This is a genomic window from Micromonospora musae, assembly GCF_003626545.1.
Taxonomy (GTDB): Bacteria; Actinomycetota; Actinomycetes; order Mycobacteriales; family Micromonosporaceae; genus Micromonospora; species Micromonospora musae.
Genome location: NZ_RAZS01000009.1, coordinates 113,048 through 226,112 on the forward strand (window position 1 = coordinate 113,048; position 113,065 = coordinate 226,112).

Below are 113,065 nucleotides of genomic sequence, written 5' to 3' on the forward strand. Positions count from 1 at the left end.
AAGGTCAGTGGAGCGAGCCGACGGAGGCGCGGTAGGCCTGCGGGCCGAGGCCGTAGGCGGCGCGGAACGCCCGGCTGAAGTGCGCCCGGTCGGTGAGGCCCCAACGCCGCCCGATGAGATGGACCGGCCGGTGGCGCAGCAGCGGGTCGGCGAGGTCACGGCGGCACCGTTCCAGGCGTCGTCGGCGGATCGTCGCAGCGACGGTGTCGTCCTCGGTCTGGAAGAGCCGGTGCAGTGTTCGGAGGGAGATGTGGTGCGCGTCCGCGACGACCTGCGGGCTGAGCTGCGGATCGTCGAGGTGGCGTTCGAGGAAGTCACGCACCGTCGCGAGCAGCGCCCGCTGGCGTACGTCGGTGGGGAGTTCGTCCTCGGCGTCGAGGTGGCGGGCGAGCAGGGCGGAGACCAGGCTGAGGGTGACGTCGGCCAGGTACGGCGCGTCGGTGGTCCCGAACTGTTCGGGGTGGCGGGTGATGCGGTGCAGGTGCTGCGCCAGCAGCGCGCCGGGGCCCGCCGACCCGCACAGCCGCGCGGCGGTGAGCCGGTCCACCTTGTCGGCGGCGAGCGGCAGCAGTGCCCGGGGGATGACAGCGGTCACCGAGGCCGCCGGGGTGAGTCCGTCGGCTGCTCCGACGTGCTCGAGGTCGTGCGGCCGGCCCCAGTCGACGAGCGTGAAGTCGCCGACCGGGACGGCGGTGTCCCGCCGGCTCGCGCTGATCGCGCAGCTGCCGCTCGTCGCCAGGGCGATCTGGTAGACCTCCGGGTCCGCCTGTCGGATCAGGCGTGGTGTCCGGTGGCCGATCAGGGACTGGTAGCGGAACCGGGTGAGCTCGATGCCACCGAGGTCGATCATCCGGGCGTGCCCGCGGAAGTCGGCGGCGTGGTCGCTGGTGAAGGCGACGGGCGCGGAGACGCGGTCGGCCATCTCCACCCAGAGCGCGAAGCGGTCGGCGGGTGCCACCACAGTGGTGTCCAACGTCTCGACCCGCAGTGCCGTCATCGACCGTCCCCCTTCGTCGCCGGGCCCGCGGTCATTCTCGACCCGCCGACCACGCTCACCGCCGTCCGGCCGGTGTCGCCGCCCGGTCAGGCGGTCGTCCGGGCCCGGATCAGGGTCTCGACGCCGTCCAGCAGCCGGTCCAGGCCGAAGACGAATTCGTCGTCCGGGCCGTCCTCCTGACTCATCACGCCGGCGCTGATCACCTTGTGCAGGGCCGGGAAGCGGGCCGGGTCGGCCACCCGGGCGACCAGCTGCCCGTACTCCGGCATGATCTCGTCCATCCGTCGGCCGGAGGCGGCACTCGCCTCCTGGATCTGCGCGGTGAGCTGCGCGTCGCTTCGCACGTAGCCGCTGAGCAGCAGCATCACCGACATCTTCTCGGTCTCGGTGAGCCCGGTGCCGGCGAGGCAGCGGAGCCCGTTCTCCAGCCAGCTGAGGCTGTACGGGGTCAGTGGTGGGCCGCTGATCGGGACCCGGACCACCCACGGGTGCCGTTGCAGGGCGGCGCGTTCGGCCCAGGCCCACCCGGCCAGCCCGGCCCGCCAGTCCGGCCCGGTCCCGCCCGGTTCGGGTGGCTCGCCGAAGGTCGCGTCGACCATCAGGGTCAGCAGCTCGTCCTTGGCGCCCACGTACCGGTACAGGGCCATGGTCGCCGCGCCCAGCTCCTTGGCGACCCGGCTCATCGAGACGGCGGAGAGCCCTTCGGCGTCGGCGACGGCGACGGCGGCGGCCACGATCCCGGCCAGGGTCAGCCCGGGGCGGGGTCCCTTGGGCGCGCGTTCGCGCAGCCCCCAGGCGGCCTCGATGACCGGCGGCAGCGCCGGGCCGGTCTCGTTCTGTGTCGGCTCCACGATTCCTCCTTGCCGGCCCATCCTAGTTCTGCGTATGGTCTACGCAATTAAGCGTATGGCATACGCAGAAGGAGTTCCCATGACCTCGACACGCCGCGCCGGACGTCGCGAGTGGATCGGCTTCAGCGTGCTGATGCTGCCCCTGCTGCTGGTCTCGATGGACGTCTCGGTGCTCTACTTCGCCGTTCCCTTCATCAGCGCGGAGCTGAGTCCGACCAGCACCGAACAGCTCTGGATCTTCGACATCTACGGCTTCGTCCTCGCCGGGCTGCTCATCACGATGGGTGCCCTGGGCGACCGCATCGGCCGACGCCGGCTGCTGCTCTGCGGCGCGGTGGCGTTCGGCGCGGCGTCGGTGCTCGCCGCGTACGCCGACAGCTCGGGCACGCTGATCGCGGCGCGGGCGCTGCTCGGCGTCGGCGGCGCCACCCTGATGCCGTCGACGCTGGCGCTGGTCCGCAACCTGTTCCACGACGAGAAGCAACGCGGGACCGCGATCGCGATCTGGACCGCCACGCTGACCGCCGGCATCGCCGTCGGCCCGGTCCTCAGCGGTGTCCTGCTCGAACACTTCTGGTGGGGATCGATCTTCCTGATCAACCTGCCGGCGATGGCTCTGCTGCTCCTGCTCGCGCCGGCCCTGGTGCCCGAGTTCCGGGACCCGGCCGCCGGCCGCTTCGACGTGCTCAGCTCGCTGCTCTCGCTGGGTGCCCTGCTCCCGGTCATCTACGGCGTCAAGGAGCTGGCCCGGGCCGGCTGGGCGACCGGCCCGGCATCGGCGATCGCCGCCGGGCTGCTCGTCGCGCTGCTCTTCGTCCACCGCCAGCGCCGCCTCACCCACCCGATGGTCGACCTGGCGCTGGTACGCCGCCGCGCGGTCGGCGGCGCGATCGGGGTCAACCTGGTCGCCATGTTCGCCATGGTCGGCTTCGCCATCTTCACCACCCAGCACCTCCAGTCGGTGCTCGGGCTCAGCCCGCTGCGCGCGGCACTGTGGAGCCTGGTTCCGTCGGTGGCGGTCGGCGGGATCGCCCCCCTCGCGGCCACGTTGGCCCGGCGGATCGACCGGGCCTGGCTGATCGGCGCCGGCTTCGTCATCGCGGCCGGCGGTTTCGTGGTGCTCACCCGGGTGCCGGCCGACGACGGGCTCATCATCCTGCTGCTCGGCGCCAGCATCTACGCGGCCGGGCTGGTGGTGGTGATGTCCCTCGTCACCGAGCTGGTGCTCGGCGCGGCGCCGCCCGAACGGGCCGGGGTGGCATCGGGGCTGACCGAGTCGAGCAGCGAGCTCGGCGGGGCGCTCGGCATGGCCGTGCTCGGCAGCGTCGGCGGCGCCGTCTACCGGCGCGAGACGCTCGACGGCCTGCCCACCGGCCTGCCCGCCGACGCGGTGGCGGCCGCCCGGGAGACCCTCGCCGGCGCGCTCTCGGTCGCCGGGAACCTGCCCGCCGAGACGGCCGCCGTGGTGCGGCACGCCGCGGTGGCCGCGTTCACCGACGGGCTGCACCTCGCCGCCGGCGTCGCCGGCGGGCTCATGCTGCTCGCCGCGCTGCTCGCCGTCGCCACGCTGCGCGGCGTCCACGTCACCGCCGACGTGGACCCCGCAGACGCGGCGGCGCCCGCCGACGCGGACCCCGCCGTGCCGGCCCCGGCGCCGCGCTGACCCCGGCCCGACCCGCCCCTGCGCGTCGCCCCCCGCACTCCGCAGCGGGGCAGCCGCCCGCCAGACCGGACGGCGAGGCGCGGAATCGCGCAGCAGGCGGGTCGGGAGGTCAGCGGGTCAGTCGTTCAGGACCTGGGACAGCCGGTCGCGGAAGCGGCGCTCGGAGTCGCTCACCACGTCACCGCCGAGCCCCAGCACGCCGCCGGTGGACGCCGCGCCGACCACCTGCTCGGCGATCTCCACCAGCCAGTGCTTGTACGCCCCCGCCTCGCCCTCGTCGATCCGGGCGGCCAGCAGGGCCGCGGCCTCGCCGGCCCGGCCGAGCACGTCGTCGATCATCGCCCTCGGGTCGGCGGGGGAGATGGCCGGCAGCTCCTCGCCGGCCTCCGGATCGCCCACCCGCGTCACGATCTCGCCCGCCACGGCGGCGACCAGCCGGTTGGCCGACTCGCGGCCGGCGGCGATCGTCTCCATCCCGGCCGCGTTCTCGGCCATGGTGCGGCGCGTGCCGTCGGACTCGGCGGCGCTGGCCGCGGTCAGCACCGACTGCGGCAGCCCGACCAGCAGCCCCCACTCCCCGTCGGAGAACCCGAACCCGGTGTACGCCGGCTGTTCGATCACGGCAACGCCCCTTCCGCCTCTTTCGTTGGTGCACGTATCTCGGGCGGGCGCCGACGCGACGCCCGGCTCAGGCTAGTCCAGCGTGAGGAGCTCCTGTTCGGACACCACACGCACCGACAGCGTCTTGTACCCCACCTCGTCGAAGAGAACCGTCATCCGCTCCTCCTCGTAACCGAGCACGAGCCCCGATCCCCACTCGGGGTGACGGACCTGGCTGTGCACGGGGAACGGCCCGACCGCGCCGTCGTCAGCGGTGCTGGTGCCCGCGTGGCAGTTGTCGCAGTGCCCGCAGACCTCGGTCATCTGCTCACCGAAGTACGCCAGCAGCGCCTGCCCGCGGCAGCCGGTGGTCTCCGCGAAGGCCCGCATCATGTCGGTACGGGATCGGGTGAGCGCCTGCTGCCGCTCGGCCTCGGCCAGCGCCGCCGCGGCGGCGTCCACCGGATTCGGGGCGTAGCGGGGCGCCCCGATCCGCCCCCTCGCCCGCGGCTCGGCGGCGCCGACCTGCTCCAACAGGGACAGGTACTGGCCGAGCTTGCGGGGGCCCAGCCCGGTCGGTTCGCGCAGCTCCTTGCGGCTACGGGGCTTCTCGCGCAGCAGCGCGGCCAGGTCGCGCAGCTCGGTGCGGTCGGGCAGGCCGCCGCTGAAGAACCGGCGCAGGCCGACGTCCTCGGCCCGCCAGAGCAGCAGCACCCGAGCGGGCGCCCCGTCCCGGCCGGCGCGCCCGATCTCCTGGAAGTAGCTGTCCGGCGAGTCGGGCAGCGACATGTGCACCACCCAGGCGATGTTCGGCTTGTCGATGCCCATGCCGAACGCGGACGTGGCCACCATGATCGGAACCTGGTCGGCCAGGAACGCCTCGTGCAGCTCACCGCGCGCCCCGGCCGGCATCCCGCCGTGGTAGTACCGCGCCGGGAAGCCGGTGTCGGTGAGCCGAGCGGCGAGCTCCTCGGCGGCGCGACGGGTCGGCACGTAGATGATCCCCGGCCGCCCGTCGGAGTCCAGCAGCGCGATCAGCCGCCGCCACCGGTAGTCCTCCGTCGGGCAGTGCGCGACCTCCAGGAAGAGGTTCGGCCGGTCCAGCCCGGAGACCACGATCTCCGGGTCGCGCAGCCGCAGCCGGGCGACGATGTCGTCGCGGACCGGCGGCGAGGCGGTGGCCGTCAGCGCCACGACCGGGGGCCGGCCGATCCCCTCGATCAGGTGGCCGAGCGCCAGGTAGTCGGGGCGGAAGTCGTGCCCCCACGCCGAGATGCAGTGCGCCTCGTCGATCGCCACCAGCGCCGGCCGCAGCGAGCGGACCTCGGCCATCCGGTCCGGATCGCTGAGCTGCTCCGGCGTGATGAAGAGGAACTCCGCCCGCCCCGCCCGCAGCTCCTCGATCGCGGCGGCCCGCTGGGCGGGGCTCTCGTGCGAGCTGACCCGTACCGCGCGCAGCTCGGGCCGCTGCCGCTCGTTGAGCGCGGCGATCTGGTCCTGCTGAAGCGCGAGCAGCGGCGAGACCACCACCGTCGGTCCGGGAATCAGGCTGGCCGGGATCTGGTAGATCGCCGACTTGCCGGCGCCGGTGGGGAGCACCACCAGGGCGTCCCGTCGCTTCATCACCGCCCGCATGGCGGCCAGTTGATTGGGTCGCAGCGCGGTCCAGCCGAAGAGGCTGCGCGCCGCGCGGCGCAACGTCGTCGAGTGCCGGGTGAGTTTCATCGAGGGCCGGAGGTACCCGAGCCGATCAGCGGCGAAACCGCCTCCGCCGGCCGAGGCCCGCCGGCCCGTCGACGGGCGGGGTTCAGCGGAGCCGGGGCAGGATCTCCCGCTGGTAGAGGTCGAAGAGCCCCTGGGTGTGCGGGCCGGTGTTGGCCACGTAGACCTCGTCGAAGCCGGCCTTGGCGTATTGGTCGATCATCTCCAGGTGCGCCTCGGCGCTGTCGCCGCAGACGAACGTCTCCTTCATCATCTCCGGCTTGACGAGCTGCGCGGCCTGCTCGACGTGGCGCGGTGAGGGGAGCACCTGGGACAGCTCGCCCGGTACGCCGGAGTTCGGCCAGCGCTCGTACGCGATCTGCATCCCCTCCTCCTCGCTGTCGGCGTACGCCGCCTTGAAGCCGCCCTGGCACGGCTTGTCGCCGCCCCCGCCCTCGCGGAACCTTCGCACGAGGTCGGGGTCGGGCATGGTGCTGAGGTAGCCGTCGCCGATCCGGGCGGCCAGGTCCACCGCCTTCGGGCCGAAGCCGGAGACGTAGACCGGCGGCGGGGTCTCCGGCCGGGTGTAGATCCGGGCGTGCTCGACCGTGTAGTGCTTGCCGTGGTGGTTGACGAAGTCGCCCCGCCACAGCTCGCGCAGCACCTCGATCGCCTCCTCCAGCATCTCCAGCCGCACGTCGGCCTGGGGCCAGGCGTCGCCGAGGATGTGCTCGTTGAGCGCCTCTCCGCTGCCGACGCCGAGCACGAACCGGCCGGAGTGCAGCACGGCGCTGGTCGCGGCGGCCTGGGCGAGCACCGCCGGATGGATCCGTACGGTCGGGCAGGTGACCGCGGTCGTCACCGGTAGCCGGCACACCTGGCTGAGCGCGCCGATCACCGACCAGACGAAGGGGCTCTGCCCCTGGGCGTCCACCCACGGGTGGTAGTGGTCGGAGATCCAGAGGGCCTCGAAGCCGGCCCGCTCGGCGCCGCGTGCCTGTTCGAGCAGCTCGGCCGGGCCGTACTCCTCCGTGGAGAGAAAGTATCCGATCCTCATGTGTCTCCCTCGTGCCGTCACCGGTCAAGGAGGGGGCGGTACCCCGGTGCCGGGGCGGGCAACCGTCGCCGGCCGCCGCGCTGGTGCCTGGGCGTGCTCGCTAGCGGCGGCGGAACATCGCCCGGATCGCCGCGAGCAGCAGCAGGCCGCCCACCACCACCCCGAGCAGTCGTACGCCGGGCACGTCGGCCGGGCTGGTCGCCTCGGCCAGCAGCGTGGAATCCATGCCTCGCACTCTGCCCACCGGCCCGGGCCCAGGCAACTGTAAGGTTTATTGACTATTTGTTTGCACGGTGTGACCATGGCAGCACCGCCCGGCCCGGGGCGGGCCGCCAGGCGCAGAGAACGTGGGGGTACGGGGGCCACATGAGCGAGCACAGCGAGCGAGTCATCGAGTTCAGTGCGGTTGAGTCTCGCGTCGAGGCCGACCGTAGGGAGGCGTCGGCGTGAGCGAGCGCAGCGAGCGAGTCATCGAGTTCAGTGCGGTTGAGTCTCGCGTCGAGGCCGACCGTGGGGAGGCGTCGGCGTGAGCGAGCCCACGGGCCACCTGGCCGCCCTCGCGGCCACCGTCCTGCAACCCGGCTTCGTCGGCGCCACCGCGCCGCCCTGGATCCGCCGGTGGCTGGGCGAGGGGCTCGGGTCGGTGGTGCTCTTCGCCCGCAACGTGGTCGACCACGCGCAGGTCGCCGAGCTCACCGCGGCGCTGCGCGCCGAGCGTCCCGACGTGATCGTGGCGATCGACGAGGAGGCCGGCGACGTCACCCGGATCGAGTCGGGACGGGGCAGCTCACGTCCGGGCAACTTCGCGCTCGGCGCGGTCGACGACCCGGAGCTGACCGAGGAGGTCGCCCGCGATCTGGGAGCGGACCTCGCCCGCCTCGGCGTCACCCTCGACTACGCGCCGGACGCCGACGTGAACTCCAACCCGGCCAACCCGGTGATCGGCGTACGGTCCTTCGGCGCGGACCCGGAGCTCGTGGCCCGGCACACCGCCGCCTGGATCCGCGGGCTGCAGTCCGGCGGGGTCGCCGCCTGCGCCAAGCACTTCCCCGGCCACGGCGACACCCAGATCGACTCGCACCACGACCTGCCGCTGATCGGCGGCGGGCGGGCCCGGCTGGACGCCGTCGAGCTGGCCCCGTTCCGCGCCGCGGTGGATGCCGGGGCGCAGGCGGTGATGACCGGCCACCTGCTCGTTCCGGCGCTCGACCCGGAGCTGCCGGCCACACTGAGCTCACGCATCCTCGGCGGGCTGCTCCGCGACGAGCTGGGATTCTCCGGAGTGGTGATCACCGACGCCGTCGAGATGCGGGCGGTCGCCGACCGGTACGGCTTCGCCGGCGCCGCGGTGCGGGCGCTCGCGGCGGGCGCGGACGCGATCTGTGTCGGGGGAGAGCGGGCCGGCGAAGAGGACGCCCGGGAGCTGCGGGACGCCATCGTGGCCGCCGTGATCTCCGGCGAGCTTCCGGAGGAGCGGCTCGCCGAGGCGGCCAAGCGGGTCGGTCAGCTCGCCGAGTGGACCGCCGCCGCCCGGGCGGCGCGCACCGGGGCGGACGGCCTGCCCGCCGACGCCTCGCCGGTCGGCCTGGCCGCCGCGCGGCGCGCGCTGCGGGTCACGCCGTCGAACAGTGTGGACGCCCTGCCGCTGGCCCGGGCGGCGTACGTGGTCGAGTTCGAGCCGCCCCGCAACATCGCGATCGGAGCGGAGACCCCGTGGGGCATCGGCGCCCCGCTCAGCCGGCTGCTTCCCGGCACCACCACCCACCGGTACGCCGAACCGGACGTACCGGCCGACCCGGTCGCGGGGGCCGGCGACCGGCCGGTGGTCCTGGTCGTGCGCGACCTGCACCGGCACGACTGGATGCGGGCCGGGGTGCGGCGGGCGCTGGCCGCCCGTCCGGACGCGGTCGTGATCGAGCTCGGCGTGCCCGAGCTGGTCGTCGGCGCGGTCCACGTCGCCACGCACGGGGCGACCCGGGCTGCCGGGCTGGCCGCCGCGGAGCTGCTGACCGGCGCGCGCTGAGCCGTCCGCGGCGACCTCCGTCGGGGCGGACGAGCCCCGCCCCGACGGATCACGGCGCCTCGGTCACCAGGCCGGCGTACTCGGGGTGGCGGTTGATGAAGGCGGCCACGAACGGGCACTCGGGCACCACCCGGCCGCCCCGGGCGCGCACATGGTCCAGCGCCCGGCGGACCAGCTCCGACCCGACGCCCTTCTCCTGGTACCGGGGATCCACCTCGGTACGCGTGAAGACCACCAGCTCGCCCTGGGGCTGGGCGTACTCGGCGAAGCCGGCCAGCGCGTCGTCGACGAGGATCTCGAACCGGCGCTTGGCCGGATTGTCCTTGACCAGGCTGCTCACCCGGCCATTGTCCTCCCGGCGGCGGCCAGCCGGTCGAGTTCGCCGAGCAGGCGGTCCACCTCGTCGGCCGTGTTGTAGTGGTAGATGCTGGCCCGGACGGCGCCGCCGCTGTCGCGCAGACCCATCGTGGTGAAGTACTCGTAGGCGTAGTAGTCGCCGGCCGAGAGGCAGAGGCCCAGCTCGCCCAGCGCGGCCTGCGTCTGCGCCGGGGACATCCCGGCGACCCGGAAGGAGACCGTGGGCCAGCGCCGCGCCGGCGCGCCGTAGACGGTGATGCCGTCCAGCCCGGCGAGCCCGGTGAGCAGCCGGTCCAGCAGCGCCTCCTCGTGCGCCTGGGCGGCGGTCAGCCCCGCCCGGAGCCGGGCCCGCCGGTCACCGGTGGCCGCCGGGTCCAGCCCGGCGAGGTGGTCGACGGCGGCGGCGACCCCGGCGAGCAGCGGGAAGCTGGGGGTGCCGTACTCGAAGCGCTCGGGCACCGCGTCCGAGGAGGGGATCAGTTTCGCGGGGCGCAGCGTGGACCACCACTGCGGGTCGCCCACCATCGCCGCGAGGTGCGGCCCGGACCACTTGTACGCGCTGGTGACCAGCACGTCCGCGCCGAGCGTGGCCAGGTCGGTCGGCGCGTGCGGCACGGCGTGCACCCCGTCCACGCAGACCAGCGCGCCGGCCGCGTGCGCGATCTTGGCGATCGCCGGCACGTCCGGCGCGGTGCCGATCGCGTTGCTGCCGGCGGTCACCGCGACCAGCCGAGTGCGCTCGTTCACCAGGTCGGCGTACTGGTCGACGGGCAGGTCGCCGGTCTCCCGGTCGAACTCCGCCCACCGTACGGTCGCGCCGGCCGCCTCGGCGGCCTGCACCCAGGGGCGCACGTTCGCGTCGTGGTCGAGCCGGCAGAGCACCACCTCGTCGCCGGGGCGCCAGCCGGCGCCGAGGGTACGGGCCAGGGTGTAGAGCAGCGCCGTCGAGCTCGGCCCGAACACCACCCCGGCCGGGTCGCCGCCGACCAGGTCGGCCACCGCCGAGCGGGCGGCGGCCACCAGCTCCAGCGCGCGCTGCCCGGGGCGGAACGCGCTGCTGCGGTTGCTGACCGCGCTGCGCATCGCCCCGGCGACCGCGTCGATCACCGGCGTGGCGGTCTGGGAGCCCCCGGCACCGTCGAAGTGGATGAAGCCCTCGGCCAGGGCGGGATAGGCGGCACGAACCCGGGTGACGTCGAACGGCATGTCGCCGACCCTAACGCGCGTCGCCGCCGGGCAGCCTGGCGGGCGTCTCGTACCCTCGGCGAGGTGACGAACCGACCTGGTAACACCTCGCTGACCCTCGCCCGTCGTGCCGCCGCCTCGCTGGCCGGCCTGGCGCTCGGCGTCGCCCTGCTGGCCGGTTGCAGCTCAGAGGGGACCGACACCGACTGCAGCATCGCCGGCTCCTGCACGATCACCTTCCAGCGCGGCGTAGAGGCGAGCGCCAACATCCTCGGCGTGGAGGCCAAGCTGGTCGGCGCCGAGGGCGAGCAGGTGACCGTCGAGGTCGCCGGTGAGCAGGTCACGCTGCTCACCGGCCAGCAGGCGACCGAGGTGGCCGGATTGTCGGTCACGCTGGACAGCGTCACCGACCAGGAGGTCAAGATCCGGGTCTCGCAGGGCGGCGGTAGCTGATCCGGCACCGGGCGGCGGCGGCCGGGGGTTTGGGGATCTTCCCCGGTGGTGATTGTGGCATCCATGCCTCTCACCCACACCGCCGAAGCCACCGCCGCCCGCACGGCGAACAGCCGGTGGCTGGAACTACTCACCCGGGTCGGCTTCGTCGGCTACGGGATCGTGCACCTGCTCTTCGCCTGGCTGGCGCTGCAGATCGCGTTCGGTAGGTCCGCCGACGACGGCGACCAGTCCGGTGCGCTGCGCACCCTCGCCGCCCAGCCGCTCGGCAAGGTGCTGGTCGTCGCGACCGGCGTCGGTCTGCTCGCGATGGCGATCTGGCAGGCGCTGGAGGCGGCCACCGGCCACCGGGCCGAACGTGGCCGGGAGCGCACCTGGGAACGGGTCGCCTCGCTCGGGCGCACCCTGGTCTACCTGTACTTCGCCTGGACCGCGTTCAAGGTCTTCTCCGACGCCGGGTCCAACAGCGCCGACCAGCAGGAGGCGCTCACCGGCCGGGCCATGGAGTCCCCGGGTGGCCGCTGGCTGGTCGGCCTCGCCGGGCTGGTGCTCGCCGCGATCGGCGTCGGCCTGGTCGTCTACGGGTTGGCCAAGCGCTTCGAGAAGCACCTCAAGGTCGCCGCGATGAGCGGGCGCACCCGGATGCTCGCCCGCCGGCTCGGCGTCGCCGGATACACGGCCAAGGGAGTGGCGTACGGCATCGCCGGGCTGCTGGTGATCGTGGCCGCGGTGCGGTACGACCCGGAGAAGGCGCGCGGCCTGGACGCCGCGCTGCACACCCTGCGCGAGCAGTCGTACGGCTCCCTGCTGCTGACCCTGGTCGCGCTCGGCATCGCGGCCTTCGGGATCTACTGCTTCCTCCAGTCCCGCTACCGCCGCGTCTGACCCGGCCACAGCGTGCCGGAACCCCGGTCGGGCTCCGGATAGGCGAACGTGACCGGATCAGAGGAGTGAGTCCGTGCAGAACTATCTCGAGATGATCGTCGCTGTGCTCGCCGCAGCGGCGATCGCCCTCTTCGTGGCCGCGGTGGTGCACCGGGTGAACCGTCGGCTCGGCCGCCGGTCGCGGCTGATGACCGAGCTCACCGATCATGCCCACCGCCCGTTCCAGGTGGCCGCGACCGTCCTGGCGATCCAGTTCGCGGTCCGGTTCAGCACCGGCTACGCGGTCGGCACGCCCTGGCGGCGGACCCTGCTGCACTTCCTGGTGCTCGCGGTCATCGCCAGCGTCGCGTGGCTGGTGGCCGCGCTGCTGGTGGTGGTGGAGGACACCGCGCTGGCGCGGTTCCGGGTCGACGTGCCGGACAACCGGCACGCCCGCCGGGTACGGACCCAGGTGGTGATGCTGCGCCGGCTGACCATCGCGGTGATCGTGATCCTGACCCTCGGCGTGATGCTGATGACCTTCCCCAGCGTGCGGGGGCTGGGCGCCGGCGTGCTGACCAGCGCCGGGGTGGCCGGTGTGGTGGCGGCGCTGGCCGCGCAGAGCCTGCTCGGCAACGTCTTCGCCGGGCTCCAGCTCGCCTTCAGCGACGCGGTACGCCTCGACGACGTGGTGGTCGTCGAGGGGGAGTGGGGCCGCATCGAGGAGCTGACCCTCAGCTACGTGGTCGTGCAGATCTGGGACGATCGTCGGCTCATCCTGCCGACGTCGTACTTCACCAGCACGCCGTTCCAGAACTGGACCCGGACCGAGGCGGCGGTGCTCGGCACGGCCGAGTTCGATGTGGACTGGGCGGTTCCGGTGCAGGCGATGCGGGAGGAGCTGCGCCGGCTGGTGGAGAGCACCGAGCTGTGGGACGGGCGGGTCTGCGTACTGCAGGTGACCGACGCGACGGGCGGCACCGTGCGGATCCGTGCGCTGGTCAGCGCCGCGGACGCGGGAAGTCTCTGGGACCTGCGCTGCCTGGTCCGCGAGCACCTGGTCGGCTGGGTGCGCGACCAGCGTCCGACGGCGATGCCCCGGCTCCGTACCGAGCTCGGCGACGCCCGCAGTGACCTGCCCTGGCAGTGGGTACAGCCGCGCCGCCCCGCGCGCCGGCCGACCGACGGTGAGGTGCCCGACGACGCGCGGCTCTTCGGCGGCAGCGACGACGGCGACGCCCGCAGCGAGGCCTTCGTCGGCCCGGACGAGCCGGTCGAGGCGCGTCGCTGACCGGTCGGACGCGTCGGTCACGTTTCCTCCCGGCCGGTGTGAGCGTTCTCCGTGTCGGAGAGGTCGGCGACGCGAGGGCCGGCCCCGTCCGGGAGGTTTGACCCGGCTGCTACCGGGGACCTGCTGCCGGACGTCTCTTTGCGTCAGGGCGACCCGCACAGGATTGGCGAACGGTGACTCCGGGCATACAGCGCGGTGATGACGAAAGGAGGACAGCATGGCTGACCTGGCGGACGCCCGCACATCCCGCAACGGGAGCGAGCCCTCCACCGCCGAGCTGGTGCAGCGGGCCACCGAGCAGCTTTCCCGTCTCGTGCGGGACGAGCTGGCACTGGCCCGGGTGGAGTTGACCAAGAAGGGCAAGCACGCCGGCATCGGCATCGGCCTCTTCGGCGGGGGCGGAGCGCTGGCGTTCTACGGCCTCGGCGTGCTCGTGATCACCGCGGTGCTGCTGCTGGACCTGGTGCTACCGGCGTGGGCCGCCGCACTGATCATCGGGGTCGGCCTCCTCCTGCTCGCCGGAATCCTCGCGATCGTGGGCAAGCAGCAGGTCAGCCGGGCCGTCCCGCCGGTGCCGGCGGTGACCGTCCGCAGCGTACGGGCGGATATGGACGTCCTCGCCGCGGCGGTGAAGGACAGGAGACGCTCATGATGGGCAACGGTCACGGGCCGCTCGACACCGAGGCGCTGCGGGAGGAGATCCGGCGGACCCGGGTCGAGCTGGGCGAGACGATGGAGGCGCTCGCCGCGAAGGCCGACGTCAAGGCCCGGCTGAAGGAGTCCGCCGGTCAGGCGCGGCAGCGGATGCGGGCGCAGGCCGCGTCGACCATGCACCGGATGCGCGGGCAGGCGACGCAGCGGGTCGGTGAGGCCCGCACGCAGGCGTACCGCAGGGGCGACTTGGCCCGGCGCAACCCGGCTCCGCTGGCCGTGGTCGCGGTCGGCGCGGTCGCCGCCGTGGTCGTGCTGCTGATCGTTCAAGGGAGGCGCAGGTGAGCAAGGCCATCGGCAGGGTCGCCTACAAACCGGTCGGAGTGCTGCTCGGGATCGCCGCCGGCACGGTCGCCGGTGCGGTCTTCCGGCAGATCTGGAAGCTCACGGCCGGCGACGGGGAGGCGCCCGACGCCACCGACGAGGACCGGGGCTGGGGTGAGATCCTCGCGGCCGCCGCCTTGCAGGGCGCCATCTTCGCGGTCGTCCGGGCGGCGGTGGACCGGGGCGGCGCGGTGGGCGTACGACGCCTCACCGGGCGTTGGCCCGAATGATCCACATCTTCGTGTTCGGCCCCCTTCCACATCGACACGGAAGGGGGCCTTTCGCATGGCGGTAAGGGCCCACCCAGCGGATCTTCGACAACCGTCAGGTCACATGTCGGAGAATTTCGTCGTCTAGACTGTGCAGAGTTTTTGCGTACGTGGTTTGCTGTCCCCGCTGTTGCGAGATGGCGTGGGTTGAGAGAAGTCTCCTTCACCGGGGGCCGCCTCAGGCGCCGCTGCTCGAAAACGGCCAATCGGCCGCACGGCGTGCTCGGCCACCGGTTTTAGAAGGAGATACACATGGCGCAGGGAACCGTGAAGTGGTTCAACGCTGACAAGGGCTTCGGCTTCATCACCGTCGACGGCGGGGGTGCTGACGTGTTCGTCCACTTCTCGGCCATCCAGAGCAGCGGTTACCGCACTCTGGAGGAGAACCAGCGGGTGGAGTTCGAGATCGCCCAGGGTCAGAAGGGCCCGCAGGCTGAGCAGGTCCGCCCCCTCTGACGGCGTTGACCGGCGACTGACCGGTCAGCGGTCCGATCCGCTCGCGGATCAACAGTGAGACCCCGCGTCCCGCCCGGGACGTGGGGTCTTCCGTTTCCACACTGCATCCGCCGGGGCCGGCCGGGTGGGTGAGCGCGGCGGTCGGGTCAGGAGCGTCGGCGGCGGTTACGCAGGCCGACCCAGATCCCCGCGAGGCCGGCCAGCGCCACCACCGGGCCGACCACCACCCAGATCCGCTCGCCCGTCATCACGCTGCCCTCCACGTAGCCCAGTCCCTGGACCGTCCAGACAGCACCGATCACCACCGCCAAGAGGCCGAGGGTGAGCAGGAACCAGCCCCTCATCGGGCACCCCCTTTCCGGTGTCGCGGCCCCACCGGCCGCTGGTGGGCCTCGCCGGCGATCCGCCGGCGGCCGGGTCCAGCATCCCCGGCCGGAGCGGCCGGGGCGAGGACCCGGCGGGGGCGGGTCACCACCGGTCGTGGACCTGCGGGCGGATCAACTCGTCGTAGACGTCCCGGACGCCGCCCAGCTGCTCGGCCGAGAGCGGCGGCAGCGCGGCCGCCTCGACGTTGCGCCGGGCCTGCTCGGTGTTGCGGGCGCCGGGAATGACCACGGTGACCCCGGGCTGGTCCAGCACCCAGCGCAGCGCGAACTGGGCCATGCTGCTTCCCTGGCCGACCAGCGGTGCGAGCCGGCGCACCGCCGAAAGCCCCAGCTCGAAGTCGACGCCGGAGAACGTCTCGCCGACGTCGAAGGCCTCGCCGTGCCGGTTGAAGTTGCGGTGGTCGTCCGGGCTGAAGGTGGTGTGCTCGTCGTACCGGCCGGAGAGCAGGCCGCTGGCGAGCGGAACGCGGGCGATGATGCCGACTCCGGCGGCGGCCGCGGCGGGCAGCACCCGTTCGAGGGGCTTGTGGCGCAGCGCGTTGAGGATGATCTGGACGCTCGCCACGCCGGGTCGGGCGATCGCGGTGAGTGCCTGGTCGCAGGTCTCCACGCTCACCCCGTACGCGCCGATGGCACCCTCGGCGACCAGCGTGTCCAGGGCGTCGAAGACCGCGTCGTCGGCGAAGACGGCGGTGGGCGGGCAGTGCAGCTGGACGAGGTCCAGAGTGTCCATGCCGAGGTTGGCGCGGGAGCGGTCGGTCCACTCGCGGAAGTGCGCCATCGTGTAGGCCTCCGGCCGCTGCTCGACCCGGCGGCCCATCTTCGTGGCCACGGTCAGCCCGGCGTCGGGACGGGAACGCAGGAAGCGGCCGATGAGCTGCTCGCTGCGGCCGTCGCCGTAGACGTCCGCGGTGTCCAGGAAGGTGACACCGTTGTCGACCGCGGCGGCCAGGATCGCCGTCGCGTCGTCCTCGGTGACGGTGCCCCAGTCGGCGCCGAGCTGCCAGGCTCCGAGGCCGACGACGCCGACGGTCCGTCCGAGTCGGGAAAAGGTGCGCTGCTCCATGTCGTCGAGCCTAGTGAGCGGCTTGCCGGGGCGAGCACCGGCCCGTACGGTTAACAAGACGGACGTACGGTTTGGGAGGCGTCATGTGGGATCCGACGACGTATCTACGTTACGGCGACGAGCGGTCCCGGCCGTTCCACGACCTGATCGCCCGGATCTCGGCGCGAGCGCCCCGTGCGGTGGTCGACCTCGGCTGCGGCCCCGGCCAGCTCACCGCCGTCCTGGCCGAGCGCTGGCCCGGAAGCCGGGTGGTCGGGCTGGACTCGTCGCCGGAGATGATCGAGCGGGCGGCGGAGCTGGGCGTCCCCGTCGAGTTCGGTGTCGGCGACGTACGCGACTGGCGGCCCACTGCCGAGGTCGACGTGGTGGTCACCAACGCGCTGCTCCAGTGGGTGCCCGGGCACCAGGAACTGCTCCGGCGGTGGGCGCGGCAGCTGCCGTCCGGCGCCTGGCTGGCGGCACAGGTGCCGGGGAACTTCGACGCCCCGTCGCACCGGGCGCTGCGTGCGGTGGCCGCCGCCGCGCCCTGGCGGGGTGAGCTGCTGCCGCTGCTGCGGGAGGCCCCGGTCGACGACGCCGCCGACTACGCTGCGCTGCTGGCCGACGCGGGCTGCGCGGTGGACGCCTGGGAAACTACCTACGTGCACCTGCTCCCGGCCCGCGCCGACGCCGCGCATCCGGTGCTCTCCTGGATGGAGGGCACGGCGCTGCGCCCGGTCCGCGCGGCTCTCGCCCCGGACCGGTGGGCCGACTTCCGCGCCGAGCTGGAGGTACGCCTCGCGGAGGCGTACCCGGTCCGCCAAGGTCAGGTGTACTTCCCGTTCCGCCGCGTCTTCGTCGTCGCCCGTACCGGCGGCCGTGCCGAGGAGAACCTGTGACCGACCTTTCCACCTTCATCGCCGGGCTGCCCAAGGTGGAGCTGCACGTGCACCACGTGGGCTCCGCCTCACCCCGGATCGTCGCCGAGCTCGCCGCCCGGCACGAGGGGCGCAGCCCGGTGCCGGCCGACCCGGCGAAACTGGTCGACTACTTCGCGTTCCGCGACTTCGCCCACTTCATCGAGGTCTACCTCAGCGTCGTGGACCTGATCCGTGACCCGGAGGACGTCTGGATCCTCACCCACGAGGTGGCCCGGGAGTTGGCCCGCCAGCAGGTCCGGTACGCCGAGCTGACCATCACGCCCTACTCGCACGTGCGGCGGGGCATCCCCGCCCCGGCTTTCTGCGAGGCGATCGAGGACGCCCGCAAGCGGGCCGCGGCCGACTTCGGCATCGAGCTGCGCTGGTGCTTCGACATTCCGGGCGAGGCCGGCCTGGCGGCGGCCGAGGAGACGCTGCGCATCGCGCTGGAGGAGCGCCCGGACGGGCTGATCAGCTTCGGGCTGGGCGGGCCGGAGATCGGCGTCCCCCGGCCGCAGTTCAAGCCGTACTTCGACCAGGCCCGCGCGGCCGGGCTGCGCTCGGTGCCGCACGCCGGGGAGACCACCGGCCCGCAGACGATCTGGGACGCGCTGCGTGATCTCGGCGCGGAGCGGATCGGGCACGGCATCGCCGCCGCGCAGGACCCGGAACTCATGGAGTACCTGGCCGAGCACCGCATCGCCCTGGAGGTCTGCCCCACCTCCAACGTGCGTACCCGTGCGGTGGCCAACCTCGACGAGCACCCGCTGCCGCGACTCGTCGAGGCGGGGCTGCTGGTCACGATCAACTCCGACGATCCGCCGATGTTCGGCACCACCCTCGACGACGAGTACGCCGTGGCGGCCCGGCTGCTGGGCGTCGGGGCGGACGGGGTCGCGGGGCTGGCCCGGGACGCGGTGGCCGCCTCGTTCCTGGAACCGGCCGAGAAGCAGCGGATCGTCGGCGAGATCGACGCGTACCTGGCGGTCGCCGGGCGCTGACTCCGGCTCGCGGTGGCGGTTCGTACGAAGGGCGCGCGGCGGGAGCAGGTGTGGGGGGACCGTATCTCCCGCCGCGCGCACGGCTCCACCGGAGGAGTGGGTGCGCGGCTGCGCCCCCCGGTGGAGCTGATGGGTTCGTACGAAGATCCTGTCAGGCGCCGGCGGGGCCGGGGCCACCGTTAAGTCGGATCTAAGGAAGACTTGCGCAACCGCACAGCCGGCCCCGCCCCGGGCCGCCGCGCACGGTGGCGAGCGGAGCCGACCGCCTCCCGGTCGGAGATGCCATCGGGCGGGCGAACGGGCCCGGGGGTGGATGTCTTGGCCGGCTCCTTTGGAGCTGAGCCGTCGACGTCATCGCGCCGCTCTGCTGGTCTGTCGGGCTGTCGCTTCGCCGGGCCGTCGTTGGCCCGCCACGCCTACGGCCGACCGGCACGGCGAGCCGCCGGTGTGGTGGTGGGCGGGTAGGAGCGGTCGGCAGGGCCGGCGGTTAGCGGGCGCCGGCTCGTGCTGAATCGTCCGCGTCATCAGCTCCAAAGCGTCGGCGTGGGACCGTGCCCTCGCCGCCATCTGTTCTGCACCCCGATGAGCGCCAGCTACTGTCAGTGACTAATGCGCTCGCTCTTCGTCGGATTGGCCTCGATGATTACGCGAGGAGAGCGCGGCCGCGCCAGGCAAAAGGCGGTGTGCGGCTCAGCGATCCGTCGGTCGACGGCGGGGCCAGCGGCGGCGCTCGGCGCTCTTCTGATCGCGGGAATCGCGCGCCATCCGCCCGACCAGACCGAACCGGTTGACCTGCCGGGGCGTCGCCTCGGGATCGGCGAGCAGCATCACCACGCTCGCCCCGCCCAGCTGCGCCCGGTCGATGCTCACCGAGCCGTTCGCCTGCATCGCCACCCGCTTGGCGATGTCCAGCCCGAGCCCGGTGGAGCCCCGGTCGCTGGCGCCCCGACGCAACGCCCGGTCCGGGTCGGCGATGCCCGGCCCGGCGTCGTCGATGCGGATCGCCACGTACCCGTCCCGGCGGGAGACGGCCACCTCGAACGCGGTGCCCTGCGGGGTGTAGCGGAACACGTTCCCGATCACCGCGTCCAGCGCGGCGGCCAGCTCCGCCCGTGGCACCGGCGCCGGAATGCGCAGCTGAGCCCCGCTCACCCGGTGCGGCCGGTTCTGGTCGCCGGCGAGCGCCGACCAGAACACCATCCGGTCCCGGACCACCTCGCTGACGTCGCACATCGCCGGCCCGGCGTCGTGGGTGACCGCCTTGCGGGTGGTCTTGATCAGTACGTCGATCTCGCCCTCGAGCGTGACGATCGCCTGCCGGATCCGCCGGATCCCGCGCAGGTGGTCCAGCTCGGCCTGGCTGAACGTGCCGACGCTCGTGTCGTCCGACTCCAGCGCCTCCGCGTCGAGCCGAAGCACGGTCAGCGGCGTACGCAGCCGGTGCGACAGATCGGCGACGAGCTCCCGCTCGTCGGTGCGGGCCGCGTCGAGCCGCTCGGCCATCTGGTTGAACGCGTGCCCGGCTTCGGCCAGCTCGCGTGGCCCGGTCGGCTCCACCCGGGCCGCCAGGTCACCGTCGCCGATGGCGAGCGCCCCGTCGATGAGCCCCCGGGTGGCGAACACGGTACGCGTGGCGACCCGGTCGACCACCACGACCGCCGAGCCGACCAGGGCCGCGGCGACCGCGCCGAGCAGGAGCCACCGGAGGCCGGAGCCCCGGTTCAGGGCTGCGTCGGGCACGAACACCTCGACCACCGCGACCCGGTCGCCCAGCACCACCGGGTCGAGCCGGGCGGCGCCGCCGCTCACCTCCACGACGACCGAGCGCTTCTCCGCACGAGCCCGGTCGAGGTCGGCGGCGGTGGCCCGGCCGGTGCCGGAGCCGGCGTCGAGGCCGTGCACCACGGGACGAGTGGTCACATCGCCACCGCTGGCCGCGACCGCACGCTCGACCGCCGCGGGCTCCGTGCTGACCGCCAGCGCCCCCGTGACCAGCGCGCTGCGGCGGGCCGCGTCGGCGATCGCCTCCGCACGGACCCGGTCGCCGAGGCTCACCGCGAGGGGCAGCAGGAACGCGAGCGCCACCAGCGCGCAGACGCCGCCGGTCAGCAGCGTCAGCGAGGCCCTCAGTCCGGCGCCACCAACCGGAAGCCGACCCCCCGCACGGTGCGCAGGTAACGCGGCTTCGCTGCGGACTCGCCCATTTTGCGGCGTAGCCAGTACAGGTGAACGTCGATGGTCTGATCCTCGCCGACCGACGGCTGCCGCCATACCTCCTCCAAGAGCTCCCGCCGGGACACTACCCGGCCAGGACGTGCGGCGAGATACGCCAGCAGGTCGAATTCCTTGCGGGTCAGCGCCAGCGCCTCCCCGTCGAGGTGGGCGCTACGCTCGCCGACGTCCATCCGCAGCCCACCCACCACGTGCACGGCCGGTTGGACGGTGCGGCTGGCCCGGCCGACCCGGCGTAGCACCGTGGTGATCCGGGCGTCGAGGTGCGCGCCGGTGAAGGGCTTGACCATGTAGTCGTCGGCGCCGGCGCGCAGCAGCCGCACCACGGACTGCTCGTCGTCCCGGGCGGTGGCGATGATGATCGGCACGTCGGTTATCCCGCGCAGCATGCGCAGCGCGTCCGAGCCGTCCAGGTCGGGCAGGCCGAGGTCGAGGACCACCAGGTCGGGAGTCTCCGCGGCGACCCGGCGCAGTGCGTCCAGCGCCGTGCCGACGGCATGCACCGCGTGCCCCCGATCGGCGAGGGAGCGGAGCATCGCACCGCGTACGACGTGATCGTCTTCGACCAGGAGGACGGTGGCCACGCACAGACGGTACTTGACGTGGCAAGTTGATCGCGTTGCGCCGCACCTGCGAACCGGGCAAGCTGGTACAACGATGTCCTTCACGCTCTTCGCCGACGCCCGCGTGGCGCTCGCCCGGGACAGCCTCGCCGGCCTCTCGGTCGGCGACGCGCTCGGTTCGCAGTTCTTCGTACCGGGCCGGCGCCCGGAGGATCTGATCGCCGGGCGCCTCCCGCCCGTGCCCTGGGAGTGGACCGACGACACCGAGATGGCCTGCTCGGTGCTGGCGGAGCTGGTCGAGTCGGGTCGGATCGACCGGGACCGGCTGGCGCTCGGTTTCGCCGAGCGCGCCGAGCCGTACCGGGGGTACGGGCCCGGGGCGGTGACGATTCTGCGGTTGATCCGCACCGGCACGCCGTGGCCGGTCGCCGCCGCGTCGGCCTTCGGCGGGCAGGGCTCCTGCGGCAACGGGGCGGCGATGCGGGTGGCGCCGGTGGGGGCGTACTTCGCGGACTCGACGACTCGCGCGGCGGCCCAGGCCCGCGCGTCGGCCGAGGTGACCCACGCGCACCCGGAGGGGATCGCCGGGGCGGTCGCGGTGGCCGTCGCCGCCGCGTTGGCCGCGCGGGGCCGGCTGGACGGTGACCCGCCCGCTCCCCACCGACTCCTCGCCGGGGTGGCGGCCGGGCTGGACCCGGCGACCGAGGTGCACCGCCGGACCCGCCGCGCCGTCGACCTGATCGGCCATCCGCTGCCGCAGGTCGTCGCGGTGCTCGGCAACGGCGCTCAGGTCACCGCGCAGGACACCGTGGCCTTCACGCTCTGGGTGGCGGCCACCCACCTGACTGACTACCCGGCGGCGATCCGGGCGTGCGTGCAGGCGGGCGGGGACGTGGACACCACGGCCGCGATCGTGGGCGGGATCGTGGCCGCGTACGCGGGGGTGGGCGTGCCCGGTGGCGTACCGGCCGACTGGTTGGCGGCCCGCGAGCCCCTCCCCGACTGGCTTCCCTGACCCCGGGCGTCGACCCTGCCCGGGCCGATCAGTCCGACTTCGCCGGGTCCGGGTGGGTCAGCGTGAGCGCCGGCCCGGCGGCCTGGCCGTCGGGCCGGCGGCGCCAGCGGCTCGCCAGCCAGCCGACCGCCGCACCGCCGCCGAGCCCCGCGAGCAGGCCCGCGCCGAGCAGCGCGTCGGCGTTCCCGCCGGAGCCGCCGCCCGTCTCCCCGCCGCCGGCGACCTGCGCGCCGCCGGCCCCGTACGGGCCCCCGGCCCCGTACGCGCCACCGGAGACGTCCGCGCCGGCGGCCCCCGGAGCACCCGGGCCGCCGCCGTGACCCGCGTGCCCGGCCGTTCCGCCCGCCGCCTCCGGTGCCGGCGGGAGCAGGGTGAGCCGCGGTGCCGGGTGCGGGCCGGACTGGCCGGTCCAGCGCACCACTGTGCCGTCGGCGTACGTCTGGACCACCGGGAAGGTGAGCCGGTCGGTGCGGGGCAGCGGGCCCATGGAGAGCGACAGCCGGGCCGGGCCGGAAGCGGCCCCGTCGACCCGGATCCAGGTCACCGAGGTGGTGACCGTGCTCACCCCGGCCGAGTGCATGCCGGAGACCGGCTCGTCGAGCGTGCGGGACTGGATTCGGGGCGCCCAACCGGTCACCGACATCGGGTAAACCTCGGCGATCGGCGTCCGCGTCGGCAGTTGGATCTCGACCTGCTGGGTGGGGCTGCCGGAGCGCTCCTCGGGCACCACGAACTCCAGCCGGACGGCGTCACCCTGCCGTGCCTGGCTCGGCGTGGTCGTCACGTCCGCCGCGTACGCGGCGGTGGGCCAGCTCAGCACCGCGCCCGTGACCAGGGCGGCAGTCGTTGCCGCCCGGCGCCGGTCACCTCGGGTCATCGCCATCTCGCGTCCCCATCCCAGTCGACTCGGCCGGCAGCGGATTCCGGCCGCACCCGGTAGTTCGGCTCCCGGCGGCGAAAGGTTCAACGCCGCGCGCGGTGTCGACCGGTGAGCATTCCGCCGGCCGAGGCGTCGGCGGTCGGGGCGCGAGGGAGGACCGATAGCATCGGCGGGGGCCGTACCGGCCCGTTCAATGCCGTCTGCTGCGAGGAGTCACCGTGTCCGCACCCCGTACCCCCGCCGTGGCCGACCCCGTCGTCGTCGCCGCCGGGACGACGGCGGCCGACGCGGTGGCCGCGGCCGAGTTGCCCATGAACGGCCCGAAGGCGATCGTGGTGGTCCGCGATCCCGAGGGCCGGCTGCACGACCTGGACTGGCGACCGGCGACCGACGTCTCGGTCGAGCCGGTCAGCCTGGACTCGCCGGACGGGCTGAACGTGCTCCGCCACTCGACCGCGCACGTGCTCGCGCAGGCCGTGCAGGACGTCTTCCCCGAGGCGAAGCTCGGCATCGGGCCGCCGATCGAGAACGGCTTCTACTACGACTTCGCGGTCGAGAAGCCGTTCCAGCCCGACGACCTGTCGAAGCTCGAGAAGCGGATGCAGGAGATCATCAAGTCGGGCCAGCGGTTCCGGCGGCGCCGGTTCGCGAGCCTGGACGAGGCGCGGGCCGAGCTGGCCAACGAGCCGTTCAAGCTCGAGCTGATCGACGTCAAGGGCGAGGGGCTGGACTCCTCCGAGGTGATGGAGGTCGGCGGGGGCGAGCTGACCATCTACGACAACCTCGCCGCGAACGAGGAGAAGGTCTGCTGGTCGGACCTCTGCCGTGGTCCGCACCTGCCCAACACCCGGCTCATCGGGGCGTTCAAGTTGATGCGCTCGGCCGCCGCGTACTGGCGGGGGTCGGAGAAGAACCCGCAGTTGCAGCGGGTCTACGGCACCGCGTGGCCGACCCGGGACGGGCTGAAGGCGTACCTGAAGCTGCTGGAGGAGGCCGCCCGGCGCGACCACCGCAAGCTCGGCGCGGACCTCGACCTGTTCAGCTTCCCGGACGAGATCGGCTCCGGCCTCGCGGTCTTCCATCCCAAGGGCGGCATCATCCGCCGGGAGATGGAGAACTACTCCCGCCGCCGGCACGAGGATGCGGGCTACGAGTTCGTCAACACGCCGCACATCACCAAGGGGCACCTCTTCGAGACCTCGGGTCACCTGCCCTACTACGCGGACACCATGTTCCCGCCCATCCAGCTGGAGGGCGCGGACTACTTCCTCAAGCCGATGAACTGCCCGATGCACAACCTGATCTTCAAAGCGCGCGGGCGGTCCTACCGGGAGCTGCCGCTGCGGCTGTTCGAGTTCGGCACCGTCTACCGGTACGAGAAGTCCGGGGTGGTGCACGGGCTGACCCGGGTCCGTGGCCTGACCATGGACGACTCGCACATCTACTGCACCCGGGAGCAGATGGCCGGCGAGCTGGTCACCCTGCTCACCTTCGTGCTCGACCTGCTCCGGGACTACGGCCTGGACGACTTCTACCTGGAGCTCTCCACCCGGGACGACTCGCCGAAGTTCATCGGCGCGGACGAGGACTGGGCGGAGGCCACCGAGGCGCTGCGCAGCGCCGCCGAGCAGTCGGGCCTCGAACTGGTGCCCGACCCGGGCGGCGCGGCCTTCTACGGGCCGAAGATCTCGGTGCAGGCGAAGGACGCCATCGGCCGGACCTGGCAGATGTCGACGATTCAGGTCGACTTCAACCAGCCGGCGCGGTTCGGGCTGGAGTACCAGGCCGCCGACGGCACCCGGCAGCAGCCGGTGATGATCCACCGCGCGCTCTTCGGCTCGATCGAGCGGTTCTTCGGGGTGCTCACCGAGCACTATGCGGGCGCGTTCCCGGCCTGGCTGGCGCCGGTGCAGGTGGTCGGCATCCCGATCCGCGAGGACCACACCGACTACCTGCACGGCTTCGTGGCCGCGTTGCGCGCCGAGGGGATCCGCGCCCAGGTGGACGCGGGTGACGACCGGATGCAGAAGAAGATCCGTACGGCGCAGCAGCAGAAGATCCCGTTCATGGTGATCGCCGGTGACGACGACGTGGCCGCCGGTACCGTGTCGTTCCGCTACCGGGACGGGTCGCAGCGCAACGGGGTGTCGATGTCGGAGGCGGTGACCCACGTTCTCGACGTGGTCGGTTCCCGTACCAACATCGGCCCCTCCGCCGAGCTGTAGCGCCGAGCTGTCGAAGGGGTCCCCGCCCGCGCGGCGAGGACCCCTCCGGGGCAGCTCACCCGGCTACCTGCGTCGAGTCTCAGATGCCGCAGTTCGGTGCGGACCAGGTGCGGCTGGCCTTGTGCGCGACGTGGGTGTGGTCGTTGTGGCCGGGGAAGCCGGGGCCGAGGATCTCGTTGAAGCCGTGGTTGCGGGCCTGCTGGGCGAGGCGGCACAGCGAGTGCGGCCCGGCCCCCAGGTCGACGGCGTCGCCGTAGAGGTGCCGGCTGGTCGACGATCCGCCGACGGCGTTGTTGCAGGCGTAGCTGCGGAACGCGCTGGTCACGACGATCTGCTGGTCGCCCAGGGCGTGCCGCATCGCCTGGAGTTTCCACATCGAGACCCGGGCGTTGAACCGGGCGGTGCTGGCCGAGACCGCCCCGCCGGACCAGTCGCTGTTGCAGTCGTTGAACTCGGCGTAGCTGAAGTTGACCGGGGTGCAGTCGTCGTCCTGCAATGCGTAGATCCGGTTGAACGTCTGCGGTCCGGCGATCCCGTCGGCCGACAGCCCGTACGCCTGCTGGAAGCGGCTCACTGCGGCGCGGGTGGCGGGGCCGTACGCCCCGTCGATGCCGAGCACGGCGCCGTTGCCCGGGTAGCCGGCGACGCGGACCTGCAGCTGCCGCACGTCTTCGCCGGACATCCCCTCGGAGAGGGTGCGGCCCCAGGTGTAGCAGCCGTCGGCGTGCGCTGCGCCCGCGGTGAGGGTGACACCGGCCACGGTGCTGACGAGGGTCAGCGTGACGGCCGCGAGAAGTGTGCCGATTCGTCGGATCACAGGGGGTCCTCCATCGCTACATGTAAGAACATGAATGCATGGAAGTTTCAGATCTAGGTCGCGCCTCGTCAACAACTTCCATTTGACGCGTTCCTGAACAGCGGACATTCCGCTCGTGGCCGGTGCGCCGGACGCAGCCACCAACAGAGCCCGAAGAGTCCGTAGGATCGCCTCTGTGACTGGGGCGGAGCGGCACACGGACAGCGACGGAATGGCCGACGGCCTGGAGCGGCTCTGGACGCCGCACCGGATGACCTACATCTCGGGCGACGACCGCCCGGCCGAGGGCTACGAGGAGCCGAGCGGCTGCCCGTTCTGCCGGGCCCCGCACGCCCCGCCGGAGAAGAGCCTGGTGGTGGCGCGGGGCGCACGGGTGTACGCGGTGCTCAACCTCTACCCGTACAACCCGGGTCACCTGCTGGTCTGCCCGTACCGGCACGTGGCCGACTACACCGAGCTGGACGAGGCGGAGACCGTCGAGCTGGCCGAGTTCACCCAGACCGCGATGCGGGTGATCCGCAAGGTCAGCAACGCGCACGGGTTCAACCTCGGCATGAACCAGGGCGGGGTGGCCGGCGCCGGCATCGCCGCGCACCTGCACCAGCACGTGGTGCCGCGCTGGGGCGGCGACGCGAACTTCATGCCGGTGATCGGGCGTACCAAGGTCCTTCCGCAGCTGCTCGGCGACACCCGCGAGCTGCTTGCCCGCGCCTGGCCGTCCTGACCGCACCCGGCCCTCGGCGGCCCGCCCCGCCCGGTTCCCCGGTCGGCCCGCCGTCCGGAGCGGGCCGGCCGGTCCCGGCGTACGCCGGTCAGCTGCCACGCAGCGCCGTGACGAGCTCCGGCCAGCCCTCCACCCGGTGCACGCCGGGCAGGTGCGCCACGTGCGCGGCCACCTCGGCGGGCCGGGGACGGAACAGGAACCGGTGCGGCACCGAGTCGAGGTAGCTCAGCACCTCGAGCTTGTCGTCGACGAAGTGGGTCAGCCCGAGCCGCCGGGCGATGGGGGCCTTCGCCGGTCGGGTACGGCAGAAGTGCACCCGCCGCACGGGGACCCCGGTGCGGGCGTGGAAGTCGTGGTGCGCCAGCCACTCGACGGTCCGCCGCTGCGTGTCCTCGCCGCACTTGCTCACCAGGTGCACCTCGTCGAAGCCGCCGGTCAGCGCGGCCAGGGCGTCGAACGCCCCGGTGACCTGCGGGGTACGCAGGTAGTGGTCGCCGAAGAAGGAGGTGTCCGCGTCGTCGTCGGACGGCTGGATGATCACGCCGCCGATGTCCACCCCGAGCCGTCGCATGTGACCGATCATCGCGCATCGGCGGTGCGCCGGAAACCGGCCGTACCCCGACCGGCCCGGGTCCTCCGCCCGGACGGCAGCGCGGGGAACACCTCCTCGGGCACGGGAGGCAACCGGCGGGTATCGCCCCTTCTTGCGTTCGTGGGCGCTGGAGGTGACACGATCTGCCGGTGGCAGTCACGACGCGAACCCTGGGGCGCAGCGGCATTGAGGTCAGCGCGCTGGGGATGGGTTGCTGGGCGATCAGCGGCCCGTGGGCGGAGGGCGTCCAGCCGCTCGGCTGGGGCGCCGTCGACGACGACGAGTCGATCCGGGCGGTCCGTCGGGCCCTCGACCTGGGCGTGACGCTCTTCGACACCGCCGACACGTACGGCGCGGGGCACGGCGAGCGGCTCCTCGGGCGCGCGCTGGCCGGTCGACGCGACGAGGCGGTGATCGCCACCAAGTGGGGCTACACCTTCGACGAGGCGACCCGGCAGGCGACGGGGGAGGACGCCTCGCCCGGGTACCTGCGCCGGGCGGTCACCGACTCGCTGCGCCGGCTCGGCACCGACCGGATCGACCTGTACCAGCTGCACCTCGCCGACCTGTCGGTGCCGCGCGCGGAGGCCCTCATCGGCACGCTCGAGGAGCTGGTCGCCGAGGGGCTGATCCGGTCGTACGGCTGGAGCACCGACCGGCCCGACCGGGCCCAGACGTTCGGCCACTCCGCTCCCGGCGCGACGGCGGTGCAGCACTCCCTCTCGGTGCTCCGGGACGCGCCCGAGCTGCTGACCGTCTGCGACAAGTACGACCTGGCCAGCATCAACCGTGGGCCGCTCGGGATGGGGTTGCTGACCGGCAAGTACACGGCCACCTCGACGCTGCCCCGCGACGACGTACGCGGACTCGCCCCGGGCTGGCTGGAGTGGTTCCGCGGCGGCCGGCCGGCGCCGGAGTGGCTGCGTCGGGTGGCGGCGGTGCGGAACGCGCTGACCGCCGACGGGCGCACGCTGGCGCAGGGCGCGCTCGGCTGGATCTGGGCGCGCAGCGGGCGGACGATCCCGATTCCCGGCTGCCGCACCGTCGCCCAGGTGGAGGAGAACGCCGCCGCGCTGCGCCACGGGCCGCTCGCGCCGGACCAGTTCGCGGAGGTGGAGCGCCAGCTCGCGGCCCTGCGCAGCGCCGCCCTGCGGCACGCCGACCACCCCGGCCGCCCCAGCCCCACCGCCCCCGCCACCCAGCCCTAACCCCCAACCCCACCCCCCGCCCCCCTTCGGGCCGCCCCGGCCACTCGTTCACGGAAAGAGTGGCTATCCCAGCGGAAATAGCCACTCTTTCCGTGAACGAGGCGCTGCCAGGGCGCGGGGGAGGGGGGAGGGCGGGGTGGGGGTTACGGGGTGGGGTGTTCCTTGCGGATCTGCTCGGCGAGGTGGGCCGGCATCGGGTCGTAGCGCACGAAGCTGCGCCGGAAGGTGCCGGTGCCGGCCGTCATCGAGCGCAGCTCCACGGCGTAGCGGAGCAGTTCGGTGGCGGGCACCTCGGCGCGGACCAGGCTCCGCCCGTCGCTCTCCGGATCCGACTCGGTGCCCAACACCCGGCCGCGCCGGCCGGAGAGGTCGCCCAGCACCGCGCCGACCGAGGAGTCCGGCACGCGGATGGTCACCTCGTCGACCGGCTCCAGCAGGGTCGGCTGGGCCTTCTCGGCGGCGTCCCGCAGGGCCAGCGCCCCGGCGGTCTGGAACGCGGCGTCGGAGGAGTCGACGCTGTGCGCCTTGCCGTCGACGAGGGTCACCCGCAGGTCCACCACCGGATAGCCGGCGACCACCCCTCGCTCCATCTGGGCCCGTACGCCCTTCTCCACCGACGGGATGTAGTTGTGCGGCACCGCACCGCCGACCACCCGGTCCACGAACTCGAAGCCGGCGCCGCGCGGCAGCGGCTCCACCTCGATGTCGCAGACGGCGTACTGGCCGTGGCCGCCGGACTGCTTGACGTGCCGCCCGTGGCCCCGGGCCGGGCTGCCGAACGTCTCCCGCAGCGCCACCCGCACCGGCTCGGTGTCCAGCGCGACGCCACCGGCGCGCAGCCGGTCGAGCAGTACGTCGGCGTGCGCCTCGCCCATGCACCAGAGCACGAGCTGGTGGGTCTCCGGGTTGCGCTCCAGCCGCAGCGTCGGATCCCCGGCGACCAGCCGGGACAGGTTGCGGGCCAGCGCGTCCTCGTCCGACCGGCTCTTCGCCACGACGGCCACCGGCAGCAGCGGCTCGGGCATCTCCCAGGCCGCGATGAGCAGCGGGTTCTCCTTGGCGGAGATGGTGTCGCCGGTCTCCGCGCTACCCGACTTGGTGATCGCGCAGATGTCCCCGGCGACGCAGGCCGACACCTCCCGCAGGGCGGCGCCGAGCGGGGTGAAGATGTGCCCCACCCGCTCGTCGGCGTCGTGGTCGGGGTGCCCACGCTCGGCCAGACCGTGCCCGGAGACGTGCACGACCTGCTCGGGGCGGAGCGTGCCCGAGAAGACCCGTACCAGGGAGACCCGCCCCACGTGCCGGTCGATGGTGGTCTTGACGACCTCGGCGACCAGCGGTCCGTCCGGGTCGCAGGTGAGCGGTGGACGCGGTGCGCCGTCGACGCCGGTCACCACGGGCAGTTCGTGCTCCAGCGGCGAGGGGAAGGCGGCGGTGAGCACCTCCAGCAGGGTGTCCAGCCCGACGCCGGTCTCCGCGCAGACCGGAATCACGGGATAGAAGTGCCCCCGGGCGACGGCCTTCTCCAGGTCGTCGATGAGCACGTCGGTGCCGATCTCCTCGCCCTCGAGGTAACGGTCCATGAGGGACTCGTCCTCGCTCTCCGCGATGATCCCCTCGATCAGCTCGTCGCGGGGCTCGACGATGGCGGGCAGGTGCTCCGGGTCCGGCTGCCGGATCTCGGCGGGCAGCCCGCCGGTGTAGTCGAAGACCCGGCGGGTGATCAGGCTGAGCAGGCCGACGGTGGAGACCCCGTCGTCGCCGAGCATCGGCAGGTAGAGCGGGAGCACGTTGTCGCCGAAGACGCGCTGGCAGAGCGCCACCGCCTCGTCGAAGTCGGCGCGGGGGTGGTCCAGCCGGGAGACCGCGACCGCCCGGGGCATGTCCACCGCGGCGCACTCCTCCCAGAGCGCCGCGGTGGCCGCGTCCATCCCGTCGACCGCGGAGACGACGAAGAGCGCGGCGTCGGCGGCCCGCAGCCCGGCGCGCAGCTCACCCACGAAGTCGGCGTAGCCCGGGGTGTCCAGAAGGTTGACCTTGATGCCCTCGTGCAGCAGCGGCGCGCAGGCCAGGCTCACCGACCGCTGCTGGCGTACGGCGGCGGGGTCGTGGTCGCAGACGGTCGTGCCGTCGGTGATCGCGCCGGCGCGATCGATCGTGCCGCTGGCTCTGAGCAGCGCCTCGACCAGAGTCGTCTTGCCGACGCCGGAGTGCCCGACGAGCACGACGTTGCGAACCCTGCCGGGCTCCGTCGCCACCGGCGTGACGCCGGTGTGACCCTTCTCCTGACTCTTCTGCGCCATCGGGCGCACCTCCCTCAGCCGGTGGTGGTGGCGAACCGCCGCGCGCGACGGGACAGCGGCCCGGGGCAGGTGCGCGGCGATATCCTCCGGTGGGCTGCTGCACAGCGGGACTCGGACGGGCGAGCAGGTGACCTGAGTCACCTTCCTGACCCGATCAGACACCCGTTCCCGAGCGGGCACAAGCCTCGCCGCGCCGCCACGCTGACCGGCCCGTATCGCCGCACCTGGGTGGACCGTTATCGTGGGACCGCCATGGCGAAGATCTTCCAAGTGTCGGCCCGCGCGGGGATGACCCGCGTCGTCGAGCCAATCGCACGCGGCCTGCTTCGGGCGGGCGTCACTCCCAACGCGGTCACCGTGACCGGAACCATCGGCGTACTGGTCGGCGCGCTCGGCTTCGGCGCCCGCGGTGACCTGGTCGCCGGCGCGCTGATCGTCACGGTCTTCGCGCTCACCGACCTCCTCGACGGCACGATGGCCCGGATGAGCGGCGGCTCGACCCGGTTCGGTGCCTTCCTCGACTCGAGCATGGACCGGATCGCCGACAGCGCCGTCTTCGGCGCGGTCGCGTACTGGCTGGCCACCGAGGGCGACCACGCCGGGGTGGCCGCCGCCCTGATCTGTCTCGCGGCCGGCAGCGTCGTCTCGTACGTCAAGGCCCGGGCCGAGGGGCTCGGCATGACCAGCAACGTGGGCATCGCCGAGCGCACCGAGCGGCTGCTGATCGTCGGGGTCGGCGGCCTGCTCACCGGGTTCGGTGTGCCGATGGCGCTGCAGATCGCGCTCTGGCTGCTCGCCGCCGTGTCGATCTTCACGGTCGGGCAGCGGATGCGGCACGTCTACCGGCAGGCGCGGCAGCTCCCCGCGCCGGGTGCGAACGGGTGAATCTCACCGAGCTCGGTTACGTCGCCGGCTGGCGGGTCGTGCGCGCGCTGCCGCGGCCCGTGGTGGCGGCGGCGTTCCGGGCCGGCGCGGACCGCGCGGCCCGCAGGGGCGGCGCGGGTACGACCCGACTGCGCGCGAACCTGCGCCGGGTGGTCGGGCCCGAACTGCCCGAGGCCGAGCTCGACGACCTGGTCAAGCGGGGTATGCGCTCGTACGCTCGCTACTGGCTGGAGGCGTTCCGGCTGCCGTCTTTGAGCCGCGAGCAGATCCTGGCCACCTTCTGGCTGGACGGTGCGGAGAAGCTCGCGGCGGACGTGGCCTCCGGCACTGGCGCGGTGGTCGCGCTGCCGCACGCGGGCAACTGGGACGCCGCGGGCGCCTGGGTGGCCGCCAACGGTTGGCCGATCACCACCGTCGCCGAGCGGCTCGAGTCCGACGGCGTCTACGGGCGGTTCCTGGCCTTCCGCCGGAGCCTGGGCATGGAGATCCTGCCCAACCGCGGCGGCGAGCGGCCCGCGTTCGACGTACTGGTCGACCGGCTGCGGGCCGGCGCGGTGGTGCCGCTGCTGGCCGACCGGGACCTCTCCGCCCGCGGGGTGGAGGTCGACTTCTTCGGCGCCCGCACCCGGATGCCCGCCGGGCCGGCCCTGCTGGCCCTGCGTACCGGGGCGCCGCTCTACGTGGCTTCGATGTGGTTCGAGCCGGAGCGGGCCTGCGCGGCGCTCAAGGGCCCGGTAGCCGTGCCGGACCCGGAGGAGGGCCCGCTCGACCAGCGCGTCCGGACGCTCACCCAGCGCGTCGCCGACGAGTTCGCCGCGGGCATCGCCCGCCACCCGGAGGACTGGCACATGCTGCAACGCATGTGGCTCGACCAGCGGAGCGCGGTAGGCGCGGACAGAGGGCGATGACGTGCGGATCGGCATCGTGTGCCCGTACTCCTTCGATGTTCCGGGCGGGGTGCAGAACCACGTCATGGACCTCGCCGAGGCGCTGATCGCCCTCGGCCACGAGGTCAGCGTGCTCGCCCCGGCCGACGAGGATTCGCCCCTGCCGTCGTACGTGGTGCCGGCCGGGCGGGCGGTTCCCCTGCCGTACAACGGTTCGGTGGCCCGGATCGCGTTCGGTCCGGTCTCCACCGCCCGGGTACGACGCTGGATCACCCGTGGCGACTTCGACGTGCTGCACGTCCACGAGCCGCTGACGTTGAGCCTGTCGCTGCTCGCGGTCCTGTCGGCGCGGGGGCCGGTGGTGGCGACCTTCCACACGGCGATGACCCGGTCCCGGGCGCTGGCCGCGGCGCAGGGCGTGCTCCAGATCGTGCTGGAACGCATCACCGCCCGGATCGCGGTCAGCGCGCTGGCCCGCAAGGTCCAGGTGGAGCACATGGACGGCGGAGCCGTGGAGATCCCGAACGGGGTGGCGGTCGCCAAGTTCGCCCACGCCGAGCCGCTGCCCGGCTGGCCGGGGGAGTGCGGGCCGGGCACCAGCGGGACGCTCGGCTTCCTGGGCCGCTTCACCGAGCCGCGCAAGGGCTTCTCCGTGCTGCGCGACGCCTTCGTCGACCTGGCCCCGAGCCGCCCCGGGCTGCGGCTGCTGGTGGCCGGCCCGGGCGACCCGGACGACCTGTTCGGGCAGTTTCCCGCGGGGCTGCGCGACCGGGTGACCTTCCTGGGCCTGGTGTCCGAGGAGGAGAAGGCGCGGATGCTGCGCAGCGTCCACCTCTACGTGGCGCCGAACACCGGCGGCGAGTCGTTCGGCATGATTCTCACGGAGGCGTTGGCCGCCGGCACCACGGTGGTCGCCAGCGACCTCGACGCGTTCCGCCGGGTGCTCGACGGCGGCCGGGCCGGCCGGCTCTTTGCCACCGGCGACCCGGTGGCGCTGCGCGACGCGCTGGTCGACCTGCTCGACGACGCGGCGGCGCGGGCCACGCTGACCGACTGTGGTGACCAGGTGGTGGCGAGCTACGACTGGCCTGTGGTGGCCCGGCGGGTGCTCGAGGTGTACGCGGCGGCGATCGAGGCCACCGACGGTCGGGTCATCGACGAGGAGTGGGTGGGACCCGGCTGAGCCGGCGCCCGGGAACGTGATCAGATCGCCGCGGCCGACCGGGCCCGGCGGGACGGGAACGGAGCAGCACTACGATGCCGGGCATGTGGTGGGCGGTGGGCGCGATCGTGCTCGTCGGGCTCGTCTCGACGTATCTCGTCTGGACCGCCGGTCGGGTCGAGCGGCTGCACGCCCGCGCGCAGTCGGCGGCCCGGGCGCTCGACGCCCACCTGTTGCGCCGGGCGGCGGCCGCCGCGGTGCTGGCCGAGCGGCGCTACGGCGTCGAGCTGTACGCGGCGGCGCGGATCGCCCTCGACGCGCATCCGGACGAGCGGGAGGCGGCCGAGAACGACCTGACCCGGCAGCTGCGGGCGGTTCAGCTCGACCCCGTGGACCCGGACTGCGAGGCGGTGGTCGCGGCCAGCCGTCGCCTCGCCCTGGCCCGGCAGGTGCACACCGATCTGGTCCGCGACGCGCGGGCGGTGCGCGGCCGTACGCTGGTGCGCCTGTTGCGGATGGGACGTGGCCGGGAGTGGCCGCGGTACTTCGACATCGACGACCCGATCCTGACGGTTCCGGCCGACGTCCCCACCGGCTGAGCGGCACCCGTCATCAGTGCCGGAACCGGACGGTCGGCGCAGGCGGACGATGAGTCGTCAACCCCTCGTACGCGCCGGTGACGGCGGACACAGTGCAGGCCACCGTGGGTCTGATTGGCTGTCGGAGCGGCGTTGAGCCGGGCGTAGCCTTTCCGCTGTCACCCCCTGAGCGCCCTCCGAGGAGCGATAACCCATGCCCGAGAACACCCCCCAGAACACCGGCGGCAGCCCCGTCGTCGGCACCGCCCGCGTCAAGCGGGGCATGGCCGAGATGCTCAAGGGTGGCGTGATCATGGACGTGGTCGACGCCGAGCAGGCCAAGATCGCCGAGGACGCCGGCGCGGTCGCGGTGATGGCGCTCGAGCGGGTGCCGGCGGACATCCGCGCCCAGGGCGGCGTGGCCCGGATGAGCGACCCCGACATGATCCAGGGGATCATCGACGCCGTCTCCATCCCGGTCATGGCCAAGGCCCGCATCGGCCACTTCGTGGAGGCGCGGATCCTCCAGGCACTCGGTGTCGACTACGTCGACGAGTCCGAGGTGCTGACCCCGGCCGACTACAGCAACCACATCGACAAGTGGTCGTTCACCGTGCCTTTCGTCTGCGGCGCGACCAACCTGGGTGAGGCGCTGCGCCGGATCACCGAGGGCGCCGCGATGATCCGCTCCAAGGGCGAGGCGGGCACCGGTGACGTCTCCAACGCCACCACCCACATGCGCAAGATCCGCCAGGAGATCCGTCGGCTGAGCTCCCTGCCGGCCGACGAGCTCTACGTCGCGGCCAAGGAGCTGCAGGCGCCGTACGAGCTGGTCAAGGAGGTCGCCGAGAGCGGGAAGCTGCCGGTGGTGCTCTTCACCGCCGGTGGGATCGCCACTCCGGCCGACGCGGCCATGATGATGCAGCTCGGCGCCGAGGGCGTCTTCGTCGGTTCGGGCATCTTCAAGTCCGGCAACCCGGCTCAGCGGGCCGCCGCGATCGTGAAGGCGACGACCTTCCACGACGACCCCGACGTGCTGGCGAAGGTCTCCCGGGGCCTCGGCGAGGCGATGGTCGGCATCAACGTCGACGAGATCCCGCAGCCGCACCGCCTGGCCGAGCGCGGCTGGTGACGGTGGGAGGAGGCCCCTCGCTGGGGGCCCCGCGCACCCGGAGCCCGGAAGGAGCGGTGCGATGAGTGGGACACCCGTGATCGGGGTGCTCGCCCTCCAGGGCGACGTACGCGAGCACGTCGCGGCGCTGACCGCGGCGGGCGCGCAGGCCGTCCCGGTGCGCCGCCCCCGGGAACTGGAGGCCGTCGACGGGTTGGTGATTCCCGGCGGCGAGTCCACCACGATGAGCCGGCTGGTGGACGTCTTCGAGCTGCGCGAGCCGATCGACAAGCGGATCGTCGGCGGGATGCCGGTCTACGGCTCCTGCGCCGGCATGATCATGCTCGCCACCGAGGTGCTGGACGGCCGCCCCGACCAGCGTGGGTTCGACGGCATCTCGATGACCGTCCGGCGCAACGCGTTCGGCCGGCAGGTCGACTCGTTCGAGGCGCCGGTGACGATCACCGGCATCGCGGGCGATCCGTTCCACGCGGTCTTCATCCGGGCGCCGTGGGTGGAGCGGGTCGGCGAGGGCGTGCAGGTGCTCGGCCAGGTCGCCGACGGCCCCTCGGCCGGGCGGATCGTCGCGGTGCGGCAGGGCAACCTGCTCGCCACCTCGTTCCACCCCGAGCTGACCGGCGACGCGCGGCTGCACCGCTACTTCGTCGACCTGGTGCGCGCCACCGCCTGAGCGGCGGCATCCCCGGGGGCTCCGCCGCCGACCGGCGGCAGACCGGGTGCGCCGTCTGGGTGGCCGGGCCCGGCGTCGACGGTCGGGCTGATCAACTCGGCTTCCTGGATGTCGGGGTGTCCCGCGCGCCCGGACACCGCGATTTCAAGGAGCCCGAGTCGATCTCCCTCCCGGGACCGCCCTGTCTGCGGCTACCCGGGCCGCCGGTCCGGGCGGTCCTGTCCGGGTACCCCGGACGTTACGGCCGGTTCTCCCCGGCGGGCATGGATTCCGGTCGCCGGGCGTTGTGCTCTGAGTGCGCCCCGACCGCCCGGCGCAGCCCGACGGTGCTGACCGGGTGTGACAAGGTAGGGCGCGGGCTCGGTAGGATTGCCGCGGTCCGGCAGGGCCATCCGCCCGCGTGGCGTTTCCCGCGGGAGCCGACGGCCGCCGGATCACCGGATGCGGCACTTGATCGGCGTGGCAGTCGACGCAGGCGTGGAACGACACACGGAGGTAGCAGATGTCCGGCCACTCAAAGTGGGCGACCACCAAGCACAAGAAGGCCGTCATCGACGCCAAGCGCGGCAAGATGTTCGCCAAGCTGATCAAGAACGTCGAGGTGGCGGCCCGGACCGGCGGCGGTGACCCGGCCGGCAACCCGACCCTCTACGACGCCATCCAGAAGGCGAAGAAGAACTCGGTCCCCAACGACAACATCGACCGTGCGGTCAAGCGCGGCTCCGGCCTGGAGGCCGGCGGCGCCGACTGGCAGACGATCATGTATGAGGGGTACGGCCCGAACGGCGTGGCGATGCTGATCGAGTGCCTGACCGACAACCGCAACCGCGCGGCGACCGAGGTGCGCACCGCGCTGACCCGCAACGGCGGTTCGCTGGCCGACGCCGGCTCGGTCTCGTACATGTTCTCCCGCAAGGGCGTCGTGATCGTCCCGAAGGCGGGGACCAGCGAGGACGACGTGATGATGGCCGTCCTCGACGCGGGCGCGGAGGAGGTCAACGACCTCGGTGAGGCGTTCGAGGTGGTCTCCGAGCCGACCGACCTGCTCGCGGTTCGCTCCTCGCTGCAGGACGCCGGCATCGAGTACGAGTCGGCCGAGTCGTCGCTGATCCCGAGCGTCAACGTCCCGCTCGACGAGGAGGGCGCTCGCAAGATCTTCAAGCTGATCGACGTTCTGGAGGACTGCGACGACGTGCAGAACGTCTACGCGAACTTCGACGTCAGCGACGAGGTCATGGAGGCGGTGGGCTGAGCCGGCCGTGACCACGCAGCGATTCGCGCCGGGCGACGTGGTCGTCCGGCGCGAGGTGCTTCTCGGCGAGGTCTGGTTCGCCGTCCCGACTATCTGCGTCGAGGATTCACCGGAGCTGCTCGCCCTCTACCTGCCCTCGGGCGCCGCGTTCGGGTTCCCGGAGTCGGGCGTCTTCCCGGCCGGCCGGCACCCGTGGCAGCTCGCCGGCCACAAGACCTGGAGCGGGCACGGCAAGCTGATGCTGCACCGCCCCGGCGAGGCGCACTCGGTGGACCTCTTCTGGTCGGGGCCGGAGCGTGCCTTCACCGGTTGGTACTTCAACCTCCAGGACCCGTTGCGGCGTACGCCGATCGGGGTGGACACCCTCGACCACGAGCTGGATCTGTGGTGGGGCGCGGACGCCGAGCGGTACGTCTGGAAGGACGTGGAGCTGTTCGCGCAGCGCCTCGTCGAGGGGCGCTACCCGGGGATGGCCGAGGCAATCCGTGCCGAGGGCGACCGGATCGCCGCGCTGCTGGACGCCGGGCAACGCTGGTGGGACGAGAGCTGGGCGGCGTGGACGCCCGACCCGTCCTGGCTGGTGCCCCGGCTGCCCGACGGTTGGCACACCGTTCCCTGCTGAACCGCCGGGTGGCCGAGGTGGTGGCCCGAACGCCACCACCTCGGCCACCCGAAGCCGGTCGACCCGGTCAGCTCACGCTCTCGCGGGACCGCCAGGCCGTCCGGATCGAGGTGCGGCCGTTGGTGCGCAGCAGCGCCCCCTGGTACACGCGGGCCCCGGCGAGCAGGAACGCGAAGGCCGTGAGCAGCAGCAGGACCAGCGCCGCCACCGGTTCCCAGATGGCGGCGTCCCCGTTGAACAGTCGCAGCGGCATCGCCGTCGGCGCGGAGAACGGCACGTAGGACAGCACCTGCATGGCCGTCGCGTTGTCCTTCAGGAAGATCACCGCGAAGAAGGGCAGCATCACCGCGAGCTGCACCGGCGTGGAGACCCCGCCGATGTCCTCCAGCCGGTTGACCAGTGCCCCGGCCGCCGCCCACATGGCCGCCACCAGCACGAAGCCCACGATGAAGAACGGCACGAACCAGCCGATCGCCGGACCCAGCAGGGGGAGCAGGCCACCGCCGTCCCCGAAGGCCATGCCGGCGACCGCGACGAGGGCCACCAGCACGATCTGCCCGAGGGCCAGCAGCGTGCCGGCGACCATCTTGCCGGCCAGCAACGCCCGGACCGGCACCGCGGCGGCCAGGATCTCCACGATCCGGGTCTGCTTCTCCTCGATGATGCTCTGCGCGATCTGCACGCCGAAGACCTGCGACGTGACGTAGAAGATGAACGCGAAGAAGAACGGCACCAGGAAGGCGGCCACCGGATCCAGCGCGTCCGGGTCAAGCAGCCGCACCTGCGGTTGGCTGCTGAGCGCGGCCACCACGTCGTCGGGGGCCTCGTCCATGGCGAGCACGGCCGGGCCGGAGACGACGGCCGCGTCCACCTCGTCGTCGCGGACCGCCTGCTCGGCGGCGCGGTCGTCGGGCACCGTCCGCACCTCCAGCCCGGCCGCCCGCAGCGGGCCGGCCGACTGCTCGGTGACCGCCACCGTGGACGGTCCGCCGGAGAGCAGCGGCGGCAGGATGGTCGCCGCGGCGGCGATCAGCAGGAAGAACAGGGTGCTGAACAGGAAGGTCTTGTCGCGCAGCTTGACCCGGATCTCCCGGGCGGCGACCAGGCGGGTGGCCTGCGCGGTGTTCACTGGGCGACCTCTCGGAAGATCTCGGTGAGGGACGGGGTGACCGGCCGGAACGCGCGTACCGGGCCGCGTGCCAGCGCCGCGTGCAGCACCGGCTGCTCGTCGGTGCCGACGGCCAGGTCGAAGACGGCGCGGGCGCCGTCCAGGTCGACCAGGGTCACGCCGGGCTGGTCCCGCAGCCAGCCGGCGTCGGTCTCCACCACCAGCTCGAAGCGGGGCGAGGTGTACGTCTTGCGCAGCTGCTCCCGGTCGCCCGCCGCCCGGATCACCCCGTCCGCGATGATCACGAGGTCGTCGCAGAGCCGCTCGACCACGTCGAGCTGGTGACTGGAGAAGAGCACCGGCGTACCGGCCGCGGCCCGTTCCCGCAGCACGCCGACGACCGTGTCCACGGCCAGCGGGTCGAGGCCGGAGAACGGCTCGTCGAGCACGAGCACCTCGGGATCGTGCACCAGCGCGGCGGCGATCTGCGCGCGCTGCTGGTTGCCGAGCGAGAGCGTCTCCAGCAGGTCACCGCCGCGCTCGGCGAGCCCCACCCGCTCCAGCAGCGCCTCAGTGGCGCGCTCGGCGGCCGCGGCGGTCATGCCGTGCAGGCGACCCAGGTAGACCACCTGCTCGCGGACGCTCATCTTGGGGTACAGGCCGCGCTCCTCCGGCATGTAGCCGAAGTGCCGCCGGACCTCCGGGGTCAGCGGCGCCCCCCGCCACGTCACCCGACCGGCGTCGGCGGCGAGCACCCCGAGGATGATCCGCATGGTGGTGGTCTTGCCGGCGCCGTTACCGCCGACGAAGCCGGTCATCCGACCGGCCACCACATCGAAGGACACGTTCTTGAGTGCCTGCCGGTCGCCGAAGCTACGGTCGACGCCGTCGAGGCGAAGCACACTGGTCACGGTCAACACGCTAGATCGCCGGGCGCCGCCCGCCGTCAGTCGGCGGACGGAGACCCGGCGTCCGTCTGGCGGCGGACGGCGGTCAGCCGCCGGGGCGAACCACCCCGTGCTCGTACGCGAAGACCACCGCCTGCACCCGGTCGCGCAGGCCGAGCTTCGCGAGCACCCGGCTCACGTGCGTCTTTACCGTGGCTTCGCCGAGGCTCAGGTCGACGGCGATCTCCGCGTTGCTGGCACCGCGGGCGATCAGCACCAGCACCTGCTGCTCACGCGGCGTCAAGTCCTCCAATGCCGCAGCGCTGCCGGCCCTCGACGTCCCACCGGCCGCCGCACCGGGCCGGGCGAAGGTGGCGATCACCTTTCGGGTCAGCTCCGGCGCGAGCAGCCCGTCGCCGCGGGCCACCACCCGGATCGCCTCGATCAGCGACTCCGGGGTGCCGTTCTTGAGCAGGAACCCGCTCGCCCCGGCACTCAGCGCGGCGAAGAGGTAGTCGTCCCGGTCGAAGGTGGTGAGGATCAGCACCGCCGGCCCATCCGGGGCGTCCGGGGCGGTGATCCGCCGGGTCGCCTCCAACCCGTCCATTCCGGGCATCTCCACGTCCATGAGCACCACGTCGGGGTGCAGCGCCCGGGTCATGCCCACCGCGCGCTCGCCGTCGGCGGCCTCACCGACGACCTCGATGTCATCCTCCACCTCGAGGATGACACGGAAGCCGGTACGCACGAGGTGCTGGTCGTCGGCGAGCAGCACCCGGATCGGCCGGTCCGCGCCGGTGACTCCGTTCACGGCGCTCATACCGGCTCCGCCACGGCGACCGCGAGCGGGAAGCGGGCGCGGATGCGCCAGCCACCGCCGACCCGTTCCCCGGCCTCCAGCACTCCGCCGTGCGTGGCGACCCGCTCGCGCATGCCGATCAGGCCCAGCCCGTCCGGATTGGGGGCTCGGGTGGGCCGCCCGTCGTCGGTCACGTCGACCTCCACCTCCATGGCCAGGTAGCGCAGCCGCACGTCGAGCACCCCGGCGCCGGTGGCGTGTTTGAGCACGTTGGTCACCGCCTCCTGGACGACCCGGTAGACCGCCTGCGACACCGACTCCGGCAGCGGCGTCGCCTCCCCGTAGACCGCGAACGTCGCCCGCAGCCCGGCGTCGCGGGCCCGCTCCACCACCTCCTCGACCCGGTCGACGCCGGCCGGCGCCTCGACGTGCTCCGGCGGGCCTTCGCTCGCGCGCAGCACACCGAGCATCCGGCGCAGCTCGTCCACGGCCGTTCGGGCCGTCTCCTCGATCGCGGTCAGCGCGGTGCGGGCCTTGGTCGCGTCCCGGTCGAAGACCCGGCGGGCCGCCGAGGCCTGCACGCCCATCACCGACACGTGGTGGGCGACCACGTCGTGCAACTCACGGGCGATGCGTACCCGCTCCCCGACGACGGCCTGCCCGCGCGCCTCGGCCTGCGTGCGGCGCAGCTCCTCGGCCTGCTCCGCCAGCTCGTGCTGCCGATACGCGGCCAGCCACGACGTCTCCCCGAAGAAGTACGCGAAGCCGAAGTAGAGCCCGTTGACCAGCACCCCGCTCACCAGGGCGGCGAGCACCGGTGGCACCGGCCCGACCGCCTGGGCGAACGCGTCGGGCGGGATGCTGCCGACGGTGACCGCGTAGTAGACGCCGAGCCAGGCGAACATGGTCACGATCACCCCGATCCGCAGCCGCCGGGACAGCCGCCGGTCCGGCCCCCACGCGCCGAGGGAGTAGATCGCGGCGAAGAGCGCCCACGAGGAGAGCTGCGCCTCCGGGGCGGAGCGCGCCTGGGCGGCGATGAACATGGCCGAGACGACGACGATGGTGACGGCCGGGTGCCGCCGCCGCCAGATCAGCGGCAGCGGCACCGCCACCGTCCAGAAGATCTGTTCCGGCACCGAGGGCGGTGGCCCCAGCAGGAACGACCCGGTGCTGCGGGTGAGGGTGAGGTTGAACAGCGCCAGCACGGTCAGGGCCAGTCCGGCGTACAGGTCGAGCCGCTGCTGGTGCGGGGTGGGGCCGGGGCGGCGCCAGCCGTCGCCGGGTGTGGGGGTGCTCACCTGGCCAAGGATGTCATCCCATCGGTCTTCGTCGCCCGGGTGTTTCTCCGGGGCGGACGCCCCGGCGTGGCTGAGCCACCGGTGTGCGGGTCACGGCGGCCACCCGCGCGAGCAGCACCTCCACCCGGCCGCGCTCGACCTGCGCCCCGCACGGTCGCGTCCAGGCGATGAACCGGGCGAAGAGCTCCGCCGGGTCCGGCGGGCGGGGGTTGAGGCGCAGCCAGTCGGCGGCGGCGTCGTGCAGCAGCACGCACAGGTAGACGGAGAGCGCCACCGGATCGTGCGCGTACTCGACGCGTAGGGCCAGCTTCGCCGGCTGGCACGGCCACGGGGCCGCGCACACCCGGCACCGCCACGCCGGCCGCGCGGCGACGTGCCGGCGCGCGGCGCTCACCGCTCCTCCCGGGGTACGGACCACGTCACCGCCCATGTCGCCCTCCTCCACGCCGTGCCTGTTCACACTCTGCTGCCCGGCCGACTACGGTCGGAAGGCGTCGACAGGTCACCGGCCGGTGGTGGGCGTCGAGGCGGCCGCCGGTGGCGTCCGGTGGTGACCGGTGGCCGGGCTGTGGTGGAGGTGTGATGGGCGACGAGCGACTGTCCACGCTGGAGTTCCTCGGCGGCGAGCTGCGCCGCGCCCGCCGGGATCGGGGGTTGAGCCAGGAGGAGCTCGCCCAGCGGGTCAACTACTCGTCGTCGCTGATCGGCATGGTGGAGATCGGCCACCGGACGCCGTCGCAGGACTTCGTGGCCCGCGTCGACGCGGCCCTGGAGTCCCGGGGCTTCTTCGAACGGCTGCTCACCCTCGTCCGTGCCGACGCCGCGCCGCCGTGGCTTCGCGAGTGGATCGCCGTCGAGGCGGAGGCGACGCTGATCCGCTGGTTCGAGCCGTCGCTGATCCCCGGCCTGCTGCAGACCGAGGCGTACGCCCGCGCGGTGCTGACCGGCGGCGGCATGCTGCGTGCGGCCGAGGTGGAGCAGCGGGTGACCTCCCGGCTGTCCCGCCAGGCGGTGCTGACCCGGGAGTCCCCGCCGGAGGTCGTCTTCGTCGTCGACGAGGCGGTGCTGCGGCGGCGCATCGGTGAACCGGCCGTGATGGCGCAGCAGTTCAACCATCTGGTGGAGATGAGCGAACTTCCTCAGATCGATATTCATGTGGTGCCTGCCGACGCGGGCATGCATCCTGGGCTCGCCGGGCCGTTCATCCTGGCGCGCACGACAGATGGCGCGGAGGTGGCCCATCTTGATAACCAGTTACGTGCGCATGTGACTGATCGACCTGATGACGTCAACAGCCTTCAACGGGCGTGGGAGCGGGTGCGAGGCGAGACGTTGCCCCGTCGCGCGTCTCGCGAACTGATACGGGAGGTGGCGCGGTCGTGGACCTGAGCGGCGCCGTTTGGCGAAAGTCGACCCGCAGCAGCAACGGCGGGTCCACCTGTGTCGAGGTGGCGACGAACCTGGCCGACGTGGTGGCCGTACGCGACAGCAAGGACCGGGGTGGGCCGGTGCTGGCCTTCGGCCCCGCGGCCTGGACCGGTTTCCTCGCCGCGGCCACCACTGGAGCCCTGCACGCCCCCGACTAGCGTTGGACGCGCTGCGGCCCGGCACCCCCGTGAGTGCCGGGCCGCGTCGCGCCGGAGCGCGTCAGTGCCGGTTGCGGTACGCCTTGATCGAGCTGTCGATGATGTCCCAGCCGGCGATCAGCACCGTGCCGACGACGACGAGCGTGGCGACGTTGTTCAGGTTCTCCGGCTGGGAGAGCCACTCCCACCGGTTGACGAAGTCCGGGTTGAACAGCCGGTCGGTCGAGATCAGCCAGATCAGCGGGGCCGAGAACGCGACGTTCAGAGCCGCGTTCACCCCGACCAGCGGCCACGTCCAGCGGCCGGCGCGGTACTTGGCGAACTCCAGGCCGACGCTGGCGACCAGCACCACCATCAGGAACGGCAGCCAGAAGCTCCAGAGCGCCGGGTCGAGGATCGGCAGGTTGCCGCCGTCGTTGTCGGGCACGAACGAGCGGAAGTGCTGGATCGGCAGGTAGGCGATGACCAGCACCAGCCAGCCGACCGAGGCGGCCAGGTCGACCAGGCCGATCTGCCGGTGCGTGTGGTCCTCGGGCAGCTGGTCGACGGTCCACTCCGGCAGGTCGAGCTTGGCGTTGGTGCGCTCCAGCACCGCGAAGACCAGGGTGACCCAGAAGCCGATGTTGACAGTGGTCTGGATCGCGGCGACGACCGCCTTGCCGATCGCGTCACCGCCGTTGCCGTCGGTCCCCTCCGCCAGGCCGACGGCGAGCGCGACCACCGCCGGGACGAAGCTGAGCAGCAGCTTCATCAGCCGCTCCCAGGCCAGGTAGTAGGTCGGGCCGATGAGCTGGAGCCGCCGGTCGGCGTAGCGGGCCGCGAGCTTCGCGGGGTTGCCCAGCTCGGTGAGGACCTCACGCTCGGCGGCCTCGGCGTCCCGCCCGTCGGCGCGGCGGCCGTCGATCATGTCCTCGATCGAGCCGCGCAGCTCGGTCGCGATCTCCTCGCGCCGCGCGGCCGGCACGGTCCGCAGGGTGGCGGCGAGGTAGCGGTCGGTCAGGGAGGTCATCGTTCTACTCCTTCGATCAGCCCGGTGAGAGAGGTCTGTACGGCGGCGAGGTCGTCGAGGAGCCGGTGGAGCACCGACTCGCCCTCGTCGCTGGTGCGGTAGAACTTGCGCGGCCGGCTTTCCTCGGTGTTCCACTCGCTGGTCAGCAGCCCCTGTTCCTCGAGGCGGCGCAGCAGCGGGTAGAGGGTGTTCGCGTCCACCGGGAAGCCGTGCCCGGTGAGCCGTTGCAGCAGTGAGTAGCCGTAGTCGGGGTGGCGCAATGCGATCAGGCTCGCCACCACGACCGTTCCCCGGCGTAGCTCCTGGAGATGGGTCCGTAGCACTTCGTCGCTGGCCATGCATCACACGATACTGTGTGCCACACACTAATGTCTAGTCATGCAGTGTCGTGTGACTGACAACGGTGTGCCCCGGGCGATGTTGTGCGGCCTGGTGGGCTTGTGGTGGCGGCGCGCGGCTTCGGCGGGACCGGCCCGAGCATCGACGCCGCGAGCCCGGCGCGGCTACCTATGCAGGCGTGCCAAGCACGTCGGGTTTGACGCCGCGGCGGATCAGCCACAAGGTAGGCGGCCAGGCGACCAGGAGGCCGATGAGCAGCCCGATCTGGACCATGAGCCAGAACACCGGACTGCTGGGCCGAAGGGTCTCGTGGAAAACAAAATGTTCCGCCAGCACCAGCCAGGCTAGGAGCGCGAACTCGAAGAAGGACACGCTCAGCAGATCGCCGGCGAAGAACTTCCGCATCGCGGCCCGCGCTCGTCGGCCACCCGTGCGAGCCTCGGTGGCGTATCGGAATGCGATTCCGATCGCCACTGCGCCCAGATAGTCCCCGACGAATTCGGGCCACCGGGCACTACCGAATATCTCGAGGTCAAGGCTGAAGACGGTAACCGTCGCAATGATGGCGCCCAGGGTGCAGTGTGTCGCACAGTGAAACGTCTCGATCACTCCGGCGGCGTGTCGCGACCTCTTGGGCGGGTTGCCGTACCGCTCCAGCCACCGGCGAGATTGGGGTCTACCCCATTTGTGGTAGGTCAGCACGGCTGCCGGGCCGAAGTAGAGCGCGGTGGTCGGCCAGACTATCTCCATTACCCTGGACGGCTGACGATATCGGAGAACAAGGTGGTCGACGACGATAGCCGCGGTGCTGGCGAATCCCACGGAGAGCGCTGCCCACGAGAGCATCACGAGCCATGTCGGTTGCACGCTCATCTCCGTTCGGCCGCGCACTGAGCTGCATCTCGGCGATCACCGTGAAGTACGCAGGCTGGTTCCTGCGTCGAGGCCCGGCGCGCCGGCGACCATTACCCACTGCAACCGGTCGCACACGCGATAGGCGTGCGGCTGCGGCGGGCAGGGAAAGGAGACACCGGCCACGGGCCCCGGCGCGGACGGTGGAGCCTCGGAGTTGACCTCGGTAGGGTGGTTCCCGGTCGGCTCCGACCGCCAAGATCCACACCTGGGGGGCGCCTCGCATGGGCGATTCGTTCGCGCATCTGCACGTACACACCGAGTACTCGATGCTCGACGGAGCGGCCCGACTCAAGGACCTGTTCGCCGAGGTCAGCCGGCAGGAGATGCCGGCGGTGGCGATGACCGACCACGGCAACATGCACGGCGCCAACGACTTCTACAAGCAGGCGATGGCCGCCGGGGTCAAGCCGATCCTCGGCGTCGAGGCGTACGTCGCGCCGGAGTCACGCTTCCACAAGCAGCGGGTCAAGTGGGGTCGCCCGGAGCAGAAGAGCGACGACGTCTCCGGTAACGGCGCGATCACCCACATGACCATGTGGGCGCAGAACAAGACCGGGCTGCACAACCTCTTCAAGCTCAACTCGCGCGCCTCCATGGAGGGCCACTACGTCAAGTGGCCCCGGATGGACATGGAGCTGATCGCCGAGTACGCCCAGGGGATCATGGCCACCACCGGCTGCCCCTCCGGCGCCGTGCAGACCCGGCTGCGGCTCGGGCAGTTCGACGAGGCGCTCAAGGTCGCCGGCGCATACCAGGACATCTTCGGCAAGGAGAACTACTTCCTGGAGCTGATGGACCACGGCCTGGACATCGAGAAGCGGGTCCGCGACGGGCTGATCGAGGTCGGCCGGAAGCTCGACATCCCGCCGGTGATCACCAACGACTCGCACTACACCACCGAGTCGCAGGCCGAGGCGCACGACGTGCTGCTCTGCGTGCAGACCGCCAGCAACATCGCCGACCCCAACCGGTTCCGCCTCGAGGGCGGCGGCTACTACATCAAGTCCGCCGACGAGATGCGCGGGGTCAACACCTCGGAGCTCTGGCTTGAGGGCTGCCGCAACACCCTGCTGGTGGCCGAGAAGGTCGACCCGGCGGGCATGTTCGAGTTCCACAACCTGATGCCCCGCTTCCCGGTCCCGGAGGGGGAGACCGAGGAGTCCTGGTTCCGCAAGGAGACCTTCGCCGGCCTGCACCGCCGCTACCCGAACGGAATTCCGGAGGGGCACCTCAAGCAGGCCGAGTACGAGCTGGGCGTCATCAACCAGATGGGCTTCCCGTCGTACTTCCTCGTGGTCGCGGACTTCATTCAGTGGGCGAAGAGCCAGGGCATCGCGGTCGGCCCCGGCCGTGGCTCGGCCGCCGGCTCGCTGGTGGCGTACGCGCTCGGCATCACCGACCTGGACCCGATCCCGCACGGGCTGATCTTCGAGCGGTTCCTCAACCCCGAGCGCGTCTCGATGCCGGACGTCGACATCGACTTCGACGAGCGCCGGCGCGGTGAGGTGATCAAGTACGTCACCGACAAGTGGGGCGAGGACAAGGTCGCGCAGATCGCCACCTTCGGCACGATCAAGGCGAAGGCCGCGATCAAGGACTCGGCCCGGGTGCTCGGCTTCCCGTACGCGGTCGGCGACCGGATCACCAAGGCGATGCCCCCGGCGGTGATGGGCAAGGACATCCCGCTCACCGGCATCTTCGACCCGAAGCACCCCCGGTACGCCGAGGCCGGTGAGATCCGCGGCCTCTACGAGTCCGACCCGGACGTCAAGAAGGTCATCGACACCGCGAAGGGCATCGAGGGGCTGATCCGGCAGACCGGCGTGCACGCCGCCGGCGTCATCATGTCCGCCGAGCCGATCATCGATCACATCCCGCTGATGCGCCGGGACTCCGACGGGGTCATCATCACCCAGTTCGACTACCCGACGTGCGAGTCGCTCGGGCTGTTGAAGATGGACTTCCTCGGCCTGCGCAACCTGACGATCATCGACGACGCGGTCAAGAACATCGAGCTCAACCACGGCAAGGAGCTGGACCTGCTGGCCCTGCCGCTGGACGACAAGGCCGCCTACGAGCTGCTGGCTCGGGGCGACACGCTGGGCGTGTTCCAGCTCGACGGCGGGCCGATGCGCTCGCTGCTGCGGCTGATGAAGCCGGACAACTTCGAGGACATCTCCGCCGTTCTGGCGCTCTACCGGCCCGGCCCGATGGGCGTCGACTCGCACACCAACTACGCGCTGCGCAAGAACGGCCTCCAGGAGATCACCCCGATCCATCCGGAGCTGGAGGAGCCGCTGCGGGAGATCCTCGCCCCCACCTACGGCCTGATCGTCTACCAGGAGCAGGTGCAGCGCGCCGCGCAGATCCTCGCCGGCTACACCCTCGGCCAGGCCGACCTGCTGCGCCGGGCGATGGGCAAGAAGAAGAAGGAGATCCTCGACAAGGAGTTCGTGCCGTTCCGCGACGGCTGCCGCGAGCGCGGCTACTCCGACGAGGCGATCCAGGCGGTGTGGGACGTGCTCGTCCCGTTCGCCGGCTACGCCTTCAACAAGGCGCACTCCGCCGCGTACGGGCTGGTCTCCTACTGGACCGCGTACCTCAAGGCGCACTACCCGGCCGAGTACATGGCGGGGCTGCTGACCAGCGTCGGCGACGACAAGGACAAGATGGCGCTCTACCTCTCCGAGTGCCGGCGGATGCGGATCCAGGTGCTGCCCCCGGACGTGAACACCTCCGCGGGCCCGTTCACCCCGGTCGGCAAGGACATCCGCTTCGGGCTGGCCGCGGTGCGCAACGTCGGCGCGAACGTGGTCGCCTCGATCATGCGGTGCCGCGACGAGAAGAGCGCCTACGCCGACTTCTACGACTTCCTCTCGAAGGTGGACGCGGTCGCCTGCAACAAGAAGACCATCGAATCGCTGATCAAGGCCGGTGCCTTCGACTCGCTCGGGCACAGCCGCAAGGGGCTGCTCCAGGTGCACGCGGACGCCATCGACGCGTACGCCGACGTCAAGCGCAAGGAGGCCACCGGCCAGTACGACCTGTTCGGCGCGGGCTTCGGCGACGTGGAGACCACCACCAGCGTCAACGTCATGCCGGTGATCGGCGAGAGCGAGTGGGACAAGCGCGACAAGCTCGCCTTCGAACGGGAGATGCTCGGCCTCTACGTCTCCGACCACCCCCTCTTCGGCCTGGAGCACATCCTCAACGCGGCGGCGGACACCACCATCACCGCCCTCGCCGAGGAGGGCGCGGTGCCGGACGGGGCGGTCGTCACCCTCGCCGGGATCCTCTCCGGCGTGCAGCGCCGGGTCACCAAGCAGGGGCGGGCGTGGGCCTCGGCCACCCTCGAGGACCTCGCGGGTGGCGTGGAGACGCTCTTCTTCCCGAACACCTACGAGGTGATCGGCCAGTACATCGCCGAGGACGCGATCGTGGTGGTGAAGGGGCGGGTGGACCGCCGCGACGACACGCCGCGCATCATGGCGATGGACATGTCGATGCCGGACGTCAGCACCAGCGCGGCGAACAAGCCCGTCACCCTCACCATCCCGGTGACCCGGTGCACCCCGCCCCTGGTCGAGCGGCTCAAGGAGACGCTGGTGCTGCACCCCGGCGACGCCGAGGTGCACGTCAAGCTCCTCAACGGCAGCAAGACCACGACCCTGCGGCTCGGTCCGTTCCGGGTGGCGGCCACCACCGCCCTGATGGCCGACCTGAAGAGCGTCCTCGGCCCGGCGAACGTGAGCTGACCGCCCCGGCCCCCGCTGACGTCGATCATGAGGTTTGCGGCGAAGTCGATCACCGTCGGCGCCGCAAACCTCATGATCGACGCGGGTTGCCGGGGGCGGGGCGGCCGGGTCAGCCTCGCCGGCCGTAGGCGAGGCGGCGGAGCAGGATCTCCGCCGGTCCGCGCCGGGCCCGGCGGTGCATCAGGTACGCGCCGACCAGCGTGCCCAGCCAGACCAGCAGCGCGCTGCCGGCCGCGACGAAGGTGGGGCTGCCGAGCCGGTCCCCGAGCGCGAGGGCGTACGGGGAGGCCAGCACCAGCCAGGCGACGGACTGCACCAGGTAGCCGCTGAGTGAGCGCCGGCCCAGCGCGGCGAGCGCGGTGACGGGCAGCTGCCGCCGGGAGGCCGCCGACCAGCTCGACACCCGCAGCGCGAGCAGGCCGAAGAGGCAGCCGTAGCCGATGCCGCCGAAGAAGCCGGCCGTCTCGTAGAGCATCTTGGCGTACCCGGCGGTGTCGGCGTCGGCGTGCAGGAAGCCACCGGCGAGCAGGCCCATCGGCAGGCCGCCCAGGACGGCCACGGTGAGCCCGACGGTGGCGCCCCGGCGCAGCAGGCGGCGGTGCTTCGCCGGCTCGTCGAGCAGCCGGCGGCGGGCCGCCCAGGCGCCGATCCAGATGAACAGGATCATCGGGAGCATGCTGAGCACGGTCGCCGGCCACTCGCCCACCCGGGCCGCGAGCGACGCGCCGTAGCTGGGCTCCGTCACCGACGGGAAGTCGCTGGTCGGCACGCCGGCCCCGCCGCCGGACCCCGCCGCCAGGCCGTGCAGCACCAGCGCGGCGAGGCCGAGGACGTAGAGGGCGGCGAGGATCAGGTACCCGGGCGCGAGGCGGTGGACCCGGTCGCCGCGCCGGAGCAGGAGCACGGTGAACGCGATCCCGATGAGGCCGTACGCGCCGAGCACGTCACCGGAGTAGAGCAGCACGCCGTGCGCCAGGCCGAAGGCGAAGAGCCAGGCGTTGCGGCGCAGCAGCAGCGCGCGCACCTTCCCCGGTGGGCGTCCGGCCTCGTCCTGGTGGCGGGCGAACTGGACGAGGCCGTAGCCGAACATCAGGGCGAAGAGCGGTAGCGCGCGGGCGTGCACGAAGAGGAAGAGGAAGACGTTCCAGACCCGCTCGGGGCCGTGCGGCGTCGGGTCCACCCCCGGGGTCGAGGCCAGGAACACCCCCGTGGCGTTGGCCAGCGCGATGAGCAGCAGCATGGCGCCGCGAGCCAGGTCCGGCGCGAGGATCCGTCTCCCGCCCGAGACCGGTGGCGCCGCCCGTTCCCCGGTGCGCGCCTGCACGTCGAGAGTCATCGTCTCCCCCTCTTCCGGTTGGAAGCACTAACCATACGACCTAAACTATATGGTGTAAACAAAGTCGCGTCGGGGCGCGGCCCCGCCCCGGCGCTGAGCGAGAATGGGGGCTCGGCTCGGACCCGAATGGAGGTGGCTGCCGGTCATGGGCGACGAGATTCCGGTGGGGCTGGCCCGGCTGTGGCGACTGCCGGCGGAGTCCCGCCTCGGCCGACCGGCCGCCCTCGACGTCGACCAGGTCGTCCAGGCCGCCGTGGCGCTCGCCGACCGCGACGGGCTTCCGGGCGTCACCCTCGGCAAGATCGCCAAGGAGCTGGGGGTCACCTCGATGTCCCTCTACCGGTACGTCGGCTCCAAGGAGGAGCTGCTCGTGCTGATGGGCGACGCGGCCACCGGCCCCGCACCGCAGCTCCCGACCGGCCCCGGCGGCTGGCGGGCCGCCCTGCACGCCTGGGCGTACGCCCTCCGGGCCGTGCACGCCCGACACGCCTGGCTGCCCCATCTGCCGATCAGCGGCCCGCCCAGCGGCCCGAACGCGATCAGCTGGATGGACGCCTGCCTGACCGCCCTCCGCGACACCGCCCTCGACTGGGGCGCGAAGGTAGGCATCCTGACCCTGCTCTCCGGCTACGTGCGCAACTCCTCCCAACTGCGGGTGGACATGGCCGAGGGGCGGCGGGACAGCGGCCTCGACCAGCCCCAGGTCGAGCAGGAGTACGGCCGGGCGCTGGCGGGCCTCGTCGACGCCGAGCGCTTCCCCGAGGTCGCCGCGCTCTTCACCTCCGGGCTCTTCGAACAGCCGCCCGCCGACGACCCCGACCAGGCCGACTTCGACGTCGGACTCGACCTGATCCTCGACGGGGTCGCCGCCGCGATCAGCGCCGCCGCGCGAGCCTGACCGGCCACCCGCCCGGGAGCAGGCCGCCGGCCGCGCTTTGGCCATCCACCACGCCGGCCCGCGCGGCTAGCGTCGGCCACATGGAACTCGACACCGCGCAGAAGCTGTGGCAGCCGGAGCCCGGTTGGCTGAACACCGCCAGCTACGGGCTGCCGCCCGAGCCGGCGTGGACCGCCCTGCAGGACGCGCTCGCCGACTGGCGGGTGGGGCGCACCTCCTGGGAGGGGTGGGGCGAGTCCGTCGACAGGTCCCGGGCCGCCTTCGCCCGGCTGATCGGCGGCGTGCCCGCCCGGGACGTGGCCATCGGCGCCAGCGCCTCCCAGCTGCTCGCGCCCGTGGCGGCGGCGCTGCCCGCCGGGGCCACCGTGGTGGTGCCCGACGTGGAGTTCACCTCCAACCTCTTCCCCTGGCTGGTGCAGGCCGAGCGCGGTGTTCAGGTGCGCACGGTGCCCCTCGCCGGGCTGGTCGACGCGATCGATGCCGACACCGACCTGGTCGCGTTCAGCCTCGTGCAGTCCGCCGACGGCACGATCGCCGCGTACGACGAGATCGTGGCCGCGGCCAGGGCGTACGGCGCGCAGGTCGTGGTGGACGCCACCCAGGCCGCCGGCTGGCTGCCCTTCGACGGCACCCGGGCCGACGTGGTGGTGGCCGCGGCCTACAAGTGGCTGACGGGGCCGCGCGGGGCGGCGCTGGCCTACCTGGCCCCGGCGCTGCGCGAGCGGCTGCGACCCGACGCGGCCGGCTGGTACGCGGGCGACGACCCGCACGCCTCCTACTACGGGCCGCCGCTGCGGCTGGCCGACGACGCCCGCCGGTTCGACATCTCCCCGGCCTGGTTCAGCTGGGTCGGTCTCGCGCCCGCGCTGGAGCTGCTCCTCGACATCGGCCTGCCGGCGATCCGGGCGCACGACGTGGCGCTCGCCAACCGGCTGCTCACCGGGCTCGGCCAGGCACCGGGGGAGAGCGCCATCGTGACCGTCGAGGTGCCGGACGCGCAGGAGCGGCTGGCCCGGGCCGACGTCCGCGCGGCGGTGCGAGCAGGTCGGATCCGCGCCTCGTTCCACCTCTACTCGACCGACGAGGACGTCGACCTGGCCCTGGCGGCGCTGCTGGACTGACCGCCGGTACGCCCTCCGACGCGCAGACCCGGCGTCCCCACTCTCCGGGCGCCGGTGGTGGGCCGGGCCGGGGCGCACCCCGAACCGGGTGGGTCCCGCACATGCGGCGAGGCATCGATGTGGGTGAGTCACCCGGACGGGCCGTCGGACAGCCGGTGCCGCGCACTGGATGTGGCGGATGGAGCCGGTTCGATGCCCGGGAATGTGTGGGGGATCGACATGGCTCGACTCATGTGCGCCGCCGTACGTTTCCTGAACGCGACGGCCATGTGACGACTGTCACCCATCCGACCGTCGCCGGAGACGTCGGAGGAGAAGGCGATGGCCGGGCAAGCGCTCCTGTCGGCTCGCGGGCTGACCCGCGACTTCCGGGGCTTCCGGGCGGTCGACGGCGTCGACCTCGACATCGCGCCGGAGACCGTCCACGCGCTCGTCGGCCCCAACGGCGCCGGCAAGACGACCCTGTTCAACCTGCTCACCGGCTTCCTGCGCCCCACCGCCGGGCGCATCGAACTGGCCGGCCGGGACGTCACCGGGCTGCCCCCGGAGCAGGTGGCCCGCCTCGGTGTCGCCCGCTCGTTCCAGATCACCAGCCTCTTCCCCCAACTCACCGCCGGAGAGCACGTCGAGCTGGCGTTGCAGTCGCCCAGCGGGCTCGGCTGGCGGTTCTGGCGGTCGGCGAAGCTGATGGCCCGCTACCACGACCGCGCCGCCGAACTGCTCGACATGGTCGGGCTCGCCGACCTCACCCACGCCCCCGCCGAGGCCCTCGCCTACGGGCGCAAACGGGCCCTCGAACTGGCCATCGCGCTCGCCCTGGACCCGAAGGTGCTGCTGCTCGACGAGCCCACCGCCGGCATGGGGCTGGAGGACGTCGACCGCACCGTCGAACTGATCGCCCGGGTGCGCCCGGGCCGCACCGTGGTGATGGTCGAGCACAACATGAGCGTGGTCGGCCGCCTCGCCGACACCGTCACCGTGCTCCAGGCCGGAAAAGTCCTCGTCGAGGGCCCGTACGACGAGGTCCGCGCCGACGAGCGGGTCATCACCGCCTACCTGGGAGCCACCGATGCTGCGCATTGACAACCTCAGCGCCTGGTACGGCGAGGCGCAGGTGCTGCGGGACATCAGCCTCGACGTCGCCGCCGGTGAGGTGGTGACCCTGGTGGGTCGCAACGGCGCCGGCAAGTCCACCCTGCTGCGCTGCGTCATGGGGCTGCACCCCGGGCAGCGGGGCACTGTCGAGCTGGACGGACGCGACATCGGTCGGCTGCCGGCGTACCGGCGGGCCCGGCTCGGGCTCGGCTGGGTGCCGGACGACCGGGGCAGCTACGCCACGCTCAGCGTCGCGGAGAACCTCACGCTGCCGCCCACCGTCGGCCCCGACCCGTGGCCGCTGGAGCGGGTGTACGAGGCGTTCCCCGCCCTGCACCAGCGGCGGGACTCGGCCGCCACCACCCTCTCCGGCGGTGAGCAGCAGATGCTCGCCCTGGCCCGGGTGCTGCGCATGGGCGCCCGGCTGCTGCTCTGCGACGAACCGACCGAGGGGCTCTCCCCACTGCTGGTGCGGCAGGTCGGCGACCTGCTACACGAGGCCAAGCGGCACGGGGTCACCGTGCTGCTGGTCGAGCAGAACCTGCACTTCGCCACCGGCGTCGCCGACCGGCACTACCTGCTGGCCGAGGGGCGCGTCGTGGAGGCGATGGAGAACTCCGAGGTGCGTTCGCGGGAGCGCGAACTGCTGTCGTACCTCGGGATCTGACGTCGACTGCTGACCGCGTTCCGGCGCGGATGGAGGGAATGGCATGCGTAGGACCGTGGGTGTGGCCGCGGCGTCGGCCACCGTGCTGCTGATCACCGGCTGCGGTGGCGGCGGCCCCCAGTCGGGCGGCGACCAGAAGCTGACCGGCGACAAGATCGTGCTGGGGGTGCTGAACGACCAGTCCGGCGCGTACTCCGAGCTGTCCGGGCGGAACTCGGTGAAGGCCGTGGAGATGGCCATCGCCGACTTCAAAGCCAAGCACGGCGACCAGGCGGTCACCGAGGACATCACCGTGGAGACCGCCGACCACCAGAACAAGCCGGACGTCGCCAACAGCAAGGCCGCCGAGATGTACGACCGCAAGGGCGTCGACCTCATCCTCGACGTGCCCACCTCCTCGGCCGCGCTGAAGGTCGCCGACGTGGCCAAGGAGAAGAAGAAGCTCTACTTCAACATCGGCGCCGCCACCACCGAGCTGACCGGCAAGAGCTGCAACAAGTACACGTTCCACTACGCGTACGACACGTACATGCTCGCCAACGGCACCGGCCGGGTGACCACGGAGCAGGTGGGCAAGAACTGGTACATCCTCTACCCGAACTACGCCTTCGGGCAGGACATGGAGAAGAGCTTCTCCGCCGCCATCACCGCCGCCGGCGGGCAGGTCGTCGGCAAGGACGGCGCGCCCTTCCCGAACACCAGCGGCGACTACTCGACGTACCTGCTCAAGGCGCCGGGCCTGAACCCGAAGCCGCAGGTGCTCGGCACCATGCAGGCCGGCGCCGAGCTGGTCAACGTGGTGAAGCAGTACAACGAGTTCAAACTGCGAGACAAGGGCGTCGGCCTCGCCGTCGGCCTGATGTTCATCACCGACATCCACTCGCTCACCCCGGCCGCGCTCGCCGGCACCACCTACACCGATGCCTGGTACTGGAACTTCGACCAGACCAACCGCGAATTCGCCGACCGGTTCCAGAAGGAGACGGGCACCCGGCCCTCCTTCGCCCACGCCGCCAACTACTCGGCGGCCATGCAGTACCTGGAGGCCGTGCAGGCCGCCGGCACCGACGACGCGGACACCGTGGTCAAGGGGCTGGAGGGCAAGGAGGTCAACGACGTCTTCCTGCGCAACGGCAAGATCCGCGCCGAGGACCACCGGGTCATCCACGACGCGTACCTGGCGCAGGTCAAGCCGCAGGCCGAGGTCACCGAGCCGTGGGACTACGTCAAGGTGCTCGAGACCATCCCGGCGGCGGAGGCGTTCGCCGCCCCCTCGCCGGACTGCAAGCTGTGACCGGCTTCCTGCAGAACACGTTCAACGGGTTGGTGAGCGGGGCGTTCTACGCCCTGCTCGCCCTCGGGCTCGCCGTCATCTTCGGCATGCTGCGGGTGGTGAACTTCGCCCACGGCGCGTTCTACATGCTCGGCGCCTTCGGCGCGTACGTGCTGCTCAGCGAGGCGGGCGTGCCGTTCTGGGCGGCGCTGGTCATCATGCCGCTCGGGCTCGGCCTGCTCGGCATGGCGCTGGAACGGGCGGTCATCCACCGGCTCACCCGGCTCGATCCGCTCTACAACTTCCTGCTCACCTTCGGTCTGACGCTGATCCTCCAGGACCTGGTCAAATCCCGGTACGGCGTGCAGTCCAGCCCGTACGCCACCCCGTCGGCACTCAGCGGCTCGGTCGACTTCGGGCTCTTCGACTTCCCGACCTACCGGGTCTTCATCCTCGGCTTCGCCGTGCTGGTCTGCGTCGCCGTGTGGTGGGCACTGACCCGGACCCGGGTCGGCATGGTCGTCCGCGCGGCCACCGAGCGGCCCGAACTCACCCCGGCGTTCGGCATCAACGTCGGACGCTGGGTCACCCCCGTCTTCGGCTTCGGCATCGCGCTCGCCGGGCTCGCCGGGGTGCTCGCCGCGCCGATGCGGGCCGTCAACCCGCTGATGGGCGCCGACCTGATCATCGTGGTCTTCGCCGTGGTGGTGATCGGTGGGCTCGGCTCCATCTTCGGCTCCGTCGCCGCCGGCTTCGGCATCGGCCTCGTCCAGGCGTGGGGCGAGGCGTACCTCTCCAGCTTCCCGATCGTCTCCCAGACGATCGTCTTCGTCGTGATGGCCGTCGTGCTGCTCTGGCGCCCGGCCGGGCTCTTCGGCCGTGAGGAGGCACCGGCATGACCAGCACCGTCGACACCCCCGCCGCACAGGCCGGCCGACCCACGCCACCGTCCGGCCTGGTGGCCGCGGCCCGCGCTCCCCGCTGGGTCCGGTACGCGCTGCTCGCCGTCGGACTGGTCGCCGCGCTGTGGCTGCCGAACGGGCTCTACCCGGCCGTGGCGGTGGACATCCTCTGCTGGGCGCTCTTCGCCGTCGCCGTGGACCTGCTGCTCGGCTTCACCGGGCTGATGTCCTTCGGGCACGCCGCCTTCTGGGGCGCCTCCGCGTACGTCACCGGACTCGTCGCCATCCACGCCGGGCTGCCGTTCCCGGTCGCCGTACTGGCCGGGGCGCTCGCCGCGGCGCTGCTCGCCGTGCCCATCGGCTACCTCGCGGTGAAGCGGACCGGCATCTACTTCGCCATGGTCACCCTGGCGTTCGCGCAGATGGTCTACTACGTGGCCAACGAGTGGCGGTCGGTGACCCAGGGCGAGAACGGCCTGCAAGGCGTGCCCCGATCCCTCTTCGGGCTGGACCTGACCGACGACTACTACTTCTACTACGCGATCCTGCCGATCGTGCTGCTCGGCCTCGCCGCCGCCTGGCGGATCGTGCACTCGCCCTTCGGCCGGGTGCTCGTCGGCATCCGGGACAACCCGGCCCGCGCCCGGGCGCTCGGATACCCCGTACACCGGTACAAGCTCACCGCGTTCGTCCTCTCCGGCTTCATCGCCGGACTCGGCGGCGGACTCTTCGCCGTCGGGCACCGCTTCGTCTCCCTCGACGTGCTGCACTGGACGACCTCCGGCAAAGCCGTCATCGTCGTGGTGTTCGGCGGGATCGGCACGCTCTGGGGTGCGGTGCTCGGCGCGGCCCTCGTCGTACGGCTGGAGGACTGGCTCTCCTTTTCCGGCTTCGAGGCGATCGGCCTGGTCACCGGCGGCATCTTCGTCCTCGTCGTACTGCTCTTCCGGCGCGGCATCTGGGGAAGCGCGGTCGTCCTGGCCCGGCGTTGGCTGGCCCGCAGCCAGCGCTGACGCCTCCCCGGGGTGGTGCTCGGCGTCCGGTGTTCAGCGCTGCGACCCCGGGCCGCGCGTCGGCGCTCGCCGCTTGCGGGCGTTCGTCGCTTGGGGGCTTTCGCCGCTTGCTTGCGGCCAGCCCGGGGTGGTCTGGTTCGCCTTGCTCTGCACCCTGATACGCGCCGGTCCGCGTCGCGCAGCGTTTGAGGCGGTCTTGCTCTGCGCCTGGTCTTGCTCTGCGGTCGGTCTTGCTCTGCATCCCGATACGCGCCGTTCCGCTCCCGGTCCTGCCTCGGCGCCGCGGCTGGATACGCCGCTGGCCGGCGCCCGTGTGGGGTGCCGGCCAGCGGTCAGGTGATGCTCTGTGGTTGTCAGCTGTTCCAGTACTGGGCGACGAGGTCGGCGGCCTGCTGCTCCCACTGGGCGTAGGCGTCGGGGTAGGCGGAGACCTGGACGGTCTGGGCGGCGTCGGTCAGCGGCATGTCCTGCCAGCCGTCGACCTGCTTGAGGCCCTTGAGGAACGCGGTGGTGGAGTACTGCGGGTCGGTGATCTGTTCCGGGGTGCCCCAGCCGGAGGTGGGGCGCTGCTGGAACAGGCCCAGCGAGTCGTGGTCGTTGGCGTCACCGAGGTGACCCAGGTTGTGCAGCTTCGACTCCTGCAGGCTGGTGGCGATGGAGATGACCGCGGCCCGCTCGTTCATGTCCGACTTCTTCGTGGCGGCGATGATCGCCTTCACATTGGCGGTCTGCTCGTCGTCGAGGTTGATGCGGGACTGGGTGCCGTGGGTGCCGTTGGGCATCAGCTTGCCCTTGTCCACGGCCGGCTTGTCAGCCTGCACGACAGCGACCGGCTTGGCATCCACCGCCGGGGTGGCGGCGTGGGCGGCGACGGGGCCGCCGATGACGCCACCGGCGAACGCGAGACCAGCGATACCGAGAACGCTCTTACGCATGATCGTGTTCATGTCAAAGCTCCTTCGGGGGTGATGACCCACACCCGGGGGGGGTGTGCAGGTCAGCGCCACGCTCGGGCGCTTCACAGGAAGGGGGGAAAGTTTGTGGTCGGTCGGCGCCTGCGCGAACCGGGGGTGTTCGCGGGGCCGGGGTCCCGGGGTGAGGCGGGGGGCTTCACCACGCCGGGACGGTGTTCAACGGTCGGCGACCCGCCATCATTCCTGGCGACATGCCCGGGGGTCTCGGGGGCTTGGTGACCGTGGCCCGCTGCGACCCGGAGAGGTCGTGCGGCGGGACCGTGTTCAACGACCGGCGGCCCACCATCATTCCCGGGGGCCTTTGCCGTGCCCGGCCCGGTCGGATGCGCTACCGGGCGGCGGGCTGCTACCTCGGCCGTCGGGGCTGTTCAACGCCCGCGACCCGGCCACGATTCCGGCCTGAGGATGCCACCGGTCACACCCCGAAACCGCCCGGAACCGCCCAGGCTGGTTGGCCGCGTCCCAGACCGCGCTGGCCGAGGACCGGACATTGCGCGCCATTCACCCCAGGCGCGACCCGTGATCGACTCGGGGTCCTTGAAGTCGGGGCATCACGCGGCCGGGACACCCCGACATCAAGGAACCCGAGTCGATCATTGGCGCGCTTGGGGCGATGAACGCGATGTGTCCGATTTGCCCGCCTGGAGGGGCTGCGGGGTAGTGCCCAGCGCCGGGCCCTGCCCGGGGGTGCCGGCCCGATCCGCGCGAAGGTCCGTTCGAGGGCCCGCGCGGCCGCGAACCGGACACCGTTCGCGAATCACCCCAGGCGCCGCTCGTGATCGACTCGGGGTCCTTGAAGTCGGGGCATCACGCGAACGGGACACCCCGACATCAAGGAAACCGAGTCGATCAATCGGCGCGCACGGGGCGATGAACGCGATGTGTCTGGTTTGCGCGCCTGGCGGGGCGGCGGATAGGCGCCAGCGACCGGGCTCTGCGCGGGGGTGCCGGCCTGATCCGCGCGAAGTTCCATTCGAGGGCCGTACGGTCGTCGCATCATCCCGCCGGGGCGTCCCGACATCAGGCACCTCGCGTCGATCAGCCCAGCAAGCGCGCCGACGGCGACCCGCGACAGCGACTCGACGGAAGTGAACCGCGAGCGCGATCCAGTCACATGCAGCCCGCCCGATCCGCGCCCCATGGTCAACTCGGGTTCCTTGATGTCGGGGCATCCGGACGACCCGGACACCCCGACATCAAGCCGATCTAAAAGGAAGTCGGGGGGTCGTGGTCGGGACAGCGGTCGCGCGGTGGCCCGGGGCGACGGGGGAGGCCCTAGGGTGGTGACCGTGGCGACCCTTCTGCTTCTGCGACACGGCCGGACGACCGCGAACGCCGACGGCGGCCTTGCCGGGCGGCAACCGGTGGAGTTGGACGAGACCGGCCGCGCGCAGGCGACCGCGGCGGGGGAGCGGCTGCGCGGCCTGCCGTTGGCGGCGGTGGTGACCAGTCCGCTGATCCGTTGCCGGCAGACCCTGGAGTTGGCGCTGCCGGACGCCTCCCCGGTGGTCGAGGAGGGGCTCATCGAGTGCGGGTACGGCAGCTGGGAGGGGCAGCCGCTCAAGAAGCTGGCGAAGGACCCGCTCTGGCCGGTCGTCCAGCAGCACCCGAGTGCCGTGGTCTTCCCCGAGGGGGAGGCGATGGCGGCCATGGCGGCGCGCGCCGTCTCGGCGGTGCGCTCCTGGGACGCCCGGGTCACCGCCGAGCACGGTCCCGAGGCGCTCTGGCTGGCGTGCAGCCACGGCGATGTGATCAAGGCCATCGTCGCGGACGCGCTCGGCGTACACCTGGATCTCTTTCAGCGGATCGTGGCCGACCCGGCGTCGGTGACGGTGATCCGCTACACCCCGCTGCGCCCGTTCCTGACCCGGCTCAACGACACCGGTGGCGACCTGAGCGGCCTGGTTCCGCCGCGGCCGAAGCGGCGGCGGGCGGCGCGCCGGGTCGACTCGGACGCGGCGGTGGGCGGTGGCGCCGGCAGCACTCGATGATCACGCACGGTAGGCGCGGTGACGCCCCGGGAGTCGGGCGTCACACGTCGGTGCGCGGGGTGTGGCGCGCGGTGGCGATTCGGGTCGGTGGGGTGCGCGACGCCAGGACGGGCCGGATAGGGTCGTGAGTATGAGCCACCAGGTGCACGCCTTCGAGCCGCCGGAGCGGTTCGTCGCCGGGACCGTCGGGCCGCCGGGGGAGCGGACGTTCTTCCTCCAGGCCCGCGGTGGCGGTCGGCTGGTCAGCGTCGCGCTGGAGAAGGTCCAGGTGTCCCTGCTCGCCGAGAAGCTCGAGGAGCTGCTGACCGAGGCGCACCGCCGGTTCGGGGTGGAGCTGCCCGAGGCGCCCCGGGCGGTCGGCGACAACGACCCGCTGGACACGCCCGTCGACGAGGAGTTCCGCGTCGGCACCCTCGGCCTGGCCTTCGACGTGGACACGGCGACCGTGGTGATCGAGGCGATCGCCGCCGGTGAGGCGGAGGCCGAGGTCGAGCTCGGCGACGAGGAGGAGGACTCCGACGACGAGCCGGACGAGGACCTCGACCGTCTTCGGGTCCGGCTGACCCCGCAGGCGACCCGGGAGTTCATCGAGCGCGCCCGCCGGGTGGTCAATGCCGGCCGTCCGCCGTGCCCGCTCTGCGGCCAGCCACTGGACCCCGCCGGGCACCTCTGCCCGCGGCACAACGGTTACCACCGGTGACGTCGTCCGGCATCCAGCCACGACAGGACGGCAGCGCGGCGCTCCGGTTGCTGCGCGACGGCGAGCTGACCCTCGAGGGGCGGCTCGTCGACGCGTCGAACGCCACGCTGCGCGGGGTGCTGACCCTCGACGGGGTGAGCGCCCACTGCGTGTACAAGCCGGTGCGCGGGGAGCGTCCGCTCTGGGACTTCCCCGACGGCACCCTCGCCGGCCGTGAGGTCGCGGCGTACCTGGTCTCCCGGGCCACCGGCTGGGACCTGATCCCGCCGACCGTACTGCGCGACGGGCCCTTCGGAACGGGCTCCTGCCAGCTCTGGATCGACGAGCCCGCCGACGCGGAGCCGCTGGTCGGGTTCGTGCCGGCCGACGCGCTGCCGCCCCGCTGGTTCCCGATCGCGGCGGCGCGGGACGACGACGGCACCCCGTACGCCCTGGCGCACGCCGACGATCCCCGACTGGCCCGCCTCGTGGTGCTCGACGCGGTGATCAACAACGCGGACCGCAAGGGCGGACACGTTCTGCTGGGCGCGGACGACCGGATCTACGGCGTGGACCACGGGGTGAGTTTCCACGTCGAGGAGAAGCTGCGGACGGTGCTCTGGGGCTGGGCGGGCCGGCAGCTGCCGCCGGACGCGCTGGAGGTGCTCGACGCGCTCGCCGGCCAGGTCGCCGGAGCGCTCGGGGAGGAGCTGGCCGAGCATCTGACGATCAGCGAGATCGTCGAGCTGGCGGCCCGGATCGATCGGCTGCGGGACAGCGGCCGGTTCCCGCTGCCCCCGGAGGAGTGGCCCGCGGTCCCCTGGCCGCCGATCTGACCCCGCGTACTCCCCGACCGGCCGGTGCCGCGCGGATGCCGAGGCGTACGGCCGCTGTCATGTTGATCACTCGGTGGCGCTCCCGTCCGTCGTCCTGCGGCTGGATAGGCTGACGGAATGGAACCGTGGGCGGGACATGAGGTGCCGCGGCTGCCCGGTAGGGGCGGACCGCTTGCGTTGTACGACTCGGCGCGGCAGGGCCTCCACCCGAGCGATCCCGCCGACGTGGCGCGGATGTACGTCTGTGGCATCACGCCGTACGACGCGACCCACCTCGGTCACGCCGCGACCATGATCACGTTCGACCTGGTGCAGCGGGTGTGGCGCGACGCCGGGCGGACGGTGCGGTACGTGCAGAACGTCACCGACATCGACGACCCGCTGCTGGAGCGCGCCGCGCGCGACGGTGAGGACTGGAAGGTCCTCGCCATGCGGGAGACCGCCCTGTTCCGGGAGGACATGGAGGCCCTGCGGATCATCCCGCCGGCAAACTACGTCGGCGCGGTCGAGTCGATCCCGGACATCGCCGAGAAGGTGCAGCTGCTGCTCAAGGACGGGGCCGCCTACCGCCTCGACGACGGCACCGGCGACGTGTACTTCGACATCTCCGCCTCGCCCCGCTTCGGCTACGAGTCCAACCTCAGCCGCGCCGAGATGCTGGAGATCTTCCCGGAGCGCGGCGGTGACCCGGACCGGGACGGCAAGCGCGACCCGCTCGACCCGCTGCTCTGGCGGGGCGCCCGGGAGGGCGAGCCCTCCTGGCCGGGCGGCGAGCTGGGCGCCGGGCGTCCCGGCTGGCACATCGAGTGCGCGGTGATCGCCCTGGACCTGCTCGGTGACCGGATCGACGTGCAGGGCGGCGGCAACGACCTGCTCTTCCCGCACCACGAGGCGTCCGCGGCGCACGCCGAGCGGCTGACCGGCGAGGCCCCGTTCGCCCAGCACTACGTGCACGCCGGCATGATCGGCCTGGACGGCGAGAAGATGTCGAAGTCCCGGGGAAACCTGGTCTTCGTCTCCCGGCTGCGCGCGGACCAGGTCGACCCGATGGCGGTCCGGCTGGCGCTGCTGTCCGGCCACTACCGCAGTGACCGCACCTGGACCGACGAGCTGCTGACCGCCGCGCAGGAGCGGCTGGCCCGCTGGCGGCAGGCCGCCGCCGCGCCCGCCGGTCCGTCCGGGGCCGAGCTGCTGGCCGGCGTACGCGCCCGCCTCGCCGACGACCTCGACAGCCCGGGCGCGCTCCAGCTCGCCGACGCCTGGGCCGAGCAGGCGCTGGCCGGCGCAGGCGACGACCCGAGCGCGCCCGCGCTCTTCGCCGACACCGTCGACGCCCTCCTCGGCGTCCGCCTCTGACCCGTTCCGCCGCTGACCCCGCCGTCAGCTGATTCTCCCGCCGGGGACCCGCTCGGTCGCCCGGCCCGTCGTAGACCGACGCCCCCGGTTCCGTCTCGGACCGGGGGCGTCGGCGTCGGATGGCGTGGCGCGCCAGCGTCCCGGGACCGGACGTCGGTGCCGCTTTTCGGCGTCGGTCCGGCGCTTCGGGCATTCCGCTAGGACGGACCTCACAAGCTGTTTACCAGCACATTCGGTCGGCCCCACAGGGATCGAACGGCCTTGGTTGGCTAGCGTCGCCAAACATGAAGGTGTGGATTCCTCACAAGTTTGGCATTCCGGTTCTTGGTGACTTGCCCGACAGTGTGGTCGTCGAGGTCGCCGACGATCCGCAGAACCTCCCCTCGGCGCCGGACGGGGTCGAGTTCTGGCTGCCGACGTTCATCGGTATGCCCCACGACACGAGCCACCTCATCACCGAGTTGCCGGACCTGCGGGTGGTGCAGCTGCCGAGTGCGGGAGCGGAAGCCTGGGTCGACCGGACGCCGGCAGGGGTGATCCTCTGCAACGCCCGGGGCGTGCACGACTCCTCCACCGCCGAGTGGGTGGTCACCGGGATCCTGTCGCAGCTGCGCGCCTTCCCGTCGTTCCTGCGCGCCCAGGATCGGGGCGTCTGGACCACCGAGCCGTACCTGCCGACCGACGAACTCGCCGGCAAGCGGGTTCTGATCATCGGGGCCGGCTCGATCGGGTCCGCGGTGGCGGCCAGGCTGGCCCCGTTCGAGGTGGAGTTGACCTTCGTCGCACGCAGCGCGCGCCCGGCCGAGGGGGTGCACGCGGTCACCGACCTGCCGCGCCTGCTGCCGGCCGCGGACATCGTCGTCCTGCTCGTGCCGCTCACCACCGAGACCCGTCGACTCGTGGACGCCCGCTTCCTCGCCGCCATGGCCGACGGCGCGATGCTGGTCAACGCCGCCCGCGGCCCGGTCGCCGACCCGACGGCGCTCTTCGCCGAACTCGCCACCGGTCGAATCTCCGCGGTGCTCGACGTCACCGACCCGGAGCCCCTGCCGCCCGGCGACCCGCTGTGGCACCTGCCGAACGTCCTGATCACGCCGCACGTGGGCGCCCAGGTGCACGGCCTGCTGCCGCGCGTGTACCGGTTGGTGGCCGCGCAGCTGCGCCGGTACCTGGCCGGCGAGCCGCTGCGCAACCAGGTCACCGGCGGGTACTGACCGCGCCGGCGGGGACCGACGTTCGCCACGCGCCCGCCGGTTCGTCCCGCCGGTGGGCGCGGCGTCGACGCTGCCGCCGCGCGCCGACGACGCGGGGATCGAGCCGACGCTGCGGGCTCGGGCCGACGCCGCGGCTACGCACCGATGACGCGGGTCTGGACCTTCGCCGCGGCCGCGCGCCGACGCTGCGGTTCCGCGCCGACGCTGCGGTTCCGCGCCGACGCTACGGCCGCGCGGCGCGCCGTGGCCGCCCCGCCGACGCCACCGGTTCGGGCCTCGCGGGTTCGCGCCGCCCCAGACCCGGGTCGACGTCTCCGGTCCGGGCCGACACTGCGGCCGCGCGGGACGCGGCAAGGCTCAGCCGAGGACGAGCCCCGGGTCCGGGTCCGGCTCGGCCGCCGGGGCGGGGACCTGGTACTCCTCGGTGAGGGTGGTCATCGGGCCGGGCCAGGTCGCCTGGGCGACCTCGATCGGTTTGTGGGCGCCGTCGTACGCGACGTGCAGCAGGTGCAGCACGGGGGTGTCGGGCCGGATCTGGAGGGTCTCCGCCTCCTCCCGGCTGGGCTGGCGGGCGCTGATCGTGTCGGTGGCGGTGACGTACCGCCGACCGGTTGCCTCCTCGGCCTCCTGGTAGAGCGGCCGACCGAAGGCCTCCGCGCGCTCGAGCGAGGTGCCGGCCGCGTCGGCCGGCAGGAACCAGGAGGCGCCGACCTCGACGGGGGAGTCCTCGGTGCGGACCAGGTGCCTGCGGCAGACCAGCTCCGTGCCGTCGGAGACGCCGAACGCGTCGGCCACCTCGGGCGGGGCGGGGGAGCGGCCGACCGAGACCAGCTGCTGCCGGTACCGGGCGGCGAGATCGGTGTGGTAGCCGCGGAAGCCGCCGTACCGTCCCCGGGAGAGGCGGTTGAGCCGCCGGCGGGTGCCCCGGACGTAGGTGCCGGAGCCCGGCTTGGTGATGAGGACGCCCTCGACCCGCAGCTGGTCGACGGCGCGCTGCACGGTCTGCTTCGCGACGCCGAACATCTCGGCCATCGCCGGGATGGACGGCAGTCGCTCGCCCGGCGCCCAGTCTCCCCGCCGGATGCGCGTCGTGAGCTGCGCGGCGATCTGCCGGTGCGGGAACTCGGCCGCGCCCGGGTTGATCTGCATGCCCGCCTCCTTGATCACATCTAGGTTCCTAGGATGCCCTAGCGGTGGTGCGCTGCGCCACCCCGACACGCAGAATCATCGGCCCCCGACACGACGACGCACCGGTCGAACCCGCGGCCGACGACGCCAGCAGGCCGACGACGCCAGCAAAAAGCCCGGGCGGTACGACGAGATGTCGTACCGCCCGGGCTTGGCGCGGGGGAGTGGCGGCTACCAGGAGCCGGCGGTCGGGCCCGCGGAGCCACCGCGGCGGCGCAGGTACTTCTCGAACTCCTGGGCGATCTCGTCGCCGGTCAGCGGGGTGATACCCGCGTCGCCGACGCGTTCCTCCAGCTCACGGACGTACTCGCCGAGCTCGGCGTCCTGCTCTGCCGCGTTGCGTACCCGCTGTTCCCACTCGGCGGCCTCCTCGGCCAGGTCGGCCATCGGCACCGGCAGGTCCAGCACCTCCTCGACCCGGTGCAGCAGGGCCAGGGTGGCCTTCGGGCAGGGCGGGTTGTTCGCGTAATGCGGCACGTGCACCCAGAACGAGACCGCGTCGACCTCGGCGCGGCTGCACGCGTCGTGCAGGACCCCCACGATGCCGGTCGGACCGTCGTAGCGGGTGGGCGTGAGCTGGTAACGCTCGGCCGCCTGCGCGTCCGACGCGCTGCCGCTGATCGGCAGCGGCCGGGTGTACGGCACGTCGGCCAGCAGCGCACCGAGCAGCACGACGCGCTCGACCTCCAGGCTGTGGCAGATCTCCAGTACCTGCTCACAGAAGGTGCGCCAGCGCATGCTCGGCTCGATGCCGCGGATCAGCACCACGTCCCGCTCGGTGCCCTCCGGGCTGGCGACCATGAACCGGGTGGTGGGCCACTCGACCCGGCGGGTCTCGCCCTCGGCCATCGTGATCGTCGGTCGGCTCACCTGGAAGTCGTAGAAGTCCTCCGGGTCCAGCTCGGCCACCTGCCGGGCCTGCCAGACCTGCTCCAGATGCTCCACCGCTGCGGTGGAGGCGTCCGCGGCGTCGTTCCAGCCCTCGAACGCCGCGATCGCCACCGGTGAACGCAGCACCGGCAGCCCGTCGAACTCGGTCACGCCGTCACCTCGCTGTGCTCGTTGCGGCGGATCGGGCCGAACCCGCTCGTCCGCCGGTGGTGCATGGTGGCGTCCCTGTTCTCCTTCACGTCCGTCAGCCTACGTCCCGGGCCGGCATGCGGCCCGTCGGCCGCGCCGGTCAGGGGGGCCGCCGGCCCGCAGCGGGGGTCGAACCGGACAGAGTGATCCCGGCGACAGAATGTGGGACAGCGCGCCGGGGAGGATCGCGACGCCCGGTCCCGCACTAGCCTTAAGGCCGTGCGGATCTCGTTTCTCGACGCGTTGGCCGACCGGATCCTCATCGCCGACGGGGCGATGGGGACGATGTTGCAGGCCGCCGACCTCACCCTGGACGACTTCGACGGGCTCGAGGGCTGCAACGAGATCCTCAACGTGACCCGGCCGGACGTGGTCCGGGGCGTGCACGAGGCGTACCTGGCCGCCGGCGCGGACTGCGTCGAGACCAACACGTTCGGCGCGAACCTGCCGAACCTCGCCGAGTACGACATCCCGCACCGCATCCGGGAACTCTCCGAGGCCGGCGCCCGGCTCGCCCGGGAGGCCGCCGACGCGTACAGCACCGCCGAGCGGCCCCGCTTCGTGCTCGGCTCCATCGGTCCCGGCACGAAACTGCCCACCCTCGGCCACGCCCCGTACACCGACCTGCGGGACGCCTACCAGCAGAACGCGGCCGGGCTGATCGAGGGCGGCGCCGACGCGCTGATCGTGGAGACCTGTCAGGACCTGCTCCAGGTGAAGGCGGCCATCGTCGGGTCGAAGCGGGCGATGGCCGAGCTCGACCGGGTGGTGCCGATCATCTGTCACGTCGCGGTGGAGACCACCGGCACGATGCTGGTGGGCAGCGAGATCGGCGCGGCGCTGGCGGCGATCGAGCCGCTGGGGGTGGACCTGATCGGGTTGAACTGCTCGACCGGCCCGGCCGAGATGGGCGAGCACCTGCGCTACCTCTCCCAGCACTCGCGTACCCCGCTGTCGGTGATGCCGAACGCCGGTCTGCCCGTGCTCACCGCCGACGGGGCGTACTTCCCGCTCACCCCCGTGGAGCTGGCCGACGCGCTGGAGCGCTTCGCCACCGAGTACGGCGTCTCGCTGGTCGGCGGCTGCTGCGGCACCACGCCGGAACACATCCAGGTGCTCGCCGAGCGGCTGCACGGGGTCAGCGCCGCGCCGCGTACCCCGCAGCACGAGGCCGGCGTCTCGTCGGTCTACCACCCGGTGCCCTTCGCCCAGGACGCCTCGGTGCTGATGGTGGGGGAGCGGACCAACGCCAACGGCTCGAAGGCGTTCCGGGAGGCCATGCTCGCCGGGGACTGGCGGGCCTGCGTGGAGATCGCCCGCAGCCAGGCCCGGGACGGCTCGCACCTGCTGGACGTCTGCGTCGACTACGTCGGCCGGGACGGTACCCAGGACATGCGAGAACTGGCGGGCCGGTTCGCGACCGCCTCCACGCTGCCGATCATGCTGGACTCGACGGAGCCGGCGGTGATCGAGGCCGGCCTGGAGATGCTCGGTGGCCGCTGCGTGGTCAACTCGGTGAACTTCGAGGACGGCGACGGCCCGGAGTCCCGCTACGCCCGGGTGATGCCGGTGGTCAAGGAGCACGGCGCGGCGGTGGTGGCGCTGCTCATCGACGAGGAGGGGCAGGCCCGTACCCGGGAATGGAAGGTCCGGGTCGCGGAGCGGCTGATCGAGGACCTGACCGGCCGCTGGGGGATGGACCGCTCCGACATCCTGATCGACGCGCTGACCTTCCCGATCGCCACCGGTCAGGAGGAGACCCGCCGCGACGGCATCGAGACGATCGAGGCGATCCGGGAGATCGCGCAGCGGTATCCGGGGGTCAACTTCACCCTCGGCGTCTCCAACGTCTCGTTCGGCCTGAACCCGGCGGCCCGGCAGGTGCTCAACTCGGTCTTCCTGCACGAGTGCGTACAGGCCGGGCTCACCTCGGCGATCGTGCACGCCAGCAAGATCCTGCCGATGTCGAAGATCCCCGACGAGCAGCGCGAGGCGGCCCTCGACCTGGTCTACGACCGGCGCCGCGAGGGGTACGACCCGGTGCAGCGCTACATCGAGATCTTCGAGGGGGTCGACGCCGCCTCGGCGCGCGCCGGTCGGGCCGAGGAGTTGGCCGCGCTGCCGCTGGACGAGCGGCTCAAGCGGCGGATCATCGACGGTGAGCGCAACGGCCTGGAGGCCGACCTGGACACGGCGATGGCCGAGGGACGGGCGCCGCTGTCGATCATCAACGACATCCTGCTCGACGGGATGAAGGTCGTCGGTGAGCTGTTCGGCTCCGGTCAGATGCAGCTGCCCTTCGTGCTCCAGTCGGCCGAGGTGATGAAGAGCGCGGTGGCGCACCTGGAGCCGCACATGGAGGCCGTCGAGGACGGCGGCAAGGGCCGTATCGTCCTGGCGACCGTGCGCGGCGATGTGCACGACATCGGTAAGAACCTGGTCGACATCATCCTGTCCAACAACGGCTACGACGTGGTGAACATCGGCATCAAGCAGCCGATCAGCGCCATCCTCGACGCCGCCGAGGAGCACCGCGCCGACGCGATCGGGATGTCCGGGCTGCTGGTCAAGAGCACGGTCATCATGAAGGAGAACCTGGCCGAGATGGCCAGTCGCGGGGTCGCGGACCGCTGGCCGGTCCTGTTGGGCGGTGCGGCGCTGACCCGGGCGTACGTCGAGGACGACCTGCGGTCGATGTTCCCCGGGCAGGTGCACTACGCGCGGGACGCCTTCGAGGGGCTGTCCCTGATGGACCGGGTGATGACCGCCAAGCGCGGTGGTGCGCCGGTGGTCGACCCGGAGCGGGAGGCGGCTCTGGCGGCGCGGCGGGCCCGCCGGGAACGGCAGCGGACGATGGTCGTCGAGTCGCTGCCGGAGCTGAACGACGCGTCGGTCCGCTCGGACGTGGCCCGGGACGTGGAGGTCCCCACCCCGCCGTTCTTCGGCACTCGGGTGGTCAAGGGCGTGCCGCTCGGTGACTACGCGTCGCTGCTCGACGAGCGGGCCACGTTCCTGGGGCAGTGGGGGCTGCGCGGTGCCCGGGGCGGCAAGGGACCGTCGTACGAGGAGTTGGTGGAGACCGAGGGGCGGCCGCGGCTGCGGTACTGGCTGGACCGGCTCATCGCCGACCAGGTGCTCGAGGCGGCCGTGGTGTACGGGTACTTCCCCGCGTACAGCGAGGGGAACGACCTGGTGGTGCTGGACGAGAACGGGCAGAGCGAGCGGGCCCGGTTCTCCTTCCCCCGGCAGCGGCAGGAGCGGCGGCTCTGCCTGGCCGACTTCTTCCGGCCACGCGGCGACCAGCTGGACGTGGTGGCGTTGCAGCTGGTCACGGTGGGCCAGCCGGTCAGCGAGTACGCCGCGAAGCTCTTCGCCCGCAACGAGTACCGCGACTACCTGGAGGTGCACGGACTCTCCGTCCAGCTCACCGAGGCGCTCGCCGAGTACTGGCACAAGCGGGTCCGTGCCGAGCTGACGCTGCCCGGTGGGCGTACCCTCGCCGCCGACGATCCGGCGGACCTGGCCGGCCTGCTGCGCACCGACTACCGGGGCTGCCGGTACGCGTTCGGCTACCCGGCCTGCCCCGATCTGGAGGACCGCGCCAAGATCGTGGAGCTGCTCGGAGCGGAGCGGATCGGCGTGCAGCTGTCGGAGGAGTTCCAGCTGATGCCGGAGCAGGCCACCGACGCGATCGTGGTGCACCACCCGGAGGCGAGCTACTTCAACGCCAAATAGTCCGAGCGAGTGCTCTGACCAGCACTTTCACCCCCTGCGGCGCTCTTAGAACCACGATCGTGCCGTCTCCAGGTCGTCACCGGCGTACAGGCCGTCACCCGGGCTATCAGCATCGGCCGTCGCTGACGTCCGCGAAACGACCTGGGCGTCGCAGAACACTTGCGGGATGGGTATCGTGCGCGCCCATGAGCTACGACATCACGTTCCTGTCCAAGGATGACGACCAGTCCTGGGACCAAGCGCTTGATGCCTTGGAGGAACGGGTTGAGGACGACGCGGACACCGGATCGCCGGACGCGGAAGCGTGGGCGCACATCGTGGCCGAAGCGCGGCAACTCCTGGGCGACGTTGACGCGCAATTGTTGCAACTGGACCATGAACCGACCGGCATCCAGTTGAGCCTGTACGGCGATGAGGCAGGGATTACCGTTCCGTACTGGTACCAGGGCCCTGACGCTGCGGCGATCGTCAAACTGATCTATCAACTCGGCCTCATCGTCGAGCGCCACACGCGACTGGTGGGTTACGACGGGCAGGTTGGACTTGCCGTGGCCGAAGCGGCCGACCAACCACACCTTGCCGTCTCGATCTTCGATCAGGTTGCCCGATCGTTCGCCCGACGCGGAATCGCGAGCCCCAGCAACAACTGACACTCCGCTGGTAGGAGACGCGCGTACGCCAAGCATCAACCGAGGCCGCAGTGCAACCATCAACCGGCGCAGGACAGCCGGCTGCCCACGATGCGGACGCTCCCTATTTTCGTCAACGCCCGCAGTCGCCGGGCAGGCCAGGGGCCGGCGGGTCACCACAGCTCATCGAGCGCCGCGATCTGCTTGCGAAGGGTCCGGGCGTCCTGTGGTGGAAGAACAGCAACGGCGACGTCCAGGATCCAGCGCAACTCGGGCGGGTTGGGACAGCACTGCATCACTCCGCAGCCGGCCGTCGGGTCCCACAAGCGATGCCAGGGGTGGCGTACGAACCATGACCAGGTCCGCAGTGCATCAGAGACGGCCTGGTTCCAGAGGCGGGTGCGTTCGAGGTAGGCGATGGTTCTCAAGCCGCGGGCCGAGAGCCCAGGGATGACGGAGGTCGACCCGTTAAGCGGTCGCCGGTAGATGGAGTCGGCACGCAGTTGTGCTGGGCGCCTACGCGGCATTGCCCTTTCGGGGAGTCGACATGCCGATCATCGTTGCACACCCGCGTTCGGCTCACCTGCCGGGCGACGACGTGTGAGCCTCCAAGATCATGCCAGTCTTCAGGCCGTTGAGGTGCCCATCTGAGGAGTTCCTTGACGGGGTCAGGCCCAATTCGCAGGACGTCTCGTCCGGTTTGATCGGCTATATTCGCGCCCACAATCGATACAACGCCAAGTACGGCCTCATGATCAGCCGGCCGCGCGTTCCTTGGCGTCCGGCCACGGTGGCAGTTCGTCGAAGTCGTCACCTTCCGCGGCCTTGACCCACCACCCGGTGTCGTTGACGTAGTGCTCCAACCACGTCGTCAGGCTGGGAGAGTCGATCCACCAGGCGGCGTCGGGGTCTCCCGGGTTGGGTTCGAAGAGGAGGACGGTTCCCTGCTCGCTTCGGCAGTCGACGCACGCGTACATGCCGCAACCCCAGTCCAGGATCGGAAGAACTCCTTCAGGCCAGGCCCACTCGGTGTTGGCGGAGCTGCGTCTCGCTTCGATGTAACAGTCGACGGCCTGTTCGGACGTCGGTCCCTCGGTCAGGCTGAGTAGCTGGTAATCCGGGCCGAAGCCGCCGTTCGCGAAGTCTCGGTAGATCGCCGCCAGCAAGGGGTGTAGCTGGAACCCCAGTCGCTCCTCGGCGTCGGTGACCTTCTCGTGGGCAAGCGGAGCCGGCAGGCCGGTGGCAACTGGCGTCAGTGGCTCGTCCTCGCGAGCCCGTGCGGCGATGCGGGCCAGAAGGTCGGTGTAGTCCGTCACGAGACGCGATCATGCCGCAGAGGTATGTCAGTCTCTCCGCCGTGAGGTGAGCGTGAAGATCTTGGAACGTTGTGGCCCTCTTGAGGGCCGCTTCCTTCCAAGATCGCGGGGCGGAACGGGTGATGATCGGCGTCGGGAGTGCTAGCTAGCGCCCCGCGCCCTGGCCACGAGATCTTGGTAGGAAACGGCCCCCAAGAGGGCCGAAAGGTTCCAAGATCTCAGCGAGGCGCACCAAGATCTCGACGGGCCTGTCAGGCGAGGTGAGGCGGGAGTGGGTCAGTCGGTGAGGCGGTTGGCGCGGGAGTGGAGGTAGCGCTGCTGGGCGAGGTTCGTCGACCGTCCGGCCGCCGTCCGGTACGCCTCCTCGGCGGCTACCCGGTCACCGACCAGCTCCAGCAGGTGCGCCCGGGCGGCGGGCAGCCGGGGATCGCCGGCGAGGCGGTTCTCGGCGGCGAGGCCGTCGAGCAGGGCCAACCCGGCGGGCGCGCCCCGACTCATCGCCACCGCCACCGCGTGGTTGAGCGCCACCACCGGGCTGTCGGCGACGTCCCGCAGCACCTCGTAGAGTGCGGTGATCTGCGCCCAGTCGGTCTCGGCGGCGCTGCGCGCCTCGTCGTGCACGGCGGCGACGGCCGCCTGCAGCTGGTACGGGCCGACCGGCCCGCGGGGCAGCGCCGCGCTGACCAGGGCGACGCCCTCGGCGATCTGGTAGGCCTTCCAGCGGCTGCGATCCTGCTCGGCCATCGGCACGAGCTCGCCGTGCGCGCCGATCCGGGCCGGTGCTCGCGCATCGGTGAGCAGCATCAACGCCAGCAGCCCGGCCACCTCGGCTTCGTCCGCCAGGAGCCGGTGCAGCAGCCGGGCCAGCCGGATCGCCTCGGCGGCCAGGTCGGCGCGGAGCAGGCCCGGCCCGGCCGTGCGGGTGTACCCCTCATTGAAGATCAGGTAGAGCACGTGGAGGACGACGGCGAGCCGCTCGCGGCGCTCGACGCCCGTCGGCATGCGGAACGGTAAGCCGCTGTCGCGGATGCGCTGCTTCCCGCGGCTGATCCGCCGGGCCATGGTCGCCTCGGGCACCAGGAAGGCTCGCGCCACCTCGGCGGTGCTGAGCCCACCCACCGCGCGCAGCGTCAGCGCGATCTGCGCGGCGGGGGAGAGCGCCGGGTGGCAGCAGAGGAAGAGCAGGATCAGGCTGTCGTCGCCGTCGTCGGATGGTCGGTCCGCGGCCGGCGCCACCCGGTCGGCGGGCAGCACCCGGCGGGCGACGAGGTCCTCCCGCCGGGCCCGGGCCTGTTCCCGGCGGAGCAGGTCGGTGAGCCGGCGGGCCGCCACCGCGATCAGCCAGGCCCGAGGGTTCTCCGGTACGCCGTCACGCGGCCAGCCGGTCGCGGCGGCGATCAGCGCCTCCTGGGTGGCGTCCTCGGCCGTGTCGAAGTGACCGTAGCGGCGTACGAGCGCGCCGAGGACCTGCGGCGCCAGCCGACGCAGCAGGTCCTCGACACGCGGCTCGGGCACCGGTCAGCCGGCCAGGTCCTCGACGCCGTCGAGCACTGGCCGCACGTCGACGTACTCGCCGGGGGCGTCGGGGTTCACGAAGCCGGAGGCGATCTCGGTGGCCCGGTCGAAGCTGGCGCACTCCACGATCGTGTAGCCGGCGAGCACCTCCTGCGTCTCCGGGTACGGGCCGTCGGTCACCACCGGCAGCCCGCCGTCGACCTGGACCCGGCGGGCGTGCACCGGCGCGCTGAGCCCCTGGGCGTCGACCAGCTCGCCGGAGTCGACAAGCGCCCGGTGGACCTTCTCCATGTGCGCGTGCATCGCCGCGACCTGCTCGGGGGTCATGGCGGGGCGGTCGCCCGGCTGCCCGCTGAGCACGTCGTAGTCCTGCTGCGAGCCGTACAGGAGGATCATGTACTTCACGGTCTGCTCCTTCCGTCGGCGCCGCCGCGGCGCCGCTCACCGGGGACGTCGAAGCCGTCCGCCGGTTCCGGACACCCGGCCCCGGTTCATCGTGTTCGACCCGACGCGACCAGGGCCCCGGTGGGCAGGCCGAGGAGCCCGTCGGGGCCGCGGTACTCGGCGGTGAGCCGGTCGTAGGCGTCGCGGGCCCGCCGGCGGAGATCGGCCGGCGCGCCGTCGAGCAGCAGCCCGAGCTCTCCGATGCCGGCCTCCGGTCCGGCCCACCACTCCTGCGGGTCGGTGCGGTGCACCCAGGAGAGCGTCTCGCACCGCAGCGGGTCCAGCCCCGCGCCACGCAGCAGCCCGGTCAGCCCTTCCGGCGTACGGTCGAAGTTCCGCTCGGCGTCGACCTGCGGCAGCGCCGGTCGGGGTGGCCCGCCGGCCGCCTCGTACGCCTGCCGCCAGAGTCGTTGCAGCGGCGGCCGCGGGTACGGCCAGATGGTGATCGCCACCTGACCGCCGGGGCGTACCACCCGGCGCAGCTCCGACACGGCGGCGAGCGGGTCGCCGACGTGGTTGATCACGAAGTTCGCCACCGCCACGTCGAAGGCGCCGGTGGGGAAGGGCAGCAGGGGCAGCGCGGCCCGCGCGAAGTGGCCCGCGGCGCGGGCCGTACGGGCCGTGACGATCATGCTGGCCTCGGCGTCCACGGCGGTCACGGTCGCGCCGCGCGCGGTGGCGAGCGCCGCCACGGTGCCCGGGCCGGTGCCGACGTCCAGCATCCGGGCGCCGTCGGTCACCCCAGCCGCATCCAGCAGGGCCGGCGCGGGGTACGCGCAGAGCCGGCCGAAGCTACGGGCGTACGCCTCGGCGCGCCCGGCCCACCGCCCACGTTCGTGATCGTCGAAGTCGGTCATCGACGTGACCTTATTGCGGGTGTCAAAGACCCGGACCGGCCTGCGGCGGGCGGGCGCAGCTCCACCGACGACTTCGACAGCGGCCCCAGCCGCACTCCTCGAATCCCGGCACCGTGGCGCCGCTCGGCGCGCAGGGAGCACGTACCGTCGGGGTATCGCGTGCGCGAGCGGGCTGCCGGGGAGGGCGATGTGGACAGACGGGCGACAGGTCGGTTCCGAGGGCCGCTGGCGGGCCTGCTGGTGGCGCTCGTGGCGGCCGGCGGCTGCTTCGTCGGAGGGGTGAGCGATCCGCAGGGCGGTGAGCCCGCGCCGCCGGAGCCGACGGTGGCGCCGGGCACGGCCGCCACCCGCGCCGACGGCACCACCAGCGTCGAGGAGTTCGCCCAGGACGTCGCCGACGCGCAGGCGGTGGCCGAGCGGTACTGGGCGGCCCAGTTCCGGGCGTCGGGGGAGGGGTTCCGACCGATCCGGCGGATCGTCTCCTACCAGCGGGCCGGGGAGGTCTCCTGTGGCGGGCAGGCGTTGCCGCGCAACAACGCCGTCTACTGCTCGCAGGGCGACTTCATCGCGTACGACGTCGCCTGGTCCGTGGCCGCGTTCCGGCAGGTCGGCGACGCGTTCGTCTTCTACCTGCTCGGCCACGAGTACGCGCACGGCATCCAGGTACGCCTCGGCATCCGCTACGACTTCACCATCCAGCAGGAGCTGCAGGCCGACTGCATGGCCGGGGCGTACCTCGGCGACTCGGTGCGCTCGGGCGCCCTGACCCTCGGCGAGGGTGACCTGGAGGAGTTCCGGGAGGGGTTGGCGGCGGTCGGCGACGACCCCGACCAGCCCTGGTTCGCCGAGGGTTCGCACGGCACCGCCGAGCAGCGGACCGACTCCTTCTTCCGCGGCTACGAGCGGTCGCTGGCCGCCTGCGACCTCGGCTGATCCCGGCGGCCGGGCCGCGGTGGGCCCGGCGATTGCGTGGGTCACCCGGGCGGGCACCGGGACGAGCGTCCCGCCGTGCCCCTGAGAGGATCCCGGCATGTCCCTGGGCGATCCGCACACCAGCCGTCATCCCGCCGCCGTGCTCTTCGACATGGACGGCACCCTGGTCGACAGCGAGAAGCTGTGGGACGTCGCGCTGCAGGAGCTCGCCGCCGTCTACGGCGGGACCCTCTCCGACGACGCGCGCCGGTCGATCGTCGGCACGGTCATGGCGGACTCGATGCGGATCCTGCACGAGGACCTCGGCCAGCCGGAGCGGGACCTGAAGGTCAGCGCCGACTGGATCGACGCCCGGATCCTGGAGCTGTTCCGCACCGGGCTGAGCTGGCGGCCGGGGGCGATGGCCCTGCTGACGGCGGTACGCGCGGCCGGCATCCCGACGGCGCTGGTCACCTCCAGCGGCCGTCCGCTGGTCGAGGTGGCGCTGGAGACCCTGGGCCGGGAGAACTTCGACGTGGTGGTCTGCGGCGACGAGGTGGTCGCGGCGAAGCCGCACCCGGAGCCGTACCTGACCGCCGCCCGGCTGCTGGGGGTGCCGATCGAGCGGTGCGTGGCGATCGAGGACTCGGCCACGGGGGTGGCCAGTGCCCTGGCCGCCGGCGCCGCCGTGCTGGCCGTGCCGGCCGAGGTGCCGCTGCCGTCGACCGACGGCGTACACCAGTTGAAGAGCCTGACCACCGTGGACCTGGAGTTCCTCGCCGCGCTGCTGGCCGGCCGCTGACGCCGTGCTCGCCGGCCCCTGAAGCGGTGAGGGCCGCGCTGCTCGTCGGCCGCTGACGCGGTGAGGGGCCGCGCCGGTCGGCGCGGCCCCTCACGGATGTCGTGCTTCGTGCGGATCGGTGCCGGTTGCCCCCGCGGTACCGAGTGCGGGGGCAACCGTCGGGTCGCGGATCAGTCGTGGGCGATCGCGCCCAGCACGTTGATCCGGGCGGCCCGGGCCGCGGGCAGGATCGCCGCGATCACCCCCACGATCGCGGCGAGCCCGAGGGCGACCCCGATCTGCGTCCACGGCAGCACCAGGTCGGTGATGCCCTCGTCCTTCAACGCCTCGACCACGGCGGCGCCCAGGCCCGCGCCGACGAGCACGCCGAGCAGCGCCCCGAACACCGAGATCACCACCGCCTCGACGGTGATCATCCGCATGGTCTGCGCCCGGCGTAGCCCGATGGCCCGCAGCAGCCCCAGCTCGCGGGTGCGTTCCAGCACCGACAGCGCCAGGGTGTTGACGATGCCGAGGACCGCGATCACGATGGCCAGCGCCAGCAGGATCTGGATCATCGTGAGCAGCCCGTCGACCTGACCGGCCTGCTGCTCGATGAACGCGTCCCGGTCGGCCACCGACACCTCCGGGGAGTCGGCGAGCAGCGCCTCGACCTGCGGCTGCACGTCGGCGACGTTGGTGCCGGGGGCCAACTGGATGAAGCCCTGGATCGGCTGCGGGATGGCGAAGTCGCGGGCCGCCTCCGCCGGGAGGATGACACCGTTGGTCAGCTGGCTGCTGCCGTAGATGCCGGTGACCGTGTAGGTGCTGGGCTCGCCACGGGCCAGCTGCACCGGCACCGTAGAACCGACCGAGAGTCCGCGGTCCGCCGCGGTGTCCGTGCTGACCAGCATCTCGTTCGGTCCGAGCCGGTCGATGTTCCCGGCGGTGGGCTGCACCCCGAAGATCTGCCGGAGCGCGGCGTCGTCGCTGCTCGCGGCGACCCAGGTGCGTTCCCCGCCGACCACGGCCAGGTCGCCGTACTCGCCGTCGACCAGCTGGACGCCGGGAATCGCCGCGGCCTTCTCCAGCACCGCCGGGTCGAACGTCGGCGGCCGGGGGCCGCTCTGCACGCCGGCGATGACCAGCTCGGCCTTGATGGTGTCCTGGGCGAGGCCGCTGATGCTGCTCTTCGCCGAGTCCAGGATCACCGTCACGCCGGTCACCAGGGCGATGCCGACCATGAGGGCCGCCGCCGTGATGGCGGTGCGGCGCGGGTTGCGCCCCGAGTTGAGCCGTCCCAGCTTGCCCGGCACCGACCAGGCGAAGATCGCCCCGAGCACGCTGACCACCGGTCGGCTGATCAGCGGGGTCAGCAACGCGACACCGATGAACGCGAAGAGCACCCCGCCCAGGATCGTGACCAGCGTGCTGTCCCCCGCGTTGCCGGAGAGGCCGAGGAAGAGCAGCACCGCGCCGATCGCGCTGACCACACCGCCGGTGACCGTGATCCGGGTCAGCGGGCGGTCCGGCGTGGCCACGTCCTGCATCGCCGCGATCGGTGGGATCCGCGAGGCCCGCAGCGCCGGCAGCAGCGCCGCCACCACGGTGATGACCAGGCCGACCGCGAACGCGCTGATCACGGCGCTCATCGGTATGCCGAGCCCGGCCAGGGTGAGCCCGCCGGCCAGGTTGCCGAACGCCCACGCGAGCAGCGCGCCGATGCCGATGCCGGCGCCCAGGCCGAGCACCGAGGCGATCAGGCCGACCGCGATCGCCTCCAGCACCACCGAGCCGATCATCTGCTTCCGGCTGGCGCCGATGGCCCGCATCAGCGCCAGCTCCCGGGTGCGCTGCGCCACGATGATCGAGAAGGTGTTGAGGATCAGGAACGTGCCGACCAGCAGCGCCACGGCCGCGAAGCCGAGCAGGATCCGGTTGAAGAACGACAGGGCCTCCTTGAAGCCCGCCGCCGCCTCCTCCGACAGCTGCTCGCCGGTCTTCACGTCGTACCCGCCGCCGACCGCGCCGGCCACCGAGTCGCGCAGCGACTCGGGGGAGACACCGTCGGCGGCCTGCACGCTCACGCTGTTGAAGGTGTCGGGCTCGCCCAGCATGAGCCGCTGCGCCACCGGCGTGGTGAACATGATCTCGTTGGAGCCGCCGATCGAGTCCCGGCCACCGCTGTAGCCGAAGATCCCGACGATGGTGAACTGCTGCTTCGGCTCCAGCGGGGTGAGCACCCCGACCCGGTCACCGAGCTTCACCTTGCCCGCGTCGGCGAGCCCCTTGTTGATGACGATCTCGTCGGCGGCGTTCGCGCCGCGCCCCTCACGCAGCTGGATCAGGTCCGTCTCGCCGGTCCAGTTCTCGCCGAGCTGTGGCGGACCGAACGAGGCGACGGCCTTGCCGTTGCTGCCGATCAGGCGGGCCCCGTCGATGGCGACCACGCCCGTCGCGTCGGCCACCCCGGGCACCGCGCGGACCTTCTCGACCGTGCTCGCCGGGAACGGCGGAGGAGCCTGCTCGCCCTCCATCTCCGACATCGCGATCTTCGGCTTGGCCGCGACGTTGACGTCCACCCCCTCGTACGCGTCGGCGAAGATCGCGTCGAAGGTCCGGCCGAGGGTGTCGGTCAGCACGAACGCGCCCGAGACGAACATCACTCCCAGGACCACGGCCAGCCCGGAGAGGGTGAGCCGCAGCTTGCGCGCCAGGAGACTCTTCAGTGTCGCCCGGAACATCAGCCGTTCACCTCGGCCGAGGCGTCCAGCTTCTTCATGGTGTCCAGCACGGTGTCTGCGGTCGGCTCGATCAACTCGGAGACGATCTGCCCGTCGGCCAGGAACACCACCCGGTCGGCGTACGCGGCGGCGGTCGGGTCGTGGGTGACCATGACGATCGTCTGGCCGTGCTCACGTACCGAGTTGCGCAGGAAGTTCAGCACCTCCGCGCCGGCGCGGGAGTCGAGGTTTCCCGTCGGCTCGTCGGCGAAGATCACTTCCGGGCGGGAGACCAGGGCCCGGGCGCACGCCACCCGCTGCTGCTGCCCGCCGGAGAGCTGCGCCGGCCGGTGGTCCAGCCGGTCCCGCAGCCCGACCGTGTCGATCACGATGTCGTACCAGGCCGGGTCCGGCTTGCGTCCGGCGATCGACAACGGCAGCAGGATGTTCTCCTTGGCGCTGAGCGTGGGCAGCAGGTTGAACTGCTGGAAGATGAAGCCCACCTTGTCCCGGCGCAGCTTGGTCAGCCCGGCGTCGCCCAGACCGGTGACCGTGGTGTCGCCGATCGACACCGTCCCCCGGGTCACCGTGTCCAGCCCCGCCAGGCAGTGCATCAGCGTCGACTTGCCCGACCCCGAGGGGCCCATGATCGCGGTGAAGCGGCCCTGTTCGAACTCGGCACTGACCCCCCGCAGCGCGATGACCTGCGCCTCGCCGCTGCCGTACACCTTCCACACGTCGTTCGCCCGGGCCGCGGCCTGCGCCTGCCGGCCTACCGTCGCGGTCACGTCTTCTCCCTCTGTCGTTCGGTCCGTCCGCGCCGCCCCCCGCTGGATTCGGCGCGACCCTCTCATCCTCCGCGTTCGTCACCCCGGTTCTCTCCGACCTTGGTCGGAGCCGGTGCGGATTTCCGTGCTGCGGGTGCCCCCCATGCCGACTCAGGGTTGCCCCTGAGACGGGGCTGATCGAGCACGGTGGGTCGCCGCAGCCGACCAGCCCGGCCGGACGCTATGGGTTGACGCCGCGTGAGAGTCAACCCCGTCGGGCCGTCTGCGGTCACGGTAGGTGACGACGGCAAAAGCTACCTCGCGCCGAGGGCGGATCTTCGAATACGACGGAGGGAGTAGCCGGACGTGCCCGCTACCCCCGGGGGCGTACGAGACCCGTCTCGTACGCCAGCACCACGGCCTGCACCCGGTCGCGCAGCCCCAGCTTCGTCAACACGTGCCCGACGTGGGTCTTGATCGTGGTCTCGCTCACCGACAGCTCCGCGGCGATCTCGGAGTTGGACAACCCCCGGGCGACCTGCACCAGCACCTCCCGCTCCCGCTCGGTGAGCGCGGCCAGCGAACGCGGCGGCGTGGCCGACGGGTCGGGCAGCACGTCCGCGAACCGGTCCAGCAGCCGCTTCAGGATGCGCGGCGCCACCACCGCCTCCCCGGCGGCCACCGTGCGGATCGCGGTGACCAGGTCCTCGGCGGGCACATCCTTCGCCAGGAAGCCGCTGGCCCCGGCGCGCAGCGCCCCCACCACGTACTCGTCGAGGTCGAAGGTGGTGAGGATCAACACACGCACCGGGAGGCGGGCGTCGACGATCGCGCGGGTCGCCGCCACCCCGTCCATCCGCGGCATCCGGATGTCCATCAGCACCACGTCTGGCAGCAGCCGGCGGGACAGATCCACCGCCTCCACGCCGTCACCGGCCTCCGCGACGACGTCCAGGTCCTCCTCGGCGCCCAGCACCATCCGGAAGCCGGTACGCAGCAGCGGCTGGTCGTCGACGAGCAGGACCCGTACCGGCCGGGCCGTCCGATCGGTCATGCCGCCCCCTGCTCACCCGTCACGCCGGCACCGGCCCCGGCTGCTCCACCGGAATCCTCGCGTGGACCCGGAACCCGCCGCCGGTCCGCGCGCCGGCCTGTAGGACACCACCGTAGAGGCCGACCCGCTCCCGCATGCCCACCAGACCGTGCCCCACGCCGCGGGAACCCGGAACCGGTCCCCGCCCGTCGTCGGTGACCTCCACCACCACGGCGGCCCCGTCGTAGCCGATACGCACCTCGGCGGTCGCCGCGCCGGCGTGCTTGAGCGCGTTGGTCAACGCCTCCTGCACGATCCGGTAGATCGCCAGCGCCACGCCCTCCTCCACCACGACCGGGTCACCGTCGACGCGCAGCGTCACCGGCAGGCCCGCCTCGCGTACCTGCTCGGTCAGGGTCTCGATGCCCGCGAGCCCCGGCTGGGGGGCGAGGTCGGCGTCCGGCTCCGCGTCGGTCCGCAGCACGTCCAGCAGCCGGCGCAGCTCCCGCAGGGTGGCCCGGCCAGTCTCCTCGATCGTGCCGATCACCTCGTCGGCCGCGTCCGGGTCCCGGCGCAGCACCCGCCGCGCCCCGGTGGCCAGCACACCCATCACGCTGACGTGGTGCGCCACCACGTCGTGCAGCTCGCGGGCGATCCGGCGCCGCTCGTCGGCGACCGCCTGCTCCGCGAGCGACCGCTGCCGCTCCTCGGCCACCCGGGCCCGCTCCCGCAGCGCCCGGTTGGCCGCCTGGCGGGCCTGCACCACCCGGCCCACCGCGTACGACAGCAGCCCCACGAGCAGGTTGTTCAGCACCAGCAGGGTCGGGCTGACGGCCAGCAGGCCGTCGACCGGTGCGACCACGTTGGCCACCGCCACCGGCACCCACAGCACTGCTGCGGCCGCCGCCGCCCGCCGGGCCTGCCACCGCGCCGCCACCGTGAAGGTCAGCACGGCGAACGTCAACCCCTGCACCCCGGCGCCCAGCCCGGTCACCGCCGGAAGCCCCAGCGTGGCCACCGCCGCGCCGATCGCCGGCCAGGGCGCCACCCGGCGCAGCACCAACGGCGCCGCGCACGCCACGCTCCAGGCCACCGTCACCGGCAGCGACCGCGACCAGAGCTCGCGCGGCGTGATCAGCGCGAACACCAGCTCCATCGCCACCAGGGCGGCGGCGAGCAGCGCGTCGGCGGCGAGCGGGCGCCGACGCAGCAGCCCCCACACGCGCTCGGTCATACCGAGACGCTAGCCGCCTTCCGGCGGCGCTGATCGTCGTCGAAGACGAGCCCGATCTCCTCCCCGGGGAGGAGGCTCACTCGTCCGCCCCGGGCTGCGCGGGCCGCGATCGCGCGTCGAGCAGCGGGTCGGCGCTCGCCGCGTGCGCCGGAAACGGCGGGGGTGTGCCGCCGAAGCTCGGGCAGAGCGCCTGGTGGCTGCACCAGTCGCAGAGTCGGCTCGGCCGGGGCCGGAAGTCCTGCTGCGCGGTGGCCTGCTCGATCGCCCGCCACAACGCCACCACGGTCCGCTCGAACCGGACCAGCTCGTCGGCGTCGGGGGTGTAGTCGCAGACCTCGGCGTCGCGCAAATAGAGCAGACGCAGCACCCGCGGGACGACCCCCCGGGTACGCCACAGCACGAGCGCGTAGAACTTCAGCTGGAACAGGGCCCGCGCCTCGAACGCCTCACGCGGCGCGCCGCCGGTCTTGTAGTCGACCACCCGCAGCGCCCCGTCCGGCGCCACGTCGAGCCGGTCGAGGTAACCCCGGATCAGCAGCTCGTCGTCGACCACCGCCGAGATCAGGCTCTCCCGCTCGGCGGGCTCCAGCCGGCGCGGATCCTCCACCGCGAAGTAGCCCTCCAGCAGCCCTGCGGCCGACCGGAGGAACTCGGCGAGGGCGGCCGGGTCGCCGTCGGCGGGGAAGAGCCCGGCCAGCTCCGGCTGCTCGGTGACGAGCCGGTCCCACTGCGGGGCGACCAGGTCGCCGGCGGCGTCCGGATGACGGCCGGCGGCGGGCAGGTCGAAGAGCCGCTCCAGCACCGCGTGCACCAGCGTGCCCCGGGCCTGCTCGACGGTGGGCCGCTCGGGCAGCCGGTCGATGCTGCGGAAGCGGTAGAGCAGGGGACAGGTCTTGAAATCCGCCGCCCGCGACGGGGACAACGACGCCCGCACTGTCGCCGGCGCCCCCGCCGTGGGCGTGGGCTGTCGGGTGGTCACCTGATCCGCCGTCATGTCCGGAAGATTAGGGCACCGGTGTGACACCTTCCGCGCCCGCCGTGCCGCGCGCCGTCTCAGGTGCAGTCCGTAGCATCGACCCGATGGAGCAGACGTCCCGGCCCCGGCGCCGGCCCCTCGGCAGCCTCGCCCTGACCGTGGGACGGGTCTTCGGCGTGCCGCTGCGCCTCAACGCCTCCATGCTCCTGCTCGCCCTGCTGGTCACCGTCCTGTACGCCGAGTTCGCCCGCAATCAGCTCGCCCTGTCGCAGCTCAGCGGCTACGTCATCGGCGTCGGGTTCGTGGTCTCCCTGCTCGGCTCGGTGCTGCTGCACGAGCTCGGCCACGCGCTCACCGCCCGCCGCTATGGTATCGGCGTACGCGGGATCACCCTCGAACTGCTCGGCGGCTACACGGAGATGGACCGCGACGCCCCGTCCCCCCGCGTCGACCTGCTGGTGTCGCTCGCCGGGCCGGCGGTCTCCGCGGTCCTCGGCGCGGTCGCCGTCGTGGTCACCCTCGCCCTGCCCGATCACACCGTCGCCAACCAGCTCGCGTTCCAGCTCGCGGTGAGCAACGTGATCGTCGCGGTCTTCAACGCCCTGCCCGGCCTGCCACTCGACGGCGGGCGGGCGCTGCGCGCCGCCGTCTGGGCGGTCACCCGCGACCGGCACCGGGGCACCGAGGTGGCCGGCTGGGTGGGCCGGATCGTGGCGGCCGGCACCGCGGCGCTGGTCGCCGGCCTCACCCTCACCCACCGACTGGCCCCGCTGGCGCTGCCGCTGATGCTGCTGGTGGCGTTCACCCTCTGGCGCGGCGCCGGCCAGTCGATCCGGTACGCGAAGATCAGCCGGCGCTTCCCCCTGATCGACCTGGCCCGCCTGGCCCGACCGGTCTGGCCGGTGCCGACCGGCACCCCGCTCGCCGAGGCGCAGCGCCGAGCCGAGCACGCCCGGGCCGACGCGGCGTTGCTCGTCACCGACAGCACCGGTCGACCCGTCGGCCTGGTCGACCCGGCCGAGGTGGCGGCGGTGCCGGTCGAGCGTCGACCCTGGCTCGCCGTCGACGCGGTGTCCCGGCCGCTCGCCGCGCTGCCCACCCTTCCCCTCGGGCTCGACGGGGAACGCGTGATGGAGGCCGTGCAGACCCACCCGGGCGCACGGTACGTGGTGACCTCAGGCGAAGATGTCGTCGGCGTTCTGCACATCGCGGATCTCGCCCAGCTCCTCGAACCCGACCGGAAGATGAACACGTGAGCGCAACTCCCTCCGCCGCCCCCGGCGCCCCGGTGCCCGCCGACCGCCCCGGGCCGGCCCCGGCGCGCCGAGGCCCCTTCCAGGTCGGCGACCGGGTGCAGCTGACCGACCCGAAGGGGCGGATGCACACCATCACCCTGGAGCCCGGCAAGGCCTTCCACACCCACCGCGGCATCCTCGACCACGACGCGCTCATCGGTCAGCCCGACGGCAGCGTGGTCACCACCACCGGCGGCGGCACCGCCTTCCTCGCCCTGCGCCCGCTGCTCGCCGACTACGTGCTCTCCATGCCCCGCGGCGCCCAGGTGATCTACCCGAAGGACTCGGCGCAGATCGTGGCGATGGGCGACATCTTCCCCGGCGCCAAGGTGCTCGAGGCCGGCGCGGGCTCCGGCGCGCTCAGCTGCTCGCTGCTGCGGGCGGTCGGCGCCGAGGGGGAGCTGCACTCGTTCGAGGTGCGCGAGGACTTCGCCGAGATCGCCCGCCGCAACGTGGAGTCCTTCTTCAACGGCCCGCACCCGGCCTGGAACCTGCACGTCGGCGACGTCGCCCAGTGTCAGGAGACCGGCTTCGACCGGATCATCCTCGACATGCTCACCCCCTGGGAGACCCTCGACATGGTCGAGCGGGCGCTGCTGCCCGGCGGGGTGTTCATCGGCTACGTGGCGACGACCCCGCAGCTCTCCGAACTGGTCGAGGCACTGCGCGAGCGGGGCGGCTGGACCGAGCCCCGGGCCTGGGAGTCGCTGGTGCGCGACTGGCACGCCGAGGGCCTCGCCGTCCGCCCGGACCACCGGATGGTCGCCCACACCGCTTTCCTGGTCTCCGCCCGCAAGCTCGCCCCCGGCGTCACCGCGCCGCCGCGGCGACGCAAGCCGAGCAAGGGCACCGAGGCGTACGTGCAGCGCCGCCAGGTGCTGCGGGAGGCGGAGGCCGCCCGGCAGGCGGCCGCCCAGGCAGCGGTGACAGCTCCCGACGCAGCGGAGGAGATGGACACGCCGTGACGGGCGGCCTGGCATGAGTGCACGGTTGTTCCGTCCGCGAACGGTTCACGGGGGCGCCGACCAGAGGGAGGATGCGGTATGAGCAGCCCGGGCTACGGCGGCGGTGACCTGCCAGCGGTCTTCCCGGACTGGTCGCCGTACCAGGATCTGGAGTCGGCCGCGCGGGCCTACCTGCGGGACCCGGACATCGCCCTGGAGGCGTTCGGCGGGGTGCTGCGCGGCGCGTCGGTGCTCGGCTTCACGTTGGAACGGTTCGTCAACGAGGTCAACGGTGTCTGGCAGGAGGTCGTCGTCTGCGACGGCAGCCGGCTGATCCTCTGGCACGGCGAGGACGTGCCGCCGGGCGAGGGACCGCCCGGGTCGATGACCTCGTCGCTGCGGGTGGTGCCGGTCTCCACGGTCACCGAGGTCGGCTGCCGCCGCCGGCTCACCCGCGCCGACAACGGTACGGTCCGCGTCGACAGCATCGACGTCTACCTGCTGCTCACCTCGCTCGACGAGGCGCCGCCACCCGAGGAGGTGGTCGGCGGGCCCCGGCACGACGCGCTGCGGTTCGGCAAGACCCTCGACGACGGCGGCGCCGGGCAGATCGCCCGGCTGGAGGAGTTCGCCCGGCTGGTCGCCTCGGTCGTCGGCCGACCGATGCTCTGACCGGCCGGGGAGACCGGCCGACGCTTTGACCGGCCGGAGACGGGCCAGATACGAAGAGATGCCCGGCGGCACGCCGCCGGGCATCTCTTCGTATCTGCTCAGTCGGCGTCGGGACCGGCCACCTCGACGCCGTCGCCGGCGCGTACGACGTGGATGCACTCGCCCGGGCACTCCTTCGCCGAGTCGATCACCTCGAGGCGCAGGTGCTCCGGAACATCGACGCGGCTGCCGGGGGCCTGCAACAGCTCACCGTCGGAGCCCTTGACGTAGGCCAGCCCGTCGACGTCGAACTCGAAGACCTCCGGCGCGTACTGCACGCAGAGCCCGTCGCCCGTGCAGAGATCCTGGTCCACCCAGACCTGAAGCTGGTCCGTCGCGACCTGCGCCACCGGCGCACCCCCCATGTTCTCCCGTCCCACGCCCCGACGGTACCCGAATGCCCGCAACGGTCCTGATGACCCACCCGTAGCGATCAAGGTTCAGTGACAGGGGCGTTGCGCGGGACCGAATCGGGCTCATAGCGGCTAGTGTTAGGGCAGAACGTTCAAGCCCCCCGGGGAGGTGGGACGTGGCACGCAGCGACGACGCGGACTCGCGCGCCGCACGGTGGGAGAAGGAGGCCCACGATCTCTCCACGCAGGTCGCGTTCCTTCAAGAGGAACTCGCCCTGGTGCGGCGCAAGTTGACCGAAGGCCCCCGACACGTCCGGCAGCTCGAGGAGCGGCTGGCCGCCACCCAGGCGCAGTTGGCGCGGCTGACCGAGAACAACGACCGGCTCGTGAGCACCCTCAAGGAGGCTCGCGCGCAGATCGTGACGCTCAAGGAGGAGATCGACCGCCTCGCCCAACCACCGAGCGGTTACGGAGTGTTCCTCGCCCGACACGACGACGGAACCGTCGACGTCTTCACCGGCGGCCGCAAGCTACGGGTCGCGGTGTCGCCGTCGTTGGACGTCGCCGAACTGCGGCGCGGCCAGGAGGTCCTGCTCAACGACGCGCTCAACATCGTCGACGCGTTCGGTTACGAGCGGGTCGGCGAGGTGGTCATGCTCAAGGAGGTGCTGGAGAGCCCCGGCGGCGGTCCCGGTGACCGGGCGCTGGTGGTTTCCCACTCCGACGAGGAGCGCATCGTGCACCTCGCCGAGAGCCTGATCGGGTCCTCGATCCGGGCCGGCGACTCGCTCATGATCGAGCCCCGTTCGGCGTACGCGTACGAGCGGATCCCGAAGAGCGAGGTCGAGGAGTTGGTCCTGGAGGAGGTGCCCGACGTCGACTACTCCGACATCGGTGGCCTCCAGTCGCAGATCGAGCAGATCCGCGACGCGGTGGAGCTGCCCTTCCTGCACGCCGACCTGTTCCGCGAGCACCAGCTCCGCCCGCCCAAGGGGATCCTGCTCTACGGCCCGCCCGGCTGCGGCAAGACGCTGATCGCCAAGGCGGTGGCCAACTCCCTGGCCAAGAAGATCGCCGAGCGGCGCGGCGAGGAGAAGCACACCAGCTTCTTCCTCAACATCAAGGGCCCCGAGCTGCTCAACAAGTACGTCGGTGAGACCGAGCGGCACATCCGGTTGATCTTCCAGCGGGCGCGGGAGAAGGCCGGCGAGGGCACCCCGGTGATCGTGTTCTTCGACGAGATGGACTCGGTCTTCCGTACCCGCGGCTCCGGTGTCTCCTCGGACGTCGAGAACACCATCGTTCCGCAGCTGCTCAGCGAGATCGACGGTGTGGAGGGCCTGGAGAACGTCATCGTCATCGGCGCCTCGAACCGCGAGGACATGATCGACCCGGCCATCCTGCGCCCCGGCCGGCTCGACGTGAAGATCAAGATCGAGCGGCCGGACGCCGAGGCGGCCAAGGACATCTTCTCCAAGTACATCCTCTCGGGTCTGCCGCTGCACGCCGACGACCTGACCGAGCACGGCGGTGACCCACAGGCCACCGTGGCGGCGATGATCGACGCGGTCGTGCTGCGGATGTACTCCGAGACCGAGGAGAACCGCTTCCTCGAGGTCACCTACGCCAACGGCGACAAGGAAGTCCTCTACTTCAAGGACTTCAACTCCGGCGCGATGATCCAGAACATCGTCGACCGGGGCAAGAAGATGGCCATCAAGGAGTTCCTCACCTCCAACCGCAAGGGACTGCGACTGCAGCACCTGCTCGACGCCTGCGTCGACGAGTTCCGGGAGAACGAGGACCTGCCCAACACCACCAACCCGGACGACTGGGCCCGCATCTCCGGCAAGAAGGGCGAGCGGATCGTCTACATCCGCACGCTCGTCTCCGGCGGCAAGGGCGCCGAGGCCGGACGGTCCATCGAGACCGCCAGCAACACCGGCCAGTACCTCTGACCGGCAGCGCGACACGACGGGGCTCGGGGTGGCGTACGCCCCGGGCCCCGTCGATCGCCGCGCCCGACCCCACCGCCACGTCCGCTCCCGGCCGGACCGCCTCGGCCCGCCGGGCCCGGCCGCGGCGCACCCTCCCCGCCATTTGCAGACGGCGCGACGTCTGGCACGCCCCCGTACGCCGTGTGGCCGACTACGCTCGACGGGACGGGGGACCGGACGGGCGAGCGGAGCGAGCAGGTCGATGAGCGTACGACGGATCATGGGCACCGAGGTCGAGTACGGCATCTCCGTGCCCGGTCAGGCCGGAGCCAACCCGATGGTGACCTCCTCGCAGGTGGTGAACGCCTACGGCGCGCGTCCGGAACTCAACCGCGGTGGCCGCGCCCGCTGGGACTACGAGGAGGAGTCGCCGCTGCGCGACGCCCGGGGCTTCACCTACTCCGGCGCCGCGTACGACCCCGCGGAGGCCCTCGCCGACGAGGACCTGGGGCTCGCCAACGTCATACTGACCAACGGTGCGCGCCTCTACGTCGACCACGCCCACCCGGAGTACTCCACTCCGGAGGTCACCAATCCGCTGGACGTGGTGCGCTGGGACAAGGCCGGCGAGCGTGTGATGGCCGAGGCGTCCCGGCGGGCGGCCACCATCCCCGGCACCCAGCCCATCCACCTCTACAAGAACAACACCGACAACAAGGGCGCCAGCTACGGCGCCCACGAGAACTACCTGATGCGTCGGCAGACGCCGTTCGCGGACATCGTCGCGTACCTGACCCCGTTCTTCGTCACCCGGCAGATCGTCTGCGGCGCCGGACGGGTGGGCATCGGCCAGGACGGCGGCCAGAACGGCTTCCAGATCTCCCAGCGGGCCGACTTCTTCGAGGTCGAGGTCGGGCTGGAGACCACCCTCAAGCGGCCGATCATCAACACCCGCGACGAGCCGCACGCGGACGCGGACAAGTACCGGCGGCTGCACGTCATCATCGGTGACGCCAACCTCTCCGAGATCTCCACCTACCTGAAGGTCGGCACCACCGCGCTGATCCTCACGATGATCGAGGAGAAGGCGCTCGGCCCCGACCTGGGCATCGCCGACCCGGTCAACGAGCTGCGCGCGGTCAGCCACGATCCGTCGCTCACCCACCTGATGCGGATGCGGGACGGGCGGCGGCTCACGGCGTTGGACGTGCAGTGGGCGTACTACGAGCGCGTGCGCTCCTTTGTCGACGACCGTTACGGCGACGATGTGGACGCCCAGACCGAGGACGTGCTGGCCCGCTGGGAGAGCGTGCTGGACCGGCTCGGGCGGGACGCGATGCTCTGCGCCGACGAGCTGGACTGGGTGGCGAAGCTGCGGCTGCTCCACGGCTACCAGGAGCGGGAGAAGCTCGGCTGGGGGGCGCACAAGCTCCAGCTGGTCGACCTGCAGTACTCCGACGTCCGGCCGGAGAAGGGCCTCTACCACCGCCTGGTCTCCCGGGGTGCGATGAAGACGCTGCTCAGCGACGAGGACACCCGCACCGCCATGACCGAGCCCCCGGAGGACACCCGGGCCTACTTCCGCGGCCGCTGCCTCGCCCAGTACGCCTCCGAGGTGGTCGCGGCGAGCTGGGACTCGGTCATCTTCGACGTGGGCCGGGAGTCGCTGGTACGGGTGCCGATGATGGAGCCGGAGCGGGGCACCCGTAAGCACGTCGGCGCCCTCTTCGACAGGTGTGCCTCTGCGAAGGACCTGCTGGAGACGCTGACCGGCGGCTGACCCGGATCGCGGCCGAGCCCGCTGCGCGTCGACTACGGCGCGCGGCGGGCTTTTCGTCGCCCGCGCGAGGTAAGTTTCTCGCAAGAGATCGTTGGAGGAGGCACCAGATGGCCACTCGTGACAGCGGCGGTCAGTCGCAGTCGGGCAAGTCCCGCCAGAACGAGGAGATCGAGGACGTCACCACCGAGGCGAACCCGGAGGTCGCCGAGCGGCACGCCGAGATCACCGAGGACGTCGACGACCTGCTCGACGAGATCGACTCCGTCCTCGAAGAGAACGCCGAGGAATTTGTGAGAGGATACGTCCAGAAAGGGGGACAATAGGGGGTATGTCCGATTCGCCCGAGGCGACGGACAAGGTCTGTCCCCAGTGCGGTCAATCGCTTCCCGCGTCGGCGTTCCACCGCAACAAACGTCGGCCCGACGGGCTCGCGTTCTACTGTAAGACCTGCGCGGCCGCCCGCTCCGCAGCGAGCCGCCGTAAACGCGGGATCGCCGCACAGCGGACGCCCGCCGTGCCGGTCGTGGATGGACTGAAGTGCTGCCCGGACTGCCAGCAGATCAAGCCGTTGGCGGACTTTCCACGGACCACCAATGCCAGCGGACGGCACAGCTACTGCAAGCCCTGCCACAACGCGCGGGGCCGTGAATCCAAGCAGCGGCTCTACGGCGGCAGTCGTGAATACCACCTGCGGCGGCGGTACGGCGTCGGGCAGAAGGAGTTCGATGAACTCCTGACCGAGCAAGGTGGGGTGTTCGCCGTCTGCGGTACCCCCGATCCGGAACATCTGGACCACGATCATCGCACCGGGTGGGTGCGCGGGATACTCTGCTTCAACTGCAACGGTGGTCTTGGCCAGTTCCGGGACAGTCCAGAGCGGCTGGCCAGGGCGATCACGTACCTGAGAGGAACCACGTGGCAGCGGGTTTTGATCCATCCGGGCGTCTACCAGATGTGTTCACCAACGCGGGGACGTCCTCCTTCACCTCGTTCCTGAGCAAGGTGGCACCCGAGATGCTGCCCGGCCGACGGCCGCTGCCCCCGGGCATGGCGGCCGACATGGCGCCGCACGCGACCACCATCGTGGCGATCTCCGCCGCCGGGGGCGTCGTGATGGCGGGCGACCGGCGGGCCACGATGGGCAACCTGATCGCCCAGCGGGACATCGAGAAGGTGCACCCGGCCGACGCGTACTCACTGGTCGGCATCGCCGGCACCGCCGGTATCGGCATCGAGCTGATGCGGCTGTTCCAGGTGGAGCTGGAGCACTACGAGAAGATCGAGGGCGCCATGCTCTCGCTCGACGGCAAGGCCAACCGGCTCGCCTCGATGATCCGGGGCAACCTCGGCGCCGCCATGCAGGGGCTCGCGGTGATCCCGCTCTTCGCCGGCTTCGATCTGGCCGCCGCCGACCCGGCGAGGGCCGGTCGGATCTTCAGCTTCGACGTGACCGGCGGCCCGTACGAGGAGACCGGCTACGACGCCATCGGCTCCGGCTCGTTGTTCGCCAAGTCCGCGCTCAAGAAGCGGTTCCGGGCCGGGCTGTCGATCGACGACGCCACCAAGCTCGCGGTCGAGGCGCTCTACGACGCCGCCGACGACGACACGGCTACCGGTGGTCCCGACCTGACCCGCCGCATCTACCCCGTGGTGATGACCGCGACCGCGGAGGGCACGCACCGGCTCACCGACGCCGAGACGGGGGCGATCGCGGAGGCCGTGGTCTCCGCCCGGATGGAGAACCCGGGCGGCTGACCGGCCGTCCGCAGTCGTCAGCAGTCGTTCCGCACAGCGCTAAGGAGAACCAGCCGCCGTGGCCATGCAGTTCTACGCCTCGCCCGAGCAGATCATGCGCGACCGCTCCGAGCTGGCCCGCAAGGGCATCGCCCGCGGGCGCAGCGCGGTGGTCCTGAGCTACGAGGGTGGGGTGCTCTTCGTCGCCGAGAACCTCTCCAGCGCCCTGCACAAGGTCAGTGAGATCTACGACCGGATCGGCTTCGCGGCCGTGGGCCGCTACAACGAGTTCGAGAACCTGCGCCGGGCCGGCGTGCGGATGGCCGACCTGAACGGGCTCTCCTACGACCGGCGCGACGTCACCGGCCGGGCGCTGGCGAACGCGTTCGCGCAGACCCTGGGCGCCATCTTCACCGAGCAGTCGAAGCCGTTCGAGGTGGAGATCTGCGTGGCGGAGGTCGGCGCGGCGCCCGACGACGACGAGCTCTACCGGCTCACGTACGACGGCTCGGTCAACGACGAGCCCGGCCGGATGGCCATGGGCGGCCAGGCGGAGGCGATCACCGGTGTGCTCAAGGCGGAGCACCGGGCGGACATGACGCTCGGCGAGGCGGTGAAGGTGGCCGTGAAGGCGCTGGGCAGCGTCGGCGGCGAGGGCGGCGCCGCCCGGACCATCGCCGCGAACCAGCTGGAGGTGGCGGTCCTCGACCGCCGCCGCATCGGCCGTACGTTCCGCCGGATCACCGGGGCGGCGCTGACGGCGTTGCTGGACGGTGGGGTGGCCGAGGAGCCGGCGGGTGGCCCGCAGACGCCGACGGCGCCGACGGGGGAGGCGCACAAGCCGACCACGTCCGCCGCCTCGGCAGATCTGGAGCGCCGGGAGTCCGAGGGCGAGTCCTGAGCGACGCCCGCGCCTGAGTCCGCGACGAGCCGCCGGCCCGGTCGACCGCCCTGCGGTCGGCTCGGCCGGCGGCTCGCCCGGTTTCGGCGGCCGGGGCGGCTTCGGCGGCGACGTGCGACCCGGCGGCGAAGTGGACGATCAGGGGTGGCGGTGCCAGGGTGCGGTAGCGGCTCGGCGCCGGTGAGCGGCCGCAGGTTCGACGCCGAGTCGAGGGGCGCGGCGCCGCCGGCGACGAGGGTCTGCGCGGCTGTCGAGGTGCCGGTCGGCCGGTGGCGCGGGGCCGGGTCCGCGGGTGGCGGTCCGGTGGGCGGCCGGCCGCGTGGGAAGGCCACGCTCTTGAGCGCTGCCCAATCCGGGCTTCGGGCGGCTAATGTCACACCATGGAGCGGCGAATCTTCGGCCTCGAGACCGAGTACGGCGTCACCTGCACCTACCGCGGACAGCGGCGGCTCTCCCCGGACGAGGTGGCCCGCTACCTCTTCCGCCGGGTCGTGTCCTGGGGCCGGTCCAGCAACGTGTTCCTGCGTAACGGGGCCCGGCTCTACCTGGACGTCGGATCCCACCCGGAGTACGCCACTCCGGAGTGCGACTCGGTGGTCGACCTGGTGGCCCACGACCGCGCCGGTGAGCGGATCCTCGAGGGGCTGCTCGTCGACGCGGAGAAGCGGCTGCACGACGAGGGCATCGCGGGTGAGATCTACCTGTTCAAGAACAACACCGATTCGGCCGGCAACTCGTACGGTTGCCACGAGAACTACCTGGTGTCCCGGCACGGCGAGTTCGGCCGGCTGGCCGACGTGCTGATCCCGTTCCTGGTCACCCGGCAGTTGATCTGTGGTGCGGGCAAGGTGCTGCAGACCCCGCGGGGCGCCGTCTACTGCCTCTCGCAGCGGGCCGAGCACATCTGGGAGGGGGTCTCCTCGGCGACGACGCGCAGCCGTCCCATCATCAACACCCGGGACGAGCCGCACGCCGACGCCGAGCGTTACCGCCGGCTACACGTGATCGTCGGCGACTCCAACATGAACGAGGTCACCACACTGCTCAAGGTCGGCTCCGCCGACATCGTGCTGCGGATGATCGAGGCCGGGGTGGTGATGCGGGACCTGTCGCTGGAGAACCCGATCCGGGCGATCCGCGAGGTGTCCCACGACATCACCGGGCGGCGCAAGGTGCGCCTCGCCTCCGGTAAGGAGATCAGCGCGCTGGAGATCCAGCAGGAGTACCTCTCCAGGGCGACCGAGTTCGTCGAGCGGCGTGGTGGCGACCAGACCGCCAAGCGGGTGGTGGAGCTGTGGGGTCGGGTGCTGGGGGCGGTGGAGACCGGCGACCTGGATCCGGTGGCCCGGGAGATCGACTGGGTGACGAAGCTGCGCCTGATCGAGCGTTACCAGCGCAAGCACGACCTGCCGCTGTCGCATCCGCGGGTGGCTCAGATGGACCTGGCCTACCACGACCTTCGTCGCGGCCGGGGCCTCTACGCGCTGCTGGAGCGGCGCGGCGACGTGGACCGGGTGGCGACGGATCCGGAGATCTTCGAGGCGAAGGAGACGCCGCCGCAGACGACCCGTGCCCGGCTGCGCGGGGAGTTCATCCGGCACGCGCAGGAGAAGCGGCGTGACTTCACCGTCGACTGGGTGCACCTGAAGCTCAACGACCAGGCGCAGCGCACCGTACTCTGCAAGGACCCGTTCCGGGCGTACGACGAGCGGGTCGAGCGGCTGATCGCCAGCATGTGAGCCCCGTGGAGGGGCCGGGCCGGCGGTGGCGCGCCGCCGGCCCGGACCGCCCGGTAGGCTGGCCGGGCCATGACGACATCCCCGGGCCCGCAGTCGGGCCGAGAGCCCACCGACAGTGGCCGGCAGCGCCAGAACTGGGTGGAGCGCCGCCGGACGAAGATCCGCGACGAGATCGAACGGAACCGGCGCGGTGAGTACAGAGTGCCGACGTGGGTGCTCGCGCTCGCGCTGCTGCTGATCGTCGGCGGCTGGCTCGCCCTGATCTTCCTCGTCTGAGCCGCACCGCGCCGCCTCCTCCCGCCTCCGTGGCGGGCCTCCTGTTCGGGTGACCCGGGCGGGCCAGCGAATGGCCCGTCCGGGTCGCGGTGTCGGGTAGGCCCCGTCGTCGCCGCCGCACGGTCAGCGCGCGCCTGCCCGTCGGCCCGGCGATGACCGGGCACGCCACGACGCGGGAGGCGATCATGAACGAGATGAGGGTGCCGCAGCCGGAGCGGGGCGGCGGGGGCTGGCGGGATCCCGGGCCGCGGGACGTGACGCGGGACCGGGAGAACCCGGACCTGCTCGTTCCGCCCGCCACGGACGCCGGAACCGTACCGAACCTGCGGTTCTCCTTCGCGGACGCGCACACCCGCATCGAGCAGGGCGGCTGGACCCGCGAGATAACCCAGCGGGAGCTGCCGATCGCCACGGAGCTCAGCGGCGTGGACATGGCCCTGGAGCCGGGGGCGTACCGGGAGCTGCACTGGCACAAGCAGTCCGAGTGGGCGTACGTGTTGAGCGGCAGTTGCCGGATCAGCGCGGTCGACCAGGAGGGGCGCAACTTCCTCGACGACGTGCGCGCCGGGGACCTGTGGTTCTTCCCGAAGGGCGTGCCGCACCACATCCAGGCCCTCGACGAGGGCGTGGAGTTCCTGCTGGTCTTCGACGACGGGGCGTTCTCGGAGAACGGCACGTTCCTGATCAGCGACTGGTTCGCGCACACCCCGCGGGAGGTGCTGGCGAAGAACTTCGGCTGGGCCCCGGAGCTGCTGGACCGGCTGCCGGAGCGGGAGAAGTACATCTTCGCCGGGCAGCTGCCGCCGCCGTTGGAGCGGGACCGGGTGATCAGCCCGACCGGCGACGTGCCGAGCAGCTTCAGCCACCGGATGCTCGCCCAGCAACCGCAGCGGTTCCCCGGTGGCACGGTCCGCGTCGCCGACGTCTCCACCTTCGCGGCGGCCACCACCATCTGCGCCGCCCTCGTCGAGGTGGAGCCGGGCGGCCTACGCGAGATGCACTGGCACCCCAACGACGACGAGTGGCAGTACTACATCTCCGGGCAGGGCCGGATGGGGGTCTTCGCGAGCACGGGCGTGGCGCGGACGTTCGACTTCCGGGCCGGTGACGTGGGATACGTGCCGTTCGCCTATGGCCACTACATCGAGAACCTTGGTTCGGAGCCGCTGGTCTACCTGGAGATGTTCCGCAAACCCCGGTTCGCCGACATCTCGCTGACCCAGTGGATGGCGAACACGCCGGCCGAGGTGGTGGCGGACACCGTCAACCTGCCACCCGAGGTGATCGCCGGGCTGCCGCAGGAGAAGCGTCCCGTGGTCCGCTGACCGCCGCGGGTGTCACCGTCTCGCCGGTCGTCCGGCGGCGGTGGCGGTCAGCCCAGCAGGGTGGCGGCGTGGCGACCGGCGGCCGCGGCGGTGAGGAAGTAGGCGTGGTCGGCGTCGAGGCCGCGTCCCATGGTGGAGAGCGGCACCGGAGTGGCCCGCAGCGCGGCGTCGAGACCGTCGGTGCGTACCCGGACGATCCGGTGCCGCGCGGCGAGCGGCGCGAGTTCGGCGTCGACGTCGGCGGCGAGCGTCGGGTCGAGACCGTCGGGCACCACCAGCTCGGCCGGGGCCAGCGCCACCCGGCCGTACGCGGTGAGGCTGTGGTGGGACACGCCGCGATGGCGCGGGCGGGCGTCGGCGTCGGAGATGCGCAGCGACCCGACGGGGCGTCCGCCCAGCGTGGCGATGGCGTTGACCGCCTCGCCGACGGCCACCCCGGAGAAGCCCCAGCGGGTACCGGTGCCGAGGTTCCCGGGGCCTTGGGAGACGACCGCCACGTCGGCGTCGAGCACGTGGCGGGCGGCGAGCAGCCCGCTGTGCAGCGTGCTCGCCTCCAGGTCGCCGCCGAAGGCCTGCCCGACGGTGATGGTGCCGGCCAGTTCGTCGCGCAGCCCGGCGAGGGTGCGGGAGAACCAGGCGGCGAGGGCTCCGCCGTCGGTGAGCACGTACGCGATCCGGGCGTGTGGGGCGTCGGCGCGGACGCCGGCGACGATCGCCGGCAGGGCCGAGTGCAGGTCGGCCGTGACCACGGGCATGCCGCCCAGGTCCTCGGCGGTCTCGAGGAGCGCCCGGTGCGGTGAGGCCTCCTCGTCCACGCCGAGCAGGATCGGCTGCAGCGGGGTGTAGCGGGCCTTGACCAGGTGACCGCTGTCGCGGGTGTCGTCGGCCTGCGGCGGGTCCGGCGGCAGCCGGTCCGGCAGCGCCACCACCAGGGCGTACCCGCCGGTGCCGAGGCCCATCAGCAGCGCGCCGGCGTTGAGCAGCACCCGGTCGCCCGGCTCGGGCCGGCCGACCAGGTGGGGGTAGGCCAGCGCCCGCATGGGCGAACCGTCGGCGAGCGTCACGTCCAGCTCCACCGCCCCGGCCCACTGCCGTCGCAGCGCCGTCACCGTTCCGGACCGCCATCGCACCATGACGGGCACGCTAGCGTCCGCGGGCCGGCCGGCCCGGCACCGGGTCCAGGTGCGGATCGTGTCCGCCGTCCGGCGGTGTGTCTGTCCGGGCCGGGTCAGCGCAGGCCGGGGTCGACCGGGCCGTCCTCGATCGGGGGTTCCGGTTCCCGGGCCGCCCGGGCGCCGCCGGGCATCGACCGGGTCGGGTCGAGGAAGAGGTACCGGACCTCCGGGTAGCGCTCCCGCAGCCGCCGTTCCGCCTCGTCGGCGGCGGCCTCGATGTCCGCGCCGGTGGCCTCGTCCCGGAAGTCGACCTTGGCGGCGACGAGGATGTCCTCCGGGCCGAGCTGCATGGTGAAGAGCGTGCCGACCCGGGTCACCTCGGGCAGCCCGGCCAGGGAGCGCTCGATCTCGCCCTGCAGGCGTTCCGGCACCGCCCGCCCGACCAGCAGCGACAGGTTGCTGTACGCCAGCGTGGCGGCCACCACCAGCAACAGCACGCCGATCAGCACCGAGGCGATCCCGTCCCACAGCTCGTCGCCGGTGAGTTCGGAGAGCGCGACGCCGCACCCGGCCAGGATCAGGCCGATGAGCGCGGCGCTGTCCTCGAGGACGACCGCCTTGACCGTGGTGTCGGCGGTCAGGCGCAGGTAGCGGCGCCCGGTGGTGCCCCACCTGCGGGCCTCGCGGCGCACCTGGCGTACCGCCCGGCCCAGCGAGATCGCCTCGATGACGAAGGAGACCGCGAGCACGACGTACGAGACCAGGAAGTCGCCGCTGTGTTCGTGCACGAGGATCGTGGTGATCCCGTGCGTGATCGCGAAGCCGGCGCCGGCGACGAAGGTGAACAGGGCCGCGAAGAAGGCCCAGATGTAGCTCTCCTTGCCGTAGCCGAACGGGTGCCGGGCGTCCGCCGGCCGGGCACCTCGGCGCAGGGCCATGAACAGCAGCAGCTCGGTGGTGGTGTCGGCGACCGAGTGGGCGGCTTCGGAGAGCATGGCCGCGGAGCCGGAGATCAGGCCCGCGACCAGCTTCGCTGCCGCGATGGCGAGGTTCGCCGCACCGGCGATGATCACGGTGCCGACGCTCTCGCTCTTGGCTTCCGGTTGTGCCATGGCAAAACACTATGGCCCCGGCCGGTCGACCGCCGGACGGGAGCCGCACCCACGGTGTGGTTGCCCACCACACGCCGCGCCCGCGTGGGTGCGCGCCCGCGTCGGGTCGACTGCTAGCGTCTATGCGTGTCCCGTACCCGCACCGAACGCCTGGTCAACCTGGTGATCTGTCTACTCTCCACGCGCCGGTTCCTGACCGCCGCGCAGATCGCCGCGACCGTGCCCGGCTACGAACACGATCCGGACGACGCCCGTGACCACGAGGCGTTCCAGCGCAAGTTCGAGCGGGACAAGGCCGAGCTGCGCGAGCTGGGCGTCCCGCTGGAGACCGGCACCGCGAGCGTCTTCGACTCCGAGCCGGGTTACCGCATCGCCCGCCGTGAGTACGCTCTGCCCGACATTCCCCTCGAACCCGACGAGGCGGCCGCCGTGGGGATCGCCGCGCGGCTCTGGCAGCACGCCGGGCTGGCGGCCGCGGCCTCCTCGGGGCTGGCGAAGCTGCGTGCCGCCGGGGTGGACGTCGACCCGCAGGCCACCCTCGGCCTGGAGCCGATGGTCACCGTGGACCCGGCCTTCGCCCCGCTGACCGCCGCCGCCCGGGACCGCCGGGAGGTCGGCTTCGACTACCGGGTGCCCGACCAGGACGCGCCGACCCGGCGCCGCCTCCAGCCCTGGGGCGTGGTCTGCTGGCGCGGCCGCTGGTACGTCGTCGGCCACGACCTGGACCGGGAGGCGACCAGGTGCTTCCGGCTCTCCCGGGTGGTCGGCGCGGTGCGGGTCACCGGTGACCCGAGCGCGTACGAGCCGCCGGCGGGGGTCGACCTGATCAGTCATGTCGCCCGCTGGTCCGGGCCGGTGGAGCGGACCGGGCGGGCGACCGTCCTCGCCGCGCCGGGCCGGGCCGCCGGGCTGCGCCGCTGGGCGGTGGAGGTCGTCGCCGGGCCGGACGGGGACCGGCTGGTCCTGCCGTACGCCGACCCGGAGTCGCTCGCCCGCCACCTCGTCGGCTACGGCCCGGACGTGCGCGTGCTCGACCCGCCGGAGGTGCGTGAGGCCGTGATCCAGCGGCTGAAGGAGATCGCGTCCCGGCACGACGACCTGGCGACCGCCGGAGGCAGCAGATGACCCGTCCCACCGCCAAGGGCGGCTCCCGTACCTCCGCCGACCGGTTGGCGCGACTGCTCAACCTCGTGCCCTACCTGCTGGCCCGCCCCGGCATCGAGATCGCCGAGGCCGCCGGGGACCTGGCCGTCACCGAACGGCAGCTGCGCGAGGACCTGGAGCTGCTCTGGGTCTGCGGGCTGCCCGGTTACGGGCCGGGTGACCTGATCGACATGGCCTTCGACGGTGATCGGGTGACCATCACCTACGACGCCGGCATCGACCGGCCGCTGCGTCTCACCCCGGACGAGGCGCTCGCCCTGGTGGTGGCGCTGCGGATGCTCGCCGAGACGCCCGGGGTGGCCAACCGGGAGGCGGTGGAGCGCGCCCTCGCCAAGATCGAGAATGCGGCCGGTGACCTGGTCGGCGCTCCCGTGGAGGTGCGGCTGCCGGCGGACGTCGGGCGCGTGGAGGCGCTGCGCGGGGCCGTCGAGGGCGGCCGGGCGCTGCGGATCACCTACTACACGGCGGCCCGGGACGAGACCACCGAGCGGGTCATCGATCCGCTGCGCATGCTGATGGTCAGCGGCCGGGCGTACGTGGAGGCGTGGTGCCGCCGGGCGGAGGCGGTCCGGTTGTTCCGGGCCGACCGGATCGACGCGGTCACCGAGCTGGACGAGTCGGCGGTGGTGCCGCCGCAGGCCCGCCCGCACGATCTCAGCGACGGGGCGTTCCGGCCCTCTCCGGACCTGCCACTGATCACGTTGCGGGTCGGTCGCGGCGAACGGTGGATCACCGAGTACTACCCGTGCGAGGAGGTCCGGGCCGGGGACGCCGACCACTGGCTGGTGTCGCTGCGGGTCACCGACCTGGGCTGGGCGCGCCGATTCGTGCTCGGCCTCGGCCCGGACGTGACAGTGGTCGCGCCGGCCGAGCTGGCCGAGCAGGTACGGGACGCGGCGAGCGCCGCGCTCGACGCGTACGCCCAGCCGGCGCCGGACGCCCGACGCGCCCCGGCGCCGACCGCCGCCGACCCGGCGCTGGCCGCGGGCTCCCGGTAGGCTGACCGCCGTGCTGTGGTGGATCGTGCTCGCGGTGGTGCTGGCCACCCTCGTCCTGCTCGCGGCGGCCGTGCGAGGGGTGCTCGCGCGCCTGCCCGGGCTGCGCCGGGCCGCCGTGAAGCTGCAGCGGCGGCAGGACGAAGCCCTCGAACTCGCCGGGGCCGCCCAGACGCTCCAGGAGCGGTCCGAGGCGCTGCAGCGGCAGCTCACCGTCGTCCAGCGGCGGATCGAGCTCGTCAAGGCGAAGCGGCACGGTTGAGGCCGGTTCGCAGGTCACCGCGTCTCCGCCGACCCGCACACGATCCGGCGCGGTGCCGGAACGGATCTCTCACCGGCTGTTGACGAGACGTCCTGGGTTGGTCAAGACTTCACCCGCCGGGACGAACCACCCCCGCCCCGGCGGGTGGCAACGGGCCGATACGCACGTACGATGGCTGCGTTACACCCCTGCTGTCTCACAAGCGACTGGAGCTTCCCATGGGTGCCCTCAAGCCGTGGCACATCGCCGTACTCGTGGTCGTGCTGATCCTGCTCTTCGGCGCGAAGCGGCTCCCCGACGCGGCCCGCTCGCTCGGCCGTTCGCTGCGGATCATCAAGGCGGAGACCAAGAGCCTGCACGACGACGACCGCGACCTGGCCGAGAAGGCCGACGCGCAGTCCGGCTACCAGACGCTGCCGCCGCAGGCCGCCCAGCCGCAGCAGGCCCCTTACCAGGCTTCGCCGCAGCAGCAGCCGGTCGTCGACCCGGTGCAGCGCGTCCGCGACAACTGATCGAGGGGCCCGAAGACCGTGGCGGCCTTCGCGTTGCGCAAGCGCGCTCCGAGCAATTTCGAACGGGCCTCCGACGGCTCGATGACCCTCATCGAGCACGTCCGGGAACTACGTAACCGGCTCTTCCGTGCCTCGCTCGGCATCGTGGCGGGTCTGCTCGTCGGCTTCTTCCTGGCGCAACCGGCGTTCAACCTGCTGAAGGAGCCGTACTGCAGCCTGCCGGGCGCGATCGACGCCTTCGGCAAGTGCCAGAACTTCCTGCTGCTCTCGCCGGCCGACGGCTTCATCCTGAAGCTGAAGCTGGCGCTCTGGATCGGCCTGATCATCGGGGCGCCGGTCTGGCTCTTCCAGCTCTGGGCGTTCATCGCGCCCGGCCTGCACCGGCACGAGCGCAAGTGGGCGTACGTCTTCGTCGCCATCGCGGCGCCGCTCTTCGCCGCCGGCGCGGTCCTCGCCTACCTGGTGGTGGACAAGGGCCTCGCGTTCCTGCTGGAAGCGGGTGTGACGGGCACCGACACCCAGTTGGAGGTCACCCGCTACATCTCCTTCGTCACGAACATGATCTTGCTGTTCGGCGTGGCGTTCGAGTTCCCGCTCATCCTGCTGATGCTCAACTTCACCGGGGTGGCGAGCGCCCGCCGGCTGCTGAGCTGGTGGCGGGTGGTCATCTTCGTGTCGTTCGCGTTCGCGGCGGTGGCCACGCCCGACCCGGGGCCGTTCGGGATGACGCTGCTGGCGGCGTCGCTCTCCCTGCTCTACTTCGTCGCGGTGGGCGTCGCGTTCATCAACGACAAGCGTCGCGGGCGGGGCAAGGAGATCTACGCCGGGGTCGGCGACGACGAGGTGTCGCCGCTGGACACGACCCCGGAGCCGGTCGAGGCCGGGGCGCGGGTCGAGGCGAGCGATCCGATCGACGCGCCGGAGCCGATCACCGCTCCGACGCCGATCGAACGCCGCTACGACGACATGACCTGACCGGTGTTCCGCACGGGTTCAGCCGCCCGTGGCACAGCTCGGATACGACGAACGCCGCCCAGCTAGGGCGGCGTTCGCCGTACCGGTAGGTTGCTCGCCATGACCGCGGCCGATCACCCCTCCGTCGATCCCGAAGGCCCGGTCGCGGTGCTCGTGAACCCGACAGCCGGCCGGGGTCGGCACCGCGGCCTGCTCACACCGGTGATCTCCAGGCTGGCCGGCGCCGGCCGGCAGGTGCGGCTGCTGGAGGCGCAGAGCGCCGACCAGGCCGAGACGGTGTGCCGCACCGCCGTGGCCGGGGGAGTGGCCGCGCTGGTGGCCGTCGGCGGCGACGGCACGGTGCACCGGGCGTTGCAGGCCGTGGCCGGGACGTCGATCCCGTTCGGGCCGGTCCCGGCGGGCACCGGCAACGACTTCGCCGGCGACACCGGCTTCCCGACCGACCCGCTCGCCGCCGCCGAGGTGATCGCCGAGGCGCTGCGCGCCGGTCGTACCCGCCCGGTGGACCTGGCCCGCCTGACCGGCCCCACCGGCCCGCCACGCTGGTACGGGGCGGTGCTCGCCGCGGGCTTCGACGCGATCGTCAACGAGCGGGCCAACCGGATGCGGTGGCCGCGCGGCGGCCGCCGGTACGATCTCGCGATCATGGTCGAGCTGGCCCGGCTCCGTCCGCGTCGCTACAAGCTGCGCCTCGACGGTGTGCCGTACGAGCTGGACGCGGTGCTGGTCGCCGTGGGCAACTGCCCGAGCTACGGGGGCGGAATGCGGATCTGCCCCGACGCCGACCCGACCGACGGACTGCTCGACGTGGTCGTCGGCGGCCGGCTCGACCGGCGCACCCTGATCCGCGTCAAGCCGAGCATCTACCAGGGCACCCACCTGCGGCACCCGCTGGTGAGCAGCCACCGGGTACGCACGGTGGAGCTGGCCGCGGAGGGCATCACGACGTACGCCGACGGCGAGCGGGCGCTGGAGCTGCCGGTGACCGTCACCGCCGTGCCGGGTGCGCTGCGGTTGCTGCGTTGACCCGTACCGCACCGATGCTCGCCGCGATGACCAGGCCGATCGCCACCACCTCCAGCGCGGTCAGCCGCTGCCCGAGCACCAGGTAGCCGGCGAGCGCGGCGACTGCCGGACCGAGGCTCATGAGCACCGCGAAGGTGGCGGTGGGCAGCCGCCGCAGCGCGACCAGTTCGAGGGTGTACGGCAGTCCCGAGGCGAGCGCGGCGAGCACGACCCCGAGCGCCAGGACCGACGGGTCCAGCAGCACCCGCCCGGCGGTCGCCAGCCCCGCCGGCAGGGTCAGCACGGCGGCGACGACGAGCGCCACGGCCAGCCCGTCGGCGCCCCGGAAGCGGGCCCCGACCCGGGCGCTGAGCACGATGTACGCCGCCCAGGTCGCACCCGCGACCAGGGCGAGGGCGGCGCCGAGCGGGTCGAGCCGGGCGAAGCCGCCCTGGCCGAGCAGAGCCACCCCGGCCAGGCCCAACCCGGCGCACGCCCAGCTCGCCGCCCGGCGGGCGGTGAAGACGGAGAGCGCCAGCGGGCCGAGCACCTCCAGGGTCACGGCCGGGCCGAGCGGGATCCGCTCGATTGCCTGGTAGAAGATCGAGTTCATCGCCGCGAGGGTCAGCCCGAACGTCCCGGCCACGATCCAGTCGGCCCGTTCGTGGCCTCGCAGCCGCGGCCGGCAGACGACGAGCAGCAGCACGGCGGAGATGGCCAGCCGGAGGGTCACCGCGCCGGCCACCCCGGTACGGGGGAAGATCGTCGACGCCACCGCGGAGCCGAACTGCACCGACAACGCCCCGCCGAGCACCAGACCGACCGCGCCCGCGCTCGTGCGGCGCGCCGGTGGCGCCCCCGGCGCCAGCCGGTCGGCGATCAGCGTCTCGGTCATGCCCGTGACGCTAGGGGCCACCCCTGAGCTGGGCGGACGCCGCCTCCGCGGAGGTGAGCCAGCCCTCGTTCCGGCGTACGCCGCCGCGTGCTGGTGGGCTCCCCGCCCGCCGGGGACGGCGGTCGCGGCCGGGCGCGCGCGGCCCGGGCGGGGTCAGGCCGGCAGGGCGATGTCGAGCACCGCGCCGAGCCCGTTCTCCCGGCCCGGGTCGGCAGCCGGCAGCACCAGCACGGCGCAGCCGGCCGCGGCGGCGCCCGCGTCGGCCGGGCTGTCCCCGACCATCAACGTCTCCTCCGGGTCGACACCGAGCATGCCGCAGGCGCGCAGGAAGATGCCGGGGTCGGGCTTGCAGCGCCCCACCTCGTACGAGAGCACGAACGCGTCGACCAGCTCGGTGAGCTGCCACGCGTCGAAGTGCGCGCGCAGGTCGAAGCCGATGTTGCTCACCACGGCCACCCGGATTCCCGCCTCGCGCAGCGCGGCGATGGTCGGGGCGGTGTCGGGGTAGGGAACCCAGCCCTCGGCGGCCAGCAGCCGCTCGTAGAGCGCCTCGGCGAGCCCTTCGATGCCGGCGTCCACGGTCTCGGCGAGGCCGGTGTAGGCCGCCCGGTGGGCGTGCGGGTAGAGGTCCCGCGTGGCCCAGTGCTCGGCCAGCCGGGGCGGCACCCGGGCGGGCAGCGGTCCACCGGCGCGACCCGCGGTGAGCAGCCGGTCCGCCAGGATCGTGGCCTTGACCCGGTCCAGGGTGGCCCCGCAGGCCGCCGCGGCCTTGACCACCCAGTCCAGGGGCTCCTCCACCTGGGCGAGCGTGCCGTGGAAGTCGAAGAGCACCGCTTTCACTGGTCGGCGCGACGGCCGGGTTCGGGGGGCGACCGCATCGGCGCCGCCCGCGGGGGGAGTCTGGGACGGTTCGGGTTGCTCCGGCACGAGTGCACCCTACCGACCGCCTCCGACGGCCCATCCGGTCGGCCTTGTCCGGTGGCGCCTCCCGGCACGCATTAATCTTGATGTCATGTCGAGTCCCGCCGAGCGGTACGCCGCGGCGCGCCGCCGGGCCGCGCAGTCCTCCATGTTCCCCGCGTTGGACGAGTTCGCCCTTGACCTGGGGTTCGATCTCGACGACTTCCAGCGCGAGGCGTGCCAGTCGTTGGAGCGGGGCAGCGGCGTCCTGGTCTGCGCGCCGACCGGCGCCGGCAAGACCGTGGTCGGCGAGTTCGCCGTGCACCTGGCGCTGCGCGGCGGCACGTCGGCGTCCGACGGCGAGCAGGGTCCGCGCCGCAAGTGCTTCTACACCACTCCGATCAAGGCGTTGTCGAACCAGAAGTACCACGACCTGGTGGCCCGCTACGGCGCCGAGCAGGTCGGTCTGCTCACCGGTGACAACGCGATCAACGGGGACGCGCCGGTGGTGGTGATGACCACCGAGGTGCTGCGCAACATGCTCTACGCCGGTTCGAGCACCCTCGACGGGCTCGCCTACGTGGTGATGGACGAGGTGCACTACCTGGCCGACCGGTTCCGCGGCGGCGTCTGGGAAGAGGTGATCATCCATCTGCCCGCCTCGGTCACCCTCGTCTCCCTGTCGGCGACCGTCTCCAACGCCGAGGAGTTCGCGGACTGGCTGGTCACCGTGCGCGGCGAGACCTCCGTGGTGGTCAGCGAACACCGGCCGGTGCCGCTGTGGCAGCACATGCTGGTCGGCAAGCGGATGTTCGACCTGTTCCACGACGCCGACGCCGCCCGCAAGCACGACGTGCATCCGGAGCTGCTGCGCTACACGCGCGAGACGGCGCGCCGCCTGGAGCTGGGTGAGGGGCGCAGCGCCGGCCCGGGTGGTGGGCGGCGCGGGCCGCGCTGGCGCGGGCCGATGCGCCCGGACATCGTCGACCGGCTCGACCGGGAGGGCCTGCTGCCGGCGATCCTCTTCATCTTCAGCCGGGCCGGGTGCGACGCGGCCGTGCAGCAGTGCCTCGCCGCCGGCCTGCGGCTCACCACGCCCGAGGAGCGGGCGGAGATCCGCGAGGTCGTCGAGTCGCGGGTGACCGCCATCCCCGGCGAGGACCTCTCCGTGCTCGGCTACTGGGAGTGGCTCGACGGCCTCGAACGCGGCCTCGCCGCGCACCACGCCGGAATGCTGCCGGCGTTCAAGGAGGTCGTCGAGGAGCTCTTCGTCCGGGGTCTGGTGAAGGCGGTCTTCGCCACCGAGACCCTCGCGCTGGGCATCAACATGCCGGCCCGCTGTGTCGTGCTCGAGCGGCTGGTCAAGTACAACGGAGAGGCGCACGTCGACCTGACCCCCGGCGAGTACACGCAGCTCACCGGGCGGGCCGGTCGCCGGGGCATCGACGTCGAGGGGCACGCGGTGGTGGTCTGGTCCCCGGAGACCGATCCGCGTCACGTGGCGGGCCTCGCCTCCACCCGCACGTACCCGCTGCGCTCCAGCTTCCGGCCCTCCTACAACATGGCCGTCAACCTGGTCGGCTCGGTCGGCGCCGAGCCCGCCCGGGCCCTGCTGGAGTCCTCGTTCGCCCAGTTCCAGGCCGACCGGTCGGTGGTCGGCCTGGCCCGGCAGGTGCAGCGCAACACCGAGACCATCGAGGCGTACGGCGTGGAGGCCGCCTGCCACCACGGCGACTTCGACGAGTACTTCGCCCTGCGGGTGGCGATCGGCGACCGGGAGCGGGCGCTCGCCCGGCAGGGGCAGAGCCAGCGCAAGGCGGCCGCGGTCACCTCGCTGGAGCGGCTGCGGGTCGGCGACGTGATCCGGGTGCCCTCCGGCCGCCGTGCCGGCTTGGCGGTGGTGCTGGACCCGGCGGCCGGCGGGTTCGGCGAGCCCCGCCCGCTGGTGCTCACCCAGGACCGCTGGGCGGGTCGCGTCGGTCCCGGGGACTTCACCACCCCGGCCGAGGTGCTCGCCCGGGTCCGGGTGCCGAAGAACTTCAACCACCGCTCGCCGGGAGCCCGACGGGACCTGGCGGCGGCCGTGGCCGCCACCGGGCTCGACCGGCACGGCGGCCGCCGGGGCGGCCGGTCCCGGCAGCCGGTCGGCGATGACCACCGACTCAGTCAGCTCCGCACCGAGCTGCGCCGGCACCCCTGCCATGCCTGCCCGGAGCGGGAGGAGCACGCCCGTTGGGCGGAGCGGCGCCGCCGGCTGGAACGGGACACCGAGGAGCTGCGGCAGCGGGTGGCCGGGCGCACCGGCTCCCTCGCCCGTACCTTCGACCGGATCGTCGCCCTGCTCACCGCCCGCGGCTACCTGGGCAGCACGGGCGAGGTCACGGACGCGGGCCGTACCCTCGGCCGGATCTGGAGCGAAGCGGACCTGCTGGTCGCCGAGTGCCTGCGGCGGGGCGTGTGGGACGGGCTCTCCCCGGCCGAGCTGGCCGCCGCGGTCTCCGTGGTGGTGTTCGAGGCGCGCCGCGACGTGGACGAGCGGGCGTCGCTGCCACGCGGCCCGGTCGTGGACGCGGTGGACGAGACGTTGAAGCTGTGGGGCGACATCGAGGCCGACGAGTCGGGGCGGGGCCTGTCGGTGACCCGGGAACCGGACCTCGGCTTCGCCTGGCCGATCTACCGGTGGGCGCGCGGGGAGGCGCTCGCCAAGGTGCTCGCCAGCGGGCACGAGTTCGACGGCGAGATGCCGGCCGGTGACTTCGTCCGCTGGGCACGGCAGGTGGTCGACCTGCTCGGCCAGCTCAAGGACTCCGGTGGCGCGTCGGTCGAGCTGCGCTCGACCGCCCGGCAGGCGATCGCCGCGATCAACCGAGGCGTGCTGGCCTACCACGCCGCCTGACCGGCCCGACCCACCTCGCGGCGGGGGCCGGGCCGGTCAGGGCGGGCTCAGGCGCGGTCGGCGAGCGCGTCCACGAGACGCCGGGTGGAGCCGGCGAGGTTCCACCGGCGGGCCAGCTCCAGCAGGCCGTCCGGGTCGGCGGGCGCGCTCGGCAGCGCAGTGGGCAGTTCGGGCAGCGGCACGTCGAGCGCCACCCGGACCACCTTCGGGGCCACCGCCAGGTAGTCCCGGGCCGCGTCGAGCTTCGTCCGCAGGCCGGGCGCGAACCCGGAGCGGGGGTCGTCGAGCGCGGTGAGGATGCCGGGGAGGTCGCCGTGGCGTTCGAGCAGCCGGGCGGCGGTCTTCTCGCCTACGCCGGGCACCCCCGGCAGGCCGTCGCTGGGGTCGCCGCGCAGCGCGGCGAAGTCGGCGTAACGCGCGGCGGGCACCCCGTAGCGGGCCTGGACGGCGGCGTCGTCGCAGTCCTCCAGCTTGGCCACGCCGCGCCCGATGTAGAGCAGCCGTACGGGCCGGGCGTCGTCGACGAGCTGGAACAGGTCCCGGTCGCCGGAGACGACCTCGACCGGGGCCGGCTGGGTGACCGAGAGGGTGCCGAGCACGTCGTCGGCCTCGTAGCCGGCCGCGCCCACGGTCGTGATGCCGATCGCGGCGAGCACGTCGAGGATCACCGGCACCTGCGGGGTGAGTGTGTCCGGCACCACCTCGCCGCCCTCGGGCGCCAGCCGGTGCGCCTTGTACGACGGCAGCAGCGCCACCCGCCAGTCGGGGCGCCAGTCGTGGTCGAGGGCGCAGACCATCCGGTCGGGCCGGCGGGTGCGGATCAGCGTCGCGAGCATGTCGAGGAAGCCGCGTACGGCGTTGACCGGGGTGCCGTCCTCGGCTCGGGCCGCGGACTCGGGGACGCCGAAGTAGGCCCGGAAGTAGAGGCTCGCGGAGTCGATCAGCAGGATCGGGGGTCGGTGTGCCACGCCGGACAGCCTGGCACAGGCCTGTGACGAACGACAGCGCCGCGCCGGTCGCGGCGGTCAGCGCCCGTCGTCGCGGCGGTAGACGGTGTCCCGGCGGGCGACCGCCTGGACCAGGTAGGCCACGACCAGCAGCACGACCGCCACGATGACCTCGACCCAGGCGGCCACGCCGTCCGCGATGGTCAGCCCGATGATCAGGAGCACCAGGCCGATCAGCGCGAGCACGCCGCTCCAGAGCTGCCGTCGCCGACGTACGGCGTGACGACCGGGCACGTTGCCTGTCACCGTCGGTCCTTCCGGTCCCGGCGCCCGGGCGGGCACCTCGCCTCAGGCTATCGACGGTGCGGCCGGCGTAGGCCCGGAACGGGGATGCGGCGCCGGCCGGCCGAATCTGCTCGGATCGCCGGGATCCCGGGGAGGTCCCGGCCGTCTGATCGGCCGGCCTCGACCCGGATGGTTCCAGTTTGAAACGGAGTATGGTCGAGGCGGATCTGAGCAGCGGAGGTGGGATGTGCGACGGGCCGACCTCGCGGACGCGGACTGCGGCATAGCGCAGGCGCTCGGCGTCCTGGAGGACTGGTGGACGTTCCTCATCGTGCGCGACGTCGCTGGCGGGACCACCCGCTTCGACGCGCTCCAGCGGGAGCTCGGCGTGAGTCGGCGAGCGCTGACCGAGCGGCTCGGCGCGCTGGTCGAGCACGGGGTGCTGGAGCGCCGGCCGTACTCGCAGCACCCGCCCCGCTACGACTACCTGCTGACCCGCAAGGGGGAGGCGCTGCTGCCGGTGCTGCTCGCGTTGCAGGACTGGGGCACGCGGCACGTGATGGGCGACGGGGAGCTGACCGCGACGGCCGAGGCCGGCTCGGCCGAGGCGCGGCGGGCGCACGATCTGGTCGGTCGGCGGCTGCCCGAGGTGAGACTGTCCGGACCGGACGGGCTGCCGGTGGCGCCGGCCGCCGCCGGTGAGTGGACGGTGCTCTACTTCTTTCCGGGGGCGTACGCGCCGGGCGCCGCGGGTGGCTATCCGCCGGGCTGGGGGGAGATCCCGGGTGCCCGGGGCTGCACCGTCGAGTCGACGACCTACGCCGACCGGTACGCGGACTTCCGGGCCGCCGGAGCGCAGGTGCGCGGCGTCAGCACCCAGCGCCCGGACCAGCTCGCCGATTTCGTCGCGTACACCCGGCTGCCGTTCCCGCTCCTGTCCGACCAGGACGGTCGCCTGGCCGCGGGGCTGCTACTGCCGACCTTCCGGGCCGGCGGCGTCGCGCGGCTGAAGCGGCTGACGCTGCTCGTCGACGCGGCCGCCGTGGTCCGTGCCGTTCAGTTCCCGGTGACGGACCCGGCCGGCTCGGTGGACGAGATGCTCGACCTCGTCCACCGGAGCCGGCCGGCCTGAGCCGCTCGCGCGGCGCGGATCAGGGCAGGACCCACCGCTGGTTGGCGCCGGCGAAGCAGTCCCAGATCTGCAGCCGGGTGCCGTCGGCGGAGCTGTTGTCGGTCGCGTCGAGGCACTTGTTCGACTGCGGGTTGCGCACCGTGCCGTTGGACTGGGCCTGCCAGACCTGGGCGCCGCTGCCGTTGCAGTCCCACAGCTGGATCTTGGTGCCGTTCGTCGTGCCGGCGCTGGTGACGTCGGCGCACTTGCCCAGCGCGCGCAGGGTGCCGTCGCTGCCCACCGTCCAGCGCTGGGCGTTGCTGCCGTTGCACCCGTAGAGCTGGACCGCCGTGCCGTTGGCGGGGTTGGCCGCGGCCACGTCGACGCACTTGCCGCCGATTCCGGTGATCTGGCCGGTGCGGCCGGTCGGCGGCGGGTTGCCGCCACCGCCCATGACGGTGTCGTAGATCGCGCTCACCAGGGAGGTCGAGTCGTTGCGGTCCTGCGACAGCTCCCAGTTCATCATTCCGCCGGCGTTGGCCATCGCCCACTGGGTCTTCCGCTTGACCGTCGGCACGCCGTTGTAGCACTGCTGGACGCCGCTGACCGTGGTGCAGTCCCGGTTGGCGTTGGCCGGGTCCATGCCCACCAGCGCGGTGTAGGTGTAGTAGCCGGGTCGGCTGTAGAAGGGCACGCCGAGCACCGCCTTGCCGGCCGGCAGGCCGCGCGCCTTCCAGCCGTTCAGGCTGTTGATCGACCAGTCGTAGTTGGCGTGCGGGCTGCCGCCGTCGTACGCCATGATGTTGAGCCAGTCGACGTAGCCGAAGACGGCCGTCGGGACGCCCTGGACGTAGTAGCCCTCGGAGACGACGGCGGCGGTGAGCAGCTTGCCCTGGGGCCGCAGCGCGTTGCTGAGCTGCTGCATCAGCAGGCTGTAGTTGTTGGCGGAGGCGCCCGGGTCCGGGTACTCCCAGTCCATGTCGACGCCGTCCAGGTTGTACTGGTTGACGAAGCTGACCACGCTGTTGACGAAGGTGGTGCGGCTGCCGGAGTTCGCGGCGAGCGCCTCGAAAGCGGAGTCGTCGCCGTCGTTCCAGCCGCCGATCGCGATCGACACCTTCACGTTGTTGGCGTGGCTGAGCGACACCAGCTGGGAGAGCTTGCTCGGGTTCTCCACCGCCCGCAGGGTGCCGTTGTTGTTCGGCAGCACGAAGGCGTAGTTGATGTGGGTGAGCTTGCTGTACTGGACGCTGGTGACGTTGCCGCTCCAGGACGGCATGTAGCCGACGCTCTTGAAGTTGTTCGGCAGCACCGCCGCCTCGGCGGTGGCGGGGGAGAGGGCGAGGGTCGCGCCGACCGTGGCGAGCGCGAGCAGGCCGGCCGCGAGGGCCGAGCGGCGGGGTCGTGTCGTGGACATCGAGGGCCTTCCCGTGGACGGGTTGCGGGCGTGCTCCCCGGTCAGCTACCGGGGGGTACGGGTTGGACAGGGGCGCTTCCTCGAGGCAGCCAAATCTTAAAGAGTGTTAACTGTCTGAGTCAATGATGTCTTTCAATGAATGGGGAAGCGCTTGCCGGCGTGCCCGTCGGCTAGGTCGACCCCCGAACGACCGTTAAGCTGACGCCGTGGAAATCGACGACCTGTACCCGCCGGAACGGCTGGTCGCCGCGCGCCGCGCCACCGCCGCGGCCGGACTCGACGCGCTCCTGCTCACCCCCGGAGCCGACCTGCGCTACCTGACCGGCTACCACGC

General features: G+C 72.4%; 107 protein-coding genes and 1 pseudogene (1 of these 108 only partly in view). 63 read left to right on the plus strand and 45 right to left on the minus strand.

The genetic code is table 11. The features are described from left to right. Nucleotides 1-4 precede the first annotated feature (4 nt). Both D7147_RS23735 and D7147_RS23740 read right to left on the minus strand, forming a co-directional pair. The gene (locus tag D7147_RS23735; protein WP_120681341.1) at nt 5-997 is read right to left on the minus strand and encodes an AraC-like ligand-binding domain-containing protein; all 993 of its coding nucleotides are present in this window, start codon (nt 995-997) and stop codon (nt 5-7) included. An 86-nt stretch (nt 998-1,083) separates the two neighbouring features. Continuing rightward, nucleotides 1,084-1,848, minus strand: coding sequence for a TetR/AcrR family transcriptional regulator (locus D7147_RS23740; RefSeq protein WP_233563368.1), 765 nt, complete (start codon nt 1,846-1,848; stop codon nt 1,084-1,086). A gap of 79 nt (nt 1,849-1,927) precedes the next feature. Between D7147_RS23740 and D7147_RS23745 the strand changes: the two genes are divergently transcribed. Further along, nucleotides 1,928-3,511: an MFS transporter gene (locus tag D7147_RS23745; protein ID WP_199716459.1), complete on the plus strand. Its 1,584-nt coding sequence runs from the start codon at nt 1,928-1,930 to the stop codon at nt 3,509-3,511. 117 nt (nt 3,512-3,628) lie between these two features. On the opposite strand, the gene D7147_RS23750 is transcribed toward D7147_RS23745, so the two are convergent. From D7147_RS23750 to D7147_RS33430, 4 genes are all read right to left on the minus strand, one after another. After that, entirely contained in the window at nt 3,629-4,132 is a 504-nt protein-coding gene (locus tag D7147_RS23750; RefSeq protein WP_120681345.1) for a hypothetical protein, read from the minus strand. Nucleotides 4,133-4,204: 72 nt separating this feature from the next. Continuing rightward, nucleotides 4,205-5,836, minus strand: coding sequence for a RecQ family ATP-dependent DNA helicase (locus D7147_RS23755; RefSeq protein ID WP_120681347.1), 1,632 nt, complete (start codon nt 5,834-5,836; stop codon nt 4,205-4,207). A gap of 82 nt (nt 5,837-5,918) precedes the next feature. Beyond that, nucleotides 5,919-6,869 carry a TIGR03557 family F420-dependent LLM class oxidoreductase gene (locus D7147_RS23760; protein ID WP_120681349.1) on the minus strand — a complete coding sequence of 317 codons (951 nt, stop codon included), beginning with the start codon at nt 6,867-6,869 and terminating at the stop codon, nt 5,919-5,921. A gap of 100 nt (nt 6,870-6,969) precedes the next feature. Further along, complete coding sequence (locus D7147_RS33430; RefSeq protein ID WP_255510787.1) at nt 6,970-7,095, minus strand: hypothetical protein; 126 nt, start codon at nt 7,093-7,095, stop codon at nt 6,970-6,972. A 300-nt stretch (nt 7,096-7,395) separates the two neighbouring features. Here D7147_RS33430 and D7147_RS23765 point away from each other — a divergent pair, with 300 nt between their 5' ends. Beyond that, nucleotides 7,396-8,892 (plus strand): glycoside hydrolase family 3 protein, encoded by a 1,497-nt coding sequence (locus D7147_RS23765; protein ID WP_120681351.1) that lies wholly within the window; start codon nt 7,396-7,398, stop codon nt 8,890-8,892. Between the two features lie 49 nt (nt 8,893-8,941). Here D7147_RS23765 and D7147_RS23770 read toward each other — a convergent pair whose 3' ends face one another. After that, nucleotides 8,942-9,232 carry a GNAT family N-acetyltransferase gene (locus tag D7147_RS23770; protein WP_120681353.1) on the minus strand — a complete coding sequence of 97 codons (291 nt, stop codon included), beginning with the start codon at nt 9,230-9,232 and terminating at the stop codon, nt 8,942-8,944. Beyond that, complete coding sequence (locus D7147_RS23775) at nt 9,229-10,455, minus strand: cysteine desulfurase-like protein (RefSeq protein WP_120681355.1); 1,227 nt, start codon at nt 10,453-10,455, stop codon at nt 9,229-9,231. Before D7147_RS23775 ends, D7147_RS23770 begins: the two co-directional genes overlap by 4 nt. 63 nt (nt 10,456-10,518) lie before the next feature. Between D7147_RS23775 and D7147_RS23780 the strand changes: the two genes are divergently transcribed. The 7 genes from D7147_RS23780 (at nt 10,519) to D7147_RS23810 (ending at nt 14,802) form a co-directional block, all read left to right on the plus strand. Beyond that, nucleotides 10,519-10,887 (plus strand): hypothetical protein, encoded by a 369-nt coding sequence (locus D7147_RS23780; protein ID WP_120681357.1) that lies wholly within the window; start codon nt 10,519-10,521, stop codon nt 10,885-10,887. A gap of 63 nt (nt 10,888-10,950) precedes the next feature. Beyond that, complete coding sequence (locus tag D7147_RS23785) at nt 10,951-11,772, plus strand: DUF1206 domain-containing protein (RefSeq protein WP_120681359.1); 822 nt, start codon at nt 10,951-10,953, stop codon at nt 11,770-11,772. A 73-nt stretch (nt 11,773-11,845) separates the two neighbouring features. Continuing rightward, nucleotides 11,846-13,042, plus strand: a complete 1,197-nt coding sequence (locus tag D7147_RS23790) for a mechanosensitive ion channel family protein (protein WP_120681361.1) — start codon at nt 11,846-11,848, stop codon at nt 13,040-13,042. A 217-nt stretch (nt 13,043-13,259) separates the two neighbouring features. Further along, on the plus strand, nt 13,260-13,694 hold the full coding sequence (locus tag D7147_RS23795; protein WP_120681366.1) for a phage holin family protein: 435 nt from the start codon (nt 13,260-13,262) through the stop codon (nt 13,692-13,694). Continuing rightward, entirely contained in the window at nt 13,691-14,038 is a 348-nt protein-coding gene (locus D7147_RS23800; RefSeq protein WP_120681367.1) for a DUF3618 domain-containing protein, read from the plus strand. The genes D7147_RS23795 and D7147_RS23800 overlap by 4 nt, the downstream gene beginning before the upstream one ends. Continuing rightward, nucleotides 14,035-14,307, plus strand: coding sequence for a DUF4235 domain-containing protein (locus tag D7147_RS23805; RefSeq protein ID WP_120681368.1), 273 nt, complete (start codon nt 14,035-14,037; stop codon nt 14,305-14,307). The genes D7147_RS23800 and D7147_RS23805 overlap by 4 nt, the downstream gene beginning before the upstream one ends. 291 nt (nt 14,308-14,598) lie before the next feature. Continuing rightward, on the plus strand, nt 14,599-14,802 hold the full coding sequence (locus tag D7147_RS23810) for a cold-shock protein (RefSeq protein ID WP_013732668.1): 204 nt from the start codon (nt 14,599-14,601) through the stop codon (nt 14,800-14,802). Between the two features lie 146 nt (nt 14,803-14,948). Here D7147_RS23810 and D7147_RS23815 read toward each other — a convergent pair whose 3' ends face one another. Continuing rightward, on the minus strand, nt 14,949-15,146 hold the full coding sequence (locus D7147_RS23815; protein ID WP_120681369.1) for a hypothetical protein: 198 nt from the start codon (nt 15,144-15,146) through the stop codon (nt 14,949-14,951). A 124-nt stretch (nt 15,147-15,270) separates the two neighbouring features. After that, a complete protein-coding gene (locus D7147_RS23820) occupies nt 15,271-16,254 on the minus strand; it encodes an aldo/keto reductase (RefSeq protein ID WP_120681370.1) in 984 nt (327 codons plus the stop codon). A gap of 83 nt (nt 16,255-16,337) precedes the next feature. On the opposite strand from D7147_RS23820, the gene D7147_RS23825 reads away from it, so the two are divergent. Then, complete coding sequence (locus D7147_RS23825) at nt 16,338-17,132, plus strand: trans-aconitate 2-methyltransferase (RefSeq protein WP_120681371.1); 795 nt, start codon at nt 16,338-16,340, stop codon at nt 17,130-17,132. Further along, nucleotides 17,129-18,154: an adenosine deaminase gene (locus D7147_RS23830; protein WP_120681375.1), complete on the plus strand. Its 1,026-nt coding sequence runs from the start codon at nt 17,129-17,131 to the stop codon at nt 18,152-18,154. The genes D7147_RS23825 and D7147_RS23830 overlap by 4 nt, the downstream gene beginning before the upstream one ends. A gap of 690 nt (nt 18,155-18,844) precedes the next feature. Here D7147_RS23830 and D7147_RS23835 read toward each other — a convergent pair. Both D7147_RS23835 and D7147_RS23840 read right to left on the minus strand, forming a co-directional pair. Continuing rightward, a complete protein-coding gene (locus tag D7147_RS23835) occupies nt 18,845-20,263 on the minus strand; it encodes a HAMP domain-containing sensor histidine kinase (RefSeq protein ID WP_120681625.1) in 1,419 nt (472 codons plus the stop codon). A gap of 17 nt (nt 20,264-20,280) precedes the next feature. Then, nucleotides 20,281-20,970 carry a response regulator transcription factor gene (locus D7147_RS23840; RefSeq protein ID WP_120681377.1) on the minus strand — a complete coding sequence of 230 codons (690 nt, stop codon included), beginning with the start codon at nt 20,968-20,970 and terminating at the stop codon, nt 20,281-20,283. Nucleotides 20,971-21,043: 73 nt separating this feature from the next. Here D7147_RS23840 and D7147_RS23845 point away from each other — a divergent pair, with 73 nt between their 5' ends. Further along, nucleotides 21,044-21,964: an ADP-ribosylglycohydrolase family protein gene (locus D7147_RS23845; RefSeq protein WP_120681379.1), complete on the plus strand. Its 921-nt coding sequence runs from the start codon at nt 21,044-21,046 to the stop codon at nt 21,962-21,964. Between the two features lie 28 nt (nt 21,965-21,992). Here the strand turns inward: D7147_RS23845 and D7147_RS23850 are convergent, their stop codons facing one another. Beyond that, nucleotides 21,993-22,847, minus strand: a complete 855-nt coding sequence (locus D7147_RS23850; protein ID WP_120681381.1) for a YcnI family protein — start codon at nt 22,845-22,847, stop codon at nt 21,993-21,995. Between the two features lie 215 nt (nt 22,848-23,062). Here D7147_RS23850 and thrS point away from each other — a divergent pair, with 215 nt between their 5' ends. After that, nucleotides 23,063-25,069: a threonine--tRNA ligase gene (gene thrS, locus D7147_RS23855; RefSeq protein WP_120681383.1), complete on the plus strand. Its 2,007-nt coding sequence runs from the start codon at nt 23,063-23,065 to the stop codon at nt 25,067-25,069. Nucleotides 25,070-25,148: 79 nt separating this feature from the next. On the opposite strand, the gene D7147_RS23860 is transcribed toward thrS, so the two are convergent. Beyond that, complete coding sequence (locus D7147_RS23860) at nt 25,149-25,886, minus strand: D-Ala-D-Ala carboxypeptidase family metallohydrolase (protein WP_233563370.1); 738 nt, start codon at nt 25,884-25,886, stop codon at nt 25,149-25,151. 211 nt (nt 25,887-26,097) lie between these two features. On the opposite strand from D7147_RS23860, the gene D7147_RS23865 reads away from it, so the two are divergent. After that, a complete protein-coding gene (locus tag D7147_RS23865) occupies nt 26,098-26,610 on the plus strand; it encodes an HIT family protein (RefSeq protein WP_199716496.1) in 513 nt (170 codons plus the stop codon). An 88-nt stretch (nt 26,611-26,698) separates the two neighbouring features. Here D7147_RS23865 and D7147_RS23870 read toward each other — a convergent pair whose 3' ends face one another. Next, entirely contained in the window at nt 26,699-27,181 is a 483-nt protein-coding gene (locus D7147_RS23870) for a hypothetical protein (protein ID WP_233563372.1), read from the minus strand. A 227-nt stretch (nt 27,182-27,408) separates the two neighbouring features. Between D7147_RS23870 and D7147_RS23875 the strand changes: the two genes are divergently transcribed. Further along, nucleotides 27,409-28,410: an aldo/keto reductase gene (locus D7147_RS23875; RefSeq protein WP_199734257.1), complete on the plus strand. Its 1,002-nt coding sequence runs from the start codon at nt 27,409-27,411 to the stop codon at nt 28,408-28,410. Between the two features lie 143 nt (nt 28,411-28,553). Here the strand turns inward: D7147_RS23875 and D7147_RS23880 are convergent, their stop codons facing one another. Then, nucleotides 28,554-30,713 carry an elongation factor G-like protein EF-G2 gene (locus D7147_RS23880; protein ID WP_120681393.1) on the minus strand — a complete coding sequence of 720 codons (2,160 nt, stop codon included), beginning with the start codon at nt 30,711-30,713 and terminating at the stop codon, nt 28,554-28,556. A gap of 252 nt (nt 30,714-30,965) precedes the next feature. Here D7147_RS23880 and pgsA point away from each other — a divergent pair, with 252 nt between their 5' ends. The 8 genes from pgsA (at nt 30,966) to D7147_RS23920 (ending at nt 37,901) form a co-directional block, all read left to right on the plus strand. After that, complete coding sequence (pgsA, locus tag D7147_RS23885) at nt 30,966-31,598, plus strand: phosphatidylinositol phosphate synthase (protein WP_120681395.1); 633 nt, start codon at nt 30,966-30,968, stop codon at nt 31,596-31,598. After that, complete coding sequence (locus D7147_RS23890; RefSeq protein WP_120681397.1) at nt 31,595-32,506, plus strand: phosphatidylinositol mannoside acyltransferase; 912 nt, start codon at nt 31,595-31,597, stop codon at nt 32,504-32,506. Before pgsA ends, D7147_RS23890 begins: the two co-directional genes overlap by 4 nt. Nucleotide 32,507: 1 nt before the next feature. Beyond that, nucleotides 32,508-33,668, plus strand: coding sequence for a glycosyltransferase family 4 protein (locus D7147_RS23895; protein ID WP_120681399.1), 1,161 nt, complete (start codon nt 32,508-32,510; stop codon nt 33,666-33,668). 74 nt (nt 33,669-33,742) lie between these two features. After that, nucleotides 33,743-34,246: a hypothetical protein gene (locus tag D7147_RS23900; protein ID WP_120681401.1), complete on the plus strand. Its 504-nt coding sequence runs from the start codon at nt 33,743-33,745 to the stop codon at nt 34,244-34,246. Between the two features lie 193 nt (nt 34,247-34,439). Further along, nucleotides 34,440-35,357 (plus strand): pyridoxal 5'-phosphate synthase lyase subunit PdxS, encoded by a 918-nt coding sequence (gene pdxS / locus D7147_RS23905; protein ID WP_120681403.1) that lies wholly within the window; start codon nt 34,440-34,442, stop codon nt 35,355-35,357. 61 nt (nt 35,358-35,418) lie between these two features. After that, complete coding sequence (gene pdxT, locus D7147_RS23910; RefSeq protein WP_120681405.1) at nt 35,419-36,027, plus strand: pyridoxal 5'-phosphate synthase glutaminase subunit PdxT; 609 nt, start codon at nt 35,419-35,421, stop codon at nt 36,025-36,027. A gap of 502 nt (nt 36,028-36,529) precedes the next feature. Then, nucleotides 36,530-37,279: a YebC/PmpR family DNA-binding transcriptional regulator gene (locus D7147_RS23915; RefSeq protein ID WP_120681407.1), complete on the plus strand. Its 750-nt coding sequence runs from the start codon at nt 36,530-36,532 to the stop codon at nt 37,277-37,279. A gap of 7 nt (nt 37,280-37,286) precedes the next feature. Next, on the plus strand, nt 37,287-37,901 hold the full coding sequence (locus D7147_RS23920; RefSeq protein WP_233563374.1) for a DUF402 domain-containing protein: 615 nt from the start codon (nt 37,287-37,289) through the stop codon (nt 37,899-37,901). Nucleotides 37,902-37,968: 67 nt separating this feature from the next. On the opposite strand, the gene D7147_RS23925 is transcribed toward D7147_RS23920, so the two are convergent. The 5 genes and pseudogenes from D7147_RS23925 to D7147_RS23945 all read right to left on the minus strand — a co-directional run. Then, the gene (locus tag D7147_RS23925; protein ID WP_120681409.1) at nt 37,969-39,030 is read right to left on the minus strand and encodes an ABC transporter permease; all 1,062 of its coding nucleotides are present in this window, start codon (nt 39,028-39,030) and stop codon (nt 37,969-37,971) included. Further along, nucleotides 39,027-39,920 (minus strand): ABC transporter ATP-binding protein, encoded by an 894-nt coding sequence (locus D7147_RS23930; protein ID WP_120681629.1) that lies wholly within the window; start codon nt 39,918-39,920, stop codon nt 39,027-39,029. Before D7147_RS23930 ends, D7147_RS23925 begins: the two co-directional genes overlap by 4 nt. Before the next feature lie 82 nt (nt 39,921-40,002). Then, nucleotides 40,003-40,716 (minus strand): response regulator, encoded by a 714-nt coding sequence (locus D7147_RS23935; RefSeq protein WP_120681411.1) that lies wholly within the window; start codon nt 40,714-40,716, stop codon nt 40,003-40,005. Beyond that, nucleotides 40,713-41,996 carry a sensor histidine kinase gene (locus D7147_RS23940; protein ID WP_120681413.1) on the minus strand — a complete coding sequence of 428 codons (1,284 nt, stop codon included), beginning with the start codon at nt 41,994-41,996 and terminating at the stop codon, nt 40,713-40,715. Before D7147_RS23940 ends, D7147_RS23935 begins: the two co-directional genes overlap by 4 nt. A 157-nt stretch (nt 41,997-42,153) precedes the next feature. Further along, nucleotides 42,154-42,426, minus strand: a pseudogene (locus D7147_RS23945) (hypothetical protein); the annotation flags it as partial. Nucleotides 42,427-42,578: 152 nt separating this feature from the next. Here D7147_RS23945 and D7147_RS23950 point away from each other — a divergent pair. Further along, nucleotides 42,579-43,385 carry a helix-turn-helix domain-containing protein gene (locus tag D7147_RS23950; protein WP_120681415.1) on the plus strand — a complete coding sequence of 269 codons (807 nt, stop codon included), beginning with the start codon at nt 42,579-42,581 and terminating at the stop codon, nt 43,383-43,385. Continuing rightward, nucleotides 43,376-43,582 (plus strand): DUF397 domain-containing protein, encoded by a 207-nt coding sequence (locus tag D7147_RS23955; RefSeq protein ID WP_120681417.1) that lies wholly within the window; start codon nt 43,376-43,378, stop codon nt 43,580-43,582. Before D7147_RS23950 ends, D7147_RS23955 begins: the two co-directional genes overlap by 10 nt. A gap of 61 nt (nt 43,583-43,643) precedes the next feature. Here D7147_RS23955 and D7147_RS23960 read toward each other — a convergent pair whose 3' ends face one another. The 3 genes from D7147_RS23960 to D7147_RS23970 form a co-directional block, all read right to left on the minus strand. Continuing rightward, a complete protein-coding gene (locus D7147_RS23960; protein ID WP_120681419.1) occupies nt 43,644-44,591 on the minus strand; it encodes a permease prefix domain 1-containing protein in 948 nt (315 codons plus the stop codon). Continuing rightward, nucleotides 44,588-44,929, minus strand: coding sequence for a PadR family transcriptional regulator (locus tag D7147_RS23965; protein ID WP_120681421.1), 342 nt, complete (start codon nt 44,927-44,929; stop codon nt 44,588-44,590). Before D7147_RS23965 ends, D7147_RS23960 begins: the two co-directional genes overlap by 4 nt. Before the next feature lie 169 nt (nt 44,930-45,098). After that, entirely contained in the window at nt 45,099-45,803 is a 705-nt protein-coding gene (locus D7147_RS23970; protein WP_120681423.1) for a DUF4396 domain-containing protein, read from the minus strand. Nucleotides 45,804-46,066: 263 nt separating this feature from the next. On the opposite strand from D7147_RS23970, the gene dnaE reads away from it, so the two are divergent. Next, entirely contained in the window at nt 46,067-49,600 is a 3,534-nt protein-coding gene (dnaE, locus tag D7147_RS23975) for a DNA polymerase III subunit alpha (RefSeq protein ID WP_120681425.1), read from the plus strand. Nucleotides 49,601-49,709: 109 nt separating this feature from the next. On the opposite strand, the gene D7147_RS23980 is transcribed toward dnaE, so the two are convergent. Beyond that, the gene (locus D7147_RS23980; protein ID WP_120681427.1) at nt 49,710-50,936 is read right to left on the minus strand and encodes a DUF418 domain-containing protein; all 1,227 of its coding nucleotides are present in this window, start codon (nt 50,934-50,936) and stop codon (nt 49,710-49,712) included. Nucleotides 50,937-51,081: 145 nt separating this feature from the next. Between D7147_RS23980 and D7147_RS23985 the strand changes: the two genes are divergently transcribed. From D7147_RS23985 to D7147_RS24015, 7 genes are all read left to right on the plus strand, one after another. Next, nucleotides 51,082-51,834, plus strand: a complete 753-nt coding sequence (locus D7147_RS23985; RefSeq protein ID WP_233563376.1) for a TetR/AcrR family transcriptional regulator — start codon at nt 51,082-51,084, stop codon at nt 51,832-51,834. Nucleotides 51,835-51,914: 80 nt separating this feature from the next. Next, a complete protein-coding gene (locus tag D7147_RS23990; RefSeq protein WP_120681429.1) occupies nt 51,915-52,955 on the plus strand; it encodes an aminotransferase class V-fold PLP-dependent enzyme in 1,041 nt (346 codons plus the stop codon). Between the two features lie 321 nt (nt 52,956-53,276). Continuing rightward, entirely contained in the window at nt 53,277-54,038 is a 762-nt protein-coding gene (locus D7147_RS23995) for an ABC transporter ATP-binding protein (RefSeq protein ID WP_120681431.1), read from the plus strand. Further along, the gene (locus D7147_RS24000) at nt 54,025-54,717 is read left to right on the plus strand and encodes an ABC transporter ATP-binding protein (RefSeq protein ID WP_120681433.1); all 693 of its coding nucleotides are present in this window, start codon (nt 54,025-54,027) and stop codon (nt 54,715-54,717) included. The genes D7147_RS23995 and D7147_RS24000 overlap by 14 nt, the downstream gene beginning before the upstream one ends. A 43-nt stretch (nt 54,718-54,760) precedes the next feature. Next, a complete protein-coding gene (locus tag D7147_RS24005) occupies nt 54,761-56,011 on the plus strand; it encodes an ABC transporter substrate-binding protein (protein ID WP_120681435.1) in 1,251 nt (416 codons plus the stop codon). Continuing rightward, nucleotides 56,008-56,889 (plus strand): branched-chain amino acid ABC transporter permease, encoded by an 882-nt coding sequence (locus D7147_RS24010; RefSeq protein WP_120681437.1) that lies wholly within the window; start codon nt 56,008-56,010, stop codon nt 56,887-56,889. Before D7147_RS24005 ends, D7147_RS24010 begins: the two co-directional genes overlap by 4 nt. Further along, nucleotides 56,886-57,905 (plus strand): branched-chain amino acid ABC transporter permease, encoded by a 1,020-nt coding sequence (locus tag D7147_RS24015; protein WP_120681439.1) that lies wholly within the window; start codon nt 56,886-56,888, stop codon nt 57,903-57,905. The genes D7147_RS24010 and D7147_RS24015 overlap by 4 nt, the downstream gene beginning before the upstream one ends. A gap of 353 nt (nt 57,906-58,258) precedes the next feature. Here the strand turns inward: D7147_RS24015 and D7147_RS24020 are convergent, their stop codons facing one another. Then, nucleotides 58,259-58,852: a hypothetical protein gene (locus D7147_RS24020; RefSeq protein ID WP_120681441.1), complete on the minus strand. Its 594-nt coding sequence runs from the start codon at nt 58,850-58,852 to the stop codon at nt 58,259-58,261. Nucleotides 58,853-60,159: 1,307 nt separating this feature from the next. Here D7147_RS24020 and D7147_RS24025 point away from each other — a divergent pair. From D7147_RS24025 to D7147_RS24045, 5 genes are all read left to right on the plus strand, one after another. Next, complete coding sequence (locus tag D7147_RS24025) at nt 60,160-60,870, plus strand: histidine phosphatase family protein (protein WP_120681443.1); 711 nt, start codon at nt 60,160-60,162, stop codon at nt 60,868-60,870. Nucleotides 60,871-61,000: 130 nt separating this feature from the next. Next, nucleotides 61,001-61,570: a DUF3090 domain-containing protein gene (locus D7147_RS24030; protein ID WP_120681445.1), complete on the plus strand. Its 570-nt coding sequence runs from the start codon at nt 61,001-61,003 to the stop codon at nt 61,568-61,570. Continuing rightward, nucleotides 61,567-62,385, plus strand: a complete 819-nt coding sequence (locus tag D7147_RS24035; RefSeq protein WP_120681447.1) for an SCO1664 family protein — start codon at nt 61,567-61,569, stop codon at nt 62,383-62,385. Before D7147_RS24030 ends, D7147_RS24035 begins: the two co-directional genes overlap by 4 nt. A 117-nt stretch (nt 62,386-62,502) precedes the next feature. Further along, nucleotides 62,503-63,741 carry a cysteine--1-D-myo-inosityl 2-amino-2-deoxy-alpha-D-glucopyranoside ligase gene (gene mshC / locus D7147_RS24040; protein ID WP_120681449.1) on the plus strand — a complete coding sequence of 413 codons (1,239 nt, stop codon included), beginning with the start codon at nt 62,503-62,505 and terminating at the stop codon, nt 63,739-63,741. A 284-nt stretch (nt 63,742-64,025) separates the two neighbouring features. Next, nucleotides 64,026-64,955, plus strand: a complete 930-nt coding sequence (locus tag D7147_RS24045; protein ID WP_120681451.1) for a 2-hydroxyacid dehydrogenase — start codon at nt 64,026-64,028, stop codon at nt 64,953-64,955. Between the two features lie 357 nt (nt 64,956-65,312). Here D7147_RS24045 and D7147_RS24050 read toward each other — a convergent pair whose 3' ends face one another. Both D7147_RS24050 and D7147_RS24055 read right to left on the minus strand, forming a co-directional pair. Then, nucleotides 65,313-66,104: a GntR family transcriptional regulator gene (locus tag D7147_RS24050; RefSeq protein ID WP_120681633.1), complete on the minus strand. Its 792-nt coding sequence runs from the start codon at nt 66,102-66,104 to the stop codon at nt 65,313-65,315. Between the two features lie 210 nt (nt 66,105-66,314). After that, on the minus strand, nt 66,315-67,184 hold the full coding sequence (locus D7147_RS24055) for a PAC2 family protein (RefSeq protein ID WP_120681453.1): 870 nt from the start codon (nt 67,182-67,184) through the stop codon (nt 66,315-66,317). Between the two features lie 258 nt (nt 67,185-67,442). On the opposite strand from D7147_RS24055, the gene metH reads away from it, so the two are divergent. Next, a complete protein-coding gene (metH, locus tag D7147_RS24060; protein ID WP_120681455.1) occupies nt 67,443-70,958 on the plus strand; it encodes a methionine synthase in 3,516 nt (1,171 codons plus the stop codon). Between the two features lie 185 nt (nt 70,959-71,143). Further along, a complete protein-coding gene (locus tag D7147_RS24065) occupies nt 71,144-71,608 on the plus strand; it encodes a hypothetical protein (RefSeq protein ID WP_120681457.1) in 465 nt (154 codons plus the stop codon). 734 nt (nt 71,609-72,342) lie between these two features. Here the strand turns inward: D7147_RS24065 and D7147_RS24070 are convergent. The 4 genes from D7147_RS24070 to D7147_RS24085 form a co-directional block, all read right to left on the minus strand. Then, the gene (locus D7147_RS24070; RefSeq protein WP_120681459.1) at nt 72,343-72,903 is read right to left on the minus strand and encodes an SMI1/KNR4 family protein; all 561 of its coding nucleotides are present in this window, start codon (nt 72,901-72,903) and stop codon (nt 72,343-72,345) included. A 276-nt stretch (nt 72,904-73,179) separates the two neighbouring features. After that, the gene (locus D7147_RS24075; RefSeq protein WP_120681461.1) at nt 73,180-74,418 is read right to left on the minus strand and encodes an RNA polymerase sigma factor; all 1,239 of its coding nucleotides are present in this window, start codon (nt 74,416-74,418) and stop codon (nt 73,180-73,182) included. A 3-nt stretch (nt 74,419-74,421) separates the two neighbouring features. Next, on the minus strand, nt 74,422-74,814 hold the full coding sequence (locus D7147_RS24080; RefSeq protein ID WP_233563390.1) for a YciI family protein: 393 nt from the start codon (nt 74,812-74,814) through the stop codon (nt 74,422-74,424). Nucleotides 74,815-74,909: 95 nt separating this feature from the next. Next, entirely contained in the window at nt 74,910-75,719 is an 810-nt protein-coding gene (locus D7147_RS24085; protein ID WP_120681465.1) for a class I SAM-dependent methyltransferase, read from the minus strand. A gap of 189 nt (nt 75,720-75,908) precedes the next feature. Between D7147_RS24085 and D7147_RS24090 the strand changes: the two genes are divergently transcribed. Beyond that, nucleotides 75,909-76,652 (plus strand): neutral zinc metallopeptidase, encoded by a 744-nt coding sequence (locus tag D7147_RS24090; RefSeq protein WP_120681467.1) that lies wholly within the window; start codon nt 75,909-75,911, stop codon nt 76,650-76,652. 139 nt (nt 76,653-76,791) lie between these two features. Continuing rightward, nucleotides 76,792-77,433: an HAD family hydrolase gene (locus D7147_RS24095; RefSeq protein WP_120681635.1), complete on the plus strand. Its 642-nt coding sequence runs from the start codon at nt 76,792-76,794 to the stop codon at nt 77,431-77,433. A gap of 170 nt (nt 77,434-77,603) precedes the next feature. On the opposite strand, the gene D7147_RS24100 is transcribed toward D7147_RS24095, so the two are convergent. From D7147_RS24100 to D7147_RS24120, 5 genes are all read right to left on the minus strand, one after another. Beyond that, nucleotides 77,604-80,156, minus strand: a complete 2,553-nt coding sequence (locus tag D7147_RS24100; protein WP_120681469.1) for an ABC transporter permease — start codon at nt 80,154-80,156, stop codon at nt 77,604-77,606. Continuing rightward, nucleotides 80,156-80,923: an ABC transporter ATP-binding protein gene (locus tag D7147_RS24105; protein WP_120681471.1), complete on the minus strand. Its 768-nt coding sequence runs from the start codon at nt 80,921-80,923 to the stop codon at nt 80,156-80,158. The genes D7147_RS24100 and D7147_RS24105 overlap by 1 nt, the downstream gene beginning before the upstream one ends. A gap of 352 nt (nt 80,924-81,275) precedes the next feature. Further along, the gene (locus tag D7147_RS24110; protein WP_120681472.1) at nt 81,276-81,956 is read right to left on the minus strand and encodes a response regulator; all 681 of its coding nucleotides are present in this window, start codon (nt 81,954-81,956) and stop codon (nt 81,276-81,278) included. A 19-nt stretch (nt 81,957-81,975) separates the two neighbouring features. Continuing rightward, nucleotides 81,976-83,169 carry a sensor histidine kinase gene (locus D7147_RS24115; protein ID WP_120681474.1) on the minus strand — a complete coding sequence of 398 codons (1,194 nt, stop codon included), beginning with the start codon at nt 83,167-83,169 and terminating at the stop codon, nt 81,976-81,978. A 76-nt stretch (nt 83,170-83,245) separates the two neighbouring features. Then, nucleotides 83,246-84,163 (minus strand): RecB family exonuclease, encoded by a 918-nt coding sequence (locus D7147_RS24120; protein WP_120681476.1) that lies wholly within the window; start codon nt 84,161-84,163, stop codon nt 83,246-83,248. Nucleotides 84,164-84,345: 182 nt separating this feature from the next. Between D7147_RS24120 and D7147_RS24125 the strand changes: the two genes are divergently transcribed. From D7147_RS24125 to D7147_RS24135, 3 genes are all read left to right on the plus strand, one after another. Continuing rightward, nucleotides 84,346-85,401 (plus strand): M50 family metallopeptidase, encoded by a 1,056-nt coding sequence (locus D7147_RS24125; RefSeq protein ID WP_233563392.1) that lies wholly within the window; start codon nt 84,346-84,348, stop codon nt 85,399-85,401. Further along, nucleotides 85,398-86,405, plus strand: a complete 1,008-nt coding sequence (locus D7147_RS24130) for a tRNA (adenine-N1)-methyltransferase (RefSeq protein WP_325050687.1) — start codon at nt 85,398-85,400, stop codon at nt 86,403-86,405. Before D7147_RS24125 ends, D7147_RS24130 begins: the two co-directional genes overlap by 4 nt. A 78-nt stretch (nt 86,406-86,483) precedes the next feature. Further along, complete coding sequence (locus D7147_RS24135; protein ID WP_120681482.1) at nt 86,484-87,056, plus strand: hypothetical protein; 573 nt, start codon at nt 86,484-86,486, stop codon at nt 87,054-87,056. A 98-nt stretch (nt 87,057-87,154) separates the two neighbouring features. On the opposite strand, the gene D7147_RS24140 is transcribed toward D7147_RS24135, so the two are convergent. Continuing rightward, nucleotides 87,155-87,445 (minus strand): ferredoxin, encoded by a 291-nt coding sequence (locus tag D7147_RS24140; RefSeq protein WP_120681637.1) that lies wholly within the window; start codon nt 87,443-87,445, stop codon nt 87,155-87,157. A 179-nt stretch (nt 87,446-87,624) separates the two neighbouring features. On the opposite strand from D7147_RS24140, the gene arc reads away from it, so the two are divergent. From arc to D7147_RS24185, 9 genes are all read left to right on the plus strand, one after another. Beyond that, nucleotides 87,625-89,406, plus strand: coding sequence for a proteasome ATPase (gene arc / locus D7147_RS24145; RefSeq protein ID WP_120681484.1), 1,782 nt, complete (start codon nt 87,625-87,627; stop codon nt 89,404-89,406). A gap of 241 nt (nt 89,407-89,647) precedes the next feature. After that, nucleotides 89,648-91,165, plus strand: coding sequence for a depupylase/deamidase Dop (gene dop, locus D7147_RS24150; protein ID WP_120681486.1), 1,518 nt, complete (start codon nt 89,648-89,650; stop codon nt 91,163-91,165). A gap of 107 nt (nt 91,166-91,272) precedes the next feature. Next, nucleotides 91,273-91,488 carry a ubiquitin-like protein Pup gene (locus D7147_RS24155; protein ID WP_120681488.1) on the plus strand — a complete coding sequence of 72 codons (216 nt, stop codon included), beginning with the start codon at nt 91,273-91,275 and terminating at the stop codon, nt 91,486-91,488. Nucleotides 91,489-91,493: 5 nt separating this feature from the next. After that, nucleotides 91,494-92,162: an endonuclease VII domain-containing protein gene (locus D7147_RS24160; RefSeq protein WP_120681491.1), complete on the plus strand. Its 669-nt coding sequence runs from the start codon at nt 91,494-91,496 to the stop codon at nt 92,160-92,162. Continuing rightward, nucleotides 92,081-92,920, plus strand: a complete 840-nt coding sequence (gene prcB / locus D7147_RS24165; RefSeq protein WP_187398906.1) for a proteasome subunit beta — start codon at nt 92,081-92,083, stop codon at nt 92,918-92,920. The genes D7147_RS24160 and prcB overlap by 82 nt, the downstream gene beginning before the upstream one ends. Before the next feature lie 58 nt (nt 92,921-92,978). Beyond that, nucleotides 92,979-93,800 (plus strand): proteasome subunit alpha, encoded by an 822-nt coding sequence (prcA, locus tag D7147_RS24170; protein WP_120681495.1) that lies wholly within the window; start codon nt 92,979-92,981, stop codon nt 93,798-93,800. 380 nt (nt 93,801-94,180) lie between these two features. Further along, complete coding sequence (pafA, locus tag D7147_RS24175) at nt 94,181-95,539, plus strand: Pup--protein ligase (protein ID WP_120681497.1); 1,359 nt, start codon at nt 94,181-94,183, stop codon at nt 95,537-95,539. A 69-nt stretch (nt 95,540-95,608) separates the two neighbouring features. Next, a complete protein-coding gene (locus D7147_RS24180; RefSeq protein WP_120681499.1) occupies nt 95,609-95,815 on the plus strand; it encodes a hypothetical protein in 207 nt (68 codons plus the stop codon). 185 nt (nt 95,816-96,000) lie between these two features. Next, nucleotides 96,001-97,140 (plus strand): oxalate decarboxylase family bicupin, encoded by a 1,140-nt coding sequence (locus D7147_RS24185; RefSeq protein WP_120681639.1) that lies wholly within the window; start codon nt 96,001-96,003, stop codon nt 97,138-97,140. Nucleotides 97,141-97,187: 47 nt separating this feature from the next. Here D7147_RS24185 and D7147_RS24190 read toward each other — a convergent pair whose 3' ends face one another. Both D7147_RS24190 and D7147_RS24195 read right to left on the minus strand, forming a co-directional pair. Further along, nucleotides 97,188-98,273 carry a DUF3866 family protein gene (locus D7147_RS24190; RefSeq protein WP_120681641.1) on the minus strand — a complete coding sequence of 362 codons (1,086 nt, stop codon included), beginning with the start codon at nt 98,271-98,273 and terminating at the stop codon, nt 97,188-97,190. 95 nt (nt 98,274-98,368) lie between these two features. Further along, the gene (locus tag D7147_RS24195; RefSeq protein WP_120681501.1) at nt 98,369-99,367 is read right to left on the minus strand and encodes a cation diffusion facilitator family transporter; all 999 of its coding nucleotides are present in this window, start codon (nt 99,365-99,367) and stop codon (nt 98,369-98,371) included. A 126-nt stretch (nt 99,368-99,493) separates the two neighbouring features. Between D7147_RS24195 and D7147_RS24200 the strand changes: the two genes are divergently transcribed. From D7147_RS24200 to D7147_RS24225, 6 genes are all read left to right on the plus strand, one after another. Next, complete coding sequence (locus D7147_RS24200; protein WP_120681503.1) at nt 99,494-100,492, plus strand: helix-turn-helix transcriptional regulator; 999 nt, start codon at nt 99,494-99,496, stop codon at nt 100,490-100,492. Further along, nucleotides 100,489-101,529 carry a helix-turn-helix transcriptional regulator gene (locus D7147_RS24205; RefSeq protein ID WP_120681505.1) on the plus strand — a complete coding sequence of 347 codons (1,041 nt, stop codon included), beginning with the start codon at nt 100,489-100,491 and terminating at the stop codon, nt 101,527-101,529. Before D7147_RS24200 ends, D7147_RS24205 begins: the two co-directional genes overlap by 4 nt. 10 nt (nt 101,530-101,539) lie before the next feature. Then, complete coding sequence (locus D7147_RS24210) at nt 101,540-101,788, plus strand: hypothetical protein (protein ID WP_120681507.1); 249 nt, start codon at nt 101,540-101,542, stop codon at nt 101,786-101,788. Nucleotides 101,789-102,006: 218 nt separating this feature from the next. Then, nucleotides 102,007-102,300, plus strand: a complete 294-nt coding sequence (gene tatA / locus D7147_RS24215) for a Sec-independent protein translocase subunit TatA (RefSeq protein ID WP_120681509.1) — start codon at nt 102,007-102,009, stop codon at nt 102,298-102,300. A gap of 81 nt (nt 102,301-102,381) precedes the next feature. Then, complete coding sequence (gene tatC / locus D7147_RS24220; RefSeq protein ID WP_120681643.1) at nt 102,382-103,275, plus strand: twin-arginine translocase subunit TatC; 894 nt, start codon at nt 102,382-102,384, stop codon at nt 103,273-103,275. A 99-nt stretch (nt 103,276-103,374) separates the two neighbouring features. Continuing rightward, the gene (locus D7147_RS24225) at nt 103,375-104,301 is read left to right on the plus strand and encodes a diacylglycerol kinase (RefSeq protein WP_120681511.1); all 927 of its coding nucleotides are present in this window, start codon (nt 103,375-103,377) and stop codon (nt 104,299-104,301) included. Here the strand turns inward: D7147_RS24225 and D7147_RS24230 are convergent. Both D7147_RS24230 and D7147_RS24235 read right to left on the minus strand, forming a co-directional pair. After that, the gene (locus D7147_RS24230; RefSeq protein ID WP_120681513.1) at nt 104,264-105,175 is read right to left on the minus strand and encodes an EamA family transporter; all 912 of its coding nucleotides are present in this window, start codon (nt 105,173-105,175) and stop codon (nt 104,264-104,266) included. The genes D7147_RS24225 and D7147_RS24230 overlap by 38 nt on opposite strands. A 153-nt stretch (nt 105,176-105,328) precedes the next feature. Further along, nucleotides 105,329-106,102, minus strand: a complete 774-nt coding sequence (locus D7147_RS24235; protein ID WP_120681515.1) for an HAD family hydrolase — start codon at nt 106,100-106,102, stop codon at nt 105,329-105,331. 85 nt (nt 106,103-106,187) lie between these two features. Here D7147_RS24235 and D7147_RS24240 point away from each other — a divergent pair, with 85 nt between their 5' ends. Continuing rightward, nucleotides 106,188-108,971, plus strand: coding sequence for a DEAD/DEAH box helicase (locus D7147_RS24240; protein ID WP_120681517.1), 2,784 nt, complete (start codon nt 106,188-106,190; stop codon nt 108,969-108,971). A 47-nt stretch (nt 108,972-109,018) separates the two neighbouring features. Here the strand turns inward: D7147_RS24240 and D7147_RS24245 are convergent, their stop codons facing one another. Together D7147_RS24245 and D7147_RS24250 are read right to left on the minus strand one after the other, a co-directional pair. Beyond that, nucleotides 109,019-109,939 (minus strand): 5'-3' exonuclease, encoded by a 921-nt coding sequence (locus D7147_RS24245; protein WP_120681519.1) that lies wholly within the window; start codon nt 109,937-109,939, stop codon nt 109,019-109,021. A gap of 57 nt (nt 109,940-109,996) precedes the next feature. Then, nucleotides 109,997-110,224, minus strand: coding sequence for a hypothetical protein (locus tag D7147_RS24250; RefSeq protein WP_120681520.1), 228 nt, complete (start codon nt 110,222-110,224; stop codon nt 109,997-109,999). 226 nt (nt 110,225-110,450) lie between these two features. On the opposite strand from D7147_RS24250, the gene D7147_RS24255 reads away from it, so the two are divergent. Continuing rightward, complete coding sequence (locus D7147_RS24255; RefSeq protein WP_120681522.1) at nt 110,451-111,335, plus strand: winged helix-turn-helix transcriptional regulator; 885 nt, start codon at nt 110,451-110,453, stop codon at nt 111,333-111,335. A gap of 19 nt (nt 111,336-111,354) precedes the next feature. Here D7147_RS24255 and D7147_RS24260 read toward each other — a convergent pair whose 3' ends face one another. Then, nucleotides 111,355-112,731 (minus strand): glycosyl hydrolase family 18 protein, encoded by a 1,377-nt coding sequence (locus tag D7147_RS24260; protein WP_120681524.1) that lies wholly within the window; start codon nt 112,729-112,731, stop codon nt 111,355-111,357. A gap of 206 nt (nt 112,732-112,937) precedes the next feature. Between D7147_RS24260 and D7147_RS24265 the strand changes: the two genes are divergently transcribed. Next, nucleotides 112,938-113,065, plus strand: the 5' portion of a protein-coding gene (locus D7147_RS24265; protein WP_120681526.1) for a M24 family metallopeptidase. 988 nt of this gene lie beyond the right edge of the window; 128 of the gene's 1,116 nt are visible here — the first part of the coding sequence; its start codon is at nt 112,938-112,940; its stop codon lies beyond the right edge, outside the window.

Bases quoted from the DNA above. Each gene is read 5' to 3' on its own strand.
- D7147_RS24065 (WP_120681457.1), top strand. From the start codon at position 71,144: ATGAGCTACGACATCACGTTCCTGTCCAAGGATGACGACCAGTCCTGG.
- D7147_RS23745 (WP_199716459.1), top strand. From the start codon at position 1,928: ATGACCTCGACACGCCGCGCCGGACGTCGCGAGTGGATCGGCTTCAGC.
- D7147_RS24230 (WP_120681513.1), bottom strand. From the start codon at position 105,175: ATGACCGAGACGCTGATCGCCGACCGGCTGGCGCCGGGGGCGCCACCG.
- D7147_RS24240 (WP_120681517.1), top strand. From the start codon at position 106,188: ATGTCGAGTCCCGCCGAGCGGTACGCCGCGGCGCGCCGCCGGGCCGCG.
- D7147_RS24205 (WP_120681505.1), top strand. From the start codon at position 100,489: ATGACCCGTCCCACCGCCAAGGGCGGCTCCCGTACCTCCGCCGACCGG.
- D7147_RS23970 (WP_120681423.1), bottom strand. From the start codon at position 45,803: ATGAGCGTGCAACCGACATGGCTCGTGATGCTCTCGTGGGCAGCGCTC.
- D7147_RS23810 (WP_013732668.1), top strand. From the start codon at position 14,599: ATGGCGCAGGGAACCGTGAAGTGGTTCAACGCTGACAAGGGCTTCGGC.
- D7147_RS23960 (WP_120681419.1), bottom strand. From the start codon at position 44,591: ATGACCTCCCTGACCGACCGCTACCTCGCCGCCACCCTGCGGACCGTG.
- D7147_RS24100 (WP_120681469.1), bottom strand. From the start codon at position 80,156: ATGTTCCGGGCGACACTGAAGAGTCTCCTGGCGCGCAAGCTGCGGCTC.
- D7147_RS24005 (WP_120681435.1), top strand. From the start codon at position 54,761: ATGCGTAGGACCGTGGGTGTGGCCGCGGCGTCGGCCACCGTGCTGCTG.
- D7147_RS23880 (WP_120681393.1), bottom strand. From the start codon at position 30,713: ATGGCGCAGAAGAGTCAGGAGAAGGGTCACACCGGCGTCACGCCGGTG.
- D7147_RS23980 (WP_120681427.1), bottom strand. From the start codon at position 50,936: ATGACTCTCGACGTGCAGGCGCGCACCGGGGAACGGGCGGCGCCACCG.
- D7147_RS24155 (WP_120681488.1), top strand. From the start codon at position 91,273: ATGGCCACTCGTGACAGCGGCGGTCAGTCGCAGTCGGGCAAGTCCCGC.
- tatA (WP_120681509.1), top strand. From the start codon at position 102,007: ATGGGTGCCCTCAAGCCGTGGCACATCGCCGTACTCGTGGTCGTGCTG.
- D7147_RS23870 (WP_233563372.1), bottom strand. From the start codon at position 27,181: ATGCGACGGCTCGGGGTGGACATCGGCGGCGTGATCATCCAGCCGTCC.
- D7147_RS24030 (WP_120681445.1), top strand. From the start codon at position 61,001: ATGAGCCACCAGGTGCACGCCTTCGAGCCGCCGGAGCGGTTCGTCGCC.
- D7147_RS23755 (WP_120681347.1), bottom strand. From the start codon at position 5,836: ATGAAACTCACCCGGCACTCGACGACGTTGCGCCGCGCGGCGCGCAGC.
- D7147_RS23995 (WP_120681431.1), top strand. From the start codon at position 53,277: ATGGCCGGGCAAGCGCTCCTGTCGGCTCGCGGGCTGACCCGCGACTTC.
- D7147_RS24050 (WP_120681633.1), bottom strand. From the start codon at position 66,104: ATGCAGATCAACCCGGGCGCGGCCGAGTTCCCGCACCGGCAGATCGCC.
- D7147_RS23795 (WP_120681366.1), top strand. From the start codon at position 13,260: ATGGCTGACCTGGCGGACGCCCGCACATCCCGCAACGGGAGCGAGCCC.
- D7147_RS24125 (WP_233563392.1), top strand. From the start codon at position 84,346: ATGCTCCTGCTCGCCCTGCTGGTCACCGTCCTGTACGCCGAGTTCGCC.
- D7147_RS24110 (WP_120681472.1), bottom strand. From the start codon at position 81,956: ATGACCGATCGGACGGCCCGGCCGGTACGGGTCCTGCTCGTCGACGAC.
- D7147_RS24000 (WP_120681433.1), top strand. From the start codon at position 54,025: ATGCTGCGCATTGACAACCTCAGCGCCTGGTACGGCGAGGCGCAGGTG.
- D7147_RS23900 (WP_120681401.1), top strand. From the start codon at position 33,743: ATGCCGGGCATGTGGTGGGCGGTGGGCGCGATCGTGCTCGTCGGGCTC.
- tatC (WP_120681643.1), top strand. From the start codon at position 102,382: ATGACCCTCATCGAGCACGTCCGGGAACTACGTAACCGGCTCTTCCGT.
- D7147_RS24180 (WP_120681499.1), top strand. From the start codon at position 95,609: ATGACGACATCCCCGGGCCCGCAGTCGGGCCGAGAGCCCACCGACAGT.
- D7147_RS23935 (WP_120681411.1), bottom strand. From the start codon at position 40,716: ATGAGCGCCGTGAACGGAGTCACCGGCGCGGACCGGCCGATCCGGGTG.
- D7147_RS23815 (WP_120681369.1), bottom strand. From the start codon at position 15,146: ATGAGGGGCTGGTTCCTGCTCACCCTCGGCCTCTTGGCGGTGGTGATC.
- dnaE (WP_120681425.1), top strand. From the start codon at position 46,067: ATGGGCGATTCGTTCGCGCATCTGCACGTACACACCGAGTACTCGATG.
- D7147_RS23785 (WP_120681359.1), top strand. From the start codon at position 10,951: ATGCCTCTCACCCACACCGCCGAAGCCACCGCCGCCCGCACGGCGAAC.
- D7147_RS24120 (WP_120681476.1), bottom strand. From the start codon at position 84,163: ATGACGGCGGATCAGGTGACCACCCGACAGCCCACGCCCACGGCGGGG.
- D7147_RS24015 (WP_120681439.1), top strand. From the start codon at position 56,886: ATGACCAGCACCGTCGACACCCCCGCCGCACAGGCCGGCCGACCCACG.
- D7147_RS23865 (WP_199716496.1), top strand. From the start codon at position 26,098: ATGGCCGACGGCCTGGAGCGGCTCTGGACGCCGCACCGGATGACCTAC.
- D7147_RS23850 (WP_120681381.1), bottom strand. From the start codon at position 22,847: ATGGCGATGACCCGAGGTGACCGGCGCCGGGCGGCAACGACTGCCGCC.
- D7147_RS24020 (WP_120681441.1), bottom strand. From the start codon at position 58,852: ATGAACACGATCATGCGTAAGAGCGTTCTCGGTATCGCTGGTCTCGCG.
- D7147_RS23950 (WP_120681415.1), top strand. From the start codon at position 42,579: ATGGGCGACGAGCGACTGTCCACGCTGGAGTTCCTCGGCGGCGAGCTG.
- D7147_RS23825 (WP_120681371.1), top strand. From the start codon at position 16,338: ATGTGGGATCCGACGACGTATCTACGTTACGGCGACGAGCGGTCCCGG.
- D7147_RS23800 (WP_120681367.1), top strand. From the start codon at position 13,691: ATGATGGGCAACGGTCACGGGCCGCTCGACACCGAGGCGCTGCGGGAG.
- pdxS (WP_120681403.1), top strand. From the start codon at position 34,440: ATGCCCGAGAACACCCCCCAGAACACCGGCGGCAGCCCCGTCGTCGGC.
- D7147_RS24135 (WP_120681482.1), top strand. From the start codon at position 86,484: ATGAGCAGCCCGGGCTACGGCGGCGGTGACCTGCCAGCGGTCTTCCCG.
- D7147_RS23875 (WP_199734257.1), top strand. From the start codon at position 27,409: ATGGGTTGCTGGGCGATCAGCGGCCCGTGGGCGGAGGGCGTCCAGCCG.
- pgsA (WP_120681395.1), top strand. From the start codon at position 30,966: ATGGCGAAGATCTTCCAAGTGTCGGCCCGCGCGGGGATGACCCGCGTC.
- mshC (WP_120681449.1), top strand. From the start codon at position 62,503: ATGGAACCGTGGGCGGGACATGAGGTGCCGCGGCTGCCCGGTAGGGGC.
- D7147_RS24045 (WP_120681451.1), top strand. From the start codon at position 64,026: ATGAAGGTGTGGATTCCTCACAAGTTTGGCATTCCGGTTCTTGGTGAC.
- D7147_RS23965 (WP_120681421.1), bottom strand. From the start codon at position 44,929: ATGGCCAGCGACGAAGTGCTACGGACCCATCTCCAGGAGCTACGCCGG.
- pdxT (WP_120681405.1), top strand. From the start codon at position 35,419: ATGAGTGGGACACCCGTGATCGGGGTGCTCGCCCTCCAGGGCGACGTA.
- D7147_RS23820 (WP_120681370.1), bottom strand. From the start codon at position 16,254: ATGGAGCAGCGCACCTTTTCCCGACTCGGACGGACCGTCGGCGTCGTC.
- D7147_RS24190 (WP_120681641.1), bottom strand. From the start codon at position 98,273: ATGGTGCGATGGCGGTCCGGAACGGTGACGGCGCTGCGACGGCAGTGG.
- D7147_RS24080 (WP_233563390.1), bottom strand. From the start codon at position 74,814: ATGATCCTCCTGTACGGCTCGCAGCAGGACTACGACGTGCTCAGCGGG.
- D7147_RS24195 (WP_120681501.1), bottom strand. From the start codon at position 99,367: ATGGCACAACCGGAAGCCAAGAGCGAGAGCGTCGGCACCGTGATCATC.
- D7147_RS24225 (WP_120681511.1), top strand. From the start codon at position 103,375: ATGACCGCGGCCGATCACCCCTCCGTCGATCCCGAAGGCCCGGTCGCG.
- D7147_RS24160 (WP_120681491.1), top strand. From the start codon at position 91,494: ATGTCCGATTCGCCCGAGGCGACGGACAAGGTCTGTCCCCAGTGCGGT.
- D7147_RS33430 (WP_255510787.1), bottom strand. From the start codon at position 7,095: ATGGATTCCACGCTGCTGGCCGAGGCGACCAGCCCGGCCGACGTGCCC.
- D7147_RS23915 (WP_120681407.1), top strand. From the start codon at position 36,530: ATGTCCGGCCACTCAAAGTGGGCGACCACCAAGCACAAGAAGGCCGTC.
- D7147_RS23760 (WP_120681349.1), bottom strand. From the start codon at position 6,869: ATGAGGATCGGATACTTTCTCTCCACGGAGGAGTACGGCCCGGCCGAG.
- D7147_RS24115 (WP_120681474.1), bottom strand. From the start codon at position 83,169: ATGACCGAGCGCGTGTGGGGGCTGCTGCGTCGGCGCCCGCTCGCCGCC.
- D7147_RS24260 (WP_120681524.1), bottom strand. From the start codon at position 112,731: ATGTCCACGACACGACCCCGCCGCTCGGCCCTCGCGGCCGGCCTGCTC.
- D7147_RS23845 (WP_120681379.1), top strand. From the start codon at position 21,044: ATGTCCTTCACGCTCTTCGCCGACGCCCGCGTGGCGCTCGCCCGGGAC.
- dop (WP_120681486.1), top strand. From the start codon at position 89,648: ATGAGCGTACGACGGATCATGGGCACCGAGGTCGAGTACGGCATCTCC.
- D7147_RS23735 (WP_120681341.1), bottom strand. From the start codon at position 997: ATGACGGCACTGCGGGTCGAGACGTTGGACACCACTGTGGTGGCACCC.
- pafA (WP_120681497.1), top strand. From the start codon at position 94,181: ATGGAGCGGCGAATCTTCGGCCTCGAGACCGAGTACGGCGTCACCTGC.
- D7147_RS23990 (WP_120681429.1), top strand. From the start codon at position 51,915: ATGGAACTCGACACCGCGCAGAAGCTGTGGCAGCCGGAGCCCGGTTGG.
- D7147_RS24085 (WP_120681465.1), bottom strand. From the start codon at position 75,719: ATGACCGACTTCGACGATCACGAACGTGGGCGGTGGGCCGGGCGCGCC.
- D7147_RS24185 (WP_120681639.1), top strand. From the start codon at position 96,001: ATGAACGAGATGAGGGTGCCGCAGCCGGAGCGGGGCGGCGGGGGCTGG.
- D7147_RS23985 (WP_233563376.1), top strand. From the start codon at position 51,082: ATGGGCGACGAGATTCCGGTGGGGCTGGCCCGGCTGTGGCGACTGCCG.
- D7147_RS23775 (WP_120681355.1), bottom strand. From the start codon at position 10,455: ATGCCGTTCGACGTCACCCGGGTTCGTGCCGCCTATCCCGCCCTGGCC.